This window comes from Flagellimonas sp., from assembly GCF_965233845.1.
Lineage (GTDB): Bacteria > Bacteroidota > Bacteroidia > Flavobacteriales > Flavobacteriaceae > Flagellimonas.
Genome location: NZ_OZ247584.1, coordinates 2,713,008 through 2,827,846 on the forward strand (window position 1 = coordinate 2,713,008; position 114,839 = coordinate 2,827,846).

Annotated in this window: 116 protein-coding genes and 1 tRNA gene (1 of these 117 only partly in view); 48 read left to right on the top strand and 69 right to left on the bottom strand. The window is 42.2% G+C overall.

Translation table 11 applies throughout. The features are described from left to right. Positions 1-10: 10 nt before the first annotated feature. Both ACO6S0_RS11965 and uvrB read left to right on the top strand, forming a co-directional pair. Positions 11-1,696, top strand: coding sequence for a T9SS type B sorting domain-containing protein (locus ACO6S0_RS11965; RefSeq protein WP_422348606.1), 1,686 nt, complete (start codon positions 11-13; stop codon positions 1,694-1,696). Positions 1,697-1,741: 45 nt separating this feature from the next. Next, on the top strand, positions 1,742-3,730 hold the full coding sequence (gene uvrB, locus ACO6S0_RS11970) for an excinuclease ABC subunit UvrB (RefSeq protein ID WP_422348607.1): 1,989 nt from the start codon (positions 1,742-1,744) through the stop codon (positions 3,728-3,730). Between the two features lie 132 nt (positions 3,731-3,862). Here uvrB and ACO6S0_RS11975 read toward each other — a convergent pair whose 3' ends face one another. The 4 genes from ACO6S0_RS11975 to ACO6S0_RS11990 all read right to left on the bottom strand — a co-directional run bounded on the left by ACO6S0_RS11975 (position 3,863) and on the right by ACO6S0_RS11990 (position 7,188). Next, positions 3,863-4,288, bottom strand: coding sequence for an Hsp20/alpha crystallin family protein (locus ACO6S0_RS11975; protein ID WP_422348608.1), 426 nt, complete (start codon positions 4,286-4,288; stop codon positions 3,863-3,865). A gap of 116 nt (positions 4,289-4,404) precedes the next feature. Next, entirely contained in the window at positions 4,405-4,806 is a 402-nt protein-coding gene (locus ACO6S0_RS11980) for a TerB family tellurite resistance protein (RefSeq protein ID WP_420400369.1), read from the bottom strand. Between the two features lie 185 nt (positions 4,807-4,991). Continuing rightward, the gene (sucC, locus tag ACO6S0_RS11985; protein ID WP_420400370.1) at positions 4,992-6,185 is read right to left on the bottom strand and encodes an ADP-forming succinate--CoA ligase subunit beta; all 1,194 of its coding nucleotides are present in this window, start codon (positions 6,183-6,185) and stop codon (positions 4,992-4,994) included. Between the two features lie 370 nt (positions 6,186-6,555). Next, positions 6,556-7,188, bottom strand: a complete 633-nt coding sequence (locus ACO6S0_RS11990) for an LON peptidase substrate-binding domain-containing protein (RefSeq protein ID WP_422348609.1) — start codon at positions 7,186-7,188, stop codon at positions 6,556-6,558. Positions 7,189-7,352: 164 nt separating this feature from the next. Here ACO6S0_RS11990 and lysA point away from each other — a divergent pair, with 164 nt between their 5' ends. The 3 genes from lysA (at position 7,353) to ACO6S0_RS12005 (ending at position 9,602) form a co-directional block, all read left to right on the top strand. Beyond that, complete coding sequence (lysA, locus tag ACO6S0_RS11995) at positions 7,353-8,591, top strand: diaminopimelate decarboxylase (RefSeq protein ID WP_422348610.1); 1,239 nt, start codon at positions 7,353-7,355, stop codon at positions 8,589-8,591. Position 8,592: 1 nt separating this feature from the next. Next, positions 8,593-9,006: a DUF3995 domain-containing protein gene (locus tag ACO6S0_RS12000; RefSeq protein WP_422348611.1), complete on the top strand. Its 414-nt coding sequence runs from the start codon at positions 8,593-8,595 to the stop codon at positions 9,004-9,006. Between the two features lie 68 nt (positions 9,007-9,074). Next, positions 9,075-9,602 carry a thioredoxin family protein gene (locus ACO6S0_RS12005; RefSeq protein WP_422348612.1) on the top strand — a complete coding sequence of 176 codons (528 nt, stop codon included), beginning with the start codon at positions 9,075-9,077 and terminating at the stop codon, positions 9,600-9,602. A gap of 10 nt (positions 9,603-9,612) precedes the next feature. On the opposite strand, the gene guaB is transcribed toward ACO6S0_RS12005, so the two are convergent. Beyond that, positions 9,613-11,085, bottom strand: coding sequence for an IMP dehydrogenase (gene guaB / locus ACO6S0_RS12010; RefSeq protein WP_422348613.1), 1,473 nt, complete (start codon positions 11,083-11,085; stop codon positions 9,613-9,615). A gap of 141 nt (positions 11,086-11,226) precedes the next feature. Here guaB and ACO6S0_RS12015 point away from each other — a divergent pair, with 141 nt between their 5' ends. Then, positions 11,227-11,577 carry a DUF6686 family protein gene (locus ACO6S0_RS12015; protein WP_422348614.1) on the top strand — a complete coding sequence of 117 codons (351 nt, stop codon included), beginning with the start codon at positions 11,227-11,229 and terminating at the stop codon, positions 11,575-11,577. 38 nt (positions 11,578-11,615) lie between these two features. Here ACO6S0_RS12015 and ACO6S0_RS12020 read toward each other — a convergent pair whose 3' ends face one another. The 6 genes from ACO6S0_RS12020 to ACO6S0_RS12045 all read right to left on the bottom strand — a co-directional run bounded on the left by ACO6S0_RS12020 (position 11,616) and on the right by ACO6S0_RS12045 (position 16,539). Next, on the bottom strand, positions 11,616-12,110 hold the full coding sequence (locus ACO6S0_RS12020; protein ID WP_422348615.1) for a hypothetical protein: 495 nt from the start codon (positions 12,108-12,110) through the stop codon (positions 11,616-11,618). After that, the gene (locus ACO6S0_RS12025) at positions 12,110-12,640 is read right to left on the bottom strand and encodes an FMN-binding protein (protein WP_422348616.1); all 531 of its coding nucleotides are present in this window, start codon (positions 12,638-12,640) and stop codon (positions 12,110-12,112) included. The genes ACO6S0_RS12020 and ACO6S0_RS12025 overlap by 1 nt, the downstream gene beginning before the upstream one ends. 72 nt (positions 12,641-12,712) lie before the next feature. Next, on the bottom strand, positions 12,713-13,891 hold the full coding sequence (locus tag ACO6S0_RS12030) for a hypothetical protein (protein WP_422348617.1): 1,179 nt from the start codon (positions 13,889-13,891) through the stop codon (positions 12,713-12,715). Positions 13,892-14,042: 151 nt separating this feature from the next. After that, entirely contained in the window at positions 14,043-14,906 is an 864-nt protein-coding gene (locus tag ACO6S0_RS12035) for a hydroxymethylglutaryl-CoA lyase (protein WP_422348618.1), read from the bottom strand. A 118-nt stretch (positions 14,907-15,024) separates the two neighbouring features. Then, entirely contained in the window at positions 15,025-16,065 is a 1,041-nt protein-coding gene (locus ACO6S0_RS12040; protein WP_422348619.1) for a quinone-dependent dihydroorotate dehydrogenase, read from the bottom strand. A gap of 54 nt (positions 16,066-16,119) precedes the next feature. Further along, positions 16,120-16,539 (bottom strand): hypothetical protein, encoded by a 420-nt coding sequence (locus tag ACO6S0_RS12045; RefSeq protein ID WP_422348620.1) that lies wholly within the window; start codon positions 16,537-16,539, stop codon positions 16,120-16,122. A gap of 96 nt (positions 16,540-16,635) precedes the next feature. Between ACO6S0_RS12045 and pepT the strand changes: the two genes are divergently transcribed. Together pepT and ACO6S0_RS12055 are read left to right on the top strand one after the other, a co-directional pair. Next, positions 16,636-17,889 (top strand): peptidase T, encoded by a 1,254-nt coding sequence (gene pepT, locus ACO6S0_RS12050; RefSeq protein WP_422348621.1) that lies wholly within the window; start codon positions 16,636-16,638, stop codon positions 17,887-17,889. Then, on the top strand, positions 17,867-18,460 hold the full coding sequence (locus ACO6S0_RS12055) for a YdeI/OmpD-associated family protein (protein ID WP_422348622.1): 594 nt from the start codon (positions 17,867-17,869) through the stop codon (positions 18,458-18,460). The genes pepT and ACO6S0_RS12055 overlap by 23 nt, the downstream gene beginning before the upstream one ends. 10 nt (positions 18,461-18,470) lie before the next feature. Here the strand turns inward: ACO6S0_RS12055 and ACO6S0_RS12060 are convergent, their stop codons facing one another. From ACO6S0_RS12060 to nusB, 4 genes are all read right to left on the bottom strand, one after another. Continuing rightward, on the bottom strand, positions 18,471-19,817 hold the full coding sequence (locus ACO6S0_RS12060; RefSeq protein ID WP_422348623.1) for a Gfo/Idh/MocA family protein: 1,347 nt from the start codon (positions 19,815-19,817) through the stop codon (positions 18,471-18,473). Positions 19,818-19,903: 86 nt separating this feature from the next. Beyond that, entirely contained in the window at positions 19,904-20,191 is a 288-nt protein-coding gene (yajC, locus tag ACO6S0_RS12065; protein WP_138834491.1) for a preprotein translocase subunit YajC, read from the bottom strand. Between the two features lie 15 nt (positions 20,192-20,206). Continuing rightward, positions 20,207-20,686: a DUF1573 domain-containing protein gene (locus tag ACO6S0_RS12070; protein ID WP_422348624.1), complete on the bottom strand. Its 480-nt coding sequence runs from the start codon at positions 20,684-20,686 to the stop codon at positions 20,207-20,209. Positions 20,687-20,724: 38 nt separating this feature from the next. Next, on the bottom strand, positions 20,725-21,672 hold the full coding sequence (nusB, locus tag ACO6S0_RS12075; protein WP_422348625.1) for a transcription antitermination factor NusB: 948 nt from the start codon (positions 21,670-21,672) through the stop codon (positions 20,725-20,727). Positions 21,673-21,840: 168 nt separating this feature from the next. Here nusB and ACO6S0_RS12080 point away from each other — a divergent pair, with 168 nt between their 5' ends. The 8 genes from ACO6S0_RS12080 (at position 21,841) to ACO6S0_RS12115 (ending at position 30,129) form a co-directional block, all read left to right on the top strand. Continuing rightward, entirely contained in the window at positions 21,841-23,592 is a 1,752-nt protein-coding gene (locus tag ACO6S0_RS12080; RefSeq protein WP_422348626.1) for an ABC transporter ATP-binding protein, read from the top strand. Between the two features lie 78 nt (positions 23,593-23,670). Continuing rightward, on the top strand, positions 23,671-24,042 hold the full coding sequence (locus ACO6S0_RS12085; protein ID WP_420400388.1) for a PUR family DNA/RNA-binding protein: 372 nt from the start codon (positions 23,671-23,673) through the stop codon (positions 24,040-24,042). Positions 24,043-24,131: 89 nt separating this feature from the next. Beyond that, a complete protein-coding gene (locus ACO6S0_RS12090; RefSeq protein WP_422348627.1) occupies positions 24,132-26,651 on the top strand; it encodes a M14 family metallopeptidase in 2,520 nt (839 codons plus the stop codon). Between the two features lie 214 nt (positions 26,652-26,865). After that, positions 26,866-27,732, top strand: coding sequence for a hypothetical protein (locus tag ACO6S0_RS12095; RefSeq protein WP_422348628.1), 867 nt, complete (start codon positions 26,866-26,868; stop codon positions 27,730-27,732). Positions 27,733-27,826: 94 nt separating this feature from the next. Further along, positions 27,827-28,090 (top strand): ribbon-helix-helix domain-containing protein, encoded by a 264-nt coding sequence (locus ACO6S0_RS12100; protein ID WP_422348629.1) that lies wholly within the window; start codon positions 27,827-27,829, stop codon positions 28,088-28,090. Then, entirely contained in the window at positions 28,077-28,364 is a 288-nt protein-coding gene (locus ACO6S0_RS12105) for a type II toxin-antitoxin system RelE/ParE family toxin (RefSeq protein ID WP_422348630.1), read from the top strand. The genes ACO6S0_RS12100 and ACO6S0_RS12105 overlap by 14 nt, the downstream gene beginning before the upstream one ends. A 63-nt stretch (positions 28,365-28,427) precedes the next feature. Then, a complete protein-coding gene (locus ACO6S0_RS12110) occupies positions 28,428-28,973 on the top strand; it encodes a dihydrofolate reductase family protein (protein ID WP_422348631.1) in 546 nt (181 codons plus the stop codon). 142 nt (positions 28,974-29,115) lie between these two features. Beyond that, the gene (locus ACO6S0_RS12115; protein WP_422348632.1) at positions 29,116-30,129 is read left to right on the top strand and encodes a hypothetical protein; all 1,014 of its coding nucleotides are present in this window, start codon (positions 29,116-29,118) and stop codon (positions 30,127-30,129) included. 56 nt (positions 30,130-30,185) lie between these two features. Here the strand turns inward: ACO6S0_RS12115 and ACO6S0_RS12120 are convergent, their stop codons facing one another. After that, on the bottom strand, positions 30,186-31,262 hold the full coding sequence (locus tag ACO6S0_RS12120; protein ID WP_422348633.1) for a lysophospholipid acyltransferase family protein: 1,077 nt from the start codon (positions 31,260-31,262) through the stop codon (positions 30,186-30,188). After that, positions 31,223-32,140, bottom strand: a complete 918-nt coding sequence (locus tag ACO6S0_RS12125) for a bile acid:sodium symporter family protein (protein WP_422348634.1) — start codon at positions 32,138-32,140, stop codon at positions 31,223-31,225. Before ACO6S0_RS12125 ends, ACO6S0_RS12120 begins: the two co-directional genes overlap by 40 nt. An 87-nt stretch (positions 32,141-32,227) precedes the next feature. Between ACO6S0_RS12125 and ACO6S0_RS12130 the strand changes: the two genes are divergently transcribed. Genes ACO6S0_RS12130 through ACO6S0_RS12140 form a run of 3 tightly spaced genes read left to right on the top strand, consistent with a single transcriptional unit; the run spans position 32,228 to position 33,653 of the window. Beyond that, positions 32,228-32,794 carry a thioredoxin family protein gene (locus ACO6S0_RS12130; RefSeq protein WP_422348635.1) on the top strand — a complete coding sequence of 189 codons (567 nt, stop codon included), beginning with the start codon at positions 32,228-32,230 and terminating at the stop codon, positions 32,792-32,794. Positions 32,795-32,803: 9 nt separating this feature from the next. Next, positions 32,804-33,124 carry a cupin domain-containing protein gene (locus ACO6S0_RS12135; protein ID WP_422348636.1) on the top strand — a complete coding sequence of 107 codons (321 nt, stop codon included), beginning with the start codon at positions 32,804-32,806 and terminating at the stop codon, positions 33,122-33,124. A gap of 7 nt (positions 33,125-33,131) precedes the next feature. After that, on the top strand, positions 33,132-33,653 hold the full coding sequence (locus tag ACO6S0_RS12140) for a GNAT family N-acetyltransferase (RefSeq protein ID WP_422348637.1): 522 nt from the start codon (positions 33,132-33,134) through the stop codon (positions 33,651-33,653). Here the strand turns inward: ACO6S0_RS12140 and ACO6S0_RS12145 are convergent, their stop codons facing one another. Then, a complete protein-coding gene (locus ACO6S0_RS12145; RefSeq protein WP_422348638.1) occupies positions 33,654-34,196 on the bottom strand; it encodes a YfiT family bacillithiol transferase in 543 nt (180 codons plus the stop codon). Between the two features lie 164 nt (positions 34,197-34,360). Between ACO6S0_RS12145 and ACO6S0_RS12150 the strand changes: the two genes are divergently transcribed. Then, the gene (locus tag ACO6S0_RS12150; protein ID WP_420400401.1) at positions 34,361-34,999 is read left to right on the top strand and encodes a peroxiredoxin; all 639 of its coding nucleotides are present in this window, start codon (positions 34,361-34,363) and stop codon (positions 34,997-34,999) included. Positions 35,000-35,043: 44 nt separating this feature from the next. On the opposite strand, the gene ACO6S0_RS12155 is transcribed toward ACO6S0_RS12150, so the two are convergent. Next, positions 35,044-35,871 (bottom strand): hypothetical protein, encoded by an 828-nt coding sequence (locus ACO6S0_RS12155; protein ID WP_422348639.1) that lies wholly within the window; start codon positions 35,869-35,871, stop codon positions 35,044-35,046. Between the two features lie 335 nt (positions 35,872-36,206). Between ACO6S0_RS12155 and ACO6S0_RS12160 the strand changes: the two genes are divergently transcribed. Then, positions 36,207-36,401 carry a cold-shock protein gene (locus ACO6S0_RS12160; protein ID WP_420400402.1) on the top strand — a complete coding sequence of 65 codons (195 nt, stop codon included), beginning with the start codon at positions 36,207-36,209 and terminating at the stop codon, positions 36,399-36,401. Between the two features lie 457 nt (positions 36,402-36,858). Here ACO6S0_RS12160 and ACO6S0_RS12165 read toward each other — a convergent pair whose 3' ends face one another. Both ACO6S0_RS12165 and ACO6S0_RS12170 read right to left on the bottom strand, forming a co-directional pair. Further along, positions 36,859-37,791, bottom strand: coding sequence for a peptidylprolyl isomerase (locus ACO6S0_RS12165; RefSeq protein WP_422348640.1), 933 nt, complete (start codon positions 37,789-37,791; stop codon positions 36,859-36,861). Between the two features lie 183 nt (positions 37,792-37,974). Continuing rightward, positions 37,975-38,124, bottom strand: coding sequence for a hypothetical protein (locus tag ACO6S0_RS12170; protein ID WP_422348641.1), 150 nt, complete (start codon positions 38,122-38,124; stop codon positions 37,975-37,977). Positions 38,125-38,152: 28 nt separating this feature from the next. Between ACO6S0_RS12170 and ACO6S0_RS12175 the strand changes: the two genes are divergently transcribed. The 6 genes from ACO6S0_RS12175 to ACO6S0_RS12200 all read left to right on the top strand — a co-directional run bounded on the left by ACO6S0_RS12175 (position 38,153) and on the right by ACO6S0_RS12200 (position 42,511). Beyond that, positions 38,153-39,940 (top strand): hypothetical protein, encoded by a 1,788-nt coding sequence (locus ACO6S0_RS12175; protein WP_422348642.1) that lies wholly within the window; start codon positions 38,153-38,155, stop codon positions 39,938-39,940. A 121-nt stretch (positions 39,941-40,061) separates the two neighbouring features. Beyond that, complete coding sequence (locus ACO6S0_RS12180; protein ID WP_422348643.1) at positions 40,062-40,409, top strand: hypothetical protein; 348 nt, start codon at positions 40,062-40,064, stop codon at positions 40,407-40,409. A 73-nt stretch (positions 40,410-40,482) separates the two neighbouring features. After that, positions 40,483-40,911: a GNAT family N-acetyltransferase gene (locus ACO6S0_RS12185; RefSeq protein ID WP_422348644.1), complete on the top strand. Its 429-nt coding sequence runs from the start codon at positions 40,483-40,485 to the stop codon at positions 40,909-40,911. Positions 40,912-41,154: 243 nt separating this feature from the next. Continuing rightward, positions 41,155-41,640, top strand: a complete 486-nt coding sequence (locus tag ACO6S0_RS12190; RefSeq protein ID WP_422348645.1) for a hypothetical protein — start codon at positions 41,155-41,157, stop codon at positions 41,638-41,640. 44 nt (positions 41,641-41,684) lie between these two features. Next, a complete protein-coding gene (locus ACO6S0_RS12195) occupies positions 41,685-42,158 on the top strand; it encodes a hypothetical protein (RefSeq protein WP_422348646.1) in 474 nt (157 codons plus the stop codon). 119 nt (positions 42,159-42,277) lie between these two features. Next, complete coding sequence (locus ACO6S0_RS12200; protein WP_422348647.1) at positions 42,278-42,511, top strand: hypothetical protein; 234 nt, start codon at positions 42,278-42,280, stop codon at positions 42,509-42,511. Between the two features lie 45 nt (positions 42,512-42,556). Here the strand turns inward: ACO6S0_RS12200 and ACO6S0_RS12205 are convergent, their stop codons facing one another. Both ACO6S0_RS12205 and ACO6S0_RS12210 read right to left on the bottom strand, forming a co-directional pair. Further along, a complete protein-coding gene (locus tag ACO6S0_RS12205; protein ID WP_422348648.1) occupies positions 42,557-43,954 on the bottom strand; it encodes a M20/M25/M40 family metallo-hydrolase in 1,398 nt (465 codons plus the stop codon). After that, positions 43,951-44,835: a PPK2 family polyphosphate kinase gene (locus ACO6S0_RS12210; RefSeq protein WP_422348649.1), complete on the bottom strand. Its 885-nt coding sequence runs from the start codon at positions 44,833-44,835 to the stop codon at positions 43,951-43,953. The genes ACO6S0_RS12205 and ACO6S0_RS12210 overlap by 4 nt, the downstream gene beginning before the upstream one ends. A 178-nt stretch (positions 44,836-45,013) precedes the next feature. On the opposite strand from ACO6S0_RS12210, the gene ACO6S0_RS12215 reads away from it, so the two are divergent. Beyond that, positions 45,014-45,727 (top strand): hypothetical protein, encoded by a 714-nt coding sequence (locus ACO6S0_RS12215; protein WP_422348650.1) that lies wholly within the window; start codon positions 45,014-45,016, stop codon positions 45,725-45,727. Positions 45,728-45,729: 2 nt separating this feature from the next. Here ACO6S0_RS12215 and ACO6S0_RS12220 read toward each other — a convergent pair whose 3' ends face one another. From ACO6S0_RS12220 to mnmD, 9 genes are all read right to left on the bottom strand, one after another. Then, positions 45,730-46,893, bottom strand: coding sequence for a sigma-54-dependent transcriptional regulator (locus tag ACO6S0_RS12220; RefSeq protein WP_422348651.1), 1,164 nt, complete (start codon positions 46,891-46,893; stop codon positions 45,730-45,732). Between the two features lie 10 nt (positions 46,894-46,903). Beyond that, entirely contained in the window at positions 46,904-47,725 is an 822-nt protein-coding gene (locus ACO6S0_RS12225; protein ID WP_422348652.1) for a DUF6268 family outer membrane beta-barrel protein, read from the bottom strand. A gap of 74 nt (positions 47,726-47,799) precedes the next feature. Beyond that, positions 47,800-48,696, bottom strand: a complete 897-nt coding sequence (locus ACO6S0_RS12230) for a mechanosensitive ion channel family protein (protein WP_422351825.1) — start codon at positions 48,694-48,696, stop codon at positions 47,800-47,802. Between the two features lie 6 nt (positions 48,697-48,702). Continuing rightward, positions 48,703-50,046: an ABC transporter permease gene (locus tag ACO6S0_RS12235; protein WP_422348653.1), complete on the bottom strand. Its 1,344-nt coding sequence runs from the start codon at positions 50,044-50,046 to the stop codon at positions 48,703-48,705. Further along, on the bottom strand, positions 50,036-50,974 hold the full coding sequence (locus tag ACO6S0_RS12240; protein ID WP_422348654.1) for an ABC transporter ATP-binding protein: 939 nt from the start codon (positions 50,972-50,974) through the stop codon (positions 50,036-50,038). The genes ACO6S0_RS12235 and ACO6S0_RS12240 overlap by 11 nt, the downstream gene beginning before the upstream one ends. A 189-nt stretch (positions 50,975-51,163) precedes the next feature. Next, positions 51,164-52,279 (bottom strand): molecular chaperone DnaJ, encoded by a 1,116-nt coding sequence (gene dnaJ, locus ACO6S0_RS12245; protein ID WP_422348655.1) that lies wholly within the window; start codon positions 52,277-52,279, stop codon positions 51,164-51,166. A gap of 6 nt (positions 52,280-52,285) precedes the next feature. Further along, positions 52,286-52,849: a nucleotide exchange factor GrpE gene (locus ACO6S0_RS12250; protein WP_422348656.1), complete on the bottom strand. Its 564-nt coding sequence runs from the start codon at positions 52,847-52,849 to the stop codon at positions 52,286-52,288. Between the two features lie 150 nt (positions 52,850-52,999). Further along, the gene (locus tag ACO6S0_RS12255) at positions 53,000-53,938 is read right to left on the bottom strand and encodes a TIGR01777 family oxidoreductase (RefSeq protein WP_422348657.1); all 939 of its coding nucleotides are present in this window, start codon (positions 53,936-53,938) and stop codon (positions 53,000-53,002) included. 110 nt (positions 53,939-54,048) lie between these two features. Next, positions 54,049-54,714, bottom strand: a complete 666-nt coding sequence (gene mnmD, locus ACO6S0_RS12260) for a tRNA (5-methylaminomethyl-2-thiouridine)(34)-methyltransferase MnmD (protein ID WP_422348658.1) — start codon at positions 54,712-54,714, stop codon at positions 54,049-54,051. A gap of 202 nt (positions 54,715-54,916) precedes the next feature. On the opposite strand from mnmD, the gene ACO6S0_RS12265 reads away from it, so the two are divergent. Next, on the top strand, positions 54,917-55,975 hold the full coding sequence (locus tag ACO6S0_RS12265; RefSeq protein ID WP_422351826.1) for a branched-chain amino acid aminotransferase: 1,059 nt from the start codon (positions 54,917-54,919) through the stop codon (positions 55,973-55,975). A 28-nt stretch (positions 55,976-56,003) separates the two neighbouring features. Here the strand turns inward: ACO6S0_RS12265 and ACO6S0_RS12270 are convergent, their stop codons facing one another. After that, a complete protein-coding gene (locus ACO6S0_RS12270) occupies positions 56,004-56,390 on the bottom strand; it encodes a hypothetical protein (RefSeq protein ID WP_422348659.1) in 387 nt (128 codons plus the stop codon). 57 nt (positions 56,391-56,447) lie between these two features. Further along, positions 56,448-56,636, bottom strand: a complete 189-nt coding sequence (locus ACO6S0_RS12275; protein ID WP_422348660.1) for a hypothetical protein — start codon at positions 56,634-56,636, stop codon at positions 56,448-56,450. Between the two features lie 292 nt (positions 56,637-56,928). Here ACO6S0_RS12275 and crcB point away from each other — a divergent pair, with 292 nt between their 5' ends. The 4 genes from crcB to ACO6S0_RS12295 all read left to right on the top strand — a co-directional run bounded on the left by crcB (position 56,929) and on the right by ACO6S0_RS12295 (position 60,383). After that, complete coding sequence (gene crcB, locus ACO6S0_RS12280; protein ID WP_422348661.1) at positions 56,929-57,303, top strand: fluoride efflux transporter CrcB; 375 nt, start codon at positions 56,929-56,931, stop codon at positions 57,301-57,303. Positions 57,304-57,572: 269 nt separating this feature from the next. Continuing rightward, complete coding sequence (locus tag ACO6S0_RS12285; protein WP_138834565.1) at positions 57,573-57,911, top strand: P-II family nitrogen regulator; 339 nt, start codon at positions 57,573-57,575, stop codon at positions 57,909-57,911. A gap of 32 nt (positions 57,912-57,943) precedes the next feature. Then, complete coding sequence (locus ACO6S0_RS12290) at positions 57,944-59,200, top strand: ammonium transporter (protein ID WP_422348662.1); 1,257 nt, start codon at positions 57,944-57,946, stop codon at positions 59,198-59,200. A 118-nt stretch (positions 59,201-59,318) separates the two neighbouring features. Next, a complete protein-coding gene (locus tag ACO6S0_RS12295) occupies positions 59,319-60,383 on the top strand; it encodes an outer membrane beta-barrel protein (protein WP_422348663.1) in 1,065 nt (354 codons plus the stop codon). Positions 60,384-60,445: 62 nt separating this feature from the next. On the opposite strand, the gene ACO6S0_RS12300 is transcribed toward ACO6S0_RS12295, so the two are convergent. Then, positions 60,446-61,081 (bottom strand): DUF1684 domain-containing protein, encoded by a 636-nt coding sequence (locus ACO6S0_RS12300; protein WP_422348664.1) that lies wholly within the window; start codon positions 61,079-61,081, stop codon positions 60,446-60,448. A gap of 84 nt (positions 61,082-61,165) precedes the next feature. On the opposite strand from ACO6S0_RS12300, the gene ACO6S0_RS12305 reads away from it, so the two are divergent. Then, entirely contained in the window at positions 61,166-61,903 is a 738-nt protein-coding gene (locus tag ACO6S0_RS12305; RefSeq protein ID WP_422348665.1) for a DJ-1/PfpI family protein, read from the top strand. On the opposite strand, the gene ACO6S0_RS12310 is transcribed toward ACO6S0_RS12305, so the two are convergent. Then, on the bottom strand, positions 61,890-63,239 hold the full coding sequence (locus ACO6S0_RS12310) for an alpha/beta hydrolase (protein ID WP_422348666.1): 1,350 nt from the start codon (positions 63,237-63,239) through the stop codon (positions 61,890-61,892). The two genes, ACO6S0_RS12305 and ACO6S0_RS12310, sit on opposite strands and share 14 nt — an antisense overlap. Before the next feature lie 136 nt (positions 63,240-63,375). Next, positions 63,376-63,825 carry an Lrp/AsnC family transcriptional regulator gene (locus tag ACO6S0_RS12315; RefSeq protein WP_420400428.1) on the bottom strand — a complete coding sequence of 150 codons (450 nt, stop codon included), beginning with the start codon at positions 63,823-63,825 and terminating at the stop codon, positions 63,376-63,378. Positions 63,826-63,947: 122 nt separating this feature from the next. Between ACO6S0_RS12315 and ACO6S0_RS12320 the strand changes: the two genes are divergently transcribed. Further along, positions 63,948-64,349, top strand: coding sequence for a hypothetical protein (locus tag ACO6S0_RS12320; RefSeq protein ID WP_422348667.1), 402 nt, complete (start codon positions 63,948-63,950; stop codon positions 64,347-64,349). A gap of 12 nt (positions 64,350-64,361) precedes the next feature. On the opposite strand, the gene ACO6S0_RS12325 is transcribed toward ACO6S0_RS12320, so the two are convergent. Beyond that, a complete protein-coding gene (locus ACO6S0_RS12325; protein WP_421721948.1) occupies positions 64,362-67,820 on the bottom strand; it encodes a methylmalonyl-CoA mutase family protein in 3,459 nt (1,152 codons plus the stop codon). A 142-nt stretch (positions 67,821-67,962) separates the two neighbouring features. Between ACO6S0_RS12325 and purU the strand changes: the two genes are divergently transcribed. From purU to ACO6S0_RS12340, 3 genes are all read left to right on the top strand, one after another. After that, positions 67,963-68,811, top strand: a complete 849-nt coding sequence (gene purU / locus ACO6S0_RS12330) for a formyltetrahydrofolate deformylase (protein WP_421721947.1) — start codon at positions 67,963-67,965, stop codon at positions 68,809-68,811. 68 nt (positions 68,812-68,879) lie between these two features. Continuing rightward, positions 68,880-69,578: a DUF4197 domain-containing protein gene (locus ACO6S0_RS12335; RefSeq protein WP_421721946.1), complete on the top strand. Its 699-nt coding sequence runs from the start codon at positions 68,880-68,882 to the stop codon at positions 69,576-69,578. Positions 69,579-69,943: 365 nt separating this feature from the next. Further along, positions 69,944-71,467, top strand: coding sequence for a helix-turn-helix domain-containing protein (locus ACO6S0_RS12340; RefSeq protein WP_422348668.1), 1,524 nt, complete (start codon positions 69,944-69,946; stop codon positions 71,465-71,467). Positions 71,468-71,632: 165 nt separating this feature from the next. Here ACO6S0_RS12340 and ACO6S0_RS12345 read toward each other — a convergent pair whose 3' ends face one another. Continuing rightward, positions 71,633-72,142 (bottom strand): hypothetical protein, encoded by a 510-nt coding sequence (locus tag ACO6S0_RS12345; RefSeq protein WP_421721944.1) that lies wholly within the window; start codon positions 72,140-72,142, stop codon positions 71,633-71,635. Between the two features lie 196 nt (positions 72,143-72,338). Between ACO6S0_RS12345 and ACO6S0_RS12350 the strand changes: the two genes are divergently transcribed. Further along, complete coding sequence (locus ACO6S0_RS12350; RefSeq protein ID WP_420400435.1) at positions 72,339-72,533, top strand: hypothetical protein; 195 nt, start codon at positions 72,339-72,341, stop codon at positions 72,531-72,533. On the opposite strand, the gene pyrF is transcribed toward ACO6S0_RS12350, so the two are convergent. The 10 genes from pyrF to ACO6S0_RS12400 form a co-directional block, all read right to left on the bottom strand. Further along, on the bottom strand, positions 72,530-73,357 hold the full coding sequence (gene pyrF, locus ACO6S0_RS12355; protein ID WP_422348669.1) for an orotidine-5'-phosphate decarboxylase: 828 nt from the start codon (positions 73,355-73,357) through the stop codon (positions 72,530-72,532). The genes ACO6S0_RS12350 and pyrF overlap by 4 nt on opposite strands. A gap of 115 nt (positions 73,358-73,472) precedes the next feature. Further along, positions 73,473-74,549: a peptide chain release factor 1 gene (prfA, locus tag ACO6S0_RS12360; protein WP_422348670.1), complete on the bottom strand. Its 1,077-nt coding sequence runs from the start codon at positions 74,547-74,549 to the stop codon at positions 73,473-73,475. Positions 74,550-74,616: 67 nt separating this feature from the next. Further along, a complete protein-coding gene (locus ACO6S0_RS12365; protein ID WP_422348671.1) occupies positions 74,617-75,969 on the bottom strand; it encodes a DUF3570 domain-containing protein in 1,353 nt (450 codons plus the stop codon). Further along, positions 75,960-76,169, bottom strand: a complete 210-nt coding sequence (locus tag ACO6S0_RS12370) for a DUF4266 domain-containing protein (protein WP_422348672.1) — start codon at positions 76,167-76,169, stop codon at positions 75,960-75,962. The genes ACO6S0_RS12365 and ACO6S0_RS12370 overlap by 10 nt, the downstream gene beginning before the upstream one ends. 8 nt (positions 76,170-76,177) lie before the next feature. Further along, positions 76,178-77,173, bottom strand: a complete 996-nt coding sequence (locus tag ACO6S0_RS12375) for an FAD:protein FMN transferase (RefSeq protein ID WP_422348673.1) — start codon at positions 77,171-77,173, stop codon at positions 76,178-76,180. Then, positions 77,170-77,607, bottom strand: a complete 438-nt coding sequence (locus ACO6S0_RS12380) for a thioredoxin family protein (protein ID WP_422348674.1) — start codon at positions 77,605-77,607, stop codon at positions 77,170-77,172. Before ACO6S0_RS12380 ends, ACO6S0_RS12375 begins: the two co-directional genes overlap by 4 nt. 23 nt (positions 77,608-77,630) lie before the next feature. Then, positions 77,631-78,086 carry a ubiquinol-cytochrome c reductase iron-sulfur subunit gene (locus tag ACO6S0_RS12385; protein WP_422348675.1) on the bottom strand — a complete coding sequence of 152 codons (456 nt, stop codon included), beginning with the start codon at positions 78,084-78,086 and terminating at the stop codon, positions 77,631-77,633. Between the two features lie 46 nt (positions 78,087-78,132). After that, the gene (locus ACO6S0_RS12390; protein WP_422348676.1) at positions 78,133-79,311 is read right to left on the bottom strand and encodes an AIR synthase related protein; all 1,179 of its coding nucleotides are present in this window, start codon (positions 79,309-79,311) and stop codon (positions 78,133-78,135) included. Between the two features lie 64 nt (positions 79,312-79,375). Continuing rightward, positions 79,376-80,374 (bottom strand): serine/threonine dehydratase, encoded by a 999-nt coding sequence (locus tag ACO6S0_RS12395; RefSeq protein ID WP_422348677.1) that lies wholly within the window; start codon positions 80,372-80,374, stop codon positions 79,376-79,378. Then, complete coding sequence (locus ACO6S0_RS12400; protein ID WP_422348678.1) at positions 80,375-82,561, bottom strand: glutamine synthetase III; 2,187 nt, start codon at positions 82,559-82,561, stop codon at positions 80,375-80,377. It lies immediately after the preceding gene. Positions 82,562-82,773: 212 nt separating this feature from the next. Here ACO6S0_RS12400 and ACO6S0_RS12405 point away from each other — a divergent pair, with 212 nt between their 5' ends. Continuing rightward, positions 82,774-83,784, top strand: coding sequence for a glutamine synthetase beta-grasp domain-containing protein (locus ACO6S0_RS12405; RefSeq protein WP_422348679.1), 1,011 nt, complete (start codon positions 82,774-82,776; stop codon positions 83,782-83,784). Between the two features lie 55 nt (positions 83,785-83,839). On the opposite strand, the gene ACO6S0_RS12410 is transcribed toward ACO6S0_RS12405, so the two are convergent. Further along, the gene (locus ACO6S0_RS12410; protein ID WP_422348680.1) at positions 83,840-84,778 is read right to left on the bottom strand and encodes a calcium/sodium antiporter; all 939 of its coding nucleotides are present in this window, start codon (positions 84,776-84,778) and stop codon (positions 83,840-83,842) included. 554 nt (positions 84,779-85,332) lie between these two features. Between ACO6S0_RS12410 and ACO6S0_RS12415 the strand changes: the two genes are divergently transcribed. The 3 genes from ACO6S0_RS12415 (at position 85,333) to ACO6S0_RS12425 (ending at position 88,822) form a co-directional block, all read left to right on the top strand. Beyond that, entirely contained in the window at positions 85,333-86,667 is a 1,335-nt protein-coding gene (locus ACO6S0_RS12415) for a cell envelope integrity protein TolA (protein WP_422348681.1), read from the top strand. A gap of 126 nt (positions 86,668-86,793) precedes the next feature. Continuing rightward, complete coding sequence (locus ACO6S0_RS12420) at positions 86,794-88,572, top strand: DUF885 domain-containing protein (protein WP_422348682.1); 1,779 nt, start codon at positions 86,794-86,796, stop codon at positions 88,570-88,572. A gap of 103 nt (positions 88,573-88,675) precedes the next feature. Continuing rightward, on the top strand, positions 88,676-88,822 hold the full coding sequence (locus ACO6S0_RS12425; RefSeq protein ID WP_422348683.1) for an SsrA-binding protein: 147 nt from the start codon (positions 88,676-88,678) through the stop codon (positions 88,820-88,822). Here ACO6S0_RS12425 and ACO6S0_RS12430 read toward each other — a convergent pair. Continuing rightward, the gene (locus ACO6S0_RS12430) at positions 88,816-89,328 is read right to left on the bottom strand and encodes an adenine phosphoribosyltransferase (protein WP_422348684.1); all 513 of its coding nucleotides are present in this window, start codon (positions 89,326-89,328) and stop codon (positions 88,816-88,818) included. The genes ACO6S0_RS12425 and ACO6S0_RS12430 overlap by 7 nt on opposite strands. A gap of 177 nt (positions 89,329-89,505) precedes the next feature. Between ACO6S0_RS12430 and ACO6S0_RS12435 the strand changes: the two genes are divergently transcribed. Beyond that, entirely contained in the window at positions 89,506-89,646 is a 141-nt protein-coding gene (locus ACO6S0_RS12435) for a hypothetical protein (protein ID WP_422351827.1), read from the top strand. Positions 89,647-89,685: 39 nt separating this feature from the next. Beyond that, a tRNA-Arg gene (locus ACO6S0_RS12440) sits at positions 89,686-89,759 on the top strand. A gap of 418 nt (positions 89,760-90,177) precedes the next feature. Here ACO6S0_RS12440 and ACO6S0_RS12445 read toward each other — a convergent pair. Genes ACO6S0_RS12445 through ACO6S0_RS12460 form a run of 4 tightly spaced genes read right to left on the bottom strand, consistent with a single transcriptional unit; the run spans position 90,178 to position 92,800 of the window. Next, entirely contained in the window at positions 90,178-90,597 is a 420-nt protein-coding gene (locus tag ACO6S0_RS12445) for a hotdog fold thioesterase (protein ID WP_422348685.1), read from the bottom strand. A 10-nt stretch (positions 90,598-90,607) separates the two neighbouring features. Next, positions 90,608-91,126: a peroxiredoxin-like family protein gene (locus ACO6S0_RS12450; RefSeq protein ID WP_422348686.1), complete on the bottom strand. Its 519-nt coding sequence runs from the start codon at positions 91,124-91,126 to the stop codon at positions 90,608-90,610. A gap of 6 nt (positions 91,127-91,132) precedes the next feature. Beyond that, a complete protein-coding gene (locus ACO6S0_RS12455; RefSeq protein WP_422348687.1) occupies positions 91,133-92,215 on the bottom strand; it encodes a bestrophin family protein in 1,083 nt (360 codons plus the stop codon). Between the two features lie 3 nt (positions 92,216-92,218). Beyond that, on the bottom strand, positions 92,219-92,800 hold the full coding sequence (locus ACO6S0_RS12460; RefSeq protein ID WP_422348688.1) for an NAD(P)H-dependent oxidoreductase: 582 nt from the start codon (positions 92,798-92,800) through the stop codon (positions 92,219-92,221). 104 nt (positions 92,801-92,904) lie between these two features. Between ACO6S0_RS12460 and ACO6S0_RS12465 the strand changes: the two genes are divergently transcribed. Beyond that, positions 92,905-93,297 carry a winged helix-turn-helix transcriptional regulator gene (locus ACO6S0_RS12465; RefSeq protein ID WP_422348689.1) on the top strand — a complete coding sequence of 131 codons (393 nt, stop codon included), beginning with the start codon at positions 92,905-92,907 and terminating at the stop codon, positions 93,295-93,297. A 569-nt stretch (positions 93,298-93,866) separates the two neighbouring features. Here the strand turns inward: ACO6S0_RS12465 and ACO6S0_RS12470 are convergent. The 14 genes from ACO6S0_RS12470 to ACO6S0_RS12535 form a co-directional block, all read right to left on the bottom strand. Beyond that, positions 93,867-95,393 (bottom strand): TolB family protein, encoded by a 1,527-nt coding sequence (locus tag ACO6S0_RS12470; RefSeq protein WP_422348690.1) that lies wholly within the window; start codon positions 95,391-95,393, stop codon positions 93,867-93,869. A gap of 99 nt (positions 95,394-95,492) precedes the next feature. Next, positions 95,493-96,722, bottom strand: coding sequence for a PIG-L deacetylase family protein (locus tag ACO6S0_RS12475; RefSeq protein ID WP_422348691.1), 1,230 nt, complete (start codon positions 96,720-96,722; stop codon positions 95,493-95,495). 19 nt (positions 96,723-96,741) lie between these two features. Then, positions 96,742-99,189: a glycoside hydrolase family 9 protein gene (locus tag ACO6S0_RS12480; protein WP_422348692.1), complete on the bottom strand. Its 2,448-nt coding sequence runs from the start codon at positions 99,187-99,189 to the stop codon at positions 96,742-96,744. 79 nt (positions 99,190-99,268) lie between these two features. After that, complete coding sequence (locus tag ACO6S0_RS12485) at positions 99,269-100,408, bottom strand: glycoside hydrolase family 18 protein (protein ID WP_422348693.1); 1,140 nt, start codon at positions 100,406-100,408, stop codon at positions 99,269-99,271. Positions 100,409-100,445: 37 nt separating this feature from the next. Next, a complete protein-coding gene (locus tag ACO6S0_RS12490; RefSeq protein ID WP_422348694.1) occupies positions 100,446-102,515 on the bottom strand; it encodes a TonB-dependent receptor family protein in 2,070 nt (689 codons plus the stop codon). A gap of 386 nt (positions 102,516-102,901) precedes the next feature. Further along, a complete protein-coding gene (locus ACO6S0_RS12495) occupies positions 102,902-103,276 on the bottom strand; it encodes a nuclear transport factor 2 family protein (protein WP_422348695.1) in 375 nt (124 codons plus the stop codon). 138 nt (positions 103,277-103,414) lie between these two features. Further along, positions 103,415-104,347, bottom strand: coding sequence for an RraA family protein (locus tag ACO6S0_RS12500; protein WP_422348696.1), 933 nt, complete (start codon positions 104,345-104,347; stop codon positions 103,415-103,417). A gap of 32 nt (positions 104,348-104,379) precedes the next feature. Continuing rightward, positions 104,380-104,862: a RidA family protein gene (locus ACO6S0_RS12505; RefSeq protein ID WP_422348697.1), complete on the bottom strand. Its 483-nt coding sequence runs from the start codon at positions 104,860-104,862 to the stop codon at positions 104,380-104,382. A 53-nt stretch (positions 104,863-104,915) separates the two neighbouring features. Next, positions 104,916-106,544 carry an aminotransferase class V-fold PLP-dependent enzyme gene (locus ACO6S0_RS12510; RefSeq protein WP_422348698.1) on the bottom strand — a complete coding sequence of 543 codons (1,629 nt, stop codon included), beginning with the start codon at positions 106,542-106,544 and terminating at the stop codon, positions 104,916-104,918. 42 nt (positions 106,545-106,586) lie between these two features. Further along, on the bottom strand, positions 106,587-107,837 hold the full coding sequence (locus tag ACO6S0_RS12515; RefSeq protein WP_422348699.1) for an amidohydrolase/deacetylase family metallohydrolase: 1,251 nt from the start codon (positions 107,835-107,837) through the stop codon (positions 106,587-106,589). Positions 107,838-107,851: 14 nt separating this feature from the next. Next, the gene (locus tag ACO6S0_RS12520; protein WP_422348700.1) at positions 107,852-108,820 is read right to left on the bottom strand and encodes an SMP-30/gluconolactonase/LRE family protein; all 969 of its coding nucleotides are present in this window, start codon (positions 108,818-108,820) and stop codon (positions 107,852-107,854) included. Positions 108,821-108,872: 52 nt separating this feature from the next. Then, the gene (locus ACO6S0_RS12525; protein ID WP_422348701.1) at positions 108,873-110,684 is read right to left on the bottom strand and encodes a PQQ-dependent sugar dehydrogenase; all 1,812 of its coding nucleotides are present in this window, start codon (positions 110,682-110,684) and stop codon (positions 108,873-108,875) included. A gap of 53 nt (positions 110,685-110,737) precedes the next feature. Then, positions 110,738-111,823, bottom strand: coding sequence for a family 20 glycosylhydrolase (locus ACO6S0_RS12530; RefSeq protein ID WP_422348702.1), 1,086 nt, complete (start codon positions 111,821-111,823; stop codon positions 110,738-110,740). A 13-nt stretch (positions 111,824-111,836) separates the two neighbouring features. Continuing rightward, positions 111,837-113,015, bottom strand: a complete 1,179-nt coding sequence (locus ACO6S0_RS12535) for a heparan-alpha-glucosaminide N-acetyltransferase domain-containing protein (RefSeq protein WP_422348703.1) — start codon at positions 113,013-113,015, stop codon at positions 111,837-111,839. 300 nt (positions 113,016-113,315) lie between these two features. Here ACO6S0_RS12535 and ACO6S0_RS12540 point away from each other — a divergent pair, with 300 nt between their 5' ends. Together ACO6S0_RS12540 and ACO6S0_RS12545 are read left to right on the top strand one after the other, a co-directional pair. Next, positions 113,316-114,371 (top strand): sensor histidine kinase, encoded by a 1,056-nt coding sequence (locus ACO6S0_RS12540; RefSeq protein WP_422348704.1) that lies wholly within the window; start codon positions 113,316-113,318, stop codon positions 114,369-114,371. Beyond that, positions 114,368-114,839: the 5' portion of a LytR/AlgR family response regulator transcription factor gene (locus tag ACO6S0_RS12545; protein WP_422348705.1), read on the top strand. Its footprint extends 278 nt past the window's final position; the window shows 472 of its 750 coding nt (coding positions 1-472); the start codon lies at positions 114,368-114,370; its stop codon lies off the right edge, out of view. Before ACO6S0_RS12540 ends, ACO6S0_RS12545 begins: the two co-directional genes overlap by 4 nt.

The following is a 114,839-nucleotide window of genomic DNA, read 5'->3' on the forward strand; positions in this document are numbered from 1 at the left end:
GGCGGTTGGGATGGCACAGGAATGCCCCAATTTGCTCAGTCCAGTAAATGGGGCTACAAATGTTCCCGTGGATGCTACCATTACCTGGGCCGTTTCCGATGGCATTCCAGGCTATAGAATCCGACTGGGCACCACAGACGGGGGAGCAGAAATATTGGAGCAGTCCGTGGGAAGTGCAACAACCTATACACCTCCTTTGGGACTGCCTGAAAACACCCAAATTTACGTAACCATAATTCTGGATTTTTTGTTTCAAGGAAGTCAGGATATTATCTGTAGCAGCCAAACCTTCACCACTGAAGACGTGGTCACTGCACCGGGATGCACCACCTTTAGGACACCAGTGGACGGGGCCATAGATGTCAGCGTTTTTTCCAATCTTTCCTGGTTTTATGCCCCAACGGCAACAGGCTATAACGTTTCCATTGGGACTGCCCCTGGAACAGATGATGTTGTTCCCCTAACGGATGTTGGCAATGTTATATCCTTCAACCCACCTGGGCAGCTACCTGCGAATACCCAACTGTACGCCACGGTTACCCCATATAATGAAAATGGCAATGCCCCCAACTGCTCGGAAATTAGTTTTACCACAGCTGCTTTGGCCCCACTACCAGGATGTACTTCCTTGGTTACCCCTATGAATGGAGAGATTAACGTACCCCTGACCCCATTAATAGAATGGTTGCCCGTTCCTGGTGCCACAGGATATCGGGTTACCATAGGTTCCACCATTGATGGTGCCGACATATTGAACAATACATCATTTTCCACCAACTCAACCCTTGTCCTAAATTTTGAACCCAACAGGACATTTTTTATCACCATTGTACCCTTCAATGCCGCAGGAAGTGCCATTGGCTGTGTACAAGAAAGTTTTTCTACTCTGCTGGGATGTGGGCCCTACTTGGACCCCAATACGGGGGAATTTGTCACTTTTGGCCCTGAAATAGATTTTCCGGAAACCCTTTCTTTTTGTCAGAACGAAGCACCTTTGACCATTACAGCACCTGATATAGCAGATGGGTATAGATGGTTTCAGATAGATGACTTTGACAACGAGGTGATGATCTCCAATTCCAATGAGGTCACACTGAGTGAAAATGGGCGCTACCGATATATGGCCTTTAACGTGATCAACCAAGACGGAGCAATTGTTGAATGTCCAAACTCCCAGGTTTTTGAAGTGGTTTCATCCGAGACTGCCACCATAAACGGCCTATCTGCAGTGGACACGGCACTGGGGTTTGAGGTTACCGTAAGCGCAACTGGAAACGGAGACTATGAATTTGCCGTAGATGACAGCAATGGACCCTACCAAGACAGCAATGTCTTTACTGGGGTTGTGCCCGGCTCCCATACCTTTTATGTTAGGGATAAAAATGGATGCGGAACAGTAAGTGAAAAGTTTATACAGGACCTTACAGTGGAAGGTTTTCCTAAATTCTTCACCCCAAATGGGGACAACGTCAATGATATCTGGCAATTTGTCTTGCCCAAGGAGGGCAGTGCCGTGATACCGACAAATATTCGAATATTTGATAGGTACGGAAGACTGTTGGCCGTTATTTCCGAAAACACCTCTGGTTGGGATGGCAACTATGGCGGCAAACCTCTTCCTGCTGGCGAATATTGGTTTTCTGCCACCGATGATCAAAACCGTGAGATCCAAGGGCATTTTGCATTAAAAAGATAATGGTCCACACTTCCCTATGCCCTGTCCCTTTAGTATTTTTATAGTATGAAGTTTCAAGTCGTATCGGAGTTTGACCCTACTGGTGATCAACCACAGGCCATTCAACAATTGGTAACAGGAATTGAGGAAGGTGAACCCCATCAAACCCTATTGGGGGTAACGGGTTCTGGAAAAACGTTTACCGTAGCCAATGTGGTGGAACGCGTGCAGCGACCCACCTTGGTCCTAGCCCATAATAAGACTTTGGCAGCCCAGTTGTATTCCGAATTCAAGCAATTTTTTCCCAACAATGCGGTAGAATACTTTGTATCCTATTATGATTATTATCAACCCGAGGCTTACATCCCCACCAGTGGTCTTTATATTGAAAAGGACCTTAGTATCAATGAGGATATTGAAAAGCTTCGCTTGAGCGCTACTTCTTCGTTGCTCTCTGGGCGAAGGGATGTTTTGGTCGTGGCTTCTGTTTCTTGTTTATACGGCATTGGAAACCCCGTTGAATTTCAAAAGAATGTGATTTCCATTCACCGGGATCAGGTTATTTCCCGGACCAAATTCCTGAAACAACTGGTACAAAGCCTGTATTCCCGTACCACTGCCGATTTCAGAAACGGGAATTTCAGGGTTAAGGGAGATGTGGTCGATGTTTTTCCAGGTTATGCCGACCACGCTTTCAGAATTCATTTTTTTGGGGATGAAATTGAGGAAATTGAGGCATTGGACCCATTCAATAACAAGGTCATTGAAATCTATGATTCGCTGAACATCTATCCGGCCAACATGTTTGTGACCTCCCCGGATATCTTACAAAATGCCATCCACATGATTCAGGATGACTTGGTGAAGCAGATTGACTATTTCAAGGAAATTGGCCGACCCTTGGAGGCCAAACGCTTGGAGGAACGAACCAATTTTGATTTGGAAATGATCCGAGAGTTGGGTTATTGCTCTGGTATAGAAAACTACTCCAGATATCTGGATGGACGTGAACCGGGAACACGACCTTTCTGCCTGTTGGATTACTTTCCTGATGATTATCTTATGTTGATTGACGAGAGCCATGTGACCATTCCTCAAGTGCACGCCATGTACGGGGGTGACCGTTCCCGGAAAGAAAATTTGGTGGATTATGGTTTTCGACTTCCTGCTGCCCTGGATAACCGCCCTCTTAAATTCGAAGAATTTGAAGCCCTTCAAAATCAGGTTATTTATGTAAGTGCCACTCCGGCCGATTATGAACTGCAACTAAGTCAAGGGGTATATGTGGAGCAAGTTATTAGACCTACAGGCTTGTTGGATCCCGTTATTGAGGTAAAGCCCAGCATGAACCAGATTGATGATTTGGTGGAAGAAATTCAGCAAAGGGTGGAACTGGACGAGCGTACCTTGGTTACCACCTTGACCAAGCGAATGGCCGAAGAACTGACCAAATATTTGTCCAGAATAGATGTTCGGTGCAGGTATATCCATAGTGATGTGGACACCTTGGAGCGGGTGGAAATCATGCAGGATCTCCGCAAAGGGCTTTTTGATGTATTGATTGGAGTAAATCTACTGCGGGAAGGGCTGGATTTGCCCGAGGTTTCCCTAGTTGCCATTTTGGACGCGGATAAGGAAGGTTTTTTACGAAGCAACCGTTCCTTGACCCAAACAGTGGGCAGGGCTGCCCGTAACTTAAATGGAAAGGCCATCATGTATGCCGATACCATTACGGAAAGCATGCAGAAAACAATAGACGAGACCAATTACAGAAGGGAAAAACAAATCAACTATAACAAGGAGAACAACATTACGCCCAAAGCCCTAAATAAGAACTTGGACAATGCCTTAGCTAAAAATTCGGTATCCACATACCACTTCCAAAAGGAGGAGCTAAGAGCCGCCGAACCCGACTTGGAATATTTGACACCCGATCAAAAGGAAAAATTGATTCGGGAAAAAAGAAAAGCCATGGAAAAAGCGGCCAAAGAACTCAACTTCATGGAAGCGGCCAAACTTAGGGATGAAATAAAAACACTTCAGGAACAAGAATAAAAGAAAGCGCGCTTCTACGTAGAAGAGTGTAGAAACGCGCTCACAAACTAACCAACTAAACCAACCCTGCCGAGAATCCGGCAGGCCATCATGAAAAACACCTAAGTTGGTGTTCCCAATTTTGTTCTGCTTTTAACCTATGGAAATCAAACGCTTTGGAGCGGGCAATGCTTCTTCTTTTTTAGGTAGGGTCAAGCGTAAAATACCATCCTCGTATTTAGCGTCTATCTTGGAACCATCAACAGTTTCAGGTAGGGTAAACGCTCTTTGGAAGGATGAATAAGCAAACTCCCTTCGGGTGTAATTGTCGTTTTCTTTCCTGCTTTCAGATTTTACCTCGTTGGAAATGGTCAGCACATCGTTATCCACTTCCACTTTAAAATCCTCTTTTTTACCTCCAGGAACCGCAAGTTCCAATTCAAAACCTTCTGCGTTGTCCTTAATATTGACAGCAGGAAGGTTGTTATTCCAGTTTTCTGTTCCACCAAACCAATCAGGTCTAAGGAAATCATTCATTAGGGATGGAAAAAACAGATTGTTTCTTTTTACTATACTCATGGCGATTCAATTTTATTATACATGTGTAAATCACCTAGCTATAGTCAAATCCTATACCAATGCAAAAAATGTGTCATTTTGGCATTTCTTTAACAAAAAACAATGACATTTTGTCTTTAGTTATAATGCGCTTTGAAGATATTAATAAGCACATCGACTGGAACGACCTTGTTGGGATATTGGTGCATTACCTCCAAAACCTGCCCAATTGCTGAAGGTGGTAGCCCCATGGCGAGGCCAATGTTGTGCAACGTCCTAATTTCCTTTTGATGCTGCTCTTGGTCAATGTTCATCAGAAGCAAGAGACGATGGAACTGCACTATGCGTTCGGCTTGGGATTTTAAAACCACCTTGGGAGATTTTTCATTGAGAAGTCCGTCAAAGGTCTCCTTGTCAATTCCCAAATGAGAGGCCACACCCAATAAAAATTGGTATTCGGAGTCCTTAAGGGAATGATCCACCCTTGCAAAGGCAATCATTTCAGATAGGATGCTGAGTTTCTCCTTATGGGTCCCCATGGTAATGGTTTACGGTTTGGCTTCCAATAGATAACTCCTGAAATGGCTGTTTTAGTGCCTAATTTGTTGAAATTAACTATGTTAAAATTTGATTTAAACACATGAAATGGAATTGTTGAATCCTTTCAAGCAAAAAAAAGCATCACCAAGTGGTAATGCCTTTTCAATTTATTTTAAGCAAGGTATTATCCCAATACTTCTTTTACCTTATCGGCAGCTTCTTGAAATTGAACGGCAGAATGTACCGCCAATCCGGAATTGTCAATAATTTCCTTGGCCAGTTCCGCATTGGTTCCCTGTAGTCTTACTATAATTGGCACTTTAATGGCATCTCCCATGTTTTTATAGGCATCCACAACACCTTGTGCCACCCGATCACAACGGACGATTCCACCAAAAATATTAATCAATATCGCTTTTACATTTGGATCCTTGAGGATAATTCTGAAGGCCTCTTCAACCCTTTTGGCGTCAGCCGTACCACCAACATCCAGGAAGTTGGCCGGCTCTCCACCTGCCATCTTGATCAAATCCATGGTAGCCATGGCCAAACCAGCCCCGTTTACCATACAACCCACATTACCGTCCAAATCCACATAGTTCAAGCCCACTTCGCGAGCTTCTACCTCTATGGGATTCTCCTCACGCAGGTCACGCATCTCTGCATAATTCTTTCTGCGATATAGCGCATTATCATCGATGGAAACTTTGGCATCCACAGCCATGATCTTATCATCCGAAGTCTTAAGAACCGGGTTGATTTCAAACAAACTCGCATCACTTTCCTGATACGCTCTGTAAAGTGCTGACACAAACTTCACCATATCCTTAAAAGCAGCACCTGATAACCCAAGATTAAAAGCAATTTTACGAGCTTGGAAGGGCATAAGACCAACAGCAGGATCAATTTCCTCCGTAAAAATCAAATGTGGGGTCTTTTCAGCCACTTCCTCAATATCCATTCCCCCTTCTGTGGAATACATGATCATATTTCTACCAGTACCCCTGTTCAAAAGAACTGACATATAGAATTCGCTGGTTTCACTATCGCCCGGATAATAAACATCCTCAGCGATTAAAACCTGATGTACTTTTTTCCCCTCTGCAGATGTCTGCGGGGTAATTAGGTTCATTCCAATAATGTTGCCCGACAACTCTTCAACTTCCTTCAAGTTTTTGGCCAGCTTAACACCACCGCCTTTTCCTCTTCCTCCCGCATGGACCTGCGCTTTGATAACGTGCCACCCTGTACCCGTCTCTTGCGTAAGTTGTTTGGCTGCATCAACCGCTTGCTTTGCGTTCCTGGCTACGATTCCTCTTTGGATTCTGACACCGAAACTGGCTAAAATTTCTTTCCCTTGATATTCGTGAAGATTCATCTGTGAATTGACTTTTATTTGCGGACAAAAATAGAAAACCACATTGACAAATTGAAGGGAAAAAGCATTAATACGGGTAATAACTGGTATAAGGGCAATTATTCAGGGATTAAACTAGGATTTGGGACCAAATCAATTGAAAATGGAAAATGGAAAGTGGAGAATTGAAAATTGCTGTAGTTATGATATTGGATGCTGGATCAGTGAACGGTTAACAAGGAACAATGTTCAATTCTGGGTTGTGAAGTTTTCATTTTGAGCTGAAATTAATTGAGAACTTAAAATTTAGCATTCAACATTTAGAACCAAAAAAGCTCTTTTGTCTTGGGTCTTGGGTCTTTGGTCTTGAGTCTTGAGTCTAAAATATATCCTATCTCTTGAAATTCTTGAAATCCAGGGGGTCAAAGTTCTTAAAGTGCCCGTTCATTTCTATCAAGGTTTTGGTTCTATTGACCTCTTCAAGCACGGTAATGGTGGAATCCAAGTGCTGCTTAATAAACAGCAAACGATCCGTTTCTTTGGAAATTTGAAGCAGTTCGTACTCTTGTTCAAAGGAAAGCCCCATCTTGTGTGCCAGTGAAAAACTATTGAACTGTTGGGGTTGACTGAAGGGTACATCCATTAATGCGTACAACGCCTCCAATTTATCCAACACCTCTTGCCGTAAGCTTTCATCCGCGCTATATTCAACATCCAAAAACTCCACCTCTCCCCCGGCGTATAACTTGTCCTCCAATTGCTGTTCAAAACTCAAAATCCGAAAAACTTGTCGGGCCACGCATACCACATCCATCTCCCCATTTTCATAGGTGGTTACCACTTCCACCAATTGTACTTCTGTACCAAAAGCAATGGTATTATCAATAAAAACGGGAATTCCAAAAGTCACAGCTTCCTGCCTGCAATCGTTGATCAATTGCTTATAGCGGTCCTCAAAAATGTGCAATGGAACCGTTTCACCCGGAAAAAAAACCGACTGCAAAGGAAAAAGGGGTAATTTCATGCTGCGAATTTGTATTAAATGTACAATGCTAACCTCAAAGCCGCAAGTTCAATTCGTTTAGAATGTTATATTTTGAACAAATTGTTAAATTAATATGATTTGATATTATATTCTTGGTTAGCTGATTCACAACACATAGATTTGTTTGAAAGACTAATTTGAACATGAACTCCCAGAATTTACTAAAAATTTCACGGCAATTTGGTGCACCCGTATATGTGTACGATGCTGAAAAAATAGCATCCCAATACCAAAGATTGACCAATGCCTTCAAAGGTGTGGGCAGTCTCCGACTCAATTACGCAGCCAAAGCGCTGTCCAATATCTCCATTCTTCGCCTGATGAACCAATTGGGCAGTGGTCTCGATACGGTTTCCATTCAAGAGGTTAAATTGGGGTTGATGGCTGGGTTTAAACCCGAGTCCATTATTTTTACCCCTAATGGTGTTTCCTTGGAAGAAATAGAGGAAGCTTCTGCTCTCGGCGTGCAAATCAATATTGATAACCTATCCGTATTGGAACAATTCGGAAGCAAGCATCCAGATGTACCTGTATGTATCCGAATCAATCCGCATGTGATGGCCGGCGGTAACTCCAAAATTTCGGTGGGACATATCGATTCCAAGTTTGGTATCAGTATTCACCAGATTCCGCATCTTTTGCGTATCGTTGATCTCACCAAAATGAACATCAATGGTATTCACATGCATACAGGTAGCGATATTTTGGATATAGATGTATTTCTATACGCCTCCGAGATTCTGTTTGAAACCGCCAAAAATTTTAAAAATCTCGAGTTTATCGATTTTGGAAGTGGGTTTAAAGTGCCTTACAAAAAAGGTGATATTGAAACCAATATTGAAGAATTGGGCAAAAAACTCACCACTAGGTTTAATCAGTTTTGTGAAGAATATGGAAAAGAGTTAACCTTGGCTTTTGAACCTGGAAAATTCTTGGTGAGCGAAGCGGGTTATTTCTTGGCCAAAGTCAATGTGGTGAAGCAGACCACCTCCACCGTATTTGCCAGCGTGGATTCCGGTTTCAATCATTTGATCAGACCTATGTTGTACGGGTCTTCCCACGAGATCAGCAACATTTCAAATCCGAAAGGAAAGGAACGTTATTACTCTGTTGTTGGTTATATTTGTGAAACTGACACCTTTGGCAGTAACCGCAGGATCAACGAAATCTCCGAAGGAGATATTCTGTGTTTTAAGAATGCCGGAGCCTATTGTTTTACCATGTCTAGCAATTACAATTCACGTTTTAGACCCGCCGAAGTGCTTTGGTATCAAGGCAAGGCCCATTTGATAAGGGAACGTGAAACTTTTGACGACATTCTTAGAAACCAAGTGGATGTGAAAAACTTGTTTGAAATCCCAAAAGCAGAAGTGATCAAATAATATGGATGTATTGGCCATCATGTTGTCCGTTGTTTTAATTTTCTTGGCGGTGCTTCATTTTTATTGGTCAATTTTCGGTATCAAGGATCCTGAAGCTGTTTTACCCAAAAGCGTAAAGAGCAATACTGTTAAACCCCCAGGCAAACTTATGGCGGTAGCGGTGGGAGTAATTTTGCTGGGCTTTGCTTTTATTTATATCAACAAGGTTATCGGCTATATAAATCATCCATGGTTGCAATATATTTCAATAGGTATCGCCCTCGTATTTATTGTTCGGGCGTTTGGGGACTTTAAGTATGTCGGGTTTTTTAAAACAGCCAAAAACAGTAAGTTTTCCATCCTAGACACGAAGTACTATTCTCCTTTATGTCTTCTAATGGGTGTTCTCATCCTTTTGTTGGAAGCATTTGGTTAACACTATTTTGGCATAATTTTCGTTAGTTTTGTTAGGGTCGAAAGACCAAACCCAATAAAATCCAAGGAATGATGCGTGCAGTTTATACCTACTTGACCCGAATATCTTTACTTCTACTATTTTTAGTTGGATTCCAATCCCATGCCCAAAATGTAAACTGGGTAAGTTGGGAAGAAGCAGTTCAATTGTCCCAAACGGATGCCCAGCCCAAGAAGATTTTCATAGATGTTTATACGGATTGGTGCGGATGGTGCAAAAAAATGGACAAGGATACTTTTCAGAATCCTGAAGTGGCGGCTTATATGGCCAATAACTTTTATATGGTAAAATTGGATGCGGAAGGTAAAGACCCCATTGAATTCAAAGGAAATACTTTTAAGTATGTTCCATCTGGTAGGCGTGGATACCATGAATTTGCGGCTGCACTTCTTCAAGGCAAGATGAGCTACCCCACGGTGGTCTTTTTGGATGAAAACCTGAATATGCTATCCCCTGTTCCCGGCTACCAAAAGGCAAAGCCTTTTCTACAGATAGCCCGCTACTTTGGGGATGACATTTACAAAGACAAGGATTGGCAGGCCTACACTGGAAAATAAGACCTTCTTATTATCTACTATAATTCGGACTTTCCTTGGTGATGGTCACATCATGGGGATGACTTTCGTTGATACCACTGAAGGTGATTTTCACAAAACGTCCGCTCTCCTTTAAGGTTTCTATATCCTTGGCACCACAATAGCCCATACCAGCTCTGAGTCCACCAATGAACTGGTGCATGCTCTCATAAAGATCACCTTTATAAGGTACTCGACCTACAATACCTTCGGGAACCAACTTTTTAATATCATCCTCCACATCTTGGAAGTAACGGTCCTTGCTTCCTTCTTTCATGGCTTCAACGGATCCCATTCCTCTGTAGGATTTGAACTTTCGTCCCTCATAGATAATGGTTTCACCTGGAGATTCTTTGGTACCTGCCAGTAAAGATCCCAACATTACCGTATCTGCTCCCGCAGCAATAGCTTTGGGAATATCGCCCGTATATCTGATTCCACCATCAGCAATTACGGGAACCCCACTGCCTTTAATGGCTGAAGCAACCTCAAGAACTGCTGAAAATTGCGGAAAACCTACCCCTGCAACCACTCTAGTGGTACAAATAGAACCAGGACCGATGCCTACTTTGACGGCGTCTGCACCAGATTCCACCAAATATTTGGCAGCTTCACCAGTGGCAATGTTTCCAACAATGACATCTAGATTAGGAAAGGCCTTTTTTACCGCTTTAAGCACCCCAACAACACCTTTGGTGTGTCCATGGGCTGTATCAATAACTATGGCATCCACGCCAGCGTTGACCAAGGCACCTGCCCTGTCCACGGCATCCGGAGTGACCCCAATAGCCGCAGCAACCCTCAAACGTCCATACTCATCTTTATTGGCAATGGGCTTTTGGGTCAATTTTGTAATGTCCCTAAACGTAATTAGGCCAACCAATACATTATTGCCATTCACTACCGGGAGTTTCTCTATTTTGTTTTCCTGAAGAATCACTTCGGCCTCCGTTAAGGAAGTTCCCTCACCTACGGTTACCAAATTTTCAGAAGTCATGACCTCGGTAATGGAGCGATCATCGTTTTTCTCAAACCGTAAATCCCGATTGGTCACGATACCCAATAACTTTTTGTCATCCCCAACAATGGGAATACCCCCAATGCTGTGTTCCTTCATATTGGCTTTGGCATCCCTTACGGTGGAATTTAGAGGAAGGGTAACTGGATCCATAATCATTCCACTTTCGGCCCTTTTTACCTTTCGGACCTTGATGGCCTGCTGCTCAATCGTCATGTTCTTGTGCAATACCCCAATACCTCCTTCCTGGGCCATGGCAATGGCCATTTGGGATTCCGTTACGGTGTCCATTGCTGCAGAAACAATGGGAACGTTAATAGTGATATTTCGCGTGAATTTGGTTTGGATATTGACTTCTCTTGGGAGAACTTCGGAGTATCCAGGCACGAGAAGGACGTCATCATAAGTCAATCCTTCGCCTACAATTTTGTTAAGGTGGGCTTCCATTGCAATTACCGATTAATTGCGTGCAAATATACCATATTTTAATTCAATTGTTCTCCCACTATAAATCGTTAACAATTTTGTGTTTTTATTATTTAGATTGATTTTAAATAAGTGTATATTTGATATACTAAATCTGTCATTATGTGCCCCTCCATCAAGATACTGAACCAAAGCAAAAATGGGATTCTTACTTTCTGCAACCAAAGCAAACTTTTTCAACTGGTGTACAACAATTTGTGTTTTGAGTTTTACGAATGGGAACTGGAAGCATTTGGCAACCACTTAAAGTCCCTTGACCTAAACTATTGGGAAAAAGCCATGCCCTTTGCACCTACATCGAGAAAAATTCCCATTTCGGTTGGGAATAAGTGTTTTGTGATTTTGGTAGATAAAAACGAGGTTCTGGAATTAAAACGTCTCTTGAAAATCACCTCTAACTCCCTGGAGTTCCTATCGGCCAAGGATATCAACTACAGGTTTATTGAAAATTAATCCCGAAAACGGCCAACCCTTCCGCTTTAATCCGCTTTTTAGTTTCGTGCTGGCTTAAGGGCCTGCAACAATACCAATCCTGCAGAAAAGCTAAAGGTCAGGGTCATCAAAATCCCTGAAAATATGACCACATATTTCATCCAAGAGATGCCCAGCCACATCAAATAAATGCCCCCAAAAGTGAGCAAGGCCGAAAAAAAGGGTTCGATGGTCAAAAAGAGCTTCCAATTTTTTGGAAATCGGGTTATCCAAACCAATCCACCCAAAAGCAAAAAGATAAAGGACATGGAAAGGATATGGGTGTGCACTATGGTCAACATTTCCCGCTCTCCTTTTTTGAATTTCATGACCTCGGCACTTTCATCCTCCTCATTACCCAGATAATTCTCCTCCACCCCTGCCGGAGTGGTGGACTCGGTCTGCCTTACAAATAGGATACCTGTGAAAAACCCAATAGAAAGCACCACCACAAAAGCGGCAATAAAAAGTCGGATTTCTCTTGGAAATGTACCCAGAAGGCCGTTGTAACGCATTATAAATTCCCGTTTTTCTGAAGAATCCCAATGGTTTGCAGTAGGTTGTCCATGGATTTGGTCATTGATCGCACCGAAATGGTAGCTCCTGCAATTGCATCTATGTTAGTTTCACTGCTTACGCGATCGTTTCCGCTTTTTCCCAGAAATTGCTTCAACCACCTTTTGCTGCCTATCTCACCACCATATTCTTCACGGTACACCAATACTTTGGAGTTTACTACTTTGAGCTCAGTATCAAAAACAACCAGATAATCAAATTTTGCAGTTTTGCTGGGAGCTTGATCCACAAATGCATAGCCTAAAAGTGTGCTTTGAGCGGATACTTCGTAAAAATTCTCTCCAGTAATCTTAGCGGGAAGATCTTGATTGACTTCTTCGGAAACCGAAATTGGACTAAATGAAACCCCTTCCACATCAAAAGTCTTTTCCACTTCCTTGACCACTTTTTTGTGCACAGCTTTGGAAACTCCAAAGGCACAGAGCATAAGGGCTAAGGAAATCAACGCGCATGAACTGATCAGTTTCATATCGCAAATATATTAATTTAGACTTATTATGAATAGATGGAGGCCTAAGAAAATGAATAAAAAAAGGTGTGGTTAAAACCACACCCCTATTCCAAAGTTCAAACGGTCTGCAACATCACCGTCGTCCAAAGCGTTGCTTCTAAATTGATAATCTCCTTTAACTACTACCCCAGGAGCAATATGATAGGTTAGACCTGTGGTAACATCGGTTCTATCATAGGCTTCATTGGCGGTTAAACTTCCATCGGTGTCAGCATGCGTATTGAACGCCTCATAACGGGCAAAAGCAAAAAGTTTTTGTCTCTGACCCGTAGGCAATAAGTTGTACGCCCCTTCTACATACCATCCTTGCAATGCGCTACCCAAATCCCTTCCAGTTAAGTTGTTGTAAGCCTCGGTATCGGACAGGGAAGCGTAGATAAATTGACCTCTTGCGGTAAAACGGTTGTAGGCATATCTAGCATCCAGACCCAACATGGAAATCCCAATATCCGACCCATCAAAAGTCTCCACATCATCCTCTGCTTGGGTACGACCAAAATAGGTGGAGAAACCTAAACGAAGCCCAGGAATACCATAGTAGTCCAATTTAGTGGATAGGTTAGGCTGATCTATAGTGGACTGAATTCCTTTTTGTCTTCCGCTTCGTAAACCGTTGGAACCTTTTAAGATACCGGTGACACCACCTTCTCCATCAGATTCTGCTGATTTAAATCCGTTGAACAAATACGCCTGGTATCCCAAGGAAAGGGAGTTGAACCTACCTGTTACCCCTACTCCCAGTTCTCTCCAGGTGGTTGGGACAATCACATTATCAATGGCTGGCCTTTCCGTTCCGTTGAAGGTAGTTGGTTCGTGGAATTCGTTCACAATTCCCATGGGCACCAACATTAATCCTCCTCGTATGTTGAAATTTGGTGCGGCATTATAGTTTACAAAAGCCTGCTCTACAAAAACTTCCTCTACATGTTCAAACTCAATTTCCGTAACAAACTGGGTACGATCATCAAAACGATATCCCAACAATACCACCAAACGCTGTACATCTATTTCCCCGTTCTGCCCTTCTGGCTGGTTATAGAGCATCTCCCCATAGGCTCCCAATGTTACTGCCGAAGCATAGTTTCCGGAAAGGATACGCTGTGCTGCATTAAGCTGTTTTTGGGGATCAAACTGAATCGAATCCATGCGGGTCTGTGCAAAAAATACGGTTGAAAATAATAAGGCTGATAAGAGAAAAAAATGTCTCATTGATAGGTGTTTGTTTTTATTTAGATTGAATTCAAATAAATTGAGGCGCAAATATATTTCCAGCTTTTTAACCAGCCAAATTAATTTAGACTTATTTTAAATAAAATTTAAGATTTAACAGAATGAGAAACAGGCGCTGTTTGAACTGCCATTAGTGATATGCTGAGAAAAGCTCGGTAGCTTTGTTGTATGCTGCTTCAAATACCATCCAATTCACGCCTGTATCCGCTTTTTGCTCTGTGAAATAGGACAGCATTTTCTCCGTGGGCATGTTGCCTGTTAGCTCATCTTTGGCCATGGGGCAACCGCCAAAACCCTGTACTGCGCCATCAAAACGTTTGCACCCAGCCTTATAGGCAGCTTCCACTTTTTCATGCCATTTGGTAGGTGTGGTGTGTAAATGGGCCCCGAACTCGATATGGGGGTATTTGGGAATCAAGTTGGAAAACAAATAGTCAATGACTTCTGGGGTTGAACTTCCAATGGTATCGGAAAGAGACAAAATAGAAGTTCCCATAGCTGCCAGTTTTTCGGTCCACTCCCCCACTATCTCCACGTTCCATGGATCGCCATAGGGATTTCCAAAACCCATGGACACATAGGTGACCACCTCCTTGTTGTGGGCATGGGCTACTTCCAAAATCTCCTTGAGCGTCTCCACGGATTGGGCTATGGTTTTATGTGTGTTCCGCATTTGGAAGTTCTCTGATATGGAAAAAGGATATCCCAAATAACGTATCTCTTGGTGTTGACAGGCATTATTGGCCCCTCTGGTATTGGCCACAATGGCCAAGAGTTTGCTTTGGGTCTTGGTCAAATCCAACTGGGCTAGTACCTCTGCGGTGTCCACCATTTGGGGAATGGCTTTGGGAGAGACAAAGCTGCCAAAATCCAAGGTATCAAAACCACAACCCAATAGCGACTGGATGTATCTTACCTTCTCTTGGGTGGGAATGAAAGTCTTGATGCCTTGCATGGCATCCCTGGGACATTCTATGAGTTTCACATCGGACATAGGCTGCGTATAAAATTACCACTTATTATCCGATACCAGATGAAAATATGGGCGGGGTAAAACGAAAAAGATTCCACCTTTTAGGATTAAACTAGGCTGCCCAGAAGAGTGGGCACCTCTAGGATTTTTGTTCTAAGATGGCTTTGTTGATTTTTTTGACCAAGGCCGGTCCCTCGTAGATAAAACCGGTATAGAGCTGAACCAAATCCGCACCAGCTTCCAATTTCTCCAAGGCATCTGCTGGGGAATGGATACCTCCTACTCCTATAATCGGAAAGGCCTTCCCACTTTTTTCTGCCAAAAATCGGATAACTTCCGTACTTCTTTTTGTTAAAGGCTTTCCGCTAAGACCGCCTTTTTCCTCGGTTTGGATCAAATGGGATTTGAGTCCTTTTCTGGAGATGGTAGTATTGGTCGCTATAATTCCGCTGATGTCCGTCTTTTTTACAATGTCCACAATGTCCAATAACTGCGCATTGCTAAGGTCCGGCGCAATCTTAAGTAGAATGGGCTTTTCTTTGGATTCCATTTTTTTCGCAAACTTGGCGTTTTGCTTTCGGAGTTTCTTGAGTAAGTGGGTCAAGGGTTCTTTGTCCTGCAACTCCCTAAGCCCAGGAGTATTTGGGGAACTCACGTTTACCACAAAGTAGTCCACGTGCTCAAAAAGGGCCTCAAAACAAATTAAATAGTCCTTAACTGCATCGTCATTGTCGGTAACCTTATTCTTGCCGATATTACCCCCAATCAAGACTTTATGTTTCTTTTTTAGTTGTTCGGCGGCCTCAAAAACCCCTTTATTGTTAAAGCCCATACGGTTGATGATGGCCTCGTCCTCCAACAACCGAAACAATCGCTTTTTGGGATTCCCTTCCTGCGGTTTAGGGGTCAAGGTTCCTATTTCCACAAATCCAAAACCAAAGTTGGAAAGCTCATTATAGAGCATGGCGTCCTTATCAAAACCAGCAGCAAGGCCTACGGGGTTCTTAAATTTCAGTCCAAAAACTTCCCGTTCCAGTCTAGGGTCATTTATGAGATACAATTTTCTGAAAAGGGGGCCAAAACCCAGTTTGGAAAGAATTCGTATCGCCTTAAAAGTAAAATGGTGGGCAGTTTCTGCATCGAGCAAAAAAAGAATGGGGCGAACGAGGAAATTGTACATTCAGAAAATTTTGGACAAAAATATAAACTCTGCCATCAGAATCTTACAAATCCATTATTTTTCGTTGACCGACCTATCTATATAGATAGGACGCAAGGTAAGTTGGCTACATAGTTCCAAATAGAGATTGTATTGCCTATCATTGAAAATGGACAACAAACGCTTGTCCAACATACGCACGTTCTGTTTCATGCTGTCCAAAAGATCTCTGTATTTGTAGGATACGGCCATTAAATCTTCCGGAGAACTCTGGGCGTGTTTTTTTAGCAGGTATTTGGCCTGGTCCTTTAGATACCCATTTCGTACCCTAAGCTCGGCCGACCAATTTTTAAACTGCTCCAATTGGGCCTCATTCAACTGGAAAACTTCCGTGATGGCCTCATCATCCTCACCCCCTATCCCTAAAGAACAATCTTGTTGGGTATAGGCGAAGAAACTGAAACACAGGAATATTAGAAGTAAAGATGTTCTCAATAGTTGGATTTTAGCGAAGGAAAAAGATAGGCTTTAAGGCTCTTATTTTACCAAAATCACGATTGAATAAACGTTATTTTTGATGAAACGCACTTTATGGACAAATTATTAGCCCGTTTTCTGGAATATGTTTCCATAGATACCCAGAGCGACCCCTACTCAAAAAGCACCCCAAGTACCGAAAAGCAATGGAATTTGGCCAAGAAGCTGGTCTTGGAACTGCATCAGATTGGAATGCAAGAAGTCTCTATAGATGAGAACGCTTATATCATGGCCACGCTTCCCAGCAATATGGAGAAAGAAGTGCCAACTATTGGCTTTATTTCCCATATGGACACCTCCCCCGATTTTAGTGGCTCAAGGGTTAAACCCCAAGTGGTGGAAAATTATAACGGGGAAGATATAGTCCTGAACAAGGCAAAGAATATTGTTTTGTCACCCAGCTATTTTGAGGATTTGGAGCAGTATAAAGGTCAGACACTGATCACTACAGATGGCACTACCTTGTTGGGCGCCGATGACAAGGCTGGCGTTGCTGAAATTATTACGGCCATGGAATATTTGGTACAGCATCCCGAAATCAAGCACGGAACTATCCGCATTGCCTTTACCCCGGATGAGGAAATTGGCAGGGGTGCACACAAATTTGATGTGGAAAAATTTGGAGCAGATTGGGCCTATACCATGGACGGAAGTCAAATTGGGGAATTGGAATACGAGAATTTCAATGCGGCCAGTGCCAAAATCAAGATTGAGGGAAAAAGTGTGCATCCAGGCTATGCCAAGGGAAAGATGGTGAGTGCCATTGGGATTGCCAATGAGTTTTTGGGGTTGCTACCCTCAAGGGAAGTTCCGGAACACACTTCAGGACGGGAAGGTTTTTTTCACGTGCACAAGCTCAAGGGAGAGATAGAACTAGCCGAAATTGAACTCATTATCAGAGATCATGACAGTGGCCACTTTGAGGCTCGCAAGGAGCTCTTGAAAGACATTACAAGTAAACTGAACAAAAAGCACGGAGATTGCATTCACTTAAAAATTGAGGAGCAGTACCAGAACATGAAAGAAAAAGTGGAGCCCGTGTTCCACATTGTTGAAATTGCTGAGGAAGCTATGCTTTCCTTGGGCATAGAACCCATAATTAAGCCCATTCGTGGAGGTACCGATGGCTCCCAACTCAGTTTTATGGGCTTGCCCTGTCCCAATATTTTTGCGGGTGGACATAATTTTCACGGAAAATATGAATATATTCCATTGGAAAGCATGGAAAAAGCCGTCCAGGTCATTGTGAAAATCTGTGAGTTGACCGCCATTCAAATTCAATCCAATGGAAAGAGAAAAAAATCTTGAGGCCTATTACGCAAAAGAACATCCCTTCAAGGAGGGTATCTTGTTACTTCGTTCGCTAGCCCTTCAAACAGATAGCGAAGAAACCTTTAAATGGAGCATTCCAGTCTATACGGTAAATGGGAAAAATGTGTTCGGAATCTGTAGGTTCAAAAGCCATTTTGGGGTTTGGTTCTTTAACGGTTCTTTTCTGAGCGACCCTAAAAAAGTGCTTCGGAATGCCCAAGAAGGAAAAACAAAGGGCATGCGGCATTGGAACTTTGACGCATTGGATGAAGTGGACCAAAGTACGGTGGTAGCTTATATGAACGAGGCCATTGCCAATGAAAAAAAAGGCTTGAAAATTAGCCCAGAAAAGAAGAGTGCGAACACCGAAATCCCTGCATTGCTTCAATCCCATTTGGCCAGCAGTTCCAGTCTAAAAGAAGCATTCGAATCTTTTACAGCTTACAAACAGAGGGAGTTCTGCGAATACATCTCCGAAGCCAAACAGGAAAAGACCAAATTGCGGCGTCTGGAAAAAATCCTCCCTATGATCCAAAATGGAACGGGTTTAAATGATGCCTATCGGTAGACAAATGGAATCAGCCAGTAGGTAATTTCCATCCATTATGATAGGCTTGTGCTAAGTGGCTATTGGCTTCATCGCTACCAAACTTGGCTTCTTCAGTATTCCAAAACAAACGTTTCCCTGTTTTAAAGGCAATATTGCCCATGTGGCATACCCTTGCGGTATCATACCCCACTTGGATTGAGGCATTCAATATGGCCGAATTTCTGCTTTTGACCGCTTCCAAAAAATTGGCCGTATGCAAATCCAAGCCGTTAGCTTCCACATTTTGAAGGGGAACAGCTGCTATCTTGGGTCCATTGTTCTGGTTCCAATTGGGCCTGTCCTTTTCAGGAATCACCTCCCAACCTCCCCGGTTCAAAACCAAGGTTCCGTTGTTTCCAATAAAGGCAATCCCATGATCACGACCATAATTGCCCCCATCAATTCCCGTGGCATGTTCCCACAGTAAGGAGAAACCGTCAAATTCGTATACCGTTTGAAGCGTGTCCGGTGTCTCTTCGGCATCATCAGGATAGGCAAATTTTCCGCCAATGGCCATAACCGATTTTGGATTGGCTGCCTTCATTCCGTAGAGCGCATAATCAATCAGGTGTACTCCCCAATCCGTCATCAATCCCCCTGCATAGTCCCAAAACCATCTAAAATTAAAGTGAAACCTGTTTTTGTTAAAAGGACGATCAGGCGCAGGTCCCAACCACATTTTGTAATCCACACCATCTGGCACGGGAGCATCCGGTACCACAGGAATGGATTGCATCCAACCTTGATAGGCCCAGGCCTTTGCCAATCGAATTTGGCCCAACTTCCCCGAATGCACATAGTTAATGGCATCCACAAAGTGGGGTTGGCTTCGCTGCCACTGGCCAATTTGAACCATACGATCACTGGCATTGACCTTATTGAGCATGGCATCACATTCCGCTATGGAGTTGGCAATGGGTTTTTCGCAGTATACATCCTTTCCGGCATCAACAGCATCCACCAGTTGCAGACAATGCCAATGGTCGGGTGTCCCAATAATCGCAATATCTAGATCCTTGTCCTCCAACATTTTTCGGTAATCCCCATACCATTTGGGTTTCTTGATCCCCGCTTTTTCCAGAGCTTCGGTTTTGGCGGCAAGAACATTCTTATCCACATCGCAAAGGGCCACAACCTCCACTTCGTTGTTTTTTAAGATGGACAACAAATTGGCAAAGCCCATTCCGTTGCAACCGATCAGTCCTACCTGAATTCTATCGTTGGGGCTGGTCTTTTTTCTAATGGTGGCCAACAGTTCCGGTGGAAATAATAAAGAAGCCCCCATACCAGCTGTTAGCAAGGAGCCTTGTTTGATAAATTGTCTGCGATTGCCCATGATGGTTGATTTGATTTTGACCTCAAAATACAAAAAGCCCCTTGAATACAAATCCAAGGGGCTTTCTTATTTTGTAATAACCGGAATTACTTTTTGGCAGGAGCGGCTAATTTTTTGCTCATTTCCATGGAGATGGCAGAGCGATCAAACTTAAGCCTTCCGGCCATGGTTTCGATCACACAGGAATAATCCTTGTCATTGAGTTCCACAACTTTTCCATGAAGTCCGCTTTTGGTAATGATGCGGTCTCCTTTTTTCAATTCCGATGCAAATTTCTTCTCATCCTTTTGACGCTTCATTTGGGGCCTGATCATGAAGAAATAGGCCACCACAAAGATGAGCATCAAAGGTAAAAACTGTCCGAGGTTTTCCATTGTTAGTTTTTGGTTCTAGTTTACAGGCCCAGCTTGTGCAGCGCCCTTTGGATTTACAAAGGCCTTGATTCGCAACAACTCTGTACCCTTTTCAGTGTTGGCAGTTACGGTAACGGTCTTTGTTACTTGGTTTTGACCCGATCCGTTGAACTTCACCAAAAGTTCTCCAGTTTCGCCTGGGCCAATAGGTGTGTTTTTAGGGTATTCAGGAACGGTACATCCGCAGCTACTCTTAGCGTCGGTGATGATCAATGGGGCGTTCCCGGTATTGGTAAATGTAAAGGTTGTTTGTTGCGCTGTGCCTTGGGTAATGGTACCAAAATCATGCTCTTGCTTATCAAAACTCATCACAGGAAGTTGCTTCTGTGCCTCATCCCTATTGGATGCGTCCTCCACATTATCAGCAACTATTTTGTTGGATGCCTTGTCCTTGCAAGAAATGCTTACAAGTCCAACAGCCAAAATCAAACTTAAAATTGTTGTTACTTTTTTCATGTTAAAAATTTATTTGTCCAAAATTAATCAAATATTGTTTACTGAAGTCCACGACCCATTTTTTGCAATTGTCCCGTGGATTTATACTCCTTGGCCAGCTTGTCCAGCACCCCATTGATAAAAATGCTGCTCTTTGGAGTAGAGTATTCCTTGGCCACCTCCAAATATTCATTTAAGGTCACTTTTTCCGGTATCGACGGAAAATTGAGGAGTTCGCAAATAGCCATCTTCAGAATGATGGAATCTATTTCGGCAATTCTATCATTGTCCCAATTTGGGGTTTTCCCCTCAATCTCCTTTTCCCATTTGGCATCATTCAACAAGGTTTTCGTTAAAAGGTCATTAGCGTAGACCATGTCCTGCTGATCCTTGAGCAAAGCGGGTAAAAAGAAATTCTCATTGGAATTGGCAGAGGCCTTTTTCAGTTTTTTCACCAGGTAGGTATTCACTATAGGAATGTCATCTACCCATGTGAGCTTGTCATCCTCAAAGTACTCATAGATTTTCTCGTTTGGTGCGATGATTTCCTTGAACAATTGAATGATGACTTCTTTATCCTGCTCATATCCATTAGCGGTATCGGTCATATAGGTTTTGTAAATATCACTGCCCATAATTTCCTTATGGATGATTTTTACATACTCCTCATTGAGGTACCAATTATTCAATTTTCTATTGGATAGTTCTTGCTGAAGCTGTTTGTTGGAAGCAATCTGGACCAACAACCGATTTTTGATGAACTTCTCTGGGTCTGGATATCCGTCTTCCTCGGAAGCCAAGTATTTCTTGGATGCGTGCTGCACGTGTTTCTCCGCCAAGCGGTGCAGTTCTACCAACAGACTCAATACCAATAAATAGAGCACATACATGTTCTCTATACTTATTTTTAAAAATTTTTGCTGCTTCTCCAAGGAGTCGTCCTTGGACTGGATCAATGCGTATATGCATTGCATTACCTTAACTCTGATGTGCCTTCTGGTCAGCATTTTTAAAGAACTTTATAGTGTTTTGTTGGCATTCACTGCGCAAAAGTAATCTTATATTTTCATCCAGCCTACCAAAGTTGTTTTCTTATCAGTTTTATAACATTTACTTTGTAGCTTATCGGCTATATTTGCTGAATTGTCATTAAATAAACCACCGCAATCCCTCCTATGAAGGAACTCAAGCACCTTAATAAATACTTTAAAAAATATTGGTTTAAGCTACTCATTGGGATTATCATCACCATTATAGCCCGGGTGTTTTCACTGATAATGCCCTCTTTTGTGAACAAATCCATACAGGTTGTTGAGGATTATGTAGGGAATATCTTGTCCAAAGGGGAAGCCAAGGAAATTCTTTTTGAGTACATCCTGATCATTATTGGGGCCGCCCTATTATCGGGATTGTTTACGTTCTTAATGCGGCAGACCATCATCAATGTCTCACGTTATATTGAATACGATCTCAAAAACGAAGTTTTTGATCATTACCAACTGCTTAGCTTAAGTTTTTATAAAAAAAATAGGATTGGGGATCTCATGAACCGCATCAGTGAGGATATTAATCAGGTGCGTATGTATGTTGGGCCGGCCATTATGTACGGAATGAACACCCTTACCATGTTTGTGTGTATCATTCCCCTCATGTTTATCAAAGCGCCCACCCTCGCGGCCTACACCTTGATTCCACTGCCCATTTTGTCGGTATTGATTTATCAAATAAGCAAAATCATTCATAAACGGAGTACTAAGGTGCAGGAATTTTTGAGCACGTTGTCCACTTTTACCCAAGAATCTTTTTCAGGTGTTGCCGTGATCAAGGCGTATGGCTTGGAGCCCAAAATCAACACGGAAGTGGAGGCGCTTGCTTTGGAAGGAAAAAATACCAGTATGGACCTTGCCAAGGTCAACGCCTGGTTCTTTCCCTTAATGATCTTGCTCATTGGAATCAGCAACGTATTTGTAATCTACATTGGCGGAAAGCAATACATTGATGGGGAAATTGCCTCCATAGGTATTATAGCAGAGTTCATTCTGTACGTGAACATGCTTACTTGGCCCGTGGCCATTGTAGGATGGCTCACCTCCATCATTCAAAGAGCCGAGGCTTCCCAAAAAAGAATCAACGAATTTTTGTTGGAAGAACCCGCTATCAAAAATGAAGTTACGGAACGCACCCCCGTTACCGGTGGTATCGAGTTCAAAAATGTAACCTTTACCTATGAGGACACCAACATTACTGCCCTCAACAACATTTCGTTTACCATCAAGCCTGGGGAAACGGTGGCCTTCTTGGGAAAAACAGGTTCAGGTAAATCTACCATTTTGGATTTGGTTGCCCGATTGTATGATGCAAGTTCTGGACAGATTTTGGTGGACGGAAAGCCAGTGAAAGAGTTCAACCTGGATAGTTTGCGAAGTAGCATAGGGGCTGTGCCGCAAGACGCCTTCCTATTCTCGGACACTATAGAAAACAACATCCGTTTTGGAGACGAAAACGCTTCCTTTGACGAAATTGTGAATGTTGCCAAAAAAGCTGTGGTGCATAATAATATAGAAGGGTTTGCCAAAAAATATGATACGATTCTTGGAGAACGTGGCATTACCTTGAGCGGCGGACAAAAACAACGGGTTAGCATAGCTAGGGCCCTGTTGAAAAACCCTCAAATCTATCTTTTCGATGATTGCTTGTCTGCAGTGGACACCGAAACGGAGGAGGAGATATTGAACAACTTGAAACAGGTCTCCCAAAATAAAACTACCCTAATTGTAAGCCACCGCGTATCCTCTGCCAAGAATGCCGATAAGATCATTGTTTTGGAAAATGGTTCCATAATCCAAGAAGGTACTCATGCCGAATTGAACAATATTGAGGGTTACTATAAAGAACTGTATCTGAACCAACTCTCTGAGAAAGAATAGGAAAAAAGTTGCTGGATTAGCTTTTTTTTTACATTTTTGGTAGAATTATTCACTATTGCACTAAACACATTTGACCACATGAGGGATAAAGATATTATGGATCAGGAAGAGATCTATTCCAAAGTCCTAAGAGCCGGTAGAAGAACTTATTTCTTTGACGTACGAAGCACCAAGGCCGGGGATTATTATCTAACCATTACAGAAAGCAAAAAGTTTACGCATGATGATGGTTCTTTCCATTACAAAAAGCACAAAATTTATCTGTATAAGGAAGATTTTACCGCATTCAGGGAAATTATGGAAGAAATGATGGATTACATCATCGACGAAAAAGGACTGGAAGTCATTTCTGAACGACATCAAAAAGATTTTAAAAAGGAAGAGGAAAACGGGGTCAGTGAAAATGGAGCAGCAGGAAACTTTACAGATGTCGACTTTGATGACATCTAAGACCTTTTTCTTTTAAAAAAAGCTTAAAACGGTCTGCGCAATGCAGGCCGTTTTTTATTTTTAGCATCGACTAATTCAAATATGTTCCTATGAAACAATTCAACTTCCTGCTTTTGGTATTGTTGGGCCTTAACCTTACCGCACAAACTGTAACCCTGGACTATTACTTGCCAGATCATCTCAACTACAACCCCAACATCCCAAAACCGGCCGATGTTATTGGCCATGAAGTTGGCGAGTGGCATGTGACCCACGACAAATTGGTGTTCTACATGCAGCAACTGGCAGCAGCTAGTGACCGAATTACTTTGGAAGATCGTGGGAAGACCTTTGAAGGTCGCCCCATACTATTACTTACCATTACATCTCCAAAAAACCATCAGAATATTGAATCCATAAGGGAGCAACACCTGGAGTTGTCCAATGGTAACGGAAATACCAATACTTCGGACATGCCCGTAGTGGTCTATCAAGGTTTTTCCATCCATGGAAATGAGCCCAGTGGTTCCAACGCTGCTTTGGCCTATGCCTATTATTTGGCTGCTGCGCAAGGACCGGAATTTGAAGCCATGCTGGATGATATGGTTGTTTTATTGGACCCTAGTTTTAACCCGGATGGATTGCAGCGTTTCGCCTACTGGGCCAATACCAATAAAAGCATCAACCTAAACCCGGATAGCAATGAGAGGGAGTACCACGAAGTTTGGCCAGGTGGGCGTACCAACCACTATTGGTTTGATATGAACCGGGATTGGCTTCCGGTACAACTTCCGGAAAGTAGGGCGCGGATTGCCTCTTTCCATAAATGGCTTCCCAACATCCTTACGGACCATCACGAAATGGGAACCAACTCCACCTTCTTTTTTCAACCTGGAGAGCCTTCACGGGTAAATCCTTTAACCCCGCATATCAATCAAGATTTGACACGCGAAATTGGCTCCTACCACGCCAAGGCCTTGGATAAAATTGGTTCGTTATATTATTCCGAAGAAAACTATGATGATTATTATTACGGCAAAGGTTCAACCTTCCCCGATGTGAACGGAAGTATTGGTATCCTGTTTGAACAGGGAAGTTCCCGCGGACATATCCAAGAGAGCGAAAATGGCATTTTGACCTTTCCCTTTACCATTCGAAACCAGTTCACCACCGCCTTGTCCACAATAGAAGCGGCCAAAAACATGCGCACCAAACTGTTGGATTACCAGCAAAAATTTTATGCTGATATGAAAACCGAGGTTGGACGAAACAGAACCAAGGCCATTGTGTTTGGGGACAGTAAGGATGCATCCAAAACGTATCATTTGGCGGAGATTCTGAATCGACATCAAATCAAATTTCACGAACTCGCCAATGATGTGACCATCTCTGGAAAGCAATACAAAAAGGGGGCTAGCTATGTGGTTCCGATGGACCAAAAGAACCCAAGATTGATTCAGGCGATGTTTGAAAAGCGCACCACCTTTAAGGATAGCTTGTTCTATGACGTTTCGGCTTGGACCTTTCCCCTCGCTTTCAACGTGGATTACGCCAATTTAAGTTCCCTATCCAATGCATGCCCCGAGGTTACCGATTTTCAGGCTCCGAAGGGCAGTGTAAGTCAGAAAAGCAACTATGCCTATATATTTGAATGGCATGAATATTATACCCCCAAGGCATTGAATCAGATAACAAGCAAAGGGTTACGCGCTAAGGTGGCCAAATCGCCCTTCACTTTGGAAGGCAAAACCTATGATTATGGCACCATCATGATACCAGTTCAAAACCAAAAGTTGGATGCAGACCAGCTATATAATTTCTTGAACAAAGTTGCCCAAGAAAGTCAAATACAGCTAACTGCCGTTTCTACTGGGCTTACCCGCGGAATTGATTTGGGAAGTAATGATTTTGACCCCATTCGAAAACAAAAAGTGGCCATATTGGTGGGTGACGGGATACGTTCCTACGATGCAGGCGAGGTATGGCACCTATTTGATACCCGCTACGATATGAAGATCACCAAATTGGATACCCGTGATTTTGACGATGTGGATTTGGACCGATATACGGACCTTATCCTACCCAGTGGTTGGAGCAGCAGTCTCCTTAACAAAGAAGGAGCAGGTAAAATCAAAGCTTGGGTAAAAGATGGAGGTACGGTAATTGGATACCGCACGGTTGTGGACTGGTTTAAAAAGAATGAGTTCATTAAGGTGGATGCAAAAAAGGATACTTTGGTGGCCAAGAACATCCCTTTTGATCAAAAGAACGACTTTACGGGAGCCCAAGTGACGGGGGGAGCTATTTTTGAAGCTAAAATTGACCGCTCCCATCCCATTAATTATGGGTATAAAAACGACCGTTTGGCCCTGTTCCGTAATACCAATATCTACCTAAAGCCTGAAAAAAACAGTTACGACAACCCCATTCAGTACACCAATGATCCTTTGTTGAGCGGCTATATTTCGGAAGAAAATGCCGAGTTGATCAAGAACAGTGTGCCCTTTAAGGTAAAAAGGTTGGGCAAGGGTCGAGTGATCTTGTTTACAGACAATACCAATTTTAGGGCATTTTGGTACGGAACCAACAAGCTGTTGATGAATGCCATTTTCTTTGGACAAATGATGTAAGTACAAATATGAGTGTTTGATGTTGAATGTTGGGTTGGAATCAATTTAACATTCAACATTTAAAATTCAACATTACAAGACCAGGTTCATTCTTTCACCCATAACCCTGAGTCCAAAAAATCAAACCCTGAATTCTAAAGAGAACATAATATTTATAGAAAACGGTAATTACTCTGACATAAAAGCCGCGCTAAAAAGATGGATTGAATTGTACTTGGATAACTTAGACTCAAGTTTAAAGTTTAATCTATACAAGCATAATAATACTTACACTTTTATTCAGCTTAATAAGGAAATTAAAAACGAAGTCTTCAATTACTTAATCAACTACCTTACCTACCCAGAAAATGTAAAAGGCAAACTTAAAGTCTACGGATTTACCAGAGTTAACAGCGATAAACTATTTCCAACAAAAATGATAAGCCAACCTATTCAAGTCTACGCCCCCATAAATGACTCTGACTTCGATGTGGTTTATGCCACACTTGAATCTGGGCACACATTTAGAATAGGTTTTGGAGAAAACAAAGTTACAACTGTCAATCAAGGTCGGTGGAGTATGCCTAAGATTGAGTTCTGGAAAGCCGATTATGAAAGCATTGGAATTAACAAAAAATCAATAGTTCAAAATAAGGTAGGTGGCCAAATTGAAAAATTTAACTCTCGTTTTTTAGTTATATCCGTTTTGTTCATAACTGGAACAATTTTGGCTGGATACCTAACATACCAAACTGAGAGTTTTGTGTCCGTTGTTAAAACATCCTCATTCGGCTTATTTTTTTGGATCATGCTAGAATATGAGCAATTAAGAGTGAAAAGTGCCTATATTATGCTCTTCGGCATTTCGTCATTTTTAGCGTTTTGGGGCTATCATTTATCATTTGAAACCGAGCACGACATTTGGGTGAGGTCAACAAAAATGAGTTTGATTTTTCTAATATTATATAAAATTTTGAGGTATTTCTATCTCTTACTTTTTAATAGAGAACCTGATTTTGACAGAAGTGCCAGCTTAATTGAAGATCGGGTTTACTCATTTTTACTACTTATTGGAACCGTATTATGTAGCATGTTTATTTGAATTTAGGCACTGGAATTTTTATACAATTAATTCATTAGTGATTTTCTTTTGGTTCATTTTAGGTGTATATTTACACCAATTTAAACGATAAATCATGCCCAGACAGAGTATTTCGCTTACCCGACCCAATGACGACTGGCTAAAATCCCAAGTGGACAGTGAGGAGTATTCCAGTAAAAGTGAGGTGGTGAATGACCTTATTCGCCGGGCCCGTGAAAATCAAAAAGAGATAGCATATATCCGTGCCAAATTGGAACGGGCAGAACAAGACATGGCCGTAAACGGCCCTACAACCTTAACCCCAGAACAAATGTTAAAGGAGTTTAAGGAAAGGGCTAAAAAGGATGGCAAACTATAGATTATCTCCCCAAGTCAAGGAGGATCTTTACCGAATATGGCACTATGGTTTGAGGCAATTTGGAGAAACCCAAGCCAATGCATATTACCTTTCCTTTTTTGCACAATTTGAAGTAATAGGATGTGAACCTTGTCAGTTTCCAGTGGCTGACCATATTAAAAATGGTTATCGTAGGTGTGTCCACAAATCAGACACCATCTATTTTCGGGTTTTGCCAGATGTAGTAGAAATCATCGCAATCATCGGCAGGCAAGACATAAAATTCATCAAATAACATTCAGAAATTAACAAGAATAGTTACCTTCAACTGTTATTTCTCCCTTTACTTAAAAACTCAATGAAATACAAAAACAGCGTATTTATAGGTGCAAGTCTGGACGGCTATATTGCCGATAAAAATGGCGGATTGGAATGGTTGGATATGGTACCAAATCCAAATAACGAAAGTTTGGGCTATTTTGAATTTACCGAAAACATTGATGCCCTGGTCATGGGGCGTACCACCTTTGAAACGGTTCTTGGATTTGATGTGGATTGGCCCTACACCAAACCTGTTTTTGTATTGAGCAATACCATAGATACGATTCCGAAGAGTCACGAGGGGAAAGCGTTTTTGGTAAAGGGCCCCTTGACAGAAGTGTTGGAACATATCCATCAAAAAGGATGTCATCGGCTTTACATTGATGGTGGGACAACCATCCAAAATTTCTTAAAGGAAGACTTGATTGATGAGATGATCATCACCACAATTCCCATTTTACTTGGTGGAGGTTATCCCCTATTTGCGGAACTTCCCAAAACCTTGGAATTTGAGCTTGTGGAGTCCAAAGTTTATCTGAACCAGTTGACCAGTCGCCATTATGTGCGCAAACGGATTGATTGAAATCCAATTTGGTACGGATGTAATTCAAATCACAAAGTTTAAACCAACACCGTAATTTTAGCAACATTCCCTGTTGTTGTTTTACTATCTTTAACATATCTCCCATTATTTTAAGCGTTTAAACCTCTTAGCAATTTGTGAAATGCGAATCAAAACAACAATATCGGTTCTTGTCCTAATGGTGATGACTATAGGACTGACATCATCATTTGTTTCAAATCAGAAAGACACTTCTTCACCCCCTAGTCAAATTCAGGAATCCCTTTCTTTTCATACAGATGGTTTATTCAATGCAGAACTCTTTGATTATATATTTAGAGGGGAGTTTGAAAGTGTAAAAATCACGCGTACCGACACCCAATTTCTAATGATTTTTGAGCAATACCTCCGAACTTTTGGTAAACAATGCCCAAGTTCCTTGCCATCCAACAAAGTGGAAATCATGAATTTGGTCTGTGCTACGGAACAGGTGACCACCAACGGGTATGGAATTGAAACGGATAGGACTTGTATTGAATGGACCACGGTTGGCTCCGGAATCTATGCCAGACCAGATCTTTACAAAGCCAAACTAAGCTTGGAGAGTCTGATGAGCAAAGATGTGTTTAGGAATGCAATTGCCATGGCAGCCGATCCCAACGCCATCGGCAATTCTGTGGATATGATCCATAAGGCCAACGGGTTGCGTAACGACATGGCGCAACTATTCAGTTTAAACCAGTGCAACAACCCTGGGGTACGGCGATTTGAGGAAAACCTTAAAAGGTTTGCTTCAAGCCAAGAGCCCATAAGAATGAAAGGTACTAGCAAGTACACCACCATGAAAGTTTCAGGCGGCCCAACAGGACCACAAAATTTATCCCGACTGGTAGATGACCTTGTGGCCAATCATTCACAAACTTGGGCTTTCAATAGGTATGTGCCGGGAAGTATTTCAGGTTTGGAAGTGTATTCCAAAGACCATCTAGGAAGACCCAAGAATTTAAAGGCCAACTATCGCTATAAGGGATTTGCGGGCAGCAGTGCAGGTTGGGTACAGGTAAGCTTTGAAAATGGATTGCCCAAGTGCATCTATTTCTTCGACTTTCCGCAAAACTGCAAAAACCCAAACAGCAGTATTGTGGCATCTTACGCCCAAGGCAAGTACAAAAAATGAATGCTTGCAAGAGTTCTACACATCTCCATTAGAAGATTTCAGGGATGTCCATCAGATCAAACCTCCGTTTTCAACCTAGCGGATGCAATTCCAATTTTAACGAGTACAAGGTTAACCACCGTATGCGCTAGAACAGCCACAAATGCCAAATCGGCACTATAAATATTCCAAAGCACAGTTAACAAACCAGCATAAAATAAAGGGTAAGTAAGTAGCACGAAACCCAATCTAAAGGTGGCCATAAATTCGGGTTCCGGTACTTTGGGCTTCAATCCTATCCGCCATAAAAAGATCCAAGGTAGGTTCCACAAAAGAAATAGCAATCTCAAAATTTTGGGAGCCAGGTTCCTTTTTTTAGGTCCCATCGGTGAAAAAACCCCTTTGGCTATTGTTGCATTGGCTTCCTCTGGATTGAGGTAGCATTCACCTTCCTGCCCCATCTTCCGTATGATTTCATTATACTCTGTTTCTGGGAAATGGGTGGTCAACCGTGTAAGGTTTTCAAAAACCCTTTGTTTTAAGTCCAAAGAATCCTTGCACTCCTGTACAGAAATAGGCGACCCAAAACAGAGTGTGGCCGAATCCCCAGCTTGGGTGGGATATGCATAGTTTTGACCGACAGGCACCAATTGCAACTCCAAATTGGGATCTTTTTCCAATGCATTTTCAATGATTCGCGTAAAACCTTTACTCAATGGCCTTACCCTACGTTGAAGGCTATGATTGGCCTCGGGGAACAATACAATTGATGCATTGGCCTGAAGCAATTCCCCACATTGGTCAAAAATTGCCATGTTCTTGTGCAGATTCGATTTTCCATCCCTAATCCGATAAATGGGAATCATCAGTAAAAACCGAAAAAGGGATTTTATAAACTTTCCCCTGAAGACATCGGCACGAGTGATAAACCAAGGATTTTTTTTAACGCTGGTTGCAATCAACAACACATCCATCAGGGCATTTTGATGGTTGGAAAGAAACAAAACCGGTTTGTCCAAGGGAACATGCTCCATACCCACCACTTTGATTTTCTTATAGTAGCAGAATAATGCGAGTTTAACCCAGATTTTTAAGAAATAATAGCCTAATTGTTTCAAACCAACTCTTCTTTTTCCACAGGTCTTCCGCCCCATATTAGGCCAATGGCCAGACCAGAAACCAAATGCCAAATGCCCCAAAAAGCGGTAAGCAAAGCCATTCCTCCCAAGCCATCAAAAAAGGTGAAAATCAGCAATAATCCCAATCCCGAATTCTGGATACCCGTTTCAATGGTGAGACATCTAACGTTTTCTGGCGAGAACCGCATCAGCTTGGCTACTGAAAATCCAGTGAGAAAGGCCACCAGATTATGGATGACCACAAGCCAAAAAACGTAGAACACGTATTCCATGAAAATATCTCTGTTTTTGAACAGTGCCACAAAGACGAGAAACACAAAGAAGAGTAGTGATCCCATCTTAAATCCTTTGGCCAATTTTTGGGCAATTCTGGGTCGATAGTGGTGTAACAACATTCCCAAAATCAGGGGTACACCCAACAAGAGGGCTACCAGTTTAACCATTTCCAATGGGGATATGGAAACCTGCTGCAATATGGATGCTGTTGGAGCATACAGTCCTCCCCAAAAACTAAGATTAAATGGGGTCATAAATATGGCCAGCAGGGTCGCAATTGCCGTTAAGGTAACAGATAAGGCCGCATTCCCTTTTGATAAATGGGTGAAAAAATTGGAAACATTTCCCCCAGGACATGCAGCAACCATGAACATGCCCAATGCGATGCTGGGTAAAGGTTCAGTAATCCATACCAAAACAAAGGTTATGATCGGAAGCAACACAAATTGGCTCGCTACCCCTGTCAAAACCAACCTTGGGGTTCTTAAAAGTCGTTTGAAGTCATTCATGGAAATTTCCAGAGCTATACCAAACATGACCAAGGCAAGGGCCACATTAAGTGTCCAAAGGGCTTCTTCGTCAAAGTTGATGCGAACGTTATCTATAAGTTGCTCCAAGAACGTCAGTGTTTGCCATACAATATACAGGATTCTTTCAATTGTGGATAAAGTCCACTAAATTCATGGTTTAAAACGAAGCAAACCATGGCAAGAACTCCAAGTAATATGTTAGCCTTGGGAACCAAGGCCCCCGATTTTAGTTTGGTGGATACGGTTACGGACACCCAAAAATCTTTGAGCGAGGTAAAAGGTGAAAAGGGCACGGTAATCATGTTTATCTGCAATCACTGCCCTTTTGTGGTGCATGTGAATCCTGAAATTTCCAAATTGGGCAAGGAATACCAATCCAAAGGAATTGGGTTTGTTGCCATTTCCAGCAATGATGTGATCAATTATCCCGACGATGCGCCTCACTTGATGAAGCAAAAAGCTGCTGAAGAAGGCTATACCTTCCCCTACCTATACGATGAAACCCAGGAAGTGGCCAAAGCATATGATGCAGCCTGCACCCCTGATTTTTATCTCTTTGATGGGAATTTGGATCTTGTTTACCGAGGACAATTGGATGATTCAAGACCTGGCAATGGGCTTCCGCTAACGGGAACCGATTTGCGCAATGCAATGGATGCCCTGTTGGCAGGTAAGGCCATCGATAGCGAGCAAAAACCCAGTATTGGTTGTAATATAAAGTGGGCCGATAATCGGCATTAATTAGTTGATATGCGAATTACAACCAAAACAGCACTGCAAGAATTGGCCAAGCATGATGGGCCTTTCAAGACCCTTTTTAATCATGGAACCTTGGAGGTTGAAATCTACAAACCCGAAAAAGTGGATTTGCAACAACCCCATACAAGGGATGAAGTATACGTAGTGATTTCCGGGAACGGGGAATTTCTGAATGGCGAAGTCCGTACAACTTTTGGCCCAGGGGATTTTCTTTTTGTTCCCGCTGGGGTAGTGCATAGATTTGAGAATTTTACAGACGATTTCTCAACCTGGGTGCTGTTTTACGGCCCTGAAGGTGGAGAGCAACCATAAGCTAAATATGACAGTCCATTTAGAACCCCTCACCCAAGAAACACTTGCTGAATATATCAGCATTGGTAAACAGTCGTATCACGAGCACTATTTGCACTTATGGGAGAACAGAGACCCAGCGCCCTATATCAGTAGAAGTTTCACAGAGGAAGTAGTGGCAGCCGATTTCAAAAACCCCAACCTAAAGCACTTCTTGGTCAAATGGGAAGATAAAACTGCCGGTATTGTAAAATTGGTGGTGGACAGTCCGTTGGATGAACATGCTTCCAATGTATCCTTATTGGCCCAAAAAATCTATTTGTTGCAAGCTTATGCAGGACAAGGATTGGGCAAAAAAGTGCTACTGCTCATTGAACAATATGCCAAAAAGCATGGTAAAAAAATCCTGTGGTTGGATACCATGCAAAAAGGTGGACCCATCAAGTTTTACCTGAAGCAAGGATTCCAGATTAAAAAAGAGAGTGAGCTTAAAATTCCAGGGGCCATTCCTTCGGAAAAACCCATGTGGGTACTTACCAAACAGCTCTGATCACCAACCTTCCCTTTTGATCAAGTTTTCTATATGGGCAAAATGATGGCTTCCATGCCAGGCATAACGGCCAATATTCTCATCCAAGGTGGTTTCTTCGTTCCCTTCGGGATGGGTAAATTTTCGCTCTAACTGTTCCTGGGAAAGACCCTTGAGCAAAAACACCAACTTGGCATGCACTGCCTTTAAATGATCTAAGGACATCTGGATAGGAGCGGTTTTGGCATCAAAAAGCTTGGACCATTCCTTTTCAAAATAGGGTTTGATCACCGGGTTATCCTCAGTTAATGCCCATTTAAATCGGATATAGCTGTGGTGATGACTGTCGGAAATATGGTGAACCAGTTGTCTCACCGTCCAACCTTCCGGTCTGTACGGTGTTTCCAATTGTTCTTCCGAAAGGGGGGTCACCATGGCCTCCAATCTATTGGGCAGATGCTCTAGAGTGGAAATCCATTCCTCCCGTTGCTCTTGGGTAATTGCTTTCGGAATATGATAAGTTCCGATAGGGTAACGCAGTTGTTCAAGTGTTTCTTTTTCCATAGCTTAAAAATAGCAACTTTGATATGGAGTCCATCAAAAAAATGGACCAAAATTGGATGGGAACCCAAAACTTTAATACACTTTTAACTTGGATAAAAAGCTAGGGAAAAACTATGCCTTAACTTTATAGTTCACCAATTTTCAATAAATAAAAAACAGAATACATGGCAACTTTACGTTTGGGCGATACCGCCCCAGATTTTACAGCTGAAACTTCTCAGGGAACACTTAATTTTTATGAATATCTAGGAGATGGTTGGGGAATTCTATTTTCGCACCCGGCAGACTTTACTCCCGTATGCACCACGGAATTGGGGACCGCAGCCAAATTCAAACAAGAATTTGAAAAACGCAATGTAAAAATGATGGCATTGAGCGTTGATGGCGCGGCATCCCATGCCGAATGGATCAAGGACATCAATGAGACGCAAAACACCGTGGTAAACTTTCCCATTGTGGCGGATGAGGACCGAAAGGTGTCCGATTTATATGATATGATCCATCCGAATGCGGATGACACCTTGACCGTACGTTCCGTATTTATTATTGGACCGGACAAGAAGATAAAATTGACCTTGACGTATCCCGCTTCCACCGGACGCAATTTTTATGAACTTCTGCGGGTGGTTGACTCCTTGCAGTTAACCGCTTACCACAAGGTGGCCACCCCTGCCAATTGGGAAAGTGGAGAGAAAGTGGTTGTAAGTCCAGCAATTCCAACAGGTGAGGCCAGAGAAATTTTCACCAAAGGAGTTGAGGAAGTAAAACCTTATTTAAGATTGACGCCGGATCCGACGGTTTAGCAAAAAAAACCTCCCAATGGGAGGTTTTTTATTCAAGGGTTTTCTTATTTCCGAAGTTCTGGGATTACCGTATATACATAGTCCCCGTGGACACCTGTAAAATATTTATTGGCCATTTCTTGCATTTTCTTTTTCCCTTCATCATCGGACCAATGCTCAGCGAACAGTTCGTTGTTTCTGGTAAACATATCGTCTAAATCCTGCATGGAATCCACATAAAAGGCTTCAGCAAACTCCCTTCTGTCCGATCCCCAAAAATGAGCGTTGGGGTAGTAACCTTTAATTAGCTCGTTTTTATGGAAAACGTTTTCCACGTACTCTTTAAAACTGGCCATAAATTCTTCCTGGGACCCATCTCTTGGAAATTTAAACTGACTTCTTCGTACAAAAAGAATGTTGGAAGTGGTGTCCGTAGCAGCCCTAGGCTTAGCATGTGGCATTGTTGCATAGATTTCGTCAGAATGGAAGTCTGAGTAATATTCATTTCTCTTGTCAAAGTAGGCATCTCTCGCATCTTCGTCAGGCCAAGCTTCTTTGATAAGTTCACTATTTCTATCTGCTGCCTTATCTATGGCTTCCCAAGAATCGTATACACTAACCAATATTAACTCCCTGTTGTCCGGAGTATAACGGTGGGTATATACACCTGTGCCCATGATATGTTCATTCTTCATGGTAACCTTGTCAAAAAACTCTTTTTCCACATCTTTCCATGTATTCATATCAAAATTGTCGTAATCCATGTTCCAATGCAAAGTAGTAACGGTAATGTACTTTGGAACTTTTTCTTCTTCTTCTTGGGCGAACCCCACGGAAGTAAACAATAAAGCTGTAATTGCTAACAGCAGAAAACGGTTGGTAGCTTTCATCATTGAGATTGTTTTAGTTAATAATAGTTGTTGTTTGACTCCTAATGACAAGTGGGGAAACAATCTCCTCTTAAAAGCGGGGAACTGGAGTAACCTTGGGAGGGAGTATAGTAAGATAGTGTTTTTTATTTAAATACTTAGTGTACAAGCACTTATAAAAAGAAAATAAATGCCAATTTCGTAGTTTTTTATTGATTCCAACAATGGATATTTCTTACACAAACGTTTTTGACCCGTGTATAAATAAGACCCAGAAGTTCAAATAAATTATTTTACAGGTCTTTTCCAATAAATAAAGCGTACCTTCGCCGCTCATTTAATTTTTTTAACATTTAGTAATGAGTAAAGGAACAGTAAAATTCTTCAACGATTCTAAAGGCTATGGCTTTATCACTGAAGATGGTTCAAACACAGATCACTTTGTACACGTTTCAGGTTTAATCGATGAAATTAGAGAAGGTGACGTTGTAGAATTTGAACTACAACAAGGTAAAAAAGGATTGAACGCCGTAAATGTACAAGTTATAGATTAAGGTAACAGCACACTTTTTTATAAACAAACCCGAGCTATTTTGCTCGGGTTTTTTTGTTTACAATTTTCTTTTATAGATACGCAACCTCTCCTACTTTTTTAATCTAAACACTAAACACTTATTGTTCCCCATAACCATTAAACAAAAAACTTTATGAATACCTTCTTTGCCATTCTCTCTATTTTGTTGGCTATCAATTTGCTTTTATTACTTGTTAGCGTAAATAGTTCGAAAAAGTAATACAATATAGTAGGGTATTTCTTCGTTCAATTGTTACTCAACTGAAACAAAACACGAACTGAATATCTAAATCCATTAACTATGGGCACTTTCTTTACTGTATTGCTTTTGTTATTAGCGCTCAACTTCTGTCTATTGCTAGTGAGCGTGAATCGATCAAAATAAAAAAAGCTTCCTTTTGGAAGCTTTTTCTTTTATGTGTCTTATGGAAGCCGGGTTACTTCACATTCATCAATTCCACATCAAAAATCAATGTTGCATCCGGAGGAATTACCCCTCCTGCGCCAGCACTTCCATAGGCCAAGTTGGAAGGAATCACAAAACGTGCCTTATCTCCTACTTTTAACAACCCTATACCTTCGTCCCAACCAGGAATTACCTGTCCTACGCCCAAGGTAAAATCAATGGGTTGGTTTCTGCTGTAGGAAGAGTCAAAAACCTGTCCGTTGGTCAGGCTTCCTTCATAATGTACGGAAACCGTTTTTCCCTTTTCCGCTTTGGAACCACTTCCTTCCTGAATCATTTTGAAACGCAATCCACTGTCCGTTTTGTCAAATCCGGCAGCCAGTTTTTCCATTTCAGCTTCTGCTTTGGCCTTGGCTTCTGCAATTCGCTTTTCACGAGCTCCCTCAAAAGTTCGAAAAGCTTCAATAGCGTTCCAGGATTCAGCTTCGGCTCCCACCCGAACAATCTCCAAACTGTCTATGGCATCTCCTTGGGCAATGGCATCAACCACTTCCTGTCCATGTTCCACATGTCCAAAAACCGTGTGCTTGTTGTCCAGCCATGGTGTAGCCACATGGGTTATAAAAAATTGACTTCCGTTGGTACCTGGGCCGGCATTGGCCATAGAAAGTACTCCAGGGCCTTCGTGGGTAAGTTCAGGGTGGAACTCATCATCAAATTTGTATCCTGGGTCCCCTGTACCCGTTCCTTGTGGACAGCCCCCTTGAATCATAAAGTCGGCAATTACCCTATGAAACTTTAATCCATCGTAGTAAGGATTTCCTTGAGGTTTAGCACTGTTTTCCATGTTTCCTTCGGCCAAGGCCACAAAGTTGCCCACTGTTCCAGGGGTTTTATCATGGGTTAGTTTTACCAAAACCTCTCCTTTATTGGTATTGAATTTTGCGTAGATTCCGTCTTGCATTACTTTGGATATTAGATTATTCGATTGCTCGATTCTTCAAATTTAAGGCTGCAAAGGTAGGAGTTTTTATGAGTTGGGTCTTGGAATCTAGCATGAAAATTCATTTCTTTGGTTTCTAGGGCTAAGACAGTTCCTCCTTTATTTGATTGGAAATCAAACCTTACTGTCCGCCCATTTTTGTTTTTAGTAATTTTTGGGCCAAGACAGTTCCTCTTTTTCTTGCATGACAAGAGCCGTAATACTGTCCGCCCTTCTTTTACCCCCAATAATATTGGGAATGTAATCTTCAACCTGAACATGTCGAGTATGGATTTTCTGTATGCCGACATTCAATTCAACCTCATTTTTAAAACCAATTTAGATGGATGAGGTACTCTTTTTAAGCTTAAAACTTTTCGATTCGATTCCCAAAGGAAAAACCGGAAAACCTTGTATAAAGGAAGGTCTAAGGTATGGGGTGGTCATTGATGCAAATGCATCGTATGCCCAGCAGCAAGTTCTTCGGTATTTTAAACAAAATACGTTGGAAGGCAAACAATTGAACGCCACTTTTCATAAATCTTGGAAAGTAATCCGGGACCATGACCGGGAGGAGCTCTTTTTGCATCAGATTCTTCATTATATGACAACCTATGGGACCCATTTCACCTCTGACTTTATCTATATTCCTACTGAGCCGCTCAAAATTCCCAAAACCAAAAAAATCCCTTTGTTGGTCATCCGTGGTCTTGAAAAATCCGAGTTAATCCAAAAAGCTCTGGATTTGCTTTCAACCGGAGTTGCCCTTGAGGAAAGTACTCTTGATGACATCCTTATGTTCTTATCTCTTTTGGAATATAAGTTTGAATCCCTTGATTTTATTAAGAACAAAGAAGCGCTGGTCAAAATTATTTTTGAGACCGGGGTTTACCCAAAATCCCCAACTGAATTTCTAAGATTCCTTGTCTATTTGGCCACAGACTCTACACTTTTGATTAAAAACAAGGAAACCATAGAACGGATCCAAACCATTACGTTGGATATTTCAAAAGACCTTCACAGCTTTGGTCTCGAAAAATGCGCCACAATTTTTAACCGGTTCAAACCTATTTGGTTGGCCTTTAAGTCCAACCCCAAAAACGTCCCTGCCATCAATAAAATTAGTAAGCTGTCCAAGGTGTACCACCAGCCTTTGCCCAAGGACATTCTTAATCATGTGACCTCAGGTCAATATTCTGTATCGGAAGTGGAAAAAGCGCTTGACAACGTCAATGTTTTTAGGAAAATTAGACTGTTGAATGCCTTGAACACCAGGCTTAATCTTGCTAGCTCCTACCTATATCGAACGAGAAATGGCAAAGCCTTTGCAAAAGAAGTTGATTCCAAAGATAGGCTCAAGTACTACCAAGAATTGTATGATTTACTTTATGGACAACTGAAACTCCATTTAGATGTAATTGGAAAACGAATAAAGTATCCCAAATTGGTAGATTACGCCTTGCCATCTTCTGAAAAAATGTTTGTTGGCAATGTTCCTGTAGGTACCCGAATAACGGCTCCAAAACTAGTTTCCGGTATTTATTGGAAAAATGAATGGGGAGCAAAGGACCTAGATCTTTCTGCCCTTCCCATTGGAGGCAAGGTTGGGTGGAACAGTGCCTATGCGGCTAAAGGACTTATGTACTCCGGCGATGTTACCAATGCGCCCAACGGGGCATGCGAACTACTGTTTACCAAGAAGCAATTGCCCAATCCTGCTTTATCCATGGCCAACATTTATAATGGTGAGGTGGGATGTTCCTTTAAATTCGTTATTGGTTCGGCGTCCAGCATCAGCAAAAATTATATGTTCCATCCCAAAGAAAAAATCATGGAATTGGAAACCACCATGAAAGCGCGACAACAGATTTTGGGACTGTACTTACCCAGTATGGGTAAATCCCTAACCCTAATCCTGGTCAATGCCGCTTTTGGGAATTTTAGTGTTAGCGGGAACCGCAATCATTCCATACATGCCAGACAGGCATTGTATTATCAATATTCCAAACCCATTTCATTAAAGCAATTGTTAATCGATGCTGGAGCTAAATTGACCCTAGAGGAAGACTGCGATTTAAACCTATGCCCGACTAGCTTGCAAAAGGATACCCTAATCAATCTTTTTTCTTAATCCCACCCCTCTTTCTCCCAAATTATTTTAGTTGATGGAAAAAAGGCCATAAATTCAAAATAATACCCAGAAATGTTTAGCTTCGCCCGCTGTATTCATAAACTTAACCTCTACAGTTTCCATGAAAAACATTGCTGTCCTAATCGCCATACTACTCCTACTACAAAGTTGCCAGACCTACAAAACCGTAAGTATTTCGGAAATTACTAAAGGGAGAAAGTACCAGATTACACTGAATAATGGGCAACTGCTTGAAACCAAATGCCAGGGGGTGGCAGATGAATCCATTGCTCTTAGAATCAATGGCAACCTTATGAACTTGTCTAAATCCGATATAGGCAAGGTAAAAAAGCAAAAGACATCGCCTTTGGTCATTATTGGAGGTATGGCTGTAGCTGCCGTTGGGGTGATTACCTTGTTTAATGCTTCGGACAAGGAATCCATCTTGGAAAGAACCTCGGGAAACTAAATGAGAAAGTCAATTCTCAAATTTTTAGTAAGGTTGTTTCACTTTTAGGAGTAGGATTGATTTACTTTGCTATATGCAAATCGATATCCTAAAAGAAGAAAACCTCACACCAGAAATCCAGCTACGGGTGAATCAATTGTTTAAGCAATTGGCTCCTCAGCTAAGGCCACTGAACTTAAAGCAGGTATTACGGGATGGGAATCAGGTTACCCTAGTGCTTTGTACCGAAAATGAACAAATCCTGGGGATGGCCTCACTTTGTGAATACCAAGCCGTTTCTGGAAAAAAGGGATGGATTGAGGACGTTGTGGTAGATGAAAATGCCAGGGGAAAGGGTATTGGACGAAAACTGATGGAAAAGCTCTTGGAAATTTCCAAGGACAGAGAAATTGCCGAAGTACTTTTGTTTACCGGACATCATCGTTTACCAGCCATGGCATTGTACGAAAGTTTGGGTTTTAAACTACGGAAATCAGGACTGTATTTCATATCTAATAGATGAATACAATTCTTAATTCATTGCGTTTACAAACGTTTTCTTCCGTTTAATTTGGAAAATGGTTTTTTCCTACAAAAAATAATCCTTAGGTTTATCTAATCTCAATGATATCCTACAATGAACCTCTCCGGATATCAATTTCAACCTTAGATTTTTTTATTAATCCTTATTGCAATGACAGTTTTTACACTGTCTTACATTAGGTAGGCCTCGAACAAATATTCTCTAACCAAAAACTTACAACTTATGAGAACCCAAATCAACTATCTGTTTTCCATTTCTTTTGTTTTATTATGCTGTTTTTCTTGTTCTCAAGAAGAGACTTCTACATTTGAGGAACCACAGCCGGTGAAGCTGCAACTGGAATTTGAAACCACCTCAGAAAACACACAGAATGGGGGTGACTTTGAAACTCCCCACTTAGAAATTATTTCCACCTCTCCGTTGGTAATTGAATCTACAAACCTGAAAGTTATTTCTGCTTGGGACGAGCAAAACAACCGGTCGATCAATGGAATCGTACGAGCGGATGTTTTTATCCCAAATCCCGAGAACGATGATGATCCATGTGAATTAACCCATATGGAAGGTTATGCACTTAACTTAAATACAATGTGTTTCGAGCATGGCATGTATAGAGTATGGCCGGATTGTAGTGTTACATTCACATCCTACAATGATTCGCCAGGAGAGCATATTGTTTGTTTAACCGAATTGGTTTCTCCACTGTAATATAAAAACACGTTGTAATTTTTTCCAATCAAAATTTATAAACCATGAAAAACCAAATCATCTACTTTTTTACCTTTTCCCTTGTACTTTTGCTCTGTTGGTCCTGTTCCCAAGAGGATACCTCTACCATGGAGGAACCACAAGTTGTAAAATTGCAATTGGAATTTGAAACTTCCACTGAAAATGAACTCGAAGGGGCCTCTTTTGAAACTCATCACTTAGAAATTATTTCCACTTCACCGTTGATAATTGAATCAGAAACGTTGGAAGTAGTTGAAATCGAACATCCCCTCACTGAGGAAATTGTTGAACTCATCGTCCCAAAACGAAACAATCAAGAAAGTATCAATGAAGACCCTTGCAAAGAGGAGTTTTCAGAGGTATTTGTCTATCATCATAATACAAAATGTATTTATTTTTGGGGAACTAGAGTACAGTGGGAAGATTGTAGCATAGAGTGGTTTCCTGCAAAAATGGAACTAAAGTACTGTTTTGGTAAAATGCATACATATTACTAAAGAATGTAGTTCATTCATCATTCATCGATCACTAAAGTAATACGCAACAATCCATGGATGGCTCCATTATACAGAATGAATAGAATGTTTATCCTTAAACCAACTCAATAGGCATATTCATGAAAGATACCTTAACCGCCATCATCTCAGCGATTAAAATAATCAAAGAAGAAAATCCCGAAAGTAAATCCATTGGCATTTTGGAAGATAGCTTAAAGACACTCTGTAAATACTATGTCATGGATATGTCGGCAATGTCAAGTGTCATAGGGTTTGATCAAGTTAAGGAAGAATTGGAAAACAGTTTGAAACTACTTCAAATCGTCGCCAACAAATCCGAAGAAGGGAGCTGAACCCAACATTCTAACAAAAGAATCAAATATAAAGGATAGCTAATGCTATCCTTTAATCTTTGTATTGGGAATTGTTCCGTATTTATCAATCAAATACACCAAACTGGCCATAGTAGCCGCCCCCAACTGCAGTTCCCTTTTGTTTACGTGCTCAAAGGTATCATTTTCAGCATGGTGGTGGTCAAAATAGCGTTGGGAATCAGGTCTGAGCCCGGCCAAGACCAAATCTTGATCCATAAGCGGGCGAATATCGGCACCACTATAACCTTTTACGAACATATGTATGAGATAAGGCTCAAAAAGTCCCTTCCACTGTTGGATATGAGCTAAATTTTCATCAGAGCAATTAAAGGAAAACCCTCTGGGCGTAAAACCTCCAGAATCGCTTTCAAGGGCAAAAACATGTTTTTCGTTTTTACTTCGGGCCACCTCAGCGTATTTGTTCCCACCTCTTAGTCCATTTTCTTCATTCATAAACAGCACCACACGCAGCGTCCGCTCGGGCTTATACCCTGTTTGTTTAAGTAACCTAAGCACCTCCATACTCTGCACGCATCCTGCTCCATCGTCGTGGGAACCATCTCCCAAATCCCAAGAATCCAGGTGTCCGCCCACAATCATGATCTCGTTGGGGTAAGTGGTTCCCCTAATCTCCCCAATGACGTTATATGATTGCACATCATCAAACTGTTTGCAATTCTGCTTAAAATAAAACTTGATATCCGGGTTCAACCTCAAAGTGGCACTTAGCAGCTCCGCACCATTGGTGCTTATGGCCGCAGCCGGGATTCGATTAGCAACGGGAACATCCCCGTAACTCATAGATCCCGTATGGGGGTAATCGTCCAATCTTAGGTTCATGGACCGTACAATAACACCAGCAGCTCCAAATTTACCTGCCTCCGCTGCACCAGCGTAGCGCTGGTCCACACATCCGGAGTATGACTCAAAGGTGCTGATAAGGGTAGGTTCCATGGGTCTGTTGTAAAAAACAATCTTCCCTTCTATTTTTTCACGTCCCAATTTTTCCAAATCCTCAATGCCCTTAACCTCCACAATGTTTGCCTTGATACCGCCATCCGGGGTAGCAACAGAACCTCCCAGGGCGCAGATAGGCACATTGGTGGTAAGTCCAGGTTTGGTTTCTATAAACGCGAACTCAGGAGTTCCCCTCACCCATTTGGGAACCATTACGGGCTGTAACCATACCCTGTCCAATCCCAAAGAATCTAATTGGGCCTTGGTGTAATCTACGGCTAATTGAGCTTGCACAGAACCCGAAAGCCGCCCACCAATTTGGTTGGACAAATGGTTGAGCCAATCATAGCCCTGACCCTCCGTAAGGGCCAAATCATAAATGGCCTTGAGCTGTTTCTCGTCTTCGGATTGGGCAAAAACAGTGGTGCTTGCACAAAATAAAATCAGGAGTAGGATTGTTCTCATTCGCTTTCTTTTTCCAATTCTTGTTTGAAGGTTTCTAAATTAGCTTTTATTTCGGCATCCAACTCAGGTTCCTGGATATCTTTATATTTTTTTAACGCTTCCAATAAAATCGAGGCTACTATCACCCTAGCCGCTCTTTTATTATCTGCTGGAATAATATACCAAGGCGCATGCTCCTTCGAGGTTTTGTTGATTGCCTCTTCATAACAATGCTGGTAAGTATCCCATAGCTTACGTTCCTTCAGGTCGCCAGGAGAAAACTTCCAGTTTTTCTCCCTAAGTCGAATCCTACGCAATAAACGTTGTCTTTGCTCTTCTTTTGACAGATGCAGGAAGAATTTAAAAATCAAAGTGCCATTTTCGGCAATATGCCGTTCAAAATCGTTGATTTGGCGATATCTATCCTCCCAAAAAGCTTCGTCGATATCCTCCACAGCGTCAATTCCTGGGATGTTTTCACCTAAAATATAGGTGGGATGTACCTTGGTCACCAGTACATTTTCATAGTGGGTGCGATTGAAAACACTGAATTTACCCCTTGCCGGAAGTGCTATATAATGCCGCCATAGATAATCATGTTTCAGTTCCAAATCCGTGGGAACCTTAAAACTATGCACCTGAACCCCCCGAACATTGAAATCTTTGAACACTTCCCTGATCAAGCTATCCTTGCCAGCGGTATCCATGCCCTGTAAACAGACCAAAACCCCATATTTTCCATGGGCATACAGTTTATCCTGAAATTTCCCGAGTTCTTTCCGAATTTGCTCCAATTCCTTTTTGAGGACCTTGTCCGGGCTATCAAATGTCTCCAACGTGGCTTTTTGGTCCAGTTTAATGGGCCCTTGCACCTTATATTGGTCTAAATCCTTGTTTTCCATGGGAATGAATATAGTTTTTTTTGGTCAGTCCTTCAACCATCGTTTAAAATGCGCAACTCACCGATCCAAGCTACATCTTATAGTTGAAGTTCGTGTTTTATCGATTTTTTTTACCGATGGCGGATTCTTCATCTAAATTCGTAGGAAACATAAGACGCACCGTCCCAAATCGAGCGTTATGAAAACAAGAAAGATTATCCTACTTATAGTCTTTATCTTAGGCGTTATCAGCCTTTTGATATTGTCTTCCTTTATCTCGCACAACGCTTGCGAATACGCCAATTCAAATTTGGATTACATTAAGGATAAAACCCAGGCCGCCATTGTTGCGGACAATTTTGAGCAATCCAAGTATTTGGCTTACAAAGCACTTAACAGTATTGAAAAAACACGCTCCAATTTTGTTGAATGTGGATGCGATAGTGCCATTGAAAGCCTGGAAGCAGCCCTTTTCTACCTAAAAGACGCTACCAAGGCCCCTTCCTTTACTGCTTCCAAAAAATTACTGCACACCGCTCTGGAGAACATGGAAATTAGCGGTAAGGTCTTAAAGATTTTTGAGGAAGAATCTGTTAGTACCTATGGCAATGATGTCTTGTTTTTAAACACTACCGAGGCCTTAAAGCAGCAAGGGGGAGTAGTTTTAAGCGATGCGAACCCTATAAAAAAACAGGTGCATAACTGCTTGTTGGGTTTTGAATCTTCATTGGATAAGGTAGTTACTGGAGTTGAATGCAATGAAGCGTATCAGTTTATATCCAAAATTCATGAGGAAGCCAGCGAAACCCTGCTTAACACCGAACTCTCGGAACACAAAAAGCAATACCATCACAGGGTACAGACGATTACCATGGGCGCGCTTCAGCGTTTAGGGGAATGTTCGAAACAATAAGACTATTTGCTGGCAAAAAGTTTTACATCCTCCTCTGAGATTTCTTTACCTCCAAGGATAATCAGGCGCTCCACCACATTGCGCAATTCCCTCACATTTCCAGTCCAATCATAACTTTTTAACAACTCCATGGCTTTTTTTGAAAAGTCCTTGGCCGCAGTACCTTGTTCTGAGGCAATTTTTGAGGCAAAATGTTCCACCAAAATCGGGATGTCATCCCTTCTATCGTTCAAAGCGGGTACCTTGATCAGAATCACCGCCAGTCTATGGTACAAGTCTTCACGAAACTTCCCGTCCGCAATTTCCTTTTTAAGGTCTTTGTTGGTCGCTGCCAATACACGCACATCTACCTTGATATCCTTATCCGTACCCACGCGGGAAATCTTGTTTTCCTGAAGTGCCCGAAGCACTTTGGCCTGGGCCGAAAGACTCATATCTCCAATTTCATCCAGAAAAATGGTGCCCTTGTTCGCTGCTTCAAATTTTCCGGCGCGATCCTTAACAGCCGAGGTAAAAGCACCTTTAACATGCCCAAAAAGTTCGCTTTCTATCAATTCTGATGGAATCGCAGCACAATTCACCTCTATAAATGGCGATGAAGATCTTGGGCTTTTCTGGTGTAACCAATGAGCCACCAGTTCTTTCCCTGTACCATTGGGTCCGGTAATAAGTACCCGGGCATCCGTAGGGGCCACTTTTTCGATCATGTCCTTGATGACCCCTATTTCCTTGCTCTCCCCAATCATTTCATAATTCTTGGAGACTTTTTTCTTTAAAATTTTGTTTTCAACCACCAGTTCCTTGCGATCCAAGGCATTTCTAACGGTGGTAAGCAGGCGATTTAAATCCGGGGGTTTGGAAATGTAGTCAAACGCGCCCATACGCTTGGTGTTTACCGCAGTGTCCAAATCGCCATGACCGGAGATCATGATAAACGGAATTTCCGGTTTTATTTTTCGTGCTGCCTCCAATACTTCGACTCCGTCCATTTTTGGCATTTTGATATCGCAAAGAGCTAGGTCAAAATCTTCTTTTTTAATGGCTTCCATGCCCTTGAGTCCATCCTCGGCTTCATGAACCACATAGGAATCACTTTCCTCACTCAATATCTTTACCAACACCCTTCGGATGGCAGCTTCATCTTCTATAACCAATATTTTAGACATACATTTCTATTTAAAAGATTCCAATCTTGAAACCAGTCCGAATATAAAAATTTGCTTCATCATTCAACAAAAAAACATCGCCCCTATCATCGTTCCTTAGCTTGCCTTCCTGTTCTATGGAGCGACCTGCCAAGGTGTAGAATCGCATATGTTTGGTCAATCGAAATTCGTAGCCCAACGCGAACACCAAAGAGGTAAGCGATATTTTTGATGCAATCTGATTATCAGGCAAAACAATATTGTCCTGGATATTTATAAAATAGCCATCCAAAAACAATGCCGTTTCCAAAGTGTGCTTCTTCCCCAAATAATGTTTGAACCCAGATTTGGGGATTCCCAGGGTAAAAGACCATTTGGGATGAAATTTTCGGTAATAGCTGACCAAGGGCAAAGGTATGGGCAACCCCGTTGTGCTGTTGTACGAAAGCCCCAATACAATTCTATAGGGTTTAGGCGCTTTTGAATTCTCCTTCCAAAACGTGGCCGTAGCATTCATAAAGAAGTCATCCGTCAAGGTACCATCCGTTAAATTGGAGGCAATCCTAGGGGTAAGTATGGTCACCAAGTTCCAGTTCTCATTCCATTTGGTGATGTAACCCAAATTAAGGTCAATCACATGGAAACGATTTAAGTCACTCTTATCAAAGCCAAAATCTTGGGAATAGCCAATGTCCAATTTGTTGTATTCCAAACCTGTGATCAAATAATCCTGTTTGGGGTTGATCTTGATGGGGACGTTGAACAGGAATTTATAGCGCTGGGTCTTGATTCCCGTATCATTTTCAGGAATATTGAGGTATTCTATCCGAAGGACATCGGAACTCTGGCCCAAGAGAAGGTTGGGCAATAGCCATCCCAGACCAAAAATCAGCGTCCAAGTGTACTTTCGATATGTTGTGCTTTTTGTTATTCTTGAGGTTTTTGCTGCGGTACAATATGTACATCTCGTTGCGGGAACGGAATAGTAACGTTGTTTTCCTTGAATTTGGTATTGATGTTATACCGAATTGCACTTTTTATCCTGGGGCCGGCAAAACTATCATTGGTGAAAAAGTTGAGGGAGAACTGCAGAGCCGAGTCCCCAAAGTCATCAAACAACACAAAGGGTTTAGGATTCTTAAGTACCATTTTCTGTTCCGCAGCCACCTGCTCCAAGATTTGGGTCACCAATTCCACATTACTACCATAAGCCACCCCAACACTTATTTTCTCCATGGTGGTTCTATGGTTCTGGGTGTAGTTAAAGACAATATCGCTTATGAATTTGTGGTTGGGGATCACCACAACTTTATCATCCCTTGTAATGGCTCTGGTGGTTCTCAATTTTATTTCGAAGACCTTACCTACCTTCCCGTCCACCTCAACAATATCACCTACCTGAAGGGATTTGTCCACTATGATCAATATGCCACCAAGAATGTCTTGAAACAGTTCTTGGAGTGCAAGCCCCAAGCCAACAAATAGGGCAGCGGAAGCGGTAATGAGCAAGGTGATGTCAATTCCCGCAGCACTGAGGGTGATCAATACCACCACCAAATAGATAAAGTAGTTGGTAAATTTGAAGACACTGGTGAACTTTTGTTTGTCCTCTGTCTCCATTTTACGGGTCAGTAGATACCTAATCCATCGCAAAAGAAATTTCGTGACCACAAAGGCTACTCCCAACAACAACAAAAGACCAATGGTCAGGTGAATGGATTTATCCCCCTCTCCCAAATGGATTCCCATATTTAGAAACTCCTTTATGGATCCCCAAATATCTTCCTTAATGATTTCTTTTATTTCACTGGTCTCTTCCTGCATTTCCATTTAATATCGTAACCATTTTACCAATTCCTTATAGGTGGGCCTTTTGCCGTACATCAAAATCCCAACCCGATAAATTTTGGCCGCCAAGGAAACAATGGCCAAAAAAGTAGCTATCAACAGGGCTATGGACAGTAAAAGTTGCCACAAAGGTACACCTCCTTCTCCAATCCCCGCTGGAAGTCGCATCAACATCACAATGGGAGAGGTCAAAGGGAAGAGTGAAAAACCAACTGCTATAGGGCCATGAGGGTTGCTGAACACGGAAAAGAAACCTACATAAATGGCCAACATGAGGGGCAAAATCACAGGAAAAACAAACTGCTGGGTATCGGTCTCATTGTCCACTGCCGCACCTATGGCCGCATAAATGGAACTGTAAATGAGATACCCCAGAACAAAATACAAAAGAAATGAAGAGATTAAAAGTACCCATGGAATGTTCAAAATTTCCCTAGCATATAATATGGTGTCATTACTTAACGGGGTGGAAAATTGGGACATTCCGCCCATGGCCCCAGGTGTGTTTTGTACCTCGGCCATCAAGGCTGTCATATCTATTCCTGAAATCAATACTACCATAAAAAGCAGTAGGCTGGCAGAGATCAACCAAATCACAAATTGGGTGATTCCAGCCAGGGATGTACCAATAATTTTGCCCAACATCAATTGGAACGGTTTTACGGAGGATATGATCACCTCTATGATCCTGCTGGTTTTTTCCTCAATAACACTTCGCATAACAAAGGTTCCATATATGATGATGAACATCATGATGGCATATCCAAAACCACCGCCAATGAACGCCTTGATCTCGGTAATTCCCTTCACACTTTTCTCACCTTCAAATGTGGCCAAATTTAGTTCAAACGGCTTTTCTATGGTAGAAAACTGTTCCGTAGAAACTCCAAGATTCCCCAAACGGTTCTGGCGTAGTTTTTTCTGGAAAATCCCTTCCAACTGCTGGGTTATGTGTGTGTTGGGATTGTCCTTGGTATACAGATGAGCTTGCTTGGAAGCTTGTTCCAAATTTTCCCCTTTGGGCAGGTGCAACAGTCCATAAAGGCCCATGTTGTTTGTGGAGTCCTTGGCCTTTTCCAGGGATATATCATGGAATTGCACAAAGGACATGTTTTCGGTGGCAGCAAATTCCCTGTGCAGAAAGTCACTTTCATTCAACACGGCCACTACCCGCTTCTCACTATCGTTTACTTCTGTGAGATAAGCAATCAACACGATCATACCCACAATTAAAATTGGGCTCAAAATGGTCATCACAATAAAGGACTTGTTCCTCACCTTGGCCAAGTACTCCCGCTTAATGATCAACTGTAGTTTACTTGCCATTATCCCTCTTGTTTACAGTCTGAATAAATATATCATTGGCAGATGGTACGGTTTCCTCAAACCGGTTCACCTTGGCTTGTTGTGCCAATTGGGCCAAAATCCCAGCGGTATTGCTGGATGGCAACTGTACACTGAAATCCAACTGTTTTTCCGTTGGGTCATAGTGGGAATCCAAAACTTGGAATTGATCTGTTATCATTTTGAGGAAGTCATCGGCATTCCGCTCAAGCTCGAGGCCAATGTTAAAAATATTGTTCTTATACGATTTTTTGATATCAGACAACTTTCCATCCAGTATTTTTTCCGATTTATGGATCAAGGCGATATACTCGCAAAGCTCTTCCACAGATTCCATTCTGTGGGTTGAAAAGATGATGGAGGTGCCCTTTTCCTTAAGTTGAAGGATCTCGTCTTTGATAATATTGGCATTTATGGGATCAAAACCGCTGAAAGGTTCATCAAAAATCAAAAGTTTGGGCTCATGCAGAACAGTAACTATAAATTGTATTTTTTGGGCCATCCCTTTGGAAAGTTCCTGGATTTTCTTGCCCCACCAATCGCCAATGTCCAGACGATCAAACCAATATGTAAGTCTTTTCATGGCTTCGGTACGGGACAACCCCTTTAGTTGGGCCAAGTAGAGGGCCTGGTCTCCCACCTTCATACTTTTATACAATCCCCTTTCCTCGGGCAAATAACCTATTTGGGCAATATGTTCGGGTGCCAGGGGTTTTCCCTTAAACAAAACCGAGCCAGTATCTTGATAGGTAATCTGATTGACAATACGAATAAACGTGGTCTTTCCGGCACCATTTGGCCCCAACAGACCATAGATACAATTTTCCGGAATTTCCAGTGTAATGTTGCGCAACGCTTGGTGGTCCCCATAAGACTTGGAGACGTCTTTGGCAACAAGGATGTGGTTCATTTATACGGTTTTTTCAAAGATATATAATTGGCCAAAAAGACCGGATTACCCCTAAAAACAAAACCCACCCTTAAAAAAATCTAAGGATGGGAAAAAAATTGCTATGAAAAAGAAAATTAGATGTCGGTTTCCCAACATCAGTTCCAAATATACGTTTTTTATTTAAACAGAAAACTTTTATTCTATTCTTTAAGAGAACATATCCTTAACTTTTTCAAAGAACGACTTGTCCGATTTCTCAGGTTTAGGGGTGAAATTTTCATCACTTTGCATGCGTTCAAAGAACTCTTTTTGCTCTTTGTTGAGCTCTTTGGGCGTCCAAACATTAACGTGAACCAGCAAATCCCCGCTACCATAACCGTTAAGACTGGAGATTCCCTTTCCTCTCAATCTCAGTATTTTTCCCGACTGGATTCCCGGTTCCAATTTAATGCGCACCTTGCCTCCAACGGCATCAATTTCTTTGGAACTTCCCAACACCGCTTCTGAAAAACTGATGTACAAATCGTAATGAAGGTTATCCCCTTCCCTTTTCAAAGTATCGTGTTCCGCTGTTTCAATGGCCACCAATAAATCTCCTGGAATTCCATTCCCTGGAGCCTCATTCCCCTTACCACTGACTTTTAGCTGCATGCCGTCTTCCACACCCGGTGGAATCTTGATGGAAACAGTTTCCTCGGCAACCTCCAAGCCTTGTGCATCGGCTCCACTTGGACGTTTATCAATGGTTTGTCCAGATCCACCACAGGTAGTACAGGTGGTCGCCGTTTGCATTCTACCCAAAATGGTATTGGCTATTTTGGTCACCTGTCCAGTTCCATTGCAGGTTGCACAGGTTTTATAAGTTACCCCATCAGCCTGGACCTTTCTGCGTACTTTGACCTTTTTCTCTACCCCATTGGCCACCTCTTCCAAGGTCAGTTTTACCCGAATGCGAAGATTGCTGCCTTTTGTTCTACGTTGTCCGCCACCAAATCCTCCAAATCCGCTGAATCCGCCACCGAAGGCACTTCCAAAGATATCCCCAAACTGACTGAAGATATCATCCATATTCATACCGCCTCCACCAAATCCGGCTCCTCCTTCAAATGCGGCATGTCCAAATTGGTCGTACTTCGCTTTTTTATCAGGGTCGCTCAGTACCTCATAGGCTTCGGCTGCTTTTTTGAACATCTCCTCGGCCTTGGTATCCCCTGGGTTCTTATCTGGATGGAATTCAATGGCCTTTTTTCTATACGCCTTCTTGATTTCCGCCGCAGAAGCTCCCTTGGAAACACCTAATATGTCATAAAAGTCCTCTTTCATACCTTATTAGTTACCTACAACCACTTTGGGGTGTCTGATGATGCGCTCTCCAAGTTTGAAACCCTTTTCAACGACATCGATTATTTTTCCTTTCAATTTTTTATTGGGAGCTGGAATCTGGGTGATGGCATCATGCACTTCGGCATCAAACACATCTCCTTCGCCTACCTCAATTTGTTCCAATCCTTTAGCTTTTAGGGTTTCCCTAAATTTATTGTTGATGAGCTCCACGCCTTTGAACATCTCCTTATCCTCAGATTTGGAAAGTTCTTTCAAAGCCCGGTCAAAATCATCCAAAATGGGCAACAAGGAGACCATGACTTCTTGACCAGCGGTCTTAAAAAGGTCCATGCGTTCCTTGGAAGTACGCTTCTTGAAGTTTTCAAACTCTGCAAACAACCGTAAAAACTTGTCCTTTTCCTTGGCCAATTCCTCGCGCAATTGATCCTCTACGGACAGTTCCTCCTCTGGAGTCGTCTCACTGGTTGCATCGTTCAGTTCAGGATTTTCCGCAATTTGGGAGTCGTTCAATTCCCCTTCCATTTCCTCAACCTTACTTTTCTTGCTCATATATGGTTTGTTTTTTTCTTTTTTGAAGTGGCAAAAGTACTGCCATTTGTCCAAAAATGTCAAAATGTCACAAGAAAACACTAAAAAATCCGCCAAAGGCGGATATCAATTTATTCAGCAGCAATGGTAAAGTCAATTTCAATGACGCTTCTATTGAACCGGGTAAGACTCTTTCTTCTCCTTATCATAAAGGTTCATTAAAGTGGGTTCCAGATTGGAATACTGGAAAATAAAGCCTTTTTTCTCTATTCGTTTGCTGCTCACCCGCTGACTTGCGAACAGCAAATAGGACATTTCTCCTAGAAGCCCTTGCATCGCAAACTTTGGAATATTGGGTAACCAAATGGGCTTGTTAAGCACCCTACCCAAAATTTTGGTCATTTTGGATTGGGTAACGGGGTTGGGAGCCACCCCGTTGAATGTTCCTTTTAGTCCGTTTTCCATAATGTAGACAAACATCTGTGCCAAATCCTCAATATGTATCCAGGATTGCCACTGTTCGCCAGAGCCAAATGCCGCACCCAAATACAACTGCACTGGGCGAGCCATCTTGGGTAATGCTCCTCCATTGGCTGAAAGCACTACCCCAATTCTAATCTTGGCTACCTTCACACCTAAATCCTCAAACTCATTTGCCGCATTTTCCCACTGTTCCACTACACTCCCCAAAAAGCTATCATCCACTTCTTTCTCGCTTTCATCATAGAATTGGGAAAGGGAATTGGGATAAATCCCAATGGCCGAAGCTGAAATTATGGATTCTACTCTAGGAGCATCACTGATTTCCAAGGCTTTTTTAAGAGTCTTTAAGCTCTCGACCCTGCTCTCTACTATTTTCTTCTTGTAGGACTTGGTCCATCTGTTAGCTATGGTAGCGCCAGCCAGGTTGATTATGGCATGAACCCCCTCTAAACTTTTGGGATCCAGCACCCCTTTTGAGGGATCCCAGTAAAACCCTTTGTAATTTAATTCCGAATGAATTTTCCTTTTACTACGGGTCAGGTAATGAACGGTGATGTTTTTTTCGTGTAGAACTTTAACAATCTCCTTTCCAACTAAACCCGTTGCACCCGTAATCAACACCTTCATACGTTCATTTTAATACAAAATTAGTCGTTTCAATCCCGGAAAATTCAGACATTAGTTTAGCTTTAACAGAATTGTTGAAGGAATTTGACTCCAGAGGCAACTCCAAAGGTTCATACCGCTTTAGTGGCCCTGAGCATTTCCCTTTTTCCTGGCGGGCCTGGAAGCCTTTCCACTGCAAAGCCTACAGCCTGCATTGCCCTTCGCACACTACCCTTGGCTGCATAAGTTACCAACACTCCCCCAACTTTGAGCGCGGTAAACATTTTGGAAAAAATGGCCTCCGTCCATAACTCTGGTTGCACCCTAGCTCCAAAAGCGTCAAAATAGATAAGGTTAAACAAATTGTTGTCCTCAATTTGCATAAAATCCTTCTGCTGTTTTAACAAACTGAAATTTTTGGAGATGGAAACTTGCTCTTCCCATGGTGAATAGTGCATCCTTTCGAAATCACCCTGATGGCCATCAACTTGCAATTGGGAACAATAGTCCAAGGCTTCAATCTCCTCAATTAAAACCGGATAGGCCTCCACTCCCACATAGTTGATTTTCTGTTCATTTTTCTCTGCTTCCAAGAGCGTTATCAAGGCGTTCAATCCTGTACCAAACCCAATCTCCAAGATACTTATATCCTGCAAGTCCACATGCCTTAAACCGCGTTCTATAAAAACATGATAGGCCTCTTGGATGGCACCGTGCTTGGAGTGATATTGCTCGTTCCAATCCTCGAGATGGATGGTTTTGGAGCCGTCAGCCGTTGTTATAATCTTCCGCTTCAATGTACAGGATGGAATTACTACTGAAAATCAATGAATTAATCTTGGATTCCATTGCATAAGTTGCATCAAAAATGTTAAATACATAGGTGATTTTGAAAATCTTGAGATTTCGGGAACAAACTGCGTAAATTTAATTGAAAAGTAAGCAATACAAGGGTTTATTGCCTAATTTTATAGGTTCAAATTATTTGAAATGGAAACAATGACTAAAAATGTAACGGTAGAGAAGTCCAAAACTTCAAAAATCCATGATGTTGATTTTGACAACCTTTCCTTCGGAAGCGTCTATACGGACCATATGCTAGTCTGCGATTACGTGGATGGTGCATGGCAAACGCCCAAGGTAATTCCTTATCAGCCCATTAGCCTGGATCCTTCCGCCAAGATTTTCCATTACGGTCAGTCCATTTTTGAGGGCATGAAAGCCTATAAGGATGAAAATGGCAAAGCCTGGTTGTTCAGGCCCTTGGAGAACTTTAAGCGGTTCAACAAGTCGGCCAAAAGATTGGCTATTCCAGAATTGCCGGAATCCCATTTTATGGATGGCTTGACCACCCTTTTACAAGTTGAAAAAAATTGGATTCCGCAAAATCCCGGAAGCTCCCTATACATTAGACCGTTTATCCTTGCCTCTGGAAACGGATTCCACGCCTCTCCAGCTGATGAATACAAATTTATCATCGCATGCGCTCCTTCCGGGGCCTATTTTTCTGGAAAGGTAAAAGTATTGATAGAGGAAAAATACTCCCGTGCAGCCAATGGTGGTGTTGGGTATGCCAAGGCAGGAGGCAACTATGCCGGACAGTTCTATCCTACCCAACTAGCTATTAAAAAAGGGTACCAACAGGTCATCTGGACAGACGACAACACCCATGAATATATTGAGGAAGCAGGTGCCATGAACATTTTTGTCCGTATTAACGACACCTTAATCACCGGCCCTACCAGTGACCGTATCTTGGATGGTATTACCCGTAAAAGCATCTTGCAAATTGCAGAGGACCAAGGTATAGCAACTGAGGTTCGAAAAATTACGGTTTCTGAAGTGGTGGCAGCTGCCAAAAACGGAAGCCTTAAGGAAATGTTCGGTGCAGGTACTGCGGCGGTAGTATCTCCCATTGCAGCGTTTGGTTATCAAGGAACCGATTATGAACTACCGGAATTGGAGCAAAGTTATGCTTCGCAATTGAAACAATATATCACCGATATCCAATACAACAGGATTGAGGACAAATTTGACTGGAGATATCCAGTAGACTAAAAAAGAAAAGCGCCTTAAGGCGCTTTTTTTAATGGTTCAATATTCCTTCGATATCAGGTTTAAAATAGTTGGGCCCTTTTAGCACTTTTCCATCTTCCCTGTAAATAGGATTGCCATCCTCACCTAATTTGCTCATGTTGCTACGTTGGATTTCATTAAAGACTTCCTCTATCTTGTGCTGCATGCCATGTTCCAAAATGGTACCACATAAAATATAGAGCATATCTCCCAAGGCATCAGCTACCTCCACCAAATCTCCATCATTGGCTGCTTCCAAATATTCTTTGTTTTCCTCATCCATTAGGTTGAAGCGCAGTTTGTTCTTTTCTGCTCCCAGATTGGCCTGTGGTTGCTGCTGCACCCCAAGTCCGAATGAATTATGGAACAATTCCACCGCTTTAATTTTGCTTTGCATTACTTTCTTTTGATTTAGCTTTGCATAAAAATAAACAATATGTTAAGCACCGGACAATTAATTTTTGCCGTACTCTTTTTCATTGCTTTTGTATTCGTAATCGCCTTCACCTATAAAAAGGATAAGTCCTGGCATCGAAAAAACTATAAAGGGGTTAAATGGGTGCTGGCTACTTTTGTAATCTTCATAATTATCTTGTTTTTGATTAAGTACTTTCTTAAAAATTAACAGCTTTTTTGTTTTCACAACAAAAATGGTGTTGTTTACAACTTTAATCAGACTAAAGCAACGCTCCTATAGGAAAAGACGTACTTTTGCATTGTACCTGATTAGTAAAGACAAATGGTAACATTTTTCAGCCTCCTATTCATTTTGCTAGCAGTAAACGCAATTCTTTTGATTTTTAGCGTAAATGGGGCTGGCGAAAGGTTTAGAAAACCAATTCAGAAGATTTCGGAAACTTCGATTAGAAAAATCCTCCCCCGCGAACAGTCCGAGACCGATTTAAAGAAAGCTGTTTAGTTTGTACCTTTAAGGTATGAAACAGGTTCTTCTTGTTTTTTTGGGCGGTGGTTTAGGTAGTGCATTGCGCTATTTGATTTCCAAGCCGCTTAATATTGTATTTCATAATTTTTTCTTGGGGACCTTCTTGGTCAACATTGTTGGCTGTCTACTTATTGGCATTATCCTGGGATTTTCTGCAAAGAACAATTTGCTCACCTCCAATAGCACCCTATTTCTGGCCACAGGCTTTTGTGGCGGATTCACCACATTCTCCGCTTTTGCTTTTGAAAAGCACACCCTAATAAAAAACAGCGAGCTTTTTCACTTTTCATTGTACACCCTCAGTAGCATAATTGTGGGGATATTGGCCATTGCCTTGGGCCTTTGGCTATCCAAGTTTTTGGATTAGTTATATTCTTTTAAAATTTCAATCACTTTTGTTGGTTTCCGAACAATTCTATCGGAAAAACTCCTATTCCGTATAAAATATCAAAGTTTTTGGGCTTTGTATTAAGAAAAAGTCATCAATAGTTAAATAAAACCAACTTTAAAATTACGTACCCCTAATTTTATAGGGGTATTTTTTTAATAATTACAAAAATTAATGTTACACCCCATCATTTTGAGGGGTTAGCAATGTTTTAACATATATTTGGCTCATCAATTAACTACTTAATTATGAAAAAAGTCGAGGCAATTATTAGAAAATCCAAATTCGACGAGGTGAAAAAAGCACTTCATGGGATTGAGGTCAACTTCTTTAGTTACTGGGATGTAACGGGAGTTGGAAATGAGAAACAAGGCCACGTGTATCGTGGCATCTCTTACAGTACTTCGGACATTCAGAGGAGGTACTTGGTTATTGTGGTATCGGATAGTTTTCTGGAGCGTACCGTAAACACCCTGCTTGAATCAGCATCAACAGGAAATGTTGGAGATGGTAAAATCTTCGTATCCGATGTGATTGAGGCTTACAGAATCAGAACAAAGGAAAGCGGCAGTGCCGGTATTAACTAATCAACAAACCTTAACTACAATATTTAAAGATTATGGACGCAGGATTATTTACAGCGAATAACGTATGGATGATGATTTGTACCGCCTTGGTGTTCTTTATGCACCTTGGATTCTCTTTCTTGGAGATTGGACTTACTCGTCAGAAGAATACCGTGAACATTCTATTTAAGAATGTATTTATTATATGTGTTGGACTCCTATTATATTATATAGGTGGTTTTAACTTGATGTACCCAGGATTTGAGGATGGCGATATGGGCTTCCTCAAATTTGCCGGCTTCGGAATCGCAGCCCCAGAAAACGGAATGACCCCTGAGTATGCCGATGGCGGTTATACGTGGTGGACGGATTTCCTCTTCCAAGGCATGTTTGCAGCAACAGCGGCAACCATTGTTTCTGGAGCCGTTGCTGAAAGGATAAAGCTAAAAGGCTTTATGCTTTTCACCATTATCTATGTTGGATTGGTGTACCCAATCGTTGGATCTTGGCAATGGGGTGGTGGTTTCCTTTCTTCCCTTGCTTTTGGTGAAGCTGAAGGTTTCTACGATTTTGCAGGTTCCACCTTGGTACACTCTGTAGGAGGATGGGGCGCATTGATCGCCATTTACCTTTTGGGTGCGAGAATCGGAAAATTTGAAGAGGACGGAAAGCCCAAGGCCATTCCAGGACACAACCTTCCTCTAGCGGCAGCAGGTGTTTTGATTCTTTGGTTGGGCTGGTTTGGATTCAACGGTGGTTCCGTACTATCAGCAGATCCAGAATTGACCTCCCTAGTATTGGTCACCACATCATTGGCAGCAGCAGCAGGTGGGGTATCCGCTTTCCTTACCTCTTTGTTCGCCTATAAAAACTACGACCTTACCATGTTCTTGAACGGAATCTTGGGTGGATTGGTTGGAATTACGGCAGGTGCGGACCAAATGTCCCCCAACGAAGCGGTAATCATCGGGCTTATAGCAGGTGTGGTCATTGTAGCCGGAGTTGCTTTGATCGACAGATTGAAATTGGACGACCCCGTTGGTGCCGTTGCGGTTCACTTAATCTGTGGTATGTGGGGTACGCTTGCCGTTGGAATCTTTGGCGATCTTGCCGGATTTGACCAGTTCTTGGTACAATTGGCCGGTGTAGGAGCTGCAGCAACATTCTGCTCCCTAACTGCATTTATCATTCTATTTACCATTAAAAAGGTATCTGGTATCCGAGTGGACGAAAAAGAAGAGCTACAAGGATTGGATATTCACGAGCATGGGATGGACGCTTATGCCGACTTTAGAATGAACCAACATTAAAATAAAAGGAAACGGAGCGTTTGGCAGAACGCTCCGTTAAATAACCTTTTTCACTGTACAAATCTCAATTAAATACCAATAAATGCTTCTGTATTGAGGCACCTTAATATTTAAGATTATGAAAACGATTATCAGCACAAAATACATAAAAAAAATAGCTTTTATTGCTTTAGCAAGCATCCCAGTATTGGCCTTCGCACAAGAGGAAGAAGAAGCCAAAACAACATTTGAATTCAGCGGAACGGTTGACGCTTATTACCGCACCAACTTGACCGCACCCAACGGAGAAGATGCCATTGCCCCAGGCTCTTCATTTGCCAATTTGGATGGCTTTTCGCTAGGTATGGCCAACATCATAGCAGCCTACGAAGGAGAAAAGGTGGGTTTTGTGGCAGACTTGGTGTTCGGCCCAAGGGGAACGGACGCTATCTTTGCCTCTCCCATGTACTCTGCTACTGGCGATATTGTTAACCAGTTGTATGTATATTGGAATGTAAGTGAAGATGTTACCCTTACGTTTGGTAACTTCAACACCTTTTTGGGTTACGAAGTAATCTCACCAGCAGCCAACTTTAACTACAGCACCTCCTATTTGTTCTCTTACGGTCCGTTTAGCCATACCGGTTTAAAAGCCGACTTTGATCTAGGGAATGATTGGAGCGCTATGTTGGCAGTAATGAATCCGACAGATTTGACCGAGCTTAACGGAACGGGAGACTATGCTGTGGGCGCCCAGTTGGGTTACTCCGGTCAATTCCTGAACTTCCTGTACAGCCAAGGTGGTTTTGAGGTTGACTTTACCGGTGGGTTCGATGTATCAGAAGATTTCTTCTTGGGTGTAAATGCAGCACACTTTAGCCAAGAAGACAATGGCGGAAGCTTTACAGGTGTTGCCCTTTATCCACAATTGGCCACTTCTGACAACTTCACCATTGGTTTAAGAGGTGAATATTTTACAACAAGTGACGGATTTGACAACGTTGCCGGTATTGGCGCCGCTGGCGATACGGATGATGGAAGTGTTTTTGCCGTTACCTTGACCGGAAGTGCCACGGTTGGCGATTTGATTTTGAAACCTGAAATCCGATTGGACAGCACCTCAGAAGATGCTTTTATAGACAATGACATGGAAGCCACTGGAAGTTTGGCATCCGTTCTTTTTGCCGCAATCTACTCTTTCTAGAAAACCATAAGTTCTGACTATTTTGATTTAAAAGCCCTTCTTCCTCCGGAAGTTGGGCTTTTTCATTCCTTGATAAAGTCTTTCACTCCTGCTCTCACATTAGTTCTCAAATAATTTTGCCTTGGCACTAGAGGGCAGGAGTACTTTTTATTGTATACGCAATAGGGATTGTATGCCTTGTTGAAGTCAATAACAATCGTATCCCCCTTGGGAATCGTTAAATCGATGTAACGTCCACCTCCGTAGGTTTCATTACCGTTGGTATTATCCAAAAAAGGCAGGAACAGGTAATCCTCCAATCCTTCATCAGGTTCGTCCATACTTTGATAAATCTCCAATTGGTACGGCGTGCCATGGAGTTCAAAATGCGCGATGCCATACACTACTTCATTCCTATGGTCATTGGTTGTGGTCTTCATCAAAAAAGGAATGGCTTCCGGCGTGCGCTCCAATTTGGCATGGACGATATAGGTGGTGTCCGGTTCATAAAAGTCCAACCCATTAAAATCTTTTCGATACCGATCGGGTAAAGGTGAGCTATCGGGATTTCTAAAAGAGGCATTTAAGCCCTTCTGAAAATTAAGAATATCCTGAACCAAGTTGGACTCCGTTGTAACTTCCTTGACTTCTCCATGGTATTTTTTATCCGACTTGCAGGCCATCACCAAACAACACACTAGAAGCACCAAATATCTCATCCTCCTATTTTTTTGCTGTAAAAGTAGCGGAAATCAATTTGAATAGTACCTTAGCATTCCTTCTAATTCAAAATGTATTCAGATATGACCAGAATCCTTGTGGTACTTTGCCTCTCAGTTGTCTTTTTTTCCTGTGGGGAAAGAAAGGAATCCAAATTGACCGCTGAACCGGCAAACCGGGTTTTCCCCAAACTTGAGGCTGATCGGTATAATGTGGCATTCCTGATTATGGACGGGGTCTACAATACAGAATTTACCGCGCCGTACGATATTTTTCAGCACACCCAATACCGCGAAAACATCAAGGCCATGAATACTTTTACTGTGGCCAATACCTTAGACCCAATTACATCTTTTGAAGGGGTTCGGATTCTCCCTGATTTTGATTATACCAAGGATTCCATTCCAAACATTGACATTTTGGTGGTACCCAGCGCGGAACACCATTTGGACACAGACCTGGAAGATACCATCATGCTTGATTTTGTAAAGAAAACAGCCGAGAACGCCCAATTCGTTACATCTCATTGTGATGGCGCCTTTGTGTTGGCAAAGGCAGGTGTTCTGGACAAAGTTGCATCCACCACTTTTCCCAGCGATATTGGCAAATACAAGACCATGTTTCCCCATTTAAATGTTAAAGACAGTGTCCTTTTTGTGCATGATGGCAAATACATCACCTCTGCTGGAGGAGCCAAAAGCTTTGAAGCGGCCCTTTATCTCTGCGAATATTTATACGGAAAAGAAATTGCGGAATCTATTGCCGGAGGATTGGTAATTGATTGGAAATTGGAGGATGTTCCAAGGTTTATTGCTCCTTGATGTTGTAACGGGCGTCCTGTAAATACTCAGACACCAACTTATTGAATTTTGGGTTGATGCGAAGTAAGGCCGTATGTTCCAAGCCATATAAGATTTCCTTGTCATTAAAGCCCCTTTTAAATGCTTCCTCCAAGTAGAATAAGGCCGTGCCAAAATCCTCGTTTTTGGAGCTCAAGGAGATAATCTTCATATAGAAGTCGAAATTATCTGGTTCCAAGATAGTCTTCAGCATAAAAAGGAAGGCCAATGCATCCTCATCAATCAAATCCTCGGATTGCACAATATCGATATTATCTTCTGCCAAAGCATTGATGTACCCCAACAACCGATGCCCCATATCCTTTTCAGCTTTGTTGGAACCTTCAATGAATTTGTTGATTTCAGTTCTTTGAAAATTCCACCATCCCAAGTTGTTGAAGTTATAGGCCAACAAGTCTTCCTCCATATAATACAGGTAATCCTCCTTAAGTAAGGATTCCTTCAAAAAGGCGGCACTTTCGGACCTTTTCATACTTCGGTACATTTTATTCCTTCGAATGTCCCGCTGTACCATTCGCAAGGAGTCCAAGTTTTTGTACGCCCCATAGACGCCCATCATCTCGCCCAAATATTGTTCCGCCATTAAGAGCTTTAGGGAATTTTTTAATCGCCCGGCATGGGTCACATCACTGTTGTATGCCCCCTCAATATATGAAGAGTCCCTGGCCACCAACTGTTTGCGCATAGCAGCCAGTGTAAACAATCTCAAGGACCTTTTAAGATAGTCTGGGTCCGGCCACAATTTATCCCCAGAATGTATCAATACTTGATTGGGGAATCTATAGCGATCCAAGATCTTTTTTACAGACAGCAAGCCTGGATAGTTATAGTCCTTTTTATTCACTATCCCAATAAAATGAAATGGACGCCTGATGCTCAACAACTCTGTATTGGTAATGCTGGCCCCAATGGAAATTGCCCCGCTCACATCCTTGGATAAAATGGGAACCAAATTGGCGTACCTACCACCAGATCCCGCTCCTGCTGTATAAATCCGAGATTTTTGAATGGGCAACAAGTCCATTACCTTCTGCACCGTTTGGGTAGTTTTCACCATGTTATCGGCCAAGGAAGCTGTATCCCTTACTTGTGGGGCCGCCAGTACATAGCCTTCTTCTTCAGCAGCATGCACGAACATGGAGAGTGCCTGTATCTCTTTACCATCCAAATCAAACACCACCAACAAAGGCCATGTTTTATCGGTAGAAAATGAAGTGGGTAAATACAGGGAGAAGGTTTCGGCTATGGAATCGTTTACTGGGAGCGCTTCCAAAATGGTTCCTTTTTTCAGTACCATTTGCTGGGAAAAAACACCCTGCGTAACACAAGTGGCAAGAAAAAGTATAGCGAGATTTTTTTTCATATTCCTTTCACAACAAAAACCCCGCCAAAACGGGAATAATTTTTGGTCACTTAAAAATAATCGAAAATGATCAGTAAACCTTACCGTTTTTGATTGGGGCATTGGAAATTACATCGGACAATACAATATGCGTACGGCATTCCCCATAAACAATGAGCTGGTCTATGAACTTTTCCAAATGGGCCTGATCCTTCAGCACCACTTCCATAATGATATTTTCGTTTCCGGTTATGCGGTAGCAATTGACTACTTCCTGAAAGTTATCCACCTGGTTTAAAAAGGGCTTCAATTTCCCAACGAAGGCCCTGAGCATGATAATCGCCTTAAGCTGATGTCCAGCCAAAGCATAGGATACCTTGGTTTCGTACCCCTCTATTACCCCAACATCTTCCATCTTCTTGACCCGTTCCGCCACTGCTGGGGGTGTGAGGCCAATTTTACGACCAATATTGGCAAAAGTTTCCCTGGCATTTTCCTGTAAACAAGCTAAAATTTGCCAGTTTAAATCATCTATTTTCATATGTAAAGCATAAAATGAAAAAATTTAAGAATATAAAGCGAATTAGTCATTCAGCTTTTGAATCCAAAGTTAAGTTATCTTTTTGATATGTAATTTTATAGGAGAAAATTGCTTTTGAAAAAATGGAGAAAAATTCTTTAAATTCTCTTGGAGTATATCGTAAATCTTTGGCCCTTCGTGACTTGAGTGAGGCCGTTGCCTCTTATTTTTCATACAACAAGGATTTGCTATCACTTAGAAAAATTGGAAGTTTCCGAGACGATGTGATGCAATCCCTCATGACCGATGCGGTTCAAATCACCAAGGAGGTAGAACATGTTGCGCTCAGCAATTCATATGCCTCACGCATGAGAAGTCTTAGCTTCATCAACGTGATGACCAAGAACATCCTGGCCTATTGCAATGGCTTGGAGCGGGATGGTGTCAAGGAAAAAGAATACCTGAATCTTTTGCGTAGGGAAATCAAAATCTTTAGGGTTTCCTTTAAAAAGTGGCGAAAATCTTTCCAAAACGGAAACGACTAGTAACACTCATCATTACATATTCCGTCTGTATTGCCCCCCCACTTGGAACAGGGCATTGGTAATCTGACCCAAGGAACATACTTTGGCCACTTCCATCAGTTGCCCAAAAATGTTTTCATTCCTAATTGCGGTTTGCTGCAGTTCCTTTAATAAATGGTTTGCTCGTTCCTTGTTTCCCTTGTGCAGGTTTTTAAGGGTCTTGATTTGATTTTGCTTTTCCGCTTCAGTTGCCCTGATCACCTCAGCTGGTAACACCGTAGGAGAACCCTTGGAACTCAAGAAGGTATTCACCCCAATAATGGGATACTCCCCTGTATGTTTCAAAGTTTCATAATGCAAACTTTCTTCCTGAATCTTGGAACGTTGGTACATGGTTTCCATGGCGCCCAATACACCTCCCCGTTCAGTGATTCGGTCAAATTCCAGTAGTACCGCTTCTTCTACTAAATCGGTTAGTTCCTCAATAATGAACGAGCCTTGCATGGGGTTTTCATTTTTGGCCAGGCCCAATTCCTTATTGATAATGAGCTGTATGGCCATGGCCCGTCTAACGGATTCCTCGGTAGGTGTGGTTATGGCCTCATCGTAGGCGTTGGTATGCAGGGAATTGCAGTTATCGTAAATGGCATAAAGCGCTTGGAGGGTAGTCCTAATATCATTGAAATCGATTTCCTGGGCATGTAAGCTTCTTCCCGAAGTTTGAATATGATATTTTAACATCTGAGCCCTTGGGTTGGCCCCATATTTTTCTTTCATCGCCTTGGCCCAAATTCTGCGGGCCACCCTACCAATTACCGCATATTCAGGATCTACTCCGTTGGAAAAGAAAAAAGACAGGTTTGGACCGAATTGGTCAATATCCATTCCCCTGCTCAAGTAATATTCCACATAGGTAAAACCATTGGACAAGGTGAAGGCCAATTGGGTAATGGGGTTGGCCCCTGCTTCGGCTATGTGGTAACCGGAAATGGATACCGAATAAAAATTGCGCACTTGGTTGGCAATAAAATACGCTTGGACGTCACCCATAAGGCGCAAGGCAAATTCTGTGGAAAAGATGCAGGTATTCTGCGCTTGATCTTCCTTCAGGATATCGGCTTGTACTGTACCCCTAACCTGACCCAGGGTTTCCAATTTTATCTTCTCATAAATATCATTGGGCAGTACTTCATCTCCCGTGGCACCCAGCAGCATTAGCCCCAACCCATTGTTACCCTCGGGAAGTTTCCCAGCATATTGGGGTCTCTCCATTTTCTTTTCCGTAAAGATCTTCCCAAGCTTTTGCTCCACCTCTTTTTCCAAGCCTTTTTGCTTGATATATTTCTCGCAGTTTTGATCAATGGCAGCATTCATAAAAAAGGCCAAAAGCATGGGAGCTGGACCATTGATGGTCATACTGACCGAGGTCATAGAATCACTTAAATCGAATCCGGAGTATAACTTCTTTGCATCATCCAAACAACAAATGGAAACCCCGGCATTCCCAATTTTCCCATAAATATCAGGCCTGTAGTCGGGATCATTTCCGTACAAAGTCACAGAATCAAAAGCGGTTGAAAGTCGTTTTGCGGGCATATCCAGACTTACGTAATGGAACCGGCGATTGGTCCGCTCCGGGCCACCTTCCCCAGCAAACATTCGGGTTGGATCCTCTCCTTCTCGTTTAAAAGGATACAAACCGGAGGTAAAAGGAAACTCGCCCGGTACATTCTCCTGTAGATTCCAGTTTAAAATATCACCCCAAGCCTTGTATTTAGGCAATGCTACCTTCGGAATCTGACTGGCGGACAAGGAAGTGGTATGGGTCTGAATCTTTACTTCCTTACCTCTTACATCAAAGGAATAGGTATCAGATTTGTATCGATTGACTTTGTTTTGCCACTGCAGAAGGATTTCCCAATTATGGGGATCCAGGTTCATTTTCACCTTGTCAAATTCCTTGATCAGAAGGGAGACAAAATCTTTGTCTTTTTCATTTTTCAGATATGAATGAACCCTAGCTTCATCCATGCCTATTTTGGAAAGTAGACTGGCATACGCCTCATTTTCATCCAAATCAAGAATTGAAGTCAAGGTCAGGAAAATGCCATATAGCTTTTGGGCGATTTTGGTTTGGGTCGCCACTCGACTATCGTAAGAGCGGTTATTCTCTGCAATTTCAGACAGATATCTGGTCCGCGCAGGAGGTATTACAAAAATCTTCTCCGACATTTCATCCGAAACAGTCCAGTTGGACTTTAGTGGGGCATTCGATTTGCTAACCAAAGTGTCCATTACCACCTTGTACAACTGATTCATCCCTGGGTCATTAAATTGGGAAGCTATTGTTCCATAAATAGGAAGGTCGTCTTCTTTGGTATCCCATAACCCATGGTTGCGTATGTATTGTTTTTTAACATCCCTTAGAGCATCCAGAGCCCCTCTTTTGTCAAACTTGTTGATGGCAACTACGTCCGCAAAATCGAGCATATCAATTTTTTCCAATTGGGTAGCCGCCCCAAATTCTGGGGTCATCACATAAAGAGAAACATCACTATGCTCCAAAATTTCGGTATCGGATTGTCCAATTCCCGAAGTTTCCAAAATAATCAAATCAAACTTTGCGGCCTTTAGCACTTGTACGGCCTCTGCCACATGTTTGGATAAGGCAAGATTGGATTGTCTGGTGGCCAACGATCGCATATATACTCGCTCATTGCTAATGGCATTCATACGAATTCGGTCGCCGAGCAAGGCACCTCCTGTTTTTCGTTTGGACGGATCTACCGAAATGATTCCGATGTGCTTGTCCTCAAAATCATTTAGAAATCGCCTTACCAGTTCATCCACCAAGCTGGATTTTCCTGCTCCACCCGTCCCTGTTATTCCCAGCACTGGAACCTCAGTGATGGATTTCGTGAATTTTTGCTGGTATTTTTCGAATTCGTCGTGTCTGTTTTCCGCCAGAGAAATTAATCGCGCCAGAGAGTTCACCTGTTTGTCAACCAGCAACTTTTCCAGCTTTTTCCCTTTGGGAGTCTGCAAATCCGGTACAGGTGAATCACATCGTTCCACCAAATCATTGATCATGCCTTGCAGCCCCATTTCCCTACCATCATCAGGGGAGTAAATCCGCTCTATGCCATAGGCCATCAGGGCTTCAATTTCCGAGGGGAGGATTACCCCACCGCCACCGCCAAAAATCTTGATATGCCCTGCTCCCCGTTCATTGAGCAAATCATACATATACCTAAAATATTCATTGTGACCTCCTTGGTAGGAAGTCATGGCAATGGCATTTGCATCTTCCTGAATTGCACAGTCCACTACTTCGGCCACACTCCTGTCATGCCCCAAATGGATGACTTCAACCCCAGTGGACTGTATAATCCTCCGCATAATGTTGATTGCGGCATCATGCCCATCAAACAGCGAAGCTGCGGTCACTATTCTCACTTTATTTTTAGGTCTGTATGGCTTCGATTGTTTCATTGGCAATAAAGGCTCATTATTTGCCCTGCAATTTACAGAAAATGCAGGCTAAAATCGGTTTTGTTTCGAATTTTATAAAAATTCAAGGACATAAGGCTTGCTTTTTCTGAATATCATAATTTTATCCGGTTAATTCAAGAGCATGAAGCTTACCATACTTATTCACTGCGCCGACCAACCAGGTATCATAAGTTCCGTAACCCGATTCATCCACAAGAAAAAGGGCAACATTATTTATTTGGACCAACATGTGGACAAAGAAGCAGGGGTGTTCTTTATGCGTTTGGAGAGTGAATTTGAACAGGGTATTGATGTACCCAAGTTTAAAAGCGACTTTGATGGGGAATTGGCCCAAAGCTATCAAATGAAATGGGGCATTTATGAAGATGGGATAAAACCCAAAATGGCCATTTTTGTTTCCAAATACAACCATTGTTTATACGATCTGTTAAGCCGTTATAATTCTGGCGAACTCCAGGTGGACATTCCCTTTATTTTAAGTAACCATCCCGATTTGGCTTATATAGCAGATCAGTTTGATATCCCCTACTTTCATGTACCCTTCAACAAAGACATTAGGGAAAGTGCGGAAGAAGAACAACTACAACTTTTAAAGCAACATAAGGTTGATTTTATCGTGCTTGCCCGTTACATGCAAATTGTGTCTCCGAAAGTAATTGACGTTTTTCCCCATAAAATTATAAATATCCACCACTCATTTTTGCCTGCTTTTGCCGGAGCCAGACCTTACCATGCCGCATTTGAAAGAGGCGTAAAGATTATTGGTGCCACCAGCCACTATGTAACGGAAGAATTGGATGCGGGCCCAATCATTGAGCAGGACGTTACCACGGTATCACATTCCCATTCCATAAAGGATTTCATTGCCAAAGGCCGAGATCTTGAAAAGATTGTATTATCCAGGGCTGTCCATTTACATGTGGCCCGAAAGACCATTGTCTACAATAACAAGACAGTGATTTTTTCATAAATTATTTCATTCCACTTGATTTATAGAAGTTTAGCTGTAACTTAACTTCAACTATAAAACACTGAAACATGAAACGATTATTGTTGTGCGTACTGCTATTTCAATTGGTTGGGTGCACAGAACTTCAACAAGTTGTAAACCAACTTCCGCAGGGGACCGTGGGTAATGCCGAGATAGCCCAAGCTCTCAAGGAAGCGTTAAATCAAGGGATTGAAAAGCAGGTCAACAAATTAGCCTCAATGGACGGGTTTTTCAAAAATGAATTGGTCAAGATTCTACTTCCGGAAGAGCTGAAAAAAGTGGACAAAGCCCTAAGGGATGTGGGATTGGGAAATTTGGCCGATGAAGGTTTGCGCGTTATCAACCGGGCCGCGGAAGACGCCGTGGATAAATCCATTCCCATTTTTGTGGATGCGGTCAAGGGGATTAGTTTTGAGGATGCCCGAAAAATTTTGCTGGGTGCGGATAATGCGGCAACCTCCTTTTTGGAAAGTTCAACTTCGACCAAGCTATACAACAAATTCAATCCGGTAATTGAACAGTCCTTTAAAAAAGTTGGTGCAGATGAGATTTGGAGGAACATTATTACCAAATACAATGGCTTACCCCTAACCACTGACGTAAATCCTGATTTAACAGATTATACTACCAAGGAAGCTTTGGAAGGAGTGTACACCATGATAGCATTGGAAGAAAAGAAAATTCGTACAAATATTTCATCTAGAACGACAGAATTGTTAAAAAAGGTATTTGCTTTGCAAGATTAATGCTAAAATTTTCATAATAATGCAATAAGTTTTGTCATTTATCGTTACTATAACAACACTATCAAGACAATTTTAACAAAATCCTAAAGTTAAATTAACCTAGGTTCAAAGGTTAAAAAAGAGTTTTGTAGCAAGTTATCTGAGTTAGCATTTTTTTGAGTTAGTTAGTTTAAACCGGTGCATGCACCGGTTTTTTCATTTTAGATGGACTCAATAGATCAAGGTGATTTTCTGTAGTAAAACCTTATTCAAACGCAATTACAAAAGGTAAATTATTATCGGGATTTACGGTTTTTAAATTTTTTTTAACAATTCAAGTTAACATATTTGGTAATTTCAAGAAAGGCTAATTCACTAATCATCACATGGGACGGTTGGGCTTCTTTGTATTTCTGGTTGTTGTGTCATGCACCTCATGCTTGGCGAACCTGAACGGCAACACCTCCAATTTAACCCGAACTCCTCTTCACCTTGCCCTTCAGGATTCCTTGGAATGGGCAGATTACTACTACAATATTCATAGGTATAAAAAGGCTTTATCCATTTATGAAAAAAACCTGGATAACGATACTGCTGAAAAGACCCATGTACTGAAAAGGATTGCGCTCAGCAAAGCTGCTTTGGAGCATCCTGAAGAATCCACGTATACGCTTAATGAATATCTCCAAGTAGAATTCAATCCCAATTTTCTACTGAACGAAGGGTTTGACCCTATAAGAAAAACTGAGGAGTTCAAGAATATTTCAGAAAAGGTAATTCCCAAAGTTACTTCCTGGTCTTTGCTGTATTTATTTGTGGCCCTAATCGGCTTTTATGTGGTCTTCCTAATTTGTTTCAACCGGCAAATACACAAACCGTCCAGATTTTTGATAGCTACCTTTATTTTTCTGCATTCATTTTTTATCCTGCATATTGCCATAAATCGATCTAACTACTATTTTCAGTATCCGCATACCTATCTAATGTCCACTTGGGCCTCATTTCTATATGGCCCCCTACTGTATCTTTATTTCAAATCCACCATTCAAAAGTATCGGTTTAAAGCCCGAGACCTTTTGCATTTGATACCCACGGTTATACTAATAGGCTATTTGAGCTTCACAGTATACGCGTACACTTGTGAAACCAAGATTCAATGGATGCTATCAAGGGTGCAGCACGGTCTAAATCCACAAGATTCGTCCAAACTTGTCTTACTGGTAGTTTTAAAAATTCTCTCCTTGACCGTCTATGGATACTTTATTGGTAAAGTGTACAGGCGTGGGAAGCGGGAAAAACTCTTGCAATCAAAAAATCAGATTTGGCAAAAAAATGTTTATCACATCCATATTTTTTACGTGATCACCTATACCGCTTATGGAATTTTGATTGCCAACGAAATTTCTTCTGGACTTTTGTTCGATATCTCCGCGGCCTCAATGGCATTAATGGTACTGTACGTGGGTTATTCCGCCAACATCCAGCCAGATGTCTTCAGCGGTGCGTACGATTACACCAACCGCCTGTTCCCCAAATATGAAAAATCCGGGCTCACCCCGAGCCTTTCATTGGAACTCAAGGAAAACCTGATTTATCTGTTTACCCACGAAAGAATCTACAAGGAAAACAACATTAGTTTGGACATGGTGGCACAAAAACTCAATACCACGCGACATAATACCTCCCAAATCATTAATGAGCACTTCAATGTTAGCTTTCATGAATTTGTGAACATGTATCGCATCAAGGAAGCAAAGCAACTTTTGGTGGAAGACAAGTCCCGAAGACTCAATATTATCAATGTGGCTTATGAAGTGGGTTATAACAACAAGGTTACCTTTAACAAAGCTTTCAAAAAAGACACCCAGCTTACACCCTCGCAATACCAGAAGAGTATTTTACGAATCTAAATACCGAGTAATCTTAAATCGGGGAAGGTAAAGGTTTATCAGATTTAGCCTAAAGTGACCTACAGTTTTCCAACTTTAATGTAATAAACAGTCCTGGCAAACAACCTCCCAAAAGGTCTCATTAGGTACACATTTGAATTAGTCATCAATCACGCTTTGGGCTGTTTATTCTTTTCTATATATCCCGTCAAAAGCTGTATTCACCACCTTTTCACCCTCCAAGATTTCCCAAAGTTGTCTTACCGTTCCATCTTCATTGGCCGTCCAGGTGATTCGATTGGTGAGCATTTTTCCATCCCTATCAAAAGGGTCCGATGAAAGAATCATCTGATTTCCCATTCTCTCTCCTTTAAGTTTTAGATATGCTCCGCTGTTATCTATCCAAAGTTGTTCCCACCTTTCTTTTGTCGCATTGTAAAAGTTAAGACTGGTTCCTGTATAACCGGAAGTAGCACTGGTCCAGTTTTCGCGAATGACGCACCCCCCTTCTTCTTGGGAAATCTTGCTCTTTCCAGCCGGATTTCCGTTGGTGGCATTGGAGACTGTCCATTCTCCAATCCAAAAATCAAAAGCCTTGTGATTTTCGGTGCAGCAGTTACAGGAGTCTGCATTTTGTGCCGATAAATGGCCAATGGCAAGTATGGCCAATACCAACAAATAGTTCTTTAGTTGCATCTTATTGGGTTTGAGTTGTTAAATGATCATGGTCAAAATACGTTAAAATTTAGCCAATAGGGTATACGAATAGCGGGGCCTCCCTTACCTCTATGTTAAATTTTAGATAAAGTACCTGATTTATAGGTGAATACCTGTTAATCTGATGATCTAAAGCCTGTTTTTGAACGTATCTTTGTTATAACAAATCTTAAAAATGAAAAATCAGTATTGCAGAGTTGGGGCAGTGACCCCGATCACAAGCGGAAACCAAGCTATTACAGTCTTGGAATTTAGGTATCAGAAGTTTATTGAAATGGCGGCGGATGCGGCCTACATCAATACCAACTTGGGTGAATTTTTTAAGCGCAAGGCCCAAAGTATCAAAAAAGTACTTGAGCAATTGGCCTAGACGCCATTGAGCCTTTGTAGTTCAACCTCCATGTCTTGTTGAATAGACTTGGCTTGGATTGCGGCTTTGTCCGCAAAATCTTCATCTTGGGATGCATATAAAATTCCCCTGGAGGAATTTACCAAGAGCCCCACATTGGACGCCATCCCATACTTACAAACTTCTTGCAAGCTCCCTCCTTGCGCCCCTACCCCTGGCACCAATAAAAACTGCTCTGGAATTATCTCCCTAATTTCTTTTAGGAATTCTGCCTTGGTGGCCCCTACAACATACATCAAGTTCTCAGCATTTTTATACTCCTTGGAAACCTCCAAAACTGTCTTGTACAGCTCTCTACCCTCAATTTTTTGGGTCTGAAAATCATAAGCCCCCTGATTGGAGGTCAATGCCAATAAAATGGTATGCTTATCCTGAAACGCCAAAAAGGGTTCAACAGAATCCCTACCCATATAGGGCGCTATGGTAATGGAGTCAAAGTTTAGGGTTTCAAAAAAAGCCTTGGCATATCTGGTGGATGTATTCCCAATGTCACCCCGCTTGGCATCCGCAATGGTAAACATTTCAGGATAGTGTTCATTGAGGTAGTCCATCGTCCGTTCCAAGGACTTCCACCCTTCCAGGCCATAGGCCTCATAAAAGGCAATGTTTGGCTTATAAGCCACACAGTATTCATGGGTAGCATCAATTATTGACTTATTGAAAGCAAAGATTGGGTCTTCTTGGGACAGAAGATGTTTTGGAATCTTATCCAGATCCGTATCCAGGCCCACGCATAGGAAGGAGTTCTTTTTATGGATTTGGGAAATTAAATGTTCTATTTTCATACTAATGCTATCGCTTGCACGTGGGCTGATTTACCTGAAGGACACTACTTTTCTAACCTCAAACCTCAGACTACAGATTATTGGTCATTGGTTATTGATTATTGATTATTGAACCCTAAAAAATCTCCGAAGCTTCTTTTAACTTTTCCGTATTCTCTACCAACATCAATTCGTCTATGATCTTTTGAACGTCCCCGTTAATGATATTCTGCAAATCGTACAAAGTCAGGCCAATTCTATGATCGGTCACCCTGCCTTGAGGATAGTTATACGTCCTAATCTTGGCCGAACGGTCTCCACTACTCACCTGCGAATTACGTTTGGCGGCATCTTCTTCCTGCTTTTTGGCCAACTCCAAATCATACAATCTGGACCGAAGCACCTTAAACGCCTTCTCCTTGTTCTTATGCTGCGATTTTTGATCCTGGCACTGCGCCACCAATCCTGTTGGCACGTGCGTTAAACGAACCGCCGAATAGGTGGTATTTACAGATTGCCCTCCTGGTCCAGAGGAACAGAAAAAATCAATCCGAACATCCTTTGGGTCTATCTGGACATCAAAATCTTCAGCCTCTGGAATTACCATAACTGTGGCGGCGCTGGTATGTACCCTTCCCTGGGTTTCGGTCTGTGGAACACGCTGTACTCGGTGTACCCCAGCTTCAAACTTTAAGGTACCATACACATCATCTCCGCTAACTTCAAAGTGGATTTCCTTATACCCTCCACTGGTTCCCTCATTTAAATCGATGATATTGGTCTTCCATCCTTTGGATTCACAATATTTGGCATACATTCGGTACAGGTCCCCAGCAAAAATACTGGCTTCATCCCCACCAGTTCCAGCTCTGATCTCCATCACCACATCCTTTTCATCCTCTGGGTCTTTCGGAATTAGTAAGAACTTGATTTCCTCCTCCAATTTGGGGAGTCCTTCCTTAGCCTCATCCAATTGCATTTTGGCCATTTCCACCATTTCTGCATCACTCCCATCTGCAATAATCTCCTCCGCTTCCGAAATGTTGTTGGTAAAAGCAATGTACTGTTCCCTCTTGTCCACTAACAACTTAAGGTCTTTGTACTCCTTATTGAGCTTTACATATCGCTTTTGATCCGCAATAATATCAGGTTGAATGATCAGGTCGGAAACCTCATCGAAACGTTGTTTAACTATGTTGAGTTTGTCTAGCATAAATCAATCCGCGTTAAGATGCGAATTTACAACATTTGATTGGATTCATTTGGTGCTAAAGAGGTCCTCAATTCCCAATGAAAGTGGTTCCCAAAGTAATAATAGAGGCATTGAGTCCATCACTACGATCATACTGGTTGAATCTTAAATCGATGGTCTTAAGTCCAAAAGTGAACACCTTGGTATTGGCAAAAATGTCCTTGTACTGCACCCCCAAACCATACTGATGGGCATTGTATTGGGACAAATCATAGTCTGAGGTATAAAAGGAAAAAGTGGACAATGCCCCTTCCTTCGGATAGAAATAGTCTGCAGCGGATTGGCTATAAAATCGATAGGTGGGATACAAGGTGAATTTATCCGTAAGCTTGATGGGAACCTCCAAACTGGCCGTATGCGATGTGATGCCCCAATCATCCCAATAATAGCGATAGTAGGAGCGTAATATCAAAAAATCGTTCAGATAATAGTTCAAACGCCCCCCGATTGGAAGCTTAAAACGGGAATCCGGCAAGCGCTCCACATCATCCGCCAGTTGAAAGTCATCTATAAAAAAGTCCTCCTCATCCCCAAAATGTACCCGCTGAAAAGGAGTGCTTAGCAAGCCATCCTGGCGCACTAAATCCACAAATAGGGCACCCTGCATTTTCTTGGTCAGGATTTGCGAAAAGCTTAGGGAAAGGGAATACGAATTCCGCGTTTCAGAATCAAATTCCGAAAAATTGGGGTTATAGGTTCCGTTACCAGTTATGCGGTCATCAAAAAAACCAGAACGAAGTTCAATGGGATAAATAGCGTTCCATTTATCTAAATACACCTGTCCCCCTACGGTTAATTCTGTGTTTTTCTCATTGAAAAGTCTCGTATAACTCCCTCCAAAACCAAAGGAAAAATAATCGTATTCGGTAGAGAAATATAGGTCGGCACTCCAAATGGCATTCCTGTCTTTGGAGCTATGTTGATAGCTAGGGTTGACATAGGCCAACAAATCCTTTCTAGACTCGCCAGAGGAAGCATCAAACACAGTTGCGTTGACATTGCCTCCATCCAATGGATTCACATTACTGGACGACGCAGAAGTGTAGGCCGATAATCCCACATCTATGGTAAGCACATCATCCGCGTTCATCGGCATGCGAAGTACAATACTGGATGTGGCATCAGTTAGTTCTTCGGTTCCCTCCCCCCCAGTAACAGCAGCATTGTTCCCGTCTTGCTCATAGTAACTGAAGAGCAGATCCACTTCACTGGTTTCCAAGACTTTTTTGGCATAGGACGTATTGGTTTGTTGGGACCAACAAGTAGCTGTAAACAATCCGAGCAGAAGTAAAACCAGGATTGCCCGATTGTTGGATTGTTGGATTGTTCGATCAATGGAGAAAATCATTTTCAATTTTCCATTTTCATTTATCAATTGCATCCACATCCGCCTCCGGTTTTACCTCCATTTGCTCCTGCTGATGCCTCCCTATAAAATTGAAAATTGGTTTCAAAGCGTTCACAAGGCCGCGAGCCCAGATTCATCTCTGCATCCGAAAGATATACTTTGTCATATTCCCTGACCACAACGCAGGAACTGAACATGCTTAAAACAATCAACAATAAAAAAAGTCTGTCCATACCTAAAATTAAGGATTGTTATCGAACAAAATTCCTGTACTCTTATGGATCTTGTTATCAGAATCCACAACGACTACTTCCACCCCATCAATCTGATTGATCAGGTGGATACCGCTGTCCTTGCCCATGATAAAAACCGCAGTGGCCAAGGCATCACAGAGCTCGGCATGTTTGGCAAAGACAGACACACTGTGTATGCCCGAAGTTGGGTACCCCAATCGCGGATCAATGATATGCGAGTATTTTTTCCCGTTGAGCACTATGTACTTTTCGTAATTTCCCGAGGTAGCCACCGAAGATTCAATCACAGGCAACCAACTAAATACCTTCTCCTTGCTCAACGGATTGGCAATTCCCACCAGCCACTTTTCTCCAGTAGTCTTGGTTCCCCAAGTGGTAAGATCCCCCGAAGCATTGATGATCCCTCCTTTAACCTGTTTGGATACAAGCAGCTCCTTGGCCCTGTCCGCGGCGTATCCCTTTCCAATGGCTCCAAAACCTATACGCATACCTGCTTCCGAAAGGAAGACCGTTTGCTCATCATGGTCCAAGATTATCTTTTGGTATCCTATTTTGGAAATGGAAAGCGCAATGGCTTTTTCCGAAGGAGCGCGGTTCATGGTTCCATCAAACTTCCAAATATTATCCATGGATGCATAGGATATATCAAAAGCTCCATCGGTAATCTCTGATATTTTCTTGGCCCGTTCTATAAGTCCAAAGAGCTCGGAACTCACCTTAACAGGCTTAATACCAGCATTTTTATTGATCAAGGAGGTTTCAGAAGCCTCGTCCCAGGAGGAAATTAGTTTTTCAATACGCTCAATTTCTGAAACGGCCTCATCTATGTTGATGTAGCCGATATCCTCATTGGGAGCCACCACAGTAATCTCAAACCGGGTTCCCATCAACTTCATCACCCGCTTTACGGTAACATCCTGGCTTTGCTGTCCAAACGACAGAAAACCTAGCAACACCCAACAAAAGAGGAGTGGCTTTTTCATTGGACAAATCCATCTAGCAAAGCAATATAATCCTTCGGGGAAGCTTTCCTGTTGAAACCAGTCTTGCCCAGGACTTTTTGGTTCTTATCCAAGACCACTACCAATGGAAAATATCCTTTGGGGTTATACTCAGCAAAAAGGGATTTATTTTCATTTAACTTATGTTCTGGCAATTGGTTCTTTTTCTTTCTGGGAAAATCGGCATTGTATAGCACATAATGATCCTTGGCATAAGCACTGAAATCTTCAGAATCCAAAATGCCTCGTTTTAAACGAATACAGGGGCCGCACCAGTCCGAACCTGAAAACACCAAAACGATGGGCTTGTCCTGGTCATTGGCCAAAGCCAATGCATCTTCAAAACTGTCCTGCCAGTCTTGGGCTTGGAGTGAACCAAACCACAAACAGCCCATTATGATCAATAATTGTCTCATAGATGCAGTAATTTTTGCCAGAACTATTCAAAAACCCTTAGTGTGGAGCCGTTTAGTTCTGTATTGAACACCTTCAGCGGGTTGCTGGTTACCGAATTCAGCGGGGTTCCATCTTGGTCAAACCTGGAACCATGGGTAGAACATCTGAATATTCCCCCATCCTCAGAGATAAAACGCACCTCTTCCGTTTGTTGGTGGCTACAGATTTGGCTTGCAGCAATTAAATTACCTTCCAAGTTCCGAGCAACAACGATATCGGTATAGCCCAAACTTGGACTCGATTTCACCAAAATAAATCCTCCGTTGTTGGCCAATGGAGCTGCATCAGTTGAAGTGAGGTCTATGGTAAAATCCACTCCGTCCGGTTCTGGAAATTGTTCCAGATTCTCAGAATCTGTTGAACATCCGTTTAAACAGGGAAAAGTAAGGGCAAATGCGGCACCGGCGCCCAAACTCCGCAGAAAATCTTTTCTTTCCATAGCGTGGGGTTTATAGAAAGAACGCTATTTTAGGTGGATTCGTATGCTAATATTCAAACTTGCCAAACTCGCTTTGGATGGTCAGTTTTTTACCATTGGACTTTTCTACCCTTCCAATGATTTGGGCATCAACATCAAAACTTTGGGAAATGGCCATAATCTCGCTTGCAACCCGCTCATCCACATAAAGTTCCAACCGATGACCGCAATTGAAAACCTGGTACATTTCCTTCCAATCCGTCCCGGATTGCTCCTGTATCAATTTAAACAAGGGAGGAATAGGGAACATATGGTCCTTGATGATATGCAGGTTCTCAACAAAATGAAGAATTTTGGTTTGGGCACCTCCACTGCAATGTACCATGCCGTGTATTTCTTCTGAAGTGAACCGCTCCAATATTTGTTTAACAATGGGGGCATAGGTTCGGGTTGGAGACAAGACCAGTTTCCCAGCATCCAGAGGAGCATCTGAAACCGAATCCGTTAGTTTGGTATTTCCAGAATATACCAGTTCATCGGGAACGGCAGCATCAAAACTTTCCGGATATTTAGCCGCAAGATATTTGGCAAAAACGTCATGACGGGCAGAAGTAAGCCCATTGCTTCCCATTCCACCATTGTAGTCAGACTCGTAGCTTGCCTGACCATAGGAAGCCAGCCCTACGATAACATCTCCAGCTTTGATATTGGCATTATCAATGACCTTATCTCTTCTCATCCGAGCCGTTACCGTAGAATCCACAATAATGGTTCGGACCAAATCCCCAACATCAGCGGTCTCGCCACCCGTGGAGTGAATGGTGATGCCATGTTGGCCCAAATCGGAAATTAATTCTTCCGTACCATTGATAATCGCCGAAATAACCTCCCCTGGAATCAGGTTTTTGTTACGACCTATGGTGGAAGAAAGCATGATGTCATCCGTTGCGCCCACGCAGATAAGGTCATCCACATTCATGATCAAGGCGTCCTGGGCAATCCCTTTCCACACAGAAATATCCCCAGTTTCTTTCCAGTACATATAGGCTAAAGAAGATTTTGTTCCCGCCCCATCCGCGTGCATCACCAAACAGTGTTCATCACTGCCCGTAAGATAATCGGGCACAATTTTGCAAAACGCTTTGGGGAAGAGTCCTTTGTCTATATTCTTGATGGCATTGTGCACATCTTCCTTGGAAGCTGAAACCCCTCTTTGGGCATATCTTTTACTAGTATCTGAGGACATAGTTGGATTTTGCGCAAAAATAGCAAAACTGATTCCCTTTCGCTATTATTTGCAGTCCACAATTTTATTGAAGTAAGGAAGGTAGATGACCCAAATAATCGTTCTCCCAGATTTTATGGGTTGTTGGTTGATCTATATTTCCCCCAGACAGTATAACCAAAACCTTTTTTTGGGCCGAAGCTCCCTTCAACCACTCACATACTCCAGCCATGGTCATGGCACTGGTTGGCTCAATCCTACATTTGAGCAGATGAGTAAGCCATTGGGTCCAGTAAATCATCTTTTCTTCATCCACCTCATAAAAGGCATCCAGTTGTTTGAGGTATTCAAAAGTGACATCACCCACCGCCATGGTCATTGCACCATCTGCCAAGGTGTTTGGTACTGACGCTAACCTTTGAATCGTGCCTTGCCGAAGGGATTCAGCAGCATCATTCGCATTCAAGGGTTCTACCCCCATTACCAGGGTCTTTGGGGAAAGACCCCGACTCGCCAAGAGGGTTCCAGAGAGCAATCCACCACCTCCACAGGGGGCAAAAACAGCGTCCATTTTATCCAATTCGCTGAGGGCTTCGTAGGCCGAAGTTCCCTGTCCACAAATCACCTGTTCATGGTTAAATGGAGGAATCCAATACGTACCCTCAACTGCTGCAGCCTGCCTTACTTTCTCATCCGTAAGGTCCCTGGTTTTGCTCAAAATCACCTCTGCCCCATAAGATTTAGTAGCTTGAATCTTGACTTGGGAAGAGTATTCCGGCATAAAAATGGTCGCCGGAATTCCAAATTGATGGGCAGCAAATGCCACGGCCTGTGCGTGGTTTCCAGAACTATTGGCCACAATATGTTTTGGACGATGCCTGTTCTCCAGCAACCAAGCCAAGGTATTGCAGCCTCCCCTGGCTTTGAACGCCCCTATTTTTTGGAAACACTCTGCCTTAAAGTAGATTTCGTGCCCCAACCATTTATTCAATAAGGAAGAGGAGAGAATGGGAGTTTTATGAACAAACTTGCTTATCCGAGCTTGGGCTTGCTCTATATCCGTGATATCCAAAGTTCCCTTCATTTACTTCGCAAAAAGAAGTTCGCGATATTTGGTAAAGGGCCAAACTTCATCCGAAACCAACTTTTCCAACTTATCCGATTGTTCCCGTATCGTTTCAAAATAAGGTCGTACATCGTTGCAATAGGCTTGGGCTTTTTTATTGATGGTGGAGAGCCCGTTGGCACGACGCCGTGCAGCAGTCATTTCATCCGTTTGTTTCTTGATTTCTGCTAGGTGTTCCCCAATTTGTTCCAAAATATTGAGCTGACTTTCAGCTACCTTGTTGTAGACCGCACCATAAATCTCCTTGAGCCCCTGAACGTTGGTCAAAAGGGAGTTTTGATAGTTAACTGCAGCAGGAATTATGTGATTGTACACCATTTCACCCAGAATCCTTCCTTCAATTTGTAAATGAAAAACATAGGTTTTCAATTCTACTTCTTGACGCGCCTTCAATTCTATCTCACTCAACACATCCATTTCATTAAACAGCGCAATACTATTTTTGGAAGTTAGCACCTGAAGTGCCTCAGGGGTGTTTTTGTTATTACTTAATTTGCGTTTTCTTGCCTCATCTTGCCATTCAATACCATAGCCATCCCCATCGAACCGAATACGTTTGGAGGTTTTGATATATTCCCGTAAAACGTTGAACACGGCTTCATCCTTTTTCAAGTTTTTCTTGTCGATCAAAACATCCACTTCTTTTTTAAAGTCAGTGAGCTGTTTGGCCACGATGGTATTTAGAATAGTCATAGGTTTGGCACAGTTGGTCTTGGCCCCTACCCCTCGCATCTCAAATTTGTTCCCAGTAAAGGCAAAAGGGGAAGTTCTGTTCCTATCTGTGTTATCCAGCAAAATTTCGGGGATTTTCCCCACTACATTAAGCTTCAATTCTGTTTTTTCCTGTGGAGATAACTTGCCTTGTGAAACTCCTTCGAGTTCATCCAGTACATCACTCAATTGTTTTCCAATAAATATGGAAAATATGGAGGGAGGAGCCTCATGACCACCCAACCTACAATCATTACTAGCGGAAGATATGGACGAACGCAAAAGTTCCTCATATGTGTCCACCGCTTTGATAGTGTTCACAAAAAAAGTGAGGAACTGCAAATTCTTCATGGGTGTGGAACCCGGACTTAAGAGATTGACCCCGGTATCCGTAGCCAATGACCAGTTGTTGTGCTTTCCTGAACCGTTCACCCCGGCAAATGGCTTTTCATGAAACAAAACCGTGAAATCATGCTGATCGGCAATCTCCTCCATAACGTCCATCAATAATAGATTGTGATCCACGGACAAGTTGGCCTCCTCAAAAACAGGAGCCAATTCAAATTGGTTAGGTGCTACTTCATTATGCCTAGTCTTTACCGGAATCCCCAATTTGGTGCACTGCTTTTCCAAATCGCTCATAAAACTGAGCGCCCGGGAGGGAATCACCCCAAAGTAATGGTCATCCAGCTGTTGTCCTTTGGCTGCTGCATTGCCCACCAAGGTTCTTCCTGTCATGACCAAATCCAAACGCGATTTGGCCAAAGCCTTGTCTATCAAGAAATACTCCTGTTCCCAACCCAATGTGGCATAGACCTTACGTACATTTTTATCAAAATACTGAGCCACCGAGGTTGCGGCTTCATCTATGGCGTGCAATGCCCGCAACAAAGGAGCTTTGTTATCCAATGCCTCGCCGGTATACGCTACAAAAATGGTAGGGATACAGAGCGTAGTTTTATAAATAAACGCCGGTGAGGTGGGATCCCAAGCGGTATATCCTCTGGCTTCAAATGTATTTCTTATTCCACCGCTTGGAAAACTGGAAGCATCCGGTTCTTGTTGTACAAGCTGGGCACCGCCAAACTTTTCCATGGCCCTGCCATCTGGTAAGATGTCAAAAAAGGCATCGTGTTTTTCTGCTGTGGAGCCAGTTAATGGTTGAAACCAGTGGGTATAGTGGGTAGCTCCCATGGACAGGGCCCACGCTTTCATTCCTTCAGCCACCTGGTCTGCAATTTTGCGATCTATCTTGGTTCCTTGAAAAATTGCCGATTTCACTTTTTCCAAGGCTTCCTTGGTCAAAAACTGAAGCATTTTTTCCTCGTTGAACACCTGTTGCCCAAAAAGTTGGGATCTTTTCCCTGTTTCCTCCACTTTTCTGTGGGTTCGCTTTCCACTCTCGGCAATGGCACCAAATCTAGTGTTTGACATAGATAAACTTGTTTAAGCCACAAAATTACAATTAACAATTTAATAATATATGCTTCAAAAATTACTTTTTTTTCATTTAACCCCACCAAAAATGGGGGTTATGGAAATTATAATGTAATGATTGCGATTTTAACCCTTCAAAATGCATATTATCAACTGAAAAACATACTTTTGTCTCTTAAAAATTTGAGAACAAAATAACGACCGCAATTATGAGCAAATCTAAATTAGAGTACATCTGGTTGGACGGTTATGTGCCCACCGCCAATATGAGAAGTAAAACTAAAATTGAAGAGGATTTTAGTGGAAAATTGGAAGATTGTCCTATTTGGTCTTTCGATGGAAGTTCTACTCAGCAAGCTGAAGGAGGTTCTTCTGACTGTTTATTGAAACCTGTAGCCATTTATCCCGATCCCGCTCGAAAGAATGGTTATTTGGTAATGGCCGAGGTATTGAATGCAGACGGCACCCCGCATGCTTCAAATTCAAGAGCCACCATTGATGATGAAAATGATGATTTCTGGTTCGGGTTTGAGCAAGAGTATTTCATTATGGATACGGATACCTTATTGCCTTTAGGTTTCCCAATTGGTGGTTATCCAGGTCCCCAGGGATTGTATTACTGCTCTGTTGGTGGGAAAAACACTTGGGGCCGTGAATTGGTTGAAAGGCATGCCGATCTTTGTATAGAGGCAGGATTGAACTTTGAGGGAATCAACCAAGAGGTAGCTGCCGGACAGTGGGAGTTCCAGATTTTTGCCAAAGGTGCTAAAAATGCAGGAGACCAAATCTGGGTTGCCCGTTACTTATTGGACAGGTTGACCGAGGAGTACGGATATTATATTGAGTATCATCCAAAACCCATCAAAGGGGATTGGAATGGTTCCGGAATGCACGCCAACTTCTCAAATACCACTTTGAGAACCGCTGGCAACAAAGAAACTTATGATAAAATTTGTGAAGCGTTCAGACCTGTGGCCAAAGACCACATTGCGGTTTACGGAGAGTTCAACGACCAGCGTTTGACCGGTCTTCACGAAACAGCTTCCATTAATGATTTCAGCTACGGAGTATCGGATAGAGGGGCATCCATTCGAATTCCAATTATTACCGTTGAAAAAGGATGGAAAGGATGGTTGGAAGACAGAAGACCTGCTTCCAATGCAGATCCATATAAAGTTGCAGCTAGAATCATTACGACTGTAAAGTCGGCCAAGGTTTAGACCCCAATGAATTAATTGTTGATAATGATTAAAAAACCGTCCTCTGGGCGGTTTTTTAGTTTACGGTCAAATAGACAAAAGCTGTATAAACAGTCAACAGAATCAATCCATCCCGCCATCCTAAGCGTAAACCTTTTGGAAAGAAAACCAGAGGTAAAATCAAGAAGGAAATTCCAAGCATCCAGAAAATATCGCTGCCCAATAAACCTTGATCTACAACTGCTATTGGAGTGATTATGGAGGTGATACCCAAAACGGCCAAGAGGTTAAAGATATTTGAGCCTATCAGGTTACCCAGTGATATAGCTTTTTCTTTTTTCAGTACCGCCACTACGGATGCGGCTAATTCAGGAATACTGGTCCCTACGGAAACTACGGTCACTCCAATGATTCGGTCACTTACGCCCAAGGATGAGGCCATGCCCACCGCTCCATTGATCAATAGCTCAGAACCTCCCCAAAGTGCTGTTCCCCCAATACCCAAAAACAATACTGTTTTATATAATGGTAAAGGAATATCGTCTTCTGGCATTTCATCTTCAACTGCTTGCTTTTGAAATCTTAATAAATAAATCAAAAACAGAAAAAGGAAAACCACGAGTATGATTCCCTCATATTGTTCCAAAATCCCATCGAAGTAAATAAACCCCACAAATAACAGTGAGGCCACCATCATAACTGGCCAATCCGTGGTATAAAAGCTCTTACGAACATTGATACTGCCCATTAAAACCGTAATGGCCAATACCAAGCCCAAATTGGCAATATTGGAACCCACCACATTACCTAGGGCCAAATCAGGGAATCCATCAAGTGCAGCCTTAATGCTTACAATTAGTTCTGGAGCCGAAGTAGCAAATGAAACAATGGTCATCCCAATTACAATTTTTGGAATGGCCAATCTTAAAGAGAGGGCCACAGCAGATTTCAACAACCAATTCCCTCCAACAATAAGAAGGGTAAGTCCCAAAACAACAAAAAGTAGATTTCCCAAGCGGTAAAATTTTGCCGTAAATATAGATGAAGATTTAAAGCTGCAAGCTTTGGGATTTGAAATTTATTTGCAAATCATGTCAAAAGCCTAAATCAACCCAAAAAAGTGGGTGAATTTTCACCTGTCTCCACATTCCAAAAAATAAAACTCCTCCTGGCTCCTGGAAACGAAAACACAAAAAAAGCCCCTTTTTGAAGCAAAATCTCCCTTGGTTTTCAAAAAAGGATCAAAAAAGCCCCTACAATTACGATAATCCCAAACCATAATCACAAATAAACCTTACACTTTAAAACTTCATCGTAGAGAGTCACATCAATTCTAAAGTCAATCTCATCTTCTTACCTACAATCCTGTACGCAATTATATTGATTTCCTTCCAAAAATTTGGAAACATGATTCTTGTCATTTTATCTTAAAAAAACGTAACCGGTTCAAAGCAATTTTTCAACCCTTAAAATCAATCAAATCAATGATCACAATTGTTAAGTTTTTGGTGATGCTGGTCATCCAGCTTATCACTGTAATTTTTGTATAACCCTTTAAAACCAATCGCTATGCTTACATTATTTGGAATACTGATCATACTTTTAGGAATTGTTACCCTGGTTACCAAACCTATCTTCAAAACCAGTAAATTATTGCAATGGTTTACCCCCAGACGTAGTCTGCAAATCATTGGAATTGGAATCTTGATGAGTATTGTAACAGGTACATTTTTCTATGCTGAACCAGGTACTGCTTATGCAGTCCAATACCCCTGGGGCGGACAAAAGGCTGTTTTCAGACAAGGTATCCACACCAAAATGTGGGGTAGGCTAATTCCCATTCAATTTGAACTGCCCATCAAATATGTTATTCCCAGCCAAGACGGGAACCTAGGGGAACAAAGCGAATATGCCAATGTGGATGCAGCCAAATATTGGGCCTTTAGCGACGCGGTAAAAGCCAGAATTGCCACTTCCGTGGTCATTAGCATCAATACGGAAGATCAGAGTCAATTCCTTTCGGTGGCCGACCGAAACAAAACAGAAAAAAACCTAATTCGTTCCAGGATAATACCCAATATTGACCAGTCCATAAAGAATACCTGCAAACTTATGGATGCCCAGGACTATATTTCTGGCCAAGCCTCGGATTTTGACCGCTATTTTAAGGATCAATTGGAGAATGGCATGTATGTATTAGAGGAGTATGTACAAAGTGAAAAGAAGGATATTATTGGCGATAGCAGTACGGTACGAACCGTTGTGAACAAAGAGTCCAAACAGAAGCGCTTTCGTATCAAATTCCAAGATGGCAAGCCCATTAGGGAAGAAGGCAACTCTTTGAAGGCCTATGGTCTTACCGTTGTTCAAGCTGTTGTAACGGAAATTGATTGGGAGACCACTTTTGACAAACGACTGCAGCTACAAAAGGAGGAAGTGGCCCAGACCCAGTTGGAAAAACAACAGGCGGAACGTGAATTCTATCGTGCACAAAAAGAAAAGGCCCGTGGAGAAGCTGAAAAAGCCGCAGAACGCGCACGCTTGGAAAAGGAACAAATCCAAAAAACCATTGCAGCTGAAACCGAAGCCAAAGTGGCCGAATTCAACTTGGTGAAAGAGAAGAAGCAGTTTGAAGTGGAAAAATTTAAGGCCCAGAGCAAAAAAGTGGCCGCAGATGCCGAGGCCTATCAAAATGCCAAACTGGTCAACGCGGGGCTTACCCCACAGGAAAGGGCCGAATGGGATTATAAAACCTCTGTAGGTGTGGCCAGGGAACTGAAGGAGCTTCGACTTCCCGAAATTTTTATTGAGGGCAGTGACTCCAAAAACTCGGACAATACCTTACTTGAGTCTTTAATTGGGGCAGATTTGGCGAAGCAGATGATGAGCAAACCAAAGAACTAGTGCCCTGTGTAAAATTTAGTCCCGCAATAGCGGGACTTTTTTTTAGAAAACTTTAGCAATTGCCTTAGGCTTCAATTTGGTTGTTTTGTCTATTTTACATTTTTATAACAAATCACACACAAATTGATGAAAAAAATAACAGTTGTTTTAACCGTCCTGATCAGCTTACTCTCATGTAAGCAGGAGGCCAAAAAAGAAGAATCCCCCAACCTTAGCAAGGAATTTGCTGAAGTCCTGAACAACTATTATGAAGATGGACTGAAATTGAACCCCATTAATGCCACCACCGCTGGTGACCATAGGTATGATGATGTTTTTGCCAATGCACTTTCAGATGAGCACATAGCCAAAGTCAAAGCACATTTTGAAGGTTACAAGGCAAAGCTGGACAATTTCCCCGATGAAAACTTGACGAAAAGTGAGCAAATGAGCAAAGCCATCCTTGTCTGGGAATGTGATATCAATCTAAATGAATTCAATCACAATGCCAACCTTACCCCCATTGACCAAATGTGGTCTCCCAATTTGTTTATGGGGCAATTGGCCAGTGGATCCAGCGCACAGCCGTTCAATACGGTTGAGGACTATGAAAAATGGATGAAAAGAGTGGATGGATTCTTGGCATGGTTATCCAGTGCAGAAGACAAAATGCGTGAGGGTATGGCAAAAGGGCACGTGCTTCCCAAATCGTTAATTATAAAGGTTTTACCTCAGTTGGAGTCCCAGACCGCCCAAAATTTGGACCAACATCTGTTTTACACTCCCATCAAAAATTTTCCTGATAGTTTCTCCGAAGAGGACAAGACCAAACTGGAAGAGGCCTACCAGACAATGATCAAGGATAAAATTATTCCTGCTTATGAAAAACTCAACACCTTTATGGCCAATGAGTATTTGGAAGCCGGTAGGGAGTCCAGTGGTATTCAGGGAGAACCCAACGGCGATGCCTACTATGCCCATCAAATCAAAAAATACACCACTACCAATATGACGGCTGCGGAGATTCATGAACTTGGATTGAGTGAAGTGGCCAGGATTCGTTCCGAAATGGAAAAAATAAAGGAGGAAGTAGGTTTTGAAGGAGATTTAAAAGCATTCTTTGATTATGTAAGAGACAATAAAGAATTGATGCCCTATACCGATCCACAGCAGGTGATTGACAATTTCAACGCCATTCATGATCGGATGAAGCCACAAATAGAAAAGCTTTTTGATGTAAAACCAAAGACCCCATTTGAGGTGCGCCGCACGGAAGCCTTTAGGGAAAAATCGGCAAGTGCAGAGTACAACCCAGGATCCTTGGATGGTACCCGCCCAGGAATTTTTTATACCCCTATTCCCGAAGTAACCAAGTACAATGTGTATTCCGATGAATCCTTGTTCCTACATGAAGCCATACCCGGACACCACTATCAAATTTCATTGACCCAGGAAAGCGAAGTATTGCCCAAATTCAGGAAGCTTTTGTGGTACAGCGGTTATGGTGAGGGCTGGGCTTTGTATTGCGAGTCTTTAGGAACGGAACTTGGTCTCTATACCGACCCTTATCAACTTTTTGGGATGTTGGGCGCTGAGATGCATAGGGCCATTCGGTTGGTGGTGGATACCGGTTTGCATTCCAAAGGGTGGACCCGTGAACAGGCCATCCAATATTCTTTGGACAACGAAGCAGAATCTGAGGCTTCAATTACTGCGGAAATTGAGCGGTACATGGCCAACCCGGGTCAGGCACTTTCTTATAAGATTGGGCAGCTTAAGATTCGCGAATTGCGTAAAAAAGCATCCGATGCACTGGGAGATAAATTTGATATTCGGCAATTCCACAATCAGATATTGGAAACTGGATGTGTTCCTTTGGCCCTGCTTGAGGACAAAATCAATACATGGATCAAGGAAAATAGTTAATTGTTAGATATGTTTTCCAAGGGGTCGATAACTCGGCCCCTATCCTTTATTTCAATGGGGTTAGCTCAGGTTGGTTATATTTGTAGCACCAACACTTGAAGCGATGTTCTACAAAGTTCTGGCAAAAATCAACAAGGCCATACTACCGTCTTACACCAAAAAGGGATTGGATCCTGCCAAAGCGTCCAAACTACAATTGGCCATCATAGGGTGGCGTTATTTTGTTACTACACGGGCATTGGGTCAATAGTGCAACAAGGATTTGATTGGGTATCCGTTCAGTTTTTCAGCCCCGTTTAAAAAGCTAAGTTCAATCAAAAAATTACACTGAACCACTTCCCCTCCCAATTGTTCAACCAGCTTGCAAACGGCTTTAGCGGTACCACCAGTGGCCAACACATCATCATGAACCAGTACTTTTTCCCCTTTGCTTATAGCGTCCGTATGAATTTCAAGGGCATCCACTCCATATTCCAAGGAATAAGACTCGGCAAGGGTTTTGTAAGGCAGTTTCCCTTTTTTCCGTACTGGGACAAATCCGGCCCCAAGTTTTGATGCCAGCATAGGCGCAAATATAAACCCTCGGCTATCCACACCAACCACTTTATCTATGGATAAACCCTCCAACATAGAAAGCAGGGATTCACATGCCTTGTTCAGTGCCTCGGGATTGTTTAAAAGTGGAGTGATGTCTTTGAAAGTTACGCCAGGTTTTGGAAAGTCTTCCACATCCCGGATAAAGGCCTGAAAATCCATATTATTTTTGGATAAAGGGGTTTTGTTGTAAAGGTAAAAAGAAATATATTTGCACCCCATTTACGGCCGCGTGCCCGCCCGTACCGGACGGCACGTTAGGGCGGGGCGCATAAAACAGCCAATATGTTTTATGTTTATGTTCTTTACAGTACTGGTTTTCAAAAATATTATGTTGGAATGTCCACTAATATTGAAAGAAGGTTAAAAGAACATAACAAGGGAAAGCCGAATCCACTAAATCATGTACACCATGGGAAGTGGTTCATACTGAAACTTTTGAAACCAGAACGGAGGCAAGAAAGAGAGAAAAATACTTGAAGTCGGCAGCCGGAAGAAGGTGGAGAAAAGAAAATATTAGGCCGCGTGGCGCAACTGAATAGCGCATCTGATTACGGCTCAGAAGGTTGCAGGTTTGAATCCTGCCGCGGTCACTTAAAGCGCAAACCCTGTATGAAAATGCAGGGTTTTGTATTTTTTGCGAACATTGAAAACTTTTTTTTCATAAGTGAGCAGGAAATACAAAACTGCAGTGCGATAGCGATGCTTGTTTGCATTTTCAGGAAGGACCGCAAAGGATGTGGAACAATCCTGCCGCGGTCACTTTTTAATAGTCAACGGGGTTGACCGAATAATGGATGTTCATATACTGTATCATGAAAGGTAAATTAGCGAAACTACTAAAAGAGACCTGGAATAGAACTCCGCTGCCCTAAAGTTCTCTGAATTTTAAACTGTCCTTTAAAATAGCCATTTTTTTGGGACCGCTTTGATCGTCAAAACGACTAACAACATTCAGTAAAGCAGCTTCAGCAACCTGAGTATATACCATCGTTGTACGCAAGCTAAAAATCACACTCGAATAAAATTATAGACACCTTTTCCTTCTGCAACTAATACATCTTCTTGGAATGCCTTCATTTTAGTTACCATAATTCGATTTCCCATTCTGACCAACCTTCCTTCAAAAATTAAATCTTTTCCATCTGCAAATCTTAAATAATCAACTCTCAAGTCTATTGTTGATAATTTATCTTTAGGCGTATTAAAATTAGCTATACCAATAGCACCACCAACAGAATCTAAAATTGTAGCAATAATTCCACCATGCCAATGATTAGCGCGAATATCACCTACTAAATCTTTTCTAAAAGGCACTCTTACTTTTATAAATTCCTTTTCAATAACTTCAACTTTCAAACCAAAATATTTATGTATCGGAATTTCTTGCTCTGCCAGCCTTATTAATCGTCCTTTTGCCCTTGTGTCCATAACATTTAATTTATAGCATTTCACCTCTTGCTGGATAACCAGACTGCACAATGTAATCTACGGCTTTTACAAATGAGGCTAAATATGGCCTTCCCCAAGGGTTACTATTGGTTGCAGAATAATAAACATTGTTAGTATTGTCAATTAAAAAAAGACCAGGTTCACTAAACACATTGGGTTCACCATCTTTCACACCAGCGCTTAAGTACAATGCCCATTCTCTTGCTGTATTTTCAGAAAGTTCATAACCCAAAGTAAGAATAGGCAATTCCCACTTTTGACGAGAAAGTCTTGCTCTTTTTTCAGTATCCATACTTACTGCAACAACGTTCACACCTCTATCTTTGAAGTCAGGCAAAAGTTCCTGCAACTGCTTAAGATACTTTTTACACAGTGGACAATGTAAACCTCTATAAAAAACGATTAGAGTAAAACTATCTGGCTTTTGTTTCCTTAATTCCCATTTATTGCCATCCAACAATGGAAAAGATAATTCTGGAGCTGTGTGTTTTGGAGTTGGTCTATTCATAATTTTTTACATTAAAATACTTTTCTGTTCTTTTATTGGAGATGGAATTGTATTTGGGTCATCCATTATCATCTGTCGGATATCAATTTCTATTGCTCTAGAAATACTTGTTATTGGCGTATCGTTTGCAATTCCTTCAAAGGGATTTTCAGAAACCTCTCCTATACGTTCCATTGTAAAAAATATCCAAGAAATAATGACACTAAATGGAATTGCCAACCAAACAAAATGTGTACCTATAAATTCGATAGCAGGATTGTTTGAACCATATTGCCCAATGATTCCTTGTCCTATTTCATCAAAAACAGGCATTACTCCAAATGGAAGTAGAAGAATAAAAATCCAAACAAAGAATAAATTGAGAGTGGCAAATTGCCTAGGATAGGGAAAGTTTTTAATTCGTTCGACTTTTCCTTGTAGCGTAAACATTTCGACTAGTAAAGATTCCATTTCTAAATGGGCGAATTCCCAAATAAGGTTTTTCTCTTTTAACTCTCGTAACTTTTTTGATTGCAAATTCAAACAAGCTCCTTGCTTGTTCTGTTGTTTTATTACATGCTGCATTTCATCATCTGACAGATAACCTTCCAATTCTTCCTCGAGCGTAAATTTTCTTTCATTTATATCAACATCTTTCATGTATTCTTTGTCTGAAGAATTTATCGTCGACATTTCCCATGATTTTGGCTTTCTTAAAGCATGACGAAGTGAAGTCATCCAAGCTATATGCCTCATGATTATGTTTTTTCTAATTTTAAACAATTCTTTTTCGGATAGCCCATTTTCTTTTTTTTGATTGACAATGAAGTCATTTACCATCATAGTAAAAGAGCGAGAGGTATTGACAATTCCACCCCAAACTTTTCTTGCTTCCCATAATCTGTCGTACGAAGCATTGTTTTTAAAACCAACAATGAATGCCAAAGCGCTACCTACCAAAGCAATGGGCAACCAGGGCAGGTTTAAAAACTTCCAATCTAAGACAGCATAAAAGGTGGTTGGAACAGTGGCTATAATCAAAAATTTATAGATGTATCTGCGTGTCCACAGAACCATCACTTTAATAGAATAATTCCTCTTGGTATACATAAACTAGAAGTACTTTTTTAAATGCCCTCCAAAGCGTTTAAAATCACTTTCAATTTCAGGGTTCTTCATTACATCATATGCCATAAACGTAGGTAAGGATTCAAATCCAAACCACTTAAAATTAAGATGCATTGGTTTTAGCAGATCATCTTCACTAATTCCATTAAAAAATGTTTCCTCTGGATTGTTAAAAGCTTCTTTTGGTGCATTTGCCGTTACTGACATCATATACTTTCCTTTTAGCTTTCCTCCTAATCCGTAATTCTTCTTTGGTGCTTCCTTGCTTCTACCGTCACCATCAGACATTTCACCCATCATACCCATAGAAAATACTTCATCAATATATTTTTTAAATGACCAACTTACCCCCATCCAGTTTAAAGGCGTTTGAAAAAAGACAACATCCGCCCATTTGAATTTTTCGATTTCCTCATTTATATCATAATTATCTTCCATAGAAGTTTTTTTGATGTTGTAGCCTTTACTTTTAAAGTAACTCTCAGCTTTCTCAGTCAAACTAGCGTTTAATCTTCCCTCGGAAAATGGATATTTTTGATGTCCGTTTATTATAAAAACATTTTTCATTTTAAATTTTTATTACATTTGTGTCGCAAAGAAACTATTATTAGTTTAAAAAAGAAACTATTGAGTTTTGATTTGGGCAAATAGTGGTAACCAAAAAGTAACTAATGGCAAGAAAATATATAGACAACCCAAATGCTTGTTCACTTGTGCATACGATGAACATAATTGGAAATAAATGGAAGCCAATTCTTTTATACTTATTATCTAACGGTTCACTGCGTTTTGGAATGTTAAATGCACTTATACCAACAATCTCAAAAAAAGTACTGACCAATCAATTAAAAGAATTGGAAAATGATGGATTACTTTTAAGACAGTCGTTTGCTGAAATTCCACCAAGAGTTGAATACTCACTAACCGAAAAGGCAGTTGGGCTTTTACCAGTGTTGAAACAGTTAAGTGAATGGGCAAATGAAGCTTATCCTGAAATGGAATTTGAAAAATGTAGAATTGTTGAAAGTAGAGAAAAGTCAGCGTACAACAATGTGAGTGAGTAATAGTGGTTTAAGTGACAAAACGAAATTATGAACATAATACAAAGGTTAGTGTAAAACTGAAAGGTTAATGAGTAGAAATCAGCTACTACTTATACGCGAGACCGTTAGTCTGTAATTTTTTCTAGTCCTGAAAAACCAACGTTTATTGATCCTTGAGCTTTTGTGGCTATGATTTCCTGATAGAGCCGAATACCCTAAAAATGTGGTTCGTCAGTGGTTGGAGAAAATGATATCGGTTTCCGGAAATAAGTGTAATATGTATCCCATAACAATAGCCTAGGGTAATATTAAAAGAGGTTCCTGGGGTTTTTCTTAAAGTGGATGTCGAACAACAGTCAACGATGTCCCAAAAAAGGAACAAGTGTTTGAAGTGATTCCAACTACAATAAATTCCCAAGCGTTTCCCATAACCCTATAAGTTGGGCAATACTTCAAACAAAAAAACAAATGCTAAGAAAAAGTTGGGCATAGAACTCAACTTATCTGATAGAGGCTACATTCTGTCCAAAAATGGAGGGCCTGGAAACAATCTTAGCACAGAGAATTATGGACTTGGGCATTCGTATGGATTAGTCCGAATTTGTCACAAAGGCCACATATCTGCCATCTGGAGACCAACTAGGCACATTAATACTTCCTTGACCGCCGTAGATATATGCAACCACCCTGGGTTCGCCCCCTCCTATGGGCATAGTCCTTAATAGGCAATGCTTATAGAATGGATGATCGTTTGAAGCAACTTCCTTAGGGAAGGAAATCCATAATAATTTAGTTCCGTCCGGTGACACATGGGGAAACCAATCGTGCCATTGATCAAAGGTCAACTGTGTTTGATCTTTTCCATTTGCCTTCATTTTCCAAATCTGCATGGTCCCTGTCCTATCAGAGTTAAAATAGATCTGTTCCCCATCTGGGGCATATTCCGATCCATCGTCCAGGCCAGCAGTATCTGTCAATTGCTTTTCCTTTTGCGTTGAAATATCTACCTGGTAGAGGTCGTATTTTCCATTTCTCCGTCCTGTAAAGACCATTTTCTTGCCATCAGCGGACCATCCGTGCAAATAGGACGCCCCGAGACCTTTTTGGGTAACCCTTACGGGGTTGGTGCTTCCGTCAACGGGCATGTAGTAAATCGCCGAATCACCATTGTCCTCGCCATCATGATGGCTTATTCCCAAATATTTTCCGTCAAAACTCAGCACATGGTCATTATTATTCCGTATTGCAAAGCCGGTCTGGATCATTTCTACTTTCCCGTTCTGCTGATCATATGCATAAAGCATACCATTGGAATTATATATCAACTTCCCATCGACCGTCCAATTGGGGGCCTGGATGCTATGGGCCGAATTCAGGAGTACTTTCCGGTCCCCGGTAATCACATCCATAATCTCAAGACGACTGCCCAAATAATCGCTGTAGGCCACATAATCTTCCTTAACGGGTTTTATGATCCTAACGTTTTTGAAAATAGCCGTTTCAACAACATCCGCGTCATGGGAACAAAGTGATAGTCCCACATAAACTTCATTATTCAAACTAACCTCTTGCTGTACACTGGTCAACGGCACGCCAAACGTTGCGGTGGACATAATAAAGAGGTTTCCCCTTCTTTCCAATTGAATGACCGTTGGTGCGTTATCAGCGGATTGGACTTCTTTGGTCTCATCGTCATCAGCCAATCTATATTGTAATGACGTTAGACCATCACCGCCATGAACAGTGGCGTTTACCATGGCCGCACCGCTGTGGAGTCCGTTCCTGACTGTTAATCCCAGTTTCCTGTGCTCGTTTACCCCTGGGCCCAAAAACTCCACTTGCGCCCTAATAATGAAATCACCCTGTATGGACCTCCATAGGTAATGGAAATTGTCCGTATCCCCCCACATATTGGCCCCACTGGCCCTAACTACATATTTTTGGGTATTTGAGTCATAAAAAACAGCTCCGTTATGCCTAACGGTGCCAACGTCCAGATTTCCTTCAAAAACACCGATACCGTCCTGGGCATGCACCCTGGCCAAAGCAAAAAAAACTAGGAGCAGGAACAGTTTGTTTTTGAACATGGTGTTTATGGGTCTTACATTTTTTTGCATGATATTTTATGTTTTTTTAGAAATATGATATCCCGTTTTCGTATCACGATGGCATTTAATCATACTTTCATAGGTTACACTATTATGGCACTTTTGGTTTTAGCGGTGTATCCAGACCTTAAATTCCCCGTCATTATCGGTAAAATCTTCATCATTTATCCCTAAATAGATCCGACCAGAAACAGAGGAATGTATTTTTTTCTTTCTTCCGATAAAGAATACGTTTTCCGGGGACTCACCGATTCTTCCAATCAATGCTCCTCCACCAGTACTGTTGACAGGTAGTTTACCAATCCCTATTTGGGGAGCATTTCCATTGGGCGAACTATGGTACATTCCGGACACATCCCAAATTACCTTGCCCTCCGCTTCAAATTCAATTTCACTGTTCGCATCCACATGGATTCCGGTGTCCAACCATTCCGTGGTCCCCGAAACCGTATAACTATTTACCGACCCGTTCAAAGGTAACAGTCCATAGACATCTTCGTTGGTTATCTGCCTACCATATTCCGCTATTTCAAAGGCTTCCACGAAATTCGCTCGAGAGGCCTTTTTCTTGCCATACCATTTTTCAAGTGTCTTTCTCACTGCAAAAACAGGTTCGCTATAAGGATATGTCCTACTGAACATAAGATCGAATTGTGCTTGTTCATCGTCCCTGACCTTTTCCAAAATTCCCAATGCGTGGGGAATTGCCTCGCCTACTTGTGAGACATGAGCGGCGCATGCCTCTAGTTTTTTATCCCATACATCGTCTATAATCACCGCAAAATCCGGTGTATGGGAAAGTTTGATGGTGAAAAAATCCCTCATGTACATCACCACGGGAATCTTATCGGAATCTAGAAATTTTAGGGCGTCACGGACTATCCAACCAACGGCCATATTATCATTATGACCACCCATAGCTGGATAAAACGTATAGATTATCTGTGGTGACCAATCGGTTATTATATTTGCGATTTCCTTTTGGACCTTAACTGAATTTTTCAATTTTCCATCATCGTAGTCCATTACCTGATAATCTGAAATGCCCAAAATTTCCTTTGCCTGCATGGCCTCGTTCAACCTCCTTTTGGCCAATGGACCCGGCTGCATGGAATAATGCCCCGCATTGCCATTGGTAACGGACAGGAACTTCACCTCATGCCCAGCTTGGGTATATAGTGCGGATATACCACCGGTATATATCTCGCCTTCATCTGGATGTGCAAATATTACCATCACCCTCGCCTTGGACTCTTGGGCAGGCATAACATTGCTCAGAAGCAGCATTGAACAAACCAGAACATATCTTAATTGGCACAGTACGTTTACGCTATTCATGGCTATCATCTATTTGTTACTAAAATTCTGCTATCAACGACAGCCATTTGGTTGCCGAGGAGTTCCAGACCTCCTTATAGGTAGCCGTATTGAACTGGGGCCAATATGGCTCATCACCATTGAACTTGGACTGCATTCCCACCGGGATCTCACCAACCGTCTCACCTATGAGGGCCGTATATTGCTGGGGATAATTACTTCCCTCTCCCCAAATTAGCGACTGACCAAAAGGATTTTTTCCCACGATCCAAAACAACTGTTGTTCGGCGATATCCAACAATTCAGGGTCGTTCAAAAATTTACCGCTAAGGGCCGCTGCCTTGCCCGTTGACAAATGCACCGCAGCATTGCCCTTAAAGGAAAACCAAACGGGGAATGCCCGTAGGTAATGTTCGGAATCCAGTTTAAACCCATTTTCCAATTGTTCCTTGTAATCTTTTGCCGCTCCCTTGGATATCCCCACTTGCACCCTATAAAAATTGAGGGAGTCCTTTACCTCATCCACATGGTACACCCCACTTGGGGCCATCCCATAGGGTTGCACATATTTCATGGTGGTCTTCAGGTAATCCCCATACATTTCTATAGCGGCCTTCCATCTAGGGTAATCGGGATGGTCTGGCTGAGTCTTACAAAGTGTGGTGAGTGCCTGCATAAAAATAAAATCCCGAGACTGGTGCGTGTAATGGACAATGGACTTTCTGTTTAAATCCCGATAAAAGAACCCCCGCAATTTATTCTTGTCCTTAAGGGGCTGGGTGCGCTGGCAGTCCAAAGTATATCGAATGGCCTTGGCAGCTTCTGCTGCATAGTAATCATCGCCTGTGAGTTTATATATTAAACTGGCGCTATAGGAAACATTGGCCATATATTGACTGTTGGAAGCCATAGCTGCATGGTCACCGCCTCCGCCGCCGCTCAGTTCATTAAATCCAAGACGATCAAACCTTTTCTTGGCGTAGGCAAAGTCTTCTTTGGCGATCTTCCTTAAATTCTCCTTCAGCATTTCGTCATTGTCGATCATCATGGCTGCATAGGCCTCTATACCTGAGAAAACAAAGTTTTCAAAAGCCCTGTCGTGTACCCTTATCTTACGCCTCCTCGTTGAATCGTCCTTGGTGCCGATAAATCCATCGGTCCACAGGTTGGTTCCCCATGTTTGGGCCCTAAACCCGTCTCCCAAGCGGGTCTTCATGATATAGTCCAGACCCCATTTGGCCTCTTCCATCATCCTGAGATATAGTTGTTTGTTCTTTTTTTCCTTGGCCCGTTTGGCCATTTCCATCAACGAATAGACCAATTCACCTGTTTGCAGGGTCTGTTGGGACATATCGGCCGCATCGTGCCATCCCCCATTTGCAGGGAACACCTTTCCATTGTAGGTACCATTCAAGTCGGCATGGCAGGCCCCGTGTTTGCCCGGAACCGGGTAACCACATCGCTCGCAAAAAATAAAATTGAGCACCCTCCAGGCAGAATCCTCCCAAACATCTTGGTGGATGTAAAACGGCTTGGTGGTAACTTCTCCAACACGCAAAATATACTGTCCTTCTTGCTTGAAGTCGCTAAAATCAACAGTTTCAAAACTTCCAATAGGAGTCTTTTTTTTGTCCACGACCCCTTCATGGACAACCCTGTTGGTGGCGTTGTCCAATAGGTAGAATTTCCTATTATGATCCTTTACCCTTACAATGGCCGATTTATTGCTTTGGGGACGATACCCTGTTGTGGAATGGACAATACGGTCTTGGGCAGGCTGCCACCCACTAACAACTTCAGGGTTCTCGATGGTCTGTAGGGAGACCGCGTCTATGTCAAAATTCAACGTTTCTCCCATGGTGAGCTCTTTTCCAAAAACCTCAATGGCAAATTTGAGCTTGCTCACCTTGTCGCGTGGAAGTTCCGTCATCTCCACAAAGACCTCGTTCCATTGACCGTTGATAAGGTTTATTTCGTGGTAACCTTCGCGTCCATATTTGTCCGGAACCTTAATTTCTCCATCGTTTTCCACATATAGGTTGAGGTAAATGCTTCGGTCCCCCTCACAATCCGGATAGATGTAGAGGTGGATTCGGTTATACTTCTCCCAATTTTGGCCACCCACATCAAAACTGGCCAAAGAAGTACCAAAGCCAAGTCCCCAACCTAAAAATTGGGGGTAGGTGGTAGGTGCCGAGAGTCGTAGGCTTTTATTCCCCGATTTGCTCCTTTCATCGGTGAGCGCGACACCTCCGATCCCTTTATGGGACCATCCTTCCAAACTTTCCATATCCTGGTAAAGGTCACTTCTCAGTACTTTCTTGGTCAGCCCAAAGGTTTCGAACGACTTGCTATGGTCCAGGGGCAAAGGGCTGTTGTGCAGGTAGCCCGTATTGCGGATATCTTCTTTTAATTTTTCATCCACCTGTGCCAAAAGGGTGATCGAGGTACTTATAAAGGCTAAAAATAAAGTTGATAGTTTTTTCATTTATAATGGTTTTATCTGTATTCTAAAGATGATATGGTCAACTTTTTTTTGATCAGTCCACCAAGTTTTGTTTGCTGGATCAATCATCCAATTCTTTGTTCAACACTTTGAGTAGGTACAGTTTTGGGTCGCTGAAATAGGTCCAGAACATGGCTCCCGCAAGCCCATGATCTTTGATGTAATCACATTTTATCTTTACGGATTCCTCATCGTCATAGGTAATAAAGTGTTTGGTCTCCTTATTGAACAGATAGGGTGCTTTGGATATATCATCCCAGTACCGCAGATAGCCTTTTTTATTTACCAAACTGTCCTTGATATAGGAAAAGCCCCCTCCATACCGAGGACGAACGGGTATTTGGTACAGTCCATCATTGTCGTCACTGGCCACGATTTTTCCTTTGGCATAGAACCCAATGCCCATAACCACTTTTGATAGATCGACCCCGACCCGCTTTAAGTTTTCTATACAGACATCGGCCGAATAGAGATAGGGCATGTTTTTAGGGGCGAACAGGTTGGAGTGGTGCGAAGACATATTGTCATAGGTATTGTCAAAGTCATAGCTCATCAAGTTGATATAGTCCAGATATTTTTGGGCCACTTCCATTTCCGTGTGCTGCAAAAATTCCCTGGATCCCCCAATGGCGGTAGTAACATGGTATTCTTTTCCTGTTTTTCGCGCAAGGGCATCAAGCTGCTCACGTAAATGCCTGAACATGTTGGTGTAGTTCCTTCGATCCTCCGGACGGTAGCCATTGTTGTCCCCTTTCATCCCCGGATATTCCCAATCAATGTCCACGCCGTCCAAATTGTGTTTGGCAACTATATCCACGGCACTTTGCGCAAACTTCAATGTCGATTCGTCGGTGAGCATGGCATCGGAAAAGTTCTTGCTCCAGGTCCAACCTCCCACGGAGATCATTATTTTAAGGTCCGGGTTTACCTTTTTCAGCGCATTGAGCTTTCTAAAATTGACCGTATCTGTCTTTTCGTTGTGCAACCAGGCCAGGTTGTCCTTGATGTCAACAAAGGCATAGTTGATATGGGTGAGCCTCTTGGCCTCTATTTTGGACGCTTCCACAACATTGCCATTATAACCACCAACATAACCGATGATAACATGCTCAGTGTCCTTTTGTGAGAACGATGACTGCGTGGCCAAAAGGCCAAACAACAGTCCAATGATCGGTCGGGTAAATAGTTTTTTTAAATTCATATATGTATAGTTTATGCGGTTTTTAGTTAAACTTCTTTTAAAATGAATATGTCAGTCCTATTCTTCCGTAATGGTTGAACCGGTTAGCAGGATAAAAATACCTGGGTTGCCTTCCTCCAAAACCTACTGCATTGATCAGGACCGACCCTGCATATTTGGCATCAAAAAGGTTATTGAGACCATAATTCAGAACAAGCTGAAAATGGTCGGAAAAATCTATTGAATAGTTGGTGGAAACGTTGAAAACATGGTATGCCTCACTGCTGAGGGAATTACTGTCGGTGAGCGGAATGTCATCAACATATTGGTACGAAACCCGCAGGGCCAAACTTTTTGGATGTACAATATCCAGCCCTGAGCTGATCCGATGTTTGGGTACTCCCGTAAGTGGATTGCCCCCATAATCGTTGTCCCCACTAATAAATTCAACAAATTTGTGATCACTGAATGTGTAGGCAACAAAAGGTTTGACCGCCAATGTACTTGAAAGGGTAAAAGTATAGCTTGCATCCAAATCCATTCCTTGATGTCGTGTTCTCCCCGCATTTTTACCTATGTACTGATCTTCACCAATTCGTTGGGCCACCAATAAATCCTTGATCTGCATATGATAGAGGGCCGCTTTGACACTCATGGTCCTACCCAATAGCCAAATAGTCCCTCCAAGTTCATAATTAATGCCTTTTTCCTGAGCTATGTCAGGGTTGATAACTCCGTCGGGAGTAAGCGTTTCCTCAAGCCCTGGATTGGAAAACCCCCTACTGAGCCCTAAGTAGAGTGATCCATTTTTCAATTGGTACTGGACCTGAAGGTTTGGGGTCAAAATCGGGTCGAAACTACGTTTGGCCGAAGTGTTTTCGCTCCCTATATGGAACAAATCCCTAAAATCATATGTGGTTTTGTTCAGGTTTAAACCAAATTGGCCCACAAGTTGATCCGTCAAGTCAAACGCAATGGACCCAAAGATGTTCCATTGTCCACGGAATTCAAGGTTTGAACTTAGCCGATCTCCTTTAAGACTGCCCATTCCTTGGTTCTGTTCATATAAGTTATCAAATGTGCCCCAATGATACTCGTCTCTGTAAAGCTCACCTCCCAGGGTAAAACTCTCACCGAACAACCTTCCCTTAAAAATTGACCTTAATCCAAAACCATTGGTGAATTCATCCAAAATGTTAAAGGGGCGTGGCTCGTAATGATCCAAGTATGAATAGAATATGCTTGTGCTATTTTTTGCCCCCCCTTGAAAAACATGGGAGTAGGTAATGCCCGCCAAAGTGTATGCATTGGACTCAAACCCTTTTGCGGCCAACCAGTTCGCCGCGGCATTCGTTGGATTACTTTTAAATTCATCCAGACCCAGGGAACTGGGAATTTGGGCAGTGTAGTCGATATGGTTGAACAAAAAACCAATCTCATCATGATCCCCAAGCCCAACTGAGGAAGTGAGCAATAGACCATCACGCTCAAATGTATTGTTCTGGCGATACCCCTCTGTTTTTAGATGGTTATAGCTGAGGCTGAGGTCGAATTTTTTTTCTGAATGTCTGAAGGACAAATTGTTCTTGAACATATGGTATGATCCGAATGTGGTTGAATTGTCCAAAAATGTTCTTCCAACATGGGGGGGCTTGGTATTGAGAATAATAGCACCTCCAAGATTGGTTCCAAAAGCAGTGCCTTTGGGTCCTTTGATCACTTCAATGCCTCCAATATTTTCTAGATCATAGGCCTCAATGGTCGAAAAACCTGTTCCGTTGGTCACTGGAATATTATTGAAATAAAGACGAAGTTTATCAGTACCGAAGGGCGTACGTGCGCCAACGCCCCGAATAGTTATCCGGTTGGTGTTCAAGGCCCCGGAAAGCAAGTACACTCCAGGAATTTGATTGATAGTGGATACAACATCCAAAGGGCTGTGCCTTTGTATGTCACTCAAGCCAATACGATTTGCCGGGGTAATGCCCAAAGCTTTTTTCTCGATTTCCTGTTCGGTCAAAATCACCTCCTCTAAGCTAGTGATAGAATCTTTTTGTTGGTTTTGGGCGGAAAGCGATACGGCAAAAAATATATAGTAGAATCCAACCAGACAGATTGGCTTGCACAAAAACAATATTATTGACTTTAGTATGTTACAAAATCCCATTTTAAGTATACATTATTCAAATTATCTGGCCACAAAGGATCCAACCCCAGCAACTACTACTCTTTTTTTAATTTAATTACTATAGTCAAGGTACTTTTGTACCCTTTTTTGGTATGTTAGAATTTACATCAAGAGGATTTTCTTTAACACATATTCGTTGAGTTCCGTGAATACCTCAAATGCCACATCATCCCGTCCGTAAATACCATTAGGTGTACTCTGCCATTAAAACAGGCTTAGCGTACTTTTTGCCCAATTACGCATTGGGGTGATAAAACAAGAAAACAGTAGATGTATTTTTTTTAAAAGTTTGGTTCGTTTTTAGTCTTCCCATTTTTAATGCTAGGTTATAATTTGTACGCCTGTCTTGCCAGAAGCAACCATTTTCCATTATCGGAAAGTTGATACACCTGTAGGTTCCCAATCCTGATTTCCACAGGTTCCCCTTCATGGATTGCACTGGCTTGAAATATATGCCGTACAACAGCCGTGTTTCCTGAAAGGGTTATGGTCTGCTCGGGTGTTGTTATTGACTTGAAGTCAAAGGAACCATTTACAAGGTCATCAATAAACTCTTCCTTATTTTGAACTAGTCCGCTGGAGTGGCCATATATAAGCTTGTCCGAACACAATTTGTCCATTACATCGGCTCGGGCCACAATCATGGTTTTATGAAAGGTTTCCACGGCCACCTCAACATCTTCCACTTTTGGTTTTTTCATTTTCAAGGTTTGTTCTGACTTTACCTTCTTTTCTTCTTTCTTACTGGTTTCACAGCCAGAAAACACAAAGAGGGCTAAACAGAAATAAATGATAATATGGTTGGTTTTAGCATTCATATTTTATGATTGATCGTTACTTTACCAAGTTCTTTTACTCAATACTTTGTCAAGTTCGGCACGGGTCATTTTACCCAACTGGGGCTTATTACGGAGCCAATTGATAAAATCTTCCTTAATTTTTTCGGTCCATTTACTGTCAATTTCACCTGTAGTATATTTTTTTGACCTTACCATCTCAAATCCGAAAATGTCTTTTAGGGCAACAAATTCAGCGATGGAAATCACTTGTTCAGCCATATGTGCGGGCACAAAGAGCACACCTTCTTCCTCAGCTATCACAAGGTCACCGGGAAGTACAATGGCATTGCCCATTCTTATGGGAACGTTAAGTCCCATCACCACCATTTCCTCCAGGAAAGAAGGATGAAAGTCACGAACAAATGCATTGAATCCCTCTATTTCCTTTATGGATTTAAGATCACGGGAACTGCCATTAAATACTACCCCGGTGCCTGATTTACTGTATATGGATGTTGCCAAAGTTGCTCCCATTAGGGTGCCAGCGTCTATTTTACCGAATCCGTCCGCAACATACACATCACCCTGGGAGAGCATCTCTATGGGCCACGAATTGGTGTTTCCCTTTCTCCCATGCTGGTTTATGCCCCTTTCCTTGATGTTCTTTTCCACATCGGGCCTACTGGGCATGAACATGGCCGTCAGTGCTCGTCCCACGACCGGAACGTTTTGGTGCACCATTTTCCAGTTACCTTCGAATTGGTTCGTGTAACCTCCATTTTTCAATACGGTCCATGCATCGTCTATTCCAATATTTCGAGCACGTTCCAACAAATCATCCGGAATCTTGGGGCGACCATCGTCAAAGCGTTCCCCTTTCCATTCCGAGGTCAAAAAAACAAGCTCTTCCTTTGGAATTGTCTGTCCATAAAGGTTTGAGGATATCAAACCCAGAAGTATTAAGACAACATTCAGTTTAAACAAAAACTTCATGGTAAAGTGTTTAGGTTCCGAAAGATTGTTCGTTAATCCAAGGCGGCAATACAGTCGATTTCAACCAATGAATCTCCGGGCACCCCTCCGTAAGTGGCGACGGTGGTTCTAACGGGAGGGTTCTTTCCGAACCTTCCCCTGTAGACCTCGTTCATGGCATGGTAATCGTTCAGGTCCGCCAAATACACATTTACCTTGAGAACCTTGTCCATTGATGAACCATGTTTCTTAAGTTCCCTTTCCAGCGCGTTCAATACAATTTCCGTATGGGCCTTGATCTCAAAAGGTTCCACATGGGCACCTTTGCCAGCAACGTACAGGGTATTTCCATGTTTGACCGCCCCGGAAAACAATGGGACGTCTTGATCGGTGACAACATCGCCTACTACTTCTTTTTTGTCTTTGGACCCATTTGCCATGGCCCTGGCACTAACCGTTGAACCGACGCCAAATAATGCGGCCAAACCGATTCCGATTCTTTTGAATGATGCTCTTCTTGTTGTATTAGTTTCCATTATGTTCTATTTATAAGGTGTGTATCTGTAATTGTTATACTAGGGTTTATGTTTTATGTTGCCAAAGGTGGCCCTCCGGGAACCATCAACTTTTTATGGGAATGTTGATACGATAATTTTTCAGCACTAAACTTTGCGGTCAAATATTCTCCGAGAAACACGGATCCTTCAAGATTTCCATAGGATATTTTTCCGATGAACCAAAAATTTATGGAATTGCCAGGAACCCTGTAGTTACTTCTAAGAACCACTTCATCCCCCTCTACCATACCTATGATCTCCTGCATGGCATAATCGCTGGTGTGTGTTCCAGTGATCCAATTCCCGTTGTGCTCCAAGAAAAATCTATGGGAACTCGTACTGGTAAAAAATTCTACCTTCACTTCCCAATGTCCTGAAATGTTCTGGCTGGCAGTTTCCATTTCATCTGAAATGGGCTCACGCTCCTGAACCAATATATTGTACAGACGGTCTGCCACTATTTTGGCATTGCCCGGTCTCATTTGGCTTGGAGTAATAGAGATAGAAGTGCTTTCCCCCCTACTCCATCCCCCTATGGCGATTCTGGGTTTGTTTCTGGCCACTTCCTCCGCCAATTGTTCTCCTGTGATATGAAGTTTATCGGGATCCCATTTTAAGATCAATCGGGGAGTTCTGTTGTCCAAGCTTGTGGGCATTCTAACTTCTTTTGAAATCCCTTCAATTTTGGTTAGTTTGGCGGATATTTCATCCAACCAACCCATCCAGGTATCCCATTCTTTGTCATGATCGCGTGTTGTCCAGGCCTCGACCGCGGCCAACATGCCCAACATTTCCTCCTTGCCCACTTTATTGTCCCGGCCCGGCCCGTGATGGGGAGCACTGGCCTGCCATGCCGCCATGAGCAAGTCTTTATCTCCCAAAAGTAACCCTGCGCATTGTGGCCCACATATGGCTTTTCCACCACTGTAAGCCACCACGGTGGCCCCTCTTTCAAGATGTACGCAGGGAATACTTAGGTTTTCTGCAGCTGCATCGGCCAAAATAGGTATGTTGTGCGGTTTGGCTATTTGGCTGATGACCTCAAGGGAAAGTGGTTTCCCCGTCTCATTGTTCCTCCCAGTCATAATATAGATCATGGCCGTTCTTGAAGTAATGGCATTTCTGAGTTCTTCTGGAGTATCTACCATAATGATCTTAACCCCAACGTTTCTTATAGCCTGATCATACACATTTCTTGAGCTTCTTGGTATGATCACCTCGTTTTTTTCGAGGTTGTCAATGTGCGGAATTCTTATCAACTTTTCTGGATTGCCCCCTGTTACACAAGCCGCTGTAACATGTTTCATGCCGGCCGCGCAACCTGAAGAGACCATTCCCCAAGGAGCCTTGGTCAATTCGGCCAATCGCTGACCTATGCCCATGGCCAGTTCATCGTATTGGACAAAATAGCCTGAAGCCGCTTCCATGGCTTCCAAAACTTCTGGTCTTTCCGTAGACCCTCCCAAAATGGTAAAGGTTCCCCTACAGTTTATAATGGTATCCACCCCTATTGATTCATAGATGTTCTTGCCTTTGGTCAATGGTTTTGTTACCAACGATTCCATATTTCCCAAAGTAGCTCCCATCACTGAATTACTGGCCAACAAACTACCCGCTACGGGTACGACACCCAGCTGTTTGATTATTTCCCTTCGCTTCATAGTCTTGTTTTATGTTGTTTTTTGTTCTTGTTTATTCGCATTTCAATCTTCCCAATTTGTCCCGGCCATACCGTTTAGATCATAGACCACCTTGCCATCCTTTATGGTTAATTGGCATACAAATTTTCTATCTCCCTGCAGGGTCTTGTTCCTAACATCCACAAATTTGTAATTCCCTTTCTCAAGGCTCAAAATGGCAACATCGGCCAGGGAGCCCACGGTTAAATGGCCCAATTCGGGCTTTTTAATGTATTGGGCAGGATGCCAAGTAACACTGGCAATTACTTCAGGAACCGTCATGCCCATATTCAGGAATTTTGACATGACGTTGTTCATGTTCTTCATACCGCTGTTCATGCTCCCTATATGCAAATCGGTACTAATGGCATTGGGCTTAAACCCCTGTTGAATAGCTGGAACAGCTTGTGAGAAGGCGAAACTTCCTCCTCCGTGTCCCACATCAAACACAATCCCCCTCTTTTGTGCTTCAAAGGCAAAAGGTTTTACCTTGCCCTGATCATCCACTATCCGCTCCCGGCTGCGAAGAGACGCATATGCATGGGTGAAAATATCCCCGGGCCTTAATTTTTCCAGAAACAGGGTTTTAATGGATAAGGCGGGTGTACTTCCTCCAAAATCAATCATAACAGGAACATTGGCAGTCGTACCGGCAGCTACGGCCCGATCGGTAGGTTCCCACTCATGCCCTGAATAATGTGCCAATTTTACCCCAACCAGTTCAGGATGCCTATTGACCGTCATTGCTGTCAATTTGGGATCCATATCATTAATGTTCTGCTCAACTACCCCGCCCTTCATTCCTGAGCCCACAATATTTAAAAATGCCAATACCCTGGTCTCCGAATTGTCGATTACATTCTTTTTGAACAGATGGAAATTACGCCATCCTGCGCTTCCGGCATCAACGATTGTGGTTACCCCAGAGCGAAATGTAAAATTGTCTGGAGCCACACTAAACCTACCTCCGCTGTACATCGCATTTTCATCAGTCCCAAAAAAAACATGGCCATGGAGATCAATGAGCCCCGGGACAACCCATTTGCCCTTAGCATCGATCACTTTCTTGGCCTTGTTTGTAGCAATGCTCCCTGAAATCATGGCGATCTTGTTCTTGGATATGGCCACATCCATTTTTTGGTTCAATCCACTTTTCGTGTCAATCAAGGTGCCATTTTTAATGACCAAATCATACTCCTGGGCCTTAAGGTCTGAAAGCCAAAAACTGATGACCACCAAGGCTGTTAGGAGATGTACTAATTTGTAGGACTTCATTTTAAATTGTATAATTATCTGTTAGTGTTCATCATGTGAAAAGACCTTCCAGGAGATTCTACAGTAAATGTTTCAACATTGCCATTATCCTGAAGGGTTACAAAAGCAGTTGTGCCCTTTGATCCTCCAAATGCAATATTGGAAGCTCTTTTACCTGTTAGTTGTATTTCTTGCAACACATCCCCTTTGGGTGAAATCTTTACAATAGTGCCTTTGCCATATCTAGTGACGTACAGGTTGCCTTGGTCATCACAGCGCATACCGTCCATTCCAAAATCTTTGAAGGTATGGAACAGCCGTTTGTTACTTATCTCCCCTTGGGATGTAAGGTCATAGGCCCAAATGTTACGCTGTACGGACTCATTTACATATAGGGTTTTGTTATCGGGACTCACTTCAATTCCATTGGTAGTGCCCATATCGGTTTCCAACAAGGTAAATGTCCCATTGGTATCGATTCTCCAAATTTGACCTTTTGAATTTTCCCAATCGGGATCACTGGCAAAAAGTATATCATTGTCCATGATGGCAATGTCATTGGGCTGGTTCATTTGTGCGTTATGCGCAAAAACCGTGATCTCATGAGTGTCCATATCCACTTTCAGGATATTGTGCTTGGTATAATCAGCAATGAGCATGTCTCCTTGGCCATTGAACCGGATGCCGTTGCCAACGCTACCATCGGGAAGTTCCACAAAAAGTTGGGCATTGCCCTGAGCATCCACTTTTCCAATAGTTCCCGGTCTTTCAAAATTGACCGCATACAAGGTTCCATTGGCATCTACAGCTGGGCCTTCTATTCCTGAAGGAAATCCATTTGGTGGGGTAAAAACACTGCTTTGGTACATAGTGTTCTTGGGCTCCTGCTCCGGAACCTTGGTTTTTTGTTTATGGCTTTCCTTTTCCTTACAAGCCGTGAAGCATAGGAAAACACTAAAGACCATTGTTGCTATATGGTAGCGAAAGGTTTTGATTTTGTTCATTACATTTAATATATCTCTTCTTATATGGAATCCATAAAATGGACCGATCGAATCAATCAATTGGTTCTGCATTTGTCCTTCTTGCCTTGGCCACTTCTTCCCTGGTGACATCTGATGCCTCATTTCCAAAGTTTTGACGGATATAGGTCAATATCAAGGCAATTTCCTCATCCTTTAACCGATCCAATTTCGGCATGTAGTTGGTATATGACTTACCATTGACCAAGATTTCTCCACGTAATCCGTTAAGGATGATATTGATCAACCTTGTTTTGTCACCAACCACCCAGTCAGTGCCGTTCAATGGTGGGAAACGGTCGTTGCCCAAACCGTTACGTTGATGGCAAATGGCACAGAACATATTAAAGAGTTTTCCTCCCTCGCCCAAGTTTTCATTATCGTATTCCGCAAGATTATCGTCCAAAACAACCATATCCTCACCTTCAACCGGGGTTTTAATATTGGGAGCGGTTTTCTTTCGTTCTTCCATGCCCGCCAATTGTTCTTCCCCAAATTGGGTCTTTTGACCCTTGTACATAATACGCCAGATTTTTCCCTTCTTTGAATCGGACACATAAAGGGACCCATCAGGGCCTACAGACAGCCCCATGGGCCTGTACGCGGCCTCACTGGTGTTTACAACAATGTCTTTCCCTGCAAATCCATCGGCAAATACTTCCCAAGGACCCGTAGGGATACCATTTTCCATAGGCACAAACCCTACAAAATAACCCGATTGTGGGTATGGGTTGCTGCTTGTTGAACCATGAAATGCGATAAATGCCCCATTTTTATAACGTTCTGGAAACTGGTCCCCTTTGTAAAAAAGGATATCATTGGGTGCAAAATGTCCGGGAAACGCAACAACGGGAGGGGTTAGTTCGTCACTATCAACTCCTTGCTTGTCCCCATCACCACCATACTCCGGATTCAGGTAATAGTCATCTTTTATTTGATCGTAATAGTGATACGGCCATCCCGCATCGTCCCCTTCCTTCAATCGTAGGAAGACTTCAGAGGGCAAGACCGCCCCCTCCCAAACCGTAAATTCCCTTGGCCAGGTACTATGAAGATAATCCCTGCCGTGCACCACCGCGTACAGATTGTTATCCTGATTGTTCCAGTCCAGTCCCACCACACTTCTCAGTCCTGTAGCAAATTTTTCCCCGTCTTCTTGAAATTGGTTTTTCTTGTTGGCATCGAAGCGCCAAATGCCCCCTCTTTTCTCCAATAACGGGCATGGGAATATCCCAGGGGACAATGGTGACCGATCATCGATTTGGCAGGCATCCGATGGTGCTCCAAAAACCGTGTACATATTTCCTTCGTTATCAAAGGCCAGGGGTTTTGTATCGTGTTGCCGTGGAGGCTGGGTATCTGTCAATATCAGCTCCAACTCGGTATCGGGAACCAATTGGTCCGTTAGTTTTTGTCTATACACTCGGGTAACCGAACTAAAGTATAGATAGCCGTTGTTGATTCGCATTTCGGTGCCATAACTGCTTTTATCCAAATAATCATTAAATTCTTCAATGATATCGGCCTTACCATCATTATCAGTGTCCCTTAAGGCAGCATTTCCTCCTTTTTCACTCGGAAATCGTAGTTTTACATAAATGTCTCCATTGTCGTTAACCGTTAGGTGTCTGGCCCTCCCCCTAAGACTATCGACTACCACAACAGCCTCAAAATCATCGGGCAGATAAAGCCCTCCGTTATCTGGATCCCCTGGTGGCAATCCATCTTTTGGGGTACAATGCACCAAAAGGGATACAATCCAAAAGAATAGGATTAATTTACCTAGTAACCATATATGATTTATAGGAATTACAAATTGCTGTAAAGGTCTTATGAGTTTGTCCATTTTATTAGAAGTGATTTTAGGTAATCGCCATGGCCATGTTTAACCGAATCCCCTCAAATTTTAATTTTTTTTACCGCTGCAATCATTGCTTTGAGACATGCCGCTTCGCTGCCCCTAGGGTCATCTTCGGATTTTGGATTGTAATAGTTGTCCAAGAACGCATCTGCTGGAGACCAAACAGTATGCATTACCCCTAAGTATTTTTCTGCCATCTCTGGGGTTGAATTCTCCTTAAAAGCCTCTATCATGGCAACCTGTTCTTCGGCAACCTCCGGTTTTCGCCACGGGCAGGCAATTACCTGAAGCCCTTTCATGGCAAAGTAAGCAGGTGTTGGAATTGCCTTTTCGTAATGCCAATCACAAATCACAACTGATTTTGAAATTAGGTCAATGGCGGGTTCCGTATGGTTATAACTTCCTTCCCACATACCTATGCCAGAGTCCTTTCCATCAATAAGCCTGTCACCCCAAATCCAAAGTGCCGTTCCACCTTTCTGCAGATGGGCATTGATCTTATTGATTTCTCCGGCGTACAGCTTGGCAGGATCTTTACCTTGACAACGTGGGCAATCGGGATGGGCCAGATAGAAAACCTCATCCATACCGGCATGAAAGGCTTTTGCTTCAAATACTTCCACAATTTCATCCACGATGTCAAAAACAACATCATGTACTTGTGGATGCAATGGACAGTAGCTTTTGCAGTACAACCTATCCGGATTTGGCCATTCATAATTTTCCGGCAGTTTTACATTTGGGGTTTCGTCAAATTGAGGATAGGCTTCCAGTAGTTTTCCCAAGTCTCCATGCCACGATTGATGCCCCAGTAAATTGACCTGGGGTATAAGGTTTATATGGTGTTTTTTACATGCGGCCACCAGCTTTTTTACATCTGCCTTACTTAGAGGATTATCGTCGCGCAATTCTGGTCTTGACTCATAGGCATAATTAAAATCCACCCTAAGAATTAGGGTGTTTATTCCTCCCGGCGCAAGGTCTTTTTCTATAAAACCTACAAAGTCATCTACTTTTACTTTTGACGGTGCGGCAATGCAAAGCCCATTGACCGAAAATGGGGATTGCCCAAATGCGACAGTCGTACAGCATAGAAAGAGTAAAAGGGTTATTTTTTTTATCATGTGAGCGGTGTTTTTAAAGTTTTAGTTTGATTCCTGTCTTTTCCAACCATCCTGTAAGCAATACTACCAGGTAAGCAAATACCAGCGATCCCAATAGACCTAGGGCTCCTGTGTTCAAAATCTCTGGCAGTCTAAAATTTACCAGTTCATGGAGTGGATAAATGATATAGGGCAACAGATAACAGGTTAGGGTTGCCGTACCTGCCGGGGCTATAAATTTGGCCCATGTGGTCCGTTTCTTTTTATCAGCTATGAAATGTAGGAGGGTAAACAGCAAAAAACCCATACCTGAACAGATGGCTAACCAGGAAGGGGTTCCGCGTAATTTGGAGATACCCCAAAATTGGCGTGTTCCCAATCCATAGGCTATACATATTATCCCAATAACCGCCAAAATGAAATAGGTGAGCCCTATATTGTTGTTGGACCATTTTATAAAGACAAGTGAAGCAACCATCCCCGCTGTGGTAAATGCAGGGACCGTGCCCCCCACTATGGTGGAGAAATAACGGAGCACGCCATTGAGTTCAGGTGCCATTTCGGTTTGGCCCAAGACAGAAAGCGAATTAAAGACCACCCAAAGAACAATCACCGCAATCAAGCTTCCTCGTGCAAAAAGAAAAGCCAAAGCATTGGCAAGGTAAGCCCACCCTATAAGCCCCAATATGCCCCACCATTGGGTACGCATCCAATATTGACCGGACTCACCTCCTTGATAAATGAATGCCAAAAACACTAAAACCAAAAATCCCAAACTTTTTAGTGGGACATATAATTTTTGGGGAATAGGGCTTTTTTTCCAATCGGTCCAAATCAAAAACACGGCAACCGCCATCAGGATAGTCCAAAAAGATTTACCAATGATAATCCCATCATTATAGGCCGTTTCGTAATTGACCATGTAGACCCCGATCAACAGCAACGATAAGGATCTGACAATAACGTGCCCTACTATGGACTTTTGGCTGTCGCCTTTTTTTAATCGATTTTTAATTGCAAAGGGAATGCTTAACCCCACAATGAAAAGGAACAAGGGAAAAATAACGTCTGAAAAACCTAAGTAATCCTCGCTCACCTTTGCATGTTGAAGCCATTTGGGGACATCTTTCAATGTCCAAAAATCATTGACCCAAATCATCAAAAACATGGTCAATGCCCTTAAGATATCTATACTTGACAATCGCATATTCATCGAATGTATTTTAACAACCCAGTACCATCCATAATTCTAACTTTTCAAGGCCAGGTCAAGAGGACCACCATAACCACTGGAAATGATTTAGAAGCAATAACCTAAAACACAGTCCCAAATACCTAAAATATTGGTTTTTAACTTTTTGTAGGTTTTTTTTATCCAAATGACAGTAATGTTGTAACCAACTGCAGCTTTTGACGGACAATTGTAGCTGCCCCATTAAAATTCAACGGTCCGCCTCTTGATTTTTGTTTCCTTTAACAACGGTATACCTAATATTTTGTCTATTTTGAGCTAATGAAGAGACAGGCATTGCGTACACTTGGGAACGACAGCAGATCAATCAAAATTGAATATCACATCATCTTTTGGGTAGTGTATTATATCTTTAATTCCATCAGGTGGGGAAACTACCATGGTGACTATTGGTCTTCCTTTGTATCAAATTTGGTGGAATTCCCATTGCATATTATCCTTGCTTATTTAAATATCTATTACTTGATCCCCAAGTTCATCATTGGAAAAAAGTATAGAAGATACATCCTCTTTTTGGCCCTTTTACTGACCCTGCATTATTTTGTGAGGACCGGTCTAATCAATTGGCTCATATACCATGGCACACTGCCCAGTTTTCATGAGAAACATGAGTTGTTCAGCTTTAACCATATCGTTACCATAACCCTGGGGGAAATTTACGTTATCGGATTGGTATCGGCTATCAAGTATACTGTCGACTATGTCTTGGAACTCAACAAGAACAACAAGCTATTGGCACTTCAAACGGAAACCGAGATGAAATTCCTGAAGGCCCAGATCCAGCCCCATTTCTTCTTTAATGTCCTGAACAGTCTTTATTCCCTGACCTTGAACAATTCCAAAAAGGCCCCAGAAGTCGTGCTTAAGCTGTCCGAGATAATGGAGTATGTGATTTACGATACAAAAAAGAAAAGAGTTCCCCTACCAAAAGAAATAAATTACGTTAGAAATTACATTGAACTGGAAAAAATGCGAAGAGGGGATTTAGTGGAGTATAAAATTGAGACCATTGGCAACCTTGAAAATGTGGCGCTCCCCCCATTTTTGTTCCTCCCATTTGTCGAAAACTGTTTTAAACACGGACAAACGCACAATGGCAAAATAGACATTGCCATAACTTTTAGGAAAAACGAAAACGAACTGTGGTTTCTGGTCAAAAATAGTTATGAAAAAGAGCATATATTTCCAAAGAAATCAGGCATAGGGCTTAAGAACATTCGTAGAAGGTTGGAACTGCTGTATGGTAACGATTTCAATCTGGAGGCCTCACCACAAGAAAACCACTTTTTGGTCAACTTAAAAATTCCCTTACCATGAAAAAGATCAACTGCGTAATCATAGATGACGAACCCCTTGCAATAGAAATATTGGAGACCTATATCAAGACCCTTGACCATATGTATATATCGGGATCCTATACCAATGCCCTCGAAGCCCTTCCCCTGTTGGCAAACACAAAGGTCGACGTTATTTTCCTCGACATCAATATGTCCAAGATCAATGGTCTTGACTTTCTACGTACACTAAAGGAGCATCCGATGATCATCATAACCACCGCATATAGGGAATATGCTTTGGAAAGTTATGATTTTGATGTGCTTGACTACTTGGTCAAACCCATTCCCTATCAGCGTTTTTTAACATCAATCAACAAATTGGCCAATAAGTTGAATACTAAAAATGAAATCGTGCGTCCAATTGTTCCGGACCCCTACATCTTTATTAAGGTGAATAAAAAAATGTTGAAGATCAACCTTAGCGATATTCTGTTCATTGAAAGCCTTA

Excerpts from the sequence above, each read along its gene's own strand:
- ACO6S0_RS12540 (WP_422348704.1), top strand. The coding sequence starts at position 113,316 with ATGAAGAGACAGGCATTGCGTACACTTGGGAACGACAGCAGATCAATC.
- ACO6S0_RS12120 (WP_422348633.1), bottom strand. The coding sequence starts at position 31,262 with ATGGGGCGGAAGACCTGTGGAAAAAGAAGAGTTGGTTTGAAACAATTA.
- ACO6S0_RS12090 (WP_422348627.1), top strand. The coding sequence starts at position 24,132 with ATGAAACAATTCAACTTCCTGCTTTTGGTATTGTTGGGCCTTAACCTT.
- ACO6S0_RS12415 (WP_422348681.1), top strand. The coding sequence starts at position 85,333 with ATGCTTACATTATTTGGAATACTGATCATACTTTTAGGAATTGTTACC.
- ACO6S0_RS12425 (WP_422348683.1), top strand. The coding sequence starts at position 88,676 with ATGTTCTACAAAGTTCTGGCAAAAATCAACAAGGCCATACTACCGTCT.
- ACO6S0_RS12055 (WP_422348622.1), top strand. The coding sequence starts at position 17,867 with ATGGAAAGAGAAAAAAATCTTGAGGCCTATTACGCAAAAGAACATCCC.
- ACO6S0_RS12335 (WP_421721946.1), top strand. The coding sequence starts at position 68,880 with ATGAAACGATTATTGTTGTGCGTACTGCTATTTCAATTGGTTGGGTGC.
- nusB (WP_422348625.1), bottom strand. The coding sequence starts at position 21,672 with ATGCTGACCAGAAGGCACATCAGAGTTAAGGTAATGCAATGCATATAC.
- ACO6S0_RS12210 (WP_422348649.1), bottom strand. The coding sequence starts at position 44,835 with ATGGAAAACAAGGATTTAGACCAATATAAGGTGCAAGGGCCCATTAAA.
- ACO6S0_RS12265 (WP_422351826.1), top strand. The coding sequence starts at position 54,917 with ATGACTAAAAATGTAACGGTAGAGAAGTCCAAAACTTCAAAAATCCAT.
- ACO6S0_RS12020 (WP_422348615.1), bottom strand. The coding sequence starts at position 12,110 with ATGCGTTACAACGGCCTTCTGGGTACATTTCCAAGAGAAATCCGACTT.
- ACO6S0_RS12435 (WP_422351827.1), top strand. The coding sequence starts at position 89,506 with ATGTCCACTAATATTGAAAGAAGGTTAAAAGAACATAACAAGGGAAAG.
- ACO6S0_RS12400 (WP_422348678.1), bottom strand. The coding sequence starts at position 82,561 with ATGTCAAACACTAGATTTGGTGCCATTGCCGAGAGTGGAAAGCGAACC.
- ACO6S0_RS12370 (WP_422348672.1), bottom strand. The coding sequence starts at position 76,169 with ATGGACAGACTTTTTTTATTGTTGATTGTTTTAAGCATGTTCAGTTCC.
- ACO6S0_RS12200 (WP_422348647.1), top strand. The coding sequence starts at position 42,278 with ATGAAAGATACCTTAACCGCCATCATCTCAGCGATTAAAATAATCAAA.
- ACO6S0_RS12295 (WP_422348663.1), top strand. The coding sequence starts at position 59,319 with ATGAAAACGATTATCAGCACAAAATACATAAAAAAAATAGCTTTTATT.
- ACO6S0_RS12100 (WP_422348629.1), top strand. The coding sequence starts at position 27,827 with ATGCCCAGACAGAGTATTTCGCTTACCCGACCCAATGACGACTGGCTA.
- ACO6S0_RS12485 (WP_422348693.1), bottom strand. The coding sequence starts at position 100,408 with ATGAATTTAAAAAAACTATTTACCCGACCGATCATTGGACTGTTGTTT.
- ACO6S0_RS12420 (WP_422348682.1), top strand. The coding sequence starts at position 86,794 with ATGAAAAAAATAACAGTTGTTTTAACCGTCCTGATCAGCTTACTCTCA.
- ACO6S0_RS12140 (WP_422348637.1), top strand. The coding sequence starts at position 33,132 with ATGACAGTCCATTTAGAACCCCTCACCCAAGAAACACTTGCTGAATAT.
- pyrF (WP_422348669.1), bottom strand. The coding sequence starts at position 73,357 with ATGAAAATAGAACATTTAATTTCCCAAATCCATAAAAAGAACTCCTTC.
- ACO6S0_RS12430 (WP_422348684.1), bottom strand. The coding sequence starts at position 89,328 with ATGGATTTTCAGGCCTTTATCCGGGATGTGGAAGACTTTCCAAAACCT.
- ACO6S0_RS12505 (WP_422348697.1), bottom strand. The coding sequence starts at position 104,862 with ATGGAAACTAATACAACAAGAAGAGCATCATTCAAAAGAATCGGAATC.
- ACO6S0_RS12255 (WP_422348657.1), bottom strand. The coding sequence starts at position 53,938 with ATGAAGGTGTTGATTACGGGTGCAACGGGTTTAGTTGGAAAGGAGATT.
- ACO6S0_RS12535 (WP_422348703.1), bottom strand. The coding sequence starts at position 113,015 with ATGAATATGCGATTGTCAAGTATAGATATCTTAAGGGCATTGACCATG.
- ACO6S0_RS12180 (WP_422348643.1), top strand. The coding sequence starts at position 40,062 with ATGAAAAACATTGCTGTCCTAATCGCCATACTACTCCTACTACAAAGT.
- ACO6S0_RS12325 (WP_421721948.1), bottom strand. The coding sequence starts at position 67,820 with ATGAAACAATCGAAGCCATACAGACCTAAAAATAAAGTGAGAATAGTG.
- ACO6S0_RS12480 (WP_422348692.1), bottom strand. The coding sequence starts at position 99,189 with ATGAAAAAACTATCAACTTTATTTTTAGCCTTTATAAGTACCTCGATC.
- ACO6S0_RS12130 (WP_422348635.1), top strand. The coding sequence starts at position 32,228 with ATGGCAAGAACTCCAAGTAATATGTTAGCCTTGGGAACCAAGGCCCCC.
- ACO6S0_RS12040 (WP_422348619.1), bottom strand. The coding sequence starts at position 16,065 with ATGTACAATTTCCTCGTTCGCCCCATTCTTTTTTTGCTCGATGCAGAA.
- ACO6S0_RS12320 (WP_422348667.1), top strand. The coding sequence starts at position 63,948 with ATGGAGAAAAATTCTTTAAATTCTCTTGGAGTATATCGTAAATCTTTG.
- ACO6S0_RS12390 (WP_422348676.1), bottom strand. The coding sequence starts at position 79,311 with ATGTCCTCAGATACTAGTAAAAGATATGCCCAAAGAGGGGTTTCAGCT.
- ACO6S0_RS12235 (WP_422348653.1), bottom strand. The coding sequence starts at position 50,046 with ATGGCAAGTAAACTACAGTTGATCATTAAGCGGGAGTACTTGGCCAAG.
- ACO6S0_RS12465 (WP_422348689.1), top strand. The coding sequence starts at position 92,905 with ATGGCAAGAAAATATATAGACAACCCAAATGCTTGTTCACTTGTGCAT.
- yajC (WP_138834491.1), bottom strand. The coding sequence starts at position 20,191 with ATGGAAAACCTCGGACAGTTTTTACCTTTGATGCTCATCTTTGTGGTG.
- prfA (WP_422348670.1), bottom strand. The coding sequence starts at position 74,549 with ATGCTAGACAAACTCAACATAGTTAAACAACGTTTCGATGAGGTTTCC.
- ACO6S0_RS12495 (WP_422348695.1), bottom strand. The coding sequence starts at position 103,276 with ATGAAAAAACCAAAAGTGGAAGATGTTGAGGTGGCCGTGGAAACCTTT.
- ACO6S0_RS12190 (WP_422348645.1), top strand. The coding sequence starts at position 41,155 with ATGAGAACCCAAATCAACTATCTGTTTTCCATTTCTTTTGTTTTATTA.
- ACO6S0_RS12290 (WP_422348662.1), top strand. The coding sequence starts at position 57,944 with ATGGACGCAGGATTATTTACAGCGAATAACGTATGGATGATGATTTGT.
- ACO6S0_RS12315 (WP_420400428.1), bottom strand. The coding sequence starts at position 63,825 with ATGAAAATAGATGATTTAAACTGGCAAATTTTAGCTTGTTTACAGGAA.
- ACO6S0_RS12475 (WP_422348691.1), bottom strand. The coding sequence starts at position 96,722 with ATGAATAGCGTAAACGTACTGTGCCAATTAAGATATGTTCTGGTTTGT.
- ACO6S0_RS12385 (WP_422348675.1), bottom strand. The coding sequence starts at position 78,086 with ATGGAAAGAAAAGATTTTCTGCGGAGTTTGGGCGCCGGTGCCGCATTT.
- sucC (WP_420400370.1), bottom strand. The coding sequence starts at position 6,185 with ATGAATCTTCACGAATATCAAGGGAAAGAAATTTTAGCCAGTTTCGGT.
- ACO6S0_RS12110 (WP_422348631.1), top strand. The coding sequence starts at position 28,428 with ATGAAATACAAAAACAGCGTATTTATAGGTGCAAGTCTGGACGGCTAT.
- ACO6S0_RS12070 (WP_422348624.1), bottom strand. The coding sequence starts at position 20,686 with ATGAAAAAAGTAACAACAATTTTAAGTTTGATTTTGGCTGTTGGACTT.
- ACO6S0_RS12030 (WP_422348617.1), bottom strand. The coding sequence starts at position 13,891 with ATGAGACATTTTTTTCTCTTATCAGCCTTATTATTTTCAACCGTATTT.
- ACO6S0_RS12025 (WP_422348616.1), bottom strand. The coding sequence starts at position 12,640 with ATGAAACTGATCAGTTCATGCGCGTTGATTTCCTTAGCCCTTATGCTC.
- ACO6S0_RS12035 (WP_422348618.1), bottom strand. The coding sequence starts at position 14,906 with ATGTCCGATGTGAAACTCATAGAATGTCCCAGGGATGCCATGCAAGGC.
- dnaJ (WP_422348655.1), bottom strand. The coding sequence starts at position 52,279 with ATGAAAGAGGACTTTTATGACATATTAGGTGTTTCCAAGGGAGCTTCT.
- ACO6S0_RS12450 (WP_422348686.1), bottom strand. The coding sequence starts at position 91,126 with ATGAATAGACCAACTCCAAAACACACAGCTCCAGAATTATCTTTTCCA.
- ACO6S0_RS11965 (WP_422348606.1), top strand. The coding sequence starts at position 11 with ATGGCACAGGAATGCCCCAATTTGCTCAGTCCAGTAAATGGGGCTACA.
- ACO6S0_RS12350 (WP_420400435.1), top strand. The coding sequence starts at position 72,339 with ATGAAAAATCAGTATTGCAGAGTTGGGGCAGTGACCCCGATCACAAGC.
- ACO6S0_RS12215 (WP_422348650.1), top strand. The coding sequence starts at position 45,014 with ATGAAAACAAGAAAGATTATCCTACTTATAGTCTTTATCTTAGGCGTT.
- ACO6S0_RS12515 (WP_422348699.1), bottom strand. The coding sequence starts at position 107,837 with ATGAAGTCCTACAAATTAGTACATCTCCTAACAGCCTTGGTGGTCATC.
- ACO6S0_RS11990 (WP_422348609.1), bottom strand. The coding sequence starts at position 7,188 with ATGAAATTACCCCTTTTTCCTTTGCAGTCGGTTTTTTTTCCGGGTGAA.
- ACO6S0_RS12305 (WP_422348665.1), top strand. The coding sequence starts at position 61,166 with ATGACCAGAATCCTTGTGGTACTTTGCCTCTCAGTTGTCTTTTTTTCC.
- ACO6S0_RS12520 (WP_422348700.1), bottom strand. The coding sequence starts at position 108,820 with ATGAACAAAATCAAAACCTTTCGCTACCATATAGCAACAATGGTCTTT.
- ACO6S0_RS12150 (WP_420400401.1), top strand. The coding sequence starts at position 34,361 with ATGGCAACTTTACGTTTGGGCGATACCGCCCCAGATTTTACAGCTGAA.
- purU (WP_421721947.1), top strand. The coding sequence starts at position 67,963 with ATGAAGCTTACCATACTTATTCACTGCGCCGACCAACCAGGTATCATA.
- ACO6S0_RS12345 (WP_421721944.1), bottom strand. The coding sequence starts at position 72,142 with ATGCAACTAAAGAACTATTTGTTGGTATTGGCCATACTTGCCATTGGC.
- ACO6S0_RS11980 (WP_420400369.1), bottom strand. The coding sequence starts at position 4,806 with ATGGGGACCCATAAGGAGAAACTCAGCATCCTATCTGAAATGATTGCC.
- ACO6S0_RS12470 (WP_422348690.1), bottom strand. The coding sequence starts at position 95,393 with ATGCAAAAAAATGTAAGACCCATAAACACCATGTTCAAAAACAAACTG.
- guaB (WP_422348613.1), bottom strand. The coding sequence starts at position 11,085 with ATGGAAGCCCACCTTAACAAAATTGTAGGCGAAGGATTGACTTATGAT.
- ACO6S0_RS12510 (WP_422348698.1), bottom strand. The coding sequence starts at position 106,544 with ATGAAGCGAAGGGAAATAATCAAACAGCTGGGTGTCGTACCCGTAGCG.
- ACO6S0_RS12175 (WP_422348642.1), top strand. The coding sequence starts at position 38,153 with ATGGATGAGGTACTCTTTTTAAGCTTAAAACTTTTCGATTCGATTCCC.
- pepT (WP_422348621.1), top strand. The coding sequence starts at position 16,636 with ATGGACAAATTATTAGCCCGTTTTCTGGAATATGTTTCCATAGATACC.
- ACO6S0_RS12530 (WP_422348702.1), bottom strand. The coding sequence starts at position 111,823 with ATGATAAAAAAAATAACCCTTTTACTCTTTCTATGCTGTACGACTGTC.
- ACO6S0_RS12000 (WP_422348611.1), top strand. The coding sequence starts at position 8,593 with ATGGATGTATTGGCCATCATGTTGTCCGTTGTTTTAATTTTCTTGGCG.
- ACO6S0_RS12015 (WP_422348614.1), top strand. The coding sequence starts at position 11,227 with ATGTGCCCCTCCATCAAGATACTGAACCAAAGCAAAAATGGGATTCTT.
- ACO6S0_RS12460 (WP_422348688.1), bottom strand. The coding sequence starts at position 92,800 with ATGAAAAATGTTTTTATAATAAACGGACATCAAAAATATCCATTTTCC.
- ACO6S0_RS12310 (WP_422348666.1), bottom strand. The coding sequence starts at position 63,239 with ATGGTACTGAAAAAAGGAACCATTTTGGAAGCGCTCCCAGTAAACGAT.
- ACO6S0_RS12220 (WP_422348651.1), bottom strand. The coding sequence starts at position 46,893 with ATGTCTAAAATATTGGTTATAGAAGATGAAGCTGCCATCCGAAGGGTG.
- ACO6S0_RS12250 (WP_422348656.1), bottom strand. The coding sequence starts at position 52,849 with ATGAGCAAGAAAAGTAAGGTTGAGGAAATGGAAGGGGAATTGAACGAC.
- ACO6S0_RS12155 (WP_422348639.1), bottom strand. The coding sequence starts at position 35,871 with ATGATGAAAGCTACCAACCGTTTTCTGCTGTTAGCAATTACAGCTTTA.
- uvrB (WP_422348607.1), top strand. The coding sequence starts at position 1,742 with ATGAAGTTTCAAGTCGTATCGGAGTTTGACCCTACTGGTGATCAACCA.
- ACO6S0_RS12195 (WP_422348646.1), top strand. The coding sequence starts at position 41,685 with ATGAAAAACCAAATCATCTACTTTTTTACCTTTTCCCTTGTACTTTTG.
- ACO6S0_RS12085 (WP_420400388.1), top strand. The coding sequence starts at position 23,671 with ATGAGGGATAAAGATATTATGGATCAGGAAGAGATCTATTCCAAAGTC.
- ACO6S0_RS12230 (WP_422351825.1), bottom strand. The coding sequence starts at position 48,696 with ATGCAGGAAGAGACCAGTGAAATAAAAGAAATCATTAAGGAAGATATT.
- ACO6S0_RS12445 (WP_422348685.1), bottom strand. The coding sequence starts at position 90,597 with ATGGACACAAGGGCAAAAGGACGATTAATAAGGCTGGCAGAGCAAGAA.
- lysA (WP_422348610.1), top strand. The coding sequence starts at position 7,353 with ATGAACTCCCAGAATTTACTAAAAATTTCACGGCAATTTGGTGCACCC.
- ACO6S0_RS12375 (WP_422348673.1), bottom strand. The coding sequence starts at position 77,173 with ATGAAAAAGCCACTCCTCTTTTGTTGGGTGTTGCTAGGTTTTCTGTCG.
- ACO6S0_RS12185 (WP_422348644.1), top strand. The coding sequence starts at position 40,483 with ATGCAAATCGATATCCTAAAAGAAGAAAACCTCACACCAGAAATCCAG.
- ACO6S0_RS12145 (WP_422348638.1), bottom strand. The coding sequence starts at position 34,196 with ATGGAAAAAGAAACACTTGAACAACTGCGTTACCCTATCGGAACTTAT.
- ACO6S0_RS11975 (WP_422348608.1), bottom strand. The coding sequence starts at position 4,288 with ATGAGTATAGTAAAAAGAAACAATCTGTTTTTTCCATCCCTAATGAAT.
- crcB (WP_422348661.1), top strand. The coding sequence starts at position 56,929 with ATGAAACAGGTTCTTCTTGTTTTTTTGGGCGGTGGTTTAGGTAGTGCA.
- ACO6S0_RS12105 (WP_422348630.1), top strand. The coding sequence starts at position 28,077 with ATGGCAAACTATAGATTATCTCCCCAAGTCAAGGAGGATCTTTACCGA.
- ACO6S0_RS12340 (WP_422348668.1), top strand. The coding sequence starts at position 69,944 with ATGGGACGGTTGGGCTTCTTTGTATTTCTGGTTGTTGTGTCATGCACC.
- ACO6S0_RS12500 (WP_422348696.1), bottom strand. The coding sequence starts at position 104,347 with ATGAAGTTTTTGTTTAAACTGAATGTTGTCTTAATACTTCTGGGTTTG.
- ACO6S0_RS12115 (WP_422348632.1), top strand. The coding sequence starts at position 29,116 with ATGCGAATCAAAACAACAATATCGGTTCTTGTCCTAATGGTGATGACT.
- ACO6S0_RS12160 (WP_420400402.1), top strand. The coding sequence starts at position 36,207 with ATGAGTAAAGGAACAGTAAAATTCTTCAACGATTCTAAAGGCTATGGC.
- ACO6S0_RS12395 (WP_422348677.1), bottom strand. The coding sequence starts at position 80,374 with ATGAAGGGAACTTTGGATATCACGGATATAGAGCAAGCCCAAGCTCGG.
- ACO6S0_RS12080 (WP_422348626.1), top strand. The coding sequence starts at position 21,841 with ATGAAGGAACTCAAGCACCTTAATAAATACTTTAAAAAATATTGGTTT.
- ACO6S0_RS12135 (WP_422348636.1), top strand. The coding sequence starts at position 32,804 with ATGCGAATTACAACCAAAACAGCACTGCAAGAATTGGCCAAGCATGAT.
- ACO6S0_RS12005 (WP_422348612.1), top strand. The coding sequence starts at position 9,075 with ATGATGCGTGCAGTTTATACCTACTTGACCCGAATATCTTTACTTCTA.
- ACO6S0_RS12525 (WP_422348701.1), bottom strand. The coding sequence starts at position 110,684 with ATGGACAAACTCATAAGACCTTTACAGCAATTTGTAATTCCTATAAAT.
- ACO6S0_RS12060 (WP_422348623.1), bottom strand. The coding sequence starts at position 19,817 with ATGGGCAATCGCAGACAATTTATCAAACAAGGCTCCTTGCTAACAGCT.
- ACO6S0_RS12240 (WP_422348654.1), bottom strand. The coding sequence starts at position 50,974 with ATGAACCACATCCTTGTTGCCAAAGACGTCTCCAAGTCTTATGGGGAC.
- ACO6S0_RS12270 (WP_422348659.1), bottom strand. The coding sequence starts at position 56,390 with ATGCAAAGCAAAATTAAAGCGGTGGAATTGTTCCATAATTCATTCGGA.
- ACO6S0_RS12205 (WP_422348648.1), bottom strand. The coding sequence starts at position 43,954 with ATGAGAACAATCCTACTCCTGATTTTATTTTGTGCAAGCACCACTGTT.
- ACO6S0_RS12455 (WP_422348687.1), bottom strand. The coding sequence starts at position 92,215 with ATGTATACCAAGAGGAATTATTCTATTAAAGTGATGGTTCTGTGGACA.
- ACO6S0_RS12405 (WP_422348679.1), top strand. The coding sequence starts at position 82,774 with ATGAGCAAATCTAAATTAGAGTACATCTGGTTGGACGGTTATGTGCCC.
- ACO6S0_RS12380 (WP_422348674.1), bottom strand. The coding sequence starts at position 77,607 with ATGAGACAATTATTGATCATAATGGGCTGTTTGTGGTTTGGTTCACTC.
- ACO6S0_RS12285 (WP_138834565.1), top strand. The coding sequence starts at position 57,573 with ATGAAAAAAGTCGAGGCAATTATTAGAAAATCCAAATTCGACGAGGTG.
- ACO6S0_RS12165 (WP_422348640.1), bottom strand. The coding sequence starts at position 37,791 with ATGCAAGACGGAATCTACGCAAAATTCAATACCAATAAAGGAGAGGTT.
- ACO6S0_RS12365 (WP_422348671.1), bottom strand. The coding sequence starts at position 75,969 with ATGCAATTGATAAATGAAAATGGAAAATTGAAAATGATTTTCTCCATT.
- ACO6S0_RS12300 (WP_422348664.1), bottom strand. The coding sequence starts at position 61,081 with ATGAGATATTTGGTGCTTCTAGTGTGTTGTTTGGTGATGGCCTGCAAG.